The 115,343-nt window shown below is 46.7% G+C and carries 108 protein-coding genes and 1 pseudogene (1 of these 109 running past the window's edge); 42 read left to right on the top strand and 67 right to left on the bottom strand.

What is annotated here, in order from left to right; all coding sequences use genetic code 11:
• Nucleotides 1-26 precede the first annotated feature (26 nt).
• On the top strand, nucleotides 27-263 hold the full coding sequence (locus B5D26_RS16425; RefSeq protein WP_234985262.1) for a transposase: 237 nt from the start codon (nucleotides 27-29) through the stop codon (nucleotides 261-263).
• A 101-nt stretch (nucleotides 264-364) separates the two neighbouring features.
• On the opposite strand, the pseudogene B5D26_RS16065 reads toward B5D26_RS16425, so the two are convergent.
• The 5 genes and pseudogenes from B5D26_RS16065 to B5D26_RS09375 all read right to left on the bottom strand — a co-directional run.
• Nucleotides 365-1,171: pseudogene (locus tag B5D26_RS16065) on the bottom strand (diguanylate cyclase); the annotation flags it as partial.
• The gene (locus tag B5D26_RS09360; RefSeq protein ID WP_159445637.1) at nucleotides 1,168-4,155 is read right to left on the bottom strand and encodes an ATP-binding protein; all 2,988 of its coding nucleotides are present in this window, start codon (nucleotides 4,153-4,155) and stop codon (nucleotides 1,168-1,170) included. The pseudogene B5D26_RS16065 and the gene B5D26_RS09360, both read right to left, overlap by 4 nt.
• The gene (locus B5D26_RS09365; RefSeq protein ID WP_078745478.1) at nucleotides 4,136-5,161 is read right to left on the bottom strand and encodes an amino acid ABC transporter substrate-binding protein; all 1,026 of its coding nucleotides are present in this window, start codon (nucleotides 5,159-5,161) and stop codon (nucleotides 4,136-4,138) included. Before B5D26_RS09365 ends, B5D26_RS09360 begins: the two co-directional genes overlap by 20 nt.
• Nucleotides 5,162-5,300: 139 nt before the next feature.
• Entirely contained in the window at nucleotides 5,301-6,119 is an 819-nt protein-coding gene (locus B5D26_RS09370) for a substrate-binding periplasmic protein (RefSeq protein ID WP_078745479.1), read from the bottom strand.
• 39 nt (nucleotides 6,120-6,158) lie between these two features.
• Entirely contained in the window at nucleotides 6,159-7,874 is a 1,716-nt protein-coding gene (locus B5D26_RS09375; protein WP_078745480.1) for a cation:proton antiporter domain-containing protein, read from the bottom strand.
• Between the two features lie 504 nt (nucleotides 7,875-8,378).
• Here B5D26_RS09375 and B5D26_RS09380 point away from each other — a divergent pair.
• Nucleotides 8,379-9,908, top strand: coding sequence for an alanine/glycine:cation symporter family protein (locus B5D26_RS09380; protein ID WP_078745481.1), 1,530 nt, complete (start codon nucleotides 8,379-8,381; stop codon nucleotides 9,906-9,908).
• Nucleotides 9,909-10,007: 99 nt separating this feature from the next.
• On the opposite strand, the gene B5D26_RS09385 is transcribed toward B5D26_RS09380, so the two are convergent.
• On the bottom strand, nucleotides 10,008-10,724 hold the full coding sequence (locus tag B5D26_RS09385) for an NAD(P)-dependent oxidoreductase (RefSeq protein WP_078745482.1): 717 nt from the start codon (nucleotides 10,722-10,724) through the stop codon (nucleotides 10,008-10,010).
• A gap of 103 nt (nucleotides 10,725-10,827) precedes the next feature.
• Between B5D26_RS09385 and B5D26_RS09390 the strand changes: the two genes are divergently transcribed.
• The 4 genes from B5D26_RS09390 to B5D26_RS09410 all read left to right on the top strand — a co-directional run bounded on the left by B5D26_RS09390 (nucleotide 10,828) and on the right by B5D26_RS09410 (nucleotide 14,064).
• Nucleotides 10,828-11,721 carry a LysR family transcriptional regulator gene (locus B5D26_RS09390; protein WP_078745483.1) on the top strand — a complete coding sequence of 298 codons (894 nt, stop codon included), beginning with the start codon at nucleotides 10,828-10,830 and terminating at the stop codon, nucleotides 11,719-11,721.
• Nucleotides 11,722-12,084: 363 nt separating this feature from the next.
• Nucleotides 12,085-13,248 (top strand): hypothetical protein, encoded by a 1,164-nt coding sequence (locus B5D26_RS09400; RefSeq protein WP_078745485.1) that lies wholly within the window; start codon nucleotides 12,085-12,087, stop codon nucleotides 13,246-13,248.
• A 244-nt stretch (nucleotides 13,249-13,492) separates the two neighbouring features.
• Entirely contained in the window at nucleotides 13,493-13,771 is a 279-nt protein-coding gene (locus B5D26_RS09405) for a type II toxin-antitoxin system RelE/ParE family toxin (RefSeq protein ID WP_078745577.1), read from the top strand.
• Nucleotides 13,771-14,064: a HigA family addiction module antitoxin gene (locus B5D26_RS09410; RefSeq protein ID WP_078745486.1), complete on the top strand. Its 294-nt coding sequence runs from the start codon at nucleotides 13,771-13,773 to the stop codon at nucleotides 14,062-14,064. The genes B5D26_RS09405 and B5D26_RS09410 overlap by 1 nt, the downstream gene beginning before the upstream one ends.
• 52 nt (nucleotides 14,065-14,116) lie before the next feature.
• Here the strand turns inward: B5D26_RS09410 and B5D26_RS09415 are convergent, their stop codons facing one another.
• The 4 genes from B5D26_RS09415 to B5D26_RS09430 form a co-directional block, all read right to left on the bottom strand.
• Nucleotides 14,117-14,452 carry a BolA family protein gene (locus tag B5D26_RS09415; RefSeq protein WP_078745487.1) on the bottom strand — a complete coding sequence of 112 codons (336 nt, stop codon included), beginning with the start codon at nucleotides 14,450-14,452 and terminating at the stop codon, nucleotides 14,117-14,119.
• A 35-nt stretch (nucleotides 14,453-14,487) separates the two neighbouring features.
• Nucleotides 14,488-15,813 (bottom strand): DUF3422 family protein, encoded by a 1,326-nt coding sequence (locus B5D26_RS09420; protein WP_078745488.1) that lies wholly within the window; start codon nucleotides 15,811-15,813, stop codon nucleotides 14,488-14,490.
• Nucleotides 15,814-15,940: 127 nt separating this feature from the next.
• The gene (locus tag B5D26_RS09425) at nucleotides 15,941-18,490 is read right to left on the bottom strand and encodes an ABC transporter permease (RefSeq protein ID WP_078745489.1); all 2,550 of its coding nucleotides are present in this window, start codon (nucleotides 18,488-18,490) and stop codon (nucleotides 15,941-15,943) included.
• Entirely contained in the window at nucleotides 18,487-19,224 is a 738-nt protein-coding gene (locus tag B5D26_RS09430) for an ABC transporter ATP-binding protein (RefSeq protein WP_078745490.1), read from the bottom strand. Before B5D26_RS09430 ends, B5D26_RS09425 begins: the two co-directional genes overlap by 4 nt.
• 3 nt (nucleotides 19,225-19,227) lie before the next feature.
• On the opposite strand from B5D26_RS09430, the gene B5D26_RS09435 reads away from it, so the two are divergent.
• Nucleotides 19,228-19,854, top strand: coding sequence for an arylesterase (locus B5D26_RS09435; RefSeq protein ID WP_078745491.1), 627 nt, complete (start codon nucleotides 19,228-19,230; stop codon nucleotides 19,852-19,854).
• Here B5D26_RS09435 and B5D26_RS09440 read toward each other — a convergent pair.
• The 3 genes from B5D26_RS09440 to B5D26_RS09450 are packed head-to-tail and all read right to left on the bottom strand — an operon-like array spanning nucleotide 19,851 to nucleotide 21,702.
• Entirely contained in the window at nucleotides 19,851-20,555 is a 705-nt protein-coding gene (locus tag B5D26_RS09440; protein WP_078745492.1) for a glutamine amidotransferase, read from the bottom strand. The genes B5D26_RS09435 and B5D26_RS09440 overlap by 4 nt on opposite strands.
• A 3-nt stretch (nucleotides 20,556-20,558) precedes the next feature.
• Nucleotides 20,559-20,780, bottom strand: coding sequence for a DUF1653 domain-containing protein (locus B5D26_RS09445; protein ID WP_078745493.1), 222 nt, complete (start codon nucleotides 20,778-20,780; stop codon nucleotides 20,559-20,561).
• 4 nt (nucleotides 20,781-20,784) lie between these two features.
• A complete protein-coding gene (locus B5D26_RS09450) occupies nucleotides 20,785-21,702 on the bottom strand; it encodes a DMT family transporter (protein WP_078745494.1) in 918 nt (305 codons plus the stop codon).
• 108 nt (nucleotides 21,703-21,810) lie between these two features.
• Here B5D26_RS09450 and B5D26_RS09455 point away from each other — a divergent pair, with 108 nt between their 5' ends.
• Nucleotides 21,811-22,305 (top strand): HugZ family pyridoxamine 5'-phosphate oxidase, encoded by a 495-nt coding sequence (locus tag B5D26_RS09455; protein WP_078745495.1) that lies wholly within the window; start codon nucleotides 21,811-21,813, stop codon nucleotides 22,303-22,305.
• A gap of 98 nt (nucleotides 22,306-22,403) precedes the next feature.
• Here the strand turns inward: B5D26_RS09455 and metE are convergent, their stop codons facing one another.
• Nucleotides 22,404-24,722 carry a 5-methyltetrahydropteroyltriglutamate--homocysteine S-methyltransferase gene (gene metE / locus B5D26_RS09460; RefSeq protein WP_078745496.1) on the bottom strand — a complete coding sequence of 773 codons (2,319 nt, stop codon included), beginning with the start codon at nucleotides 24,720-24,722 and terminating at the stop codon, nucleotides 22,404-22,406.
• Between the two features lie 158 nt (nucleotides 24,723-24,880).
• Here metE and B5D26_RS09465 point away from each other — a divergent pair, with 158 nt between their 5' ends.
• Both B5D26_RS09465 and B5D26_RS09470 read left to right on the top strand, forming a co-directional pair.
• Nucleotides 24,881-25,762 carry a LysR family transcriptional regulator gene (locus tag B5D26_RS09465; RefSeq protein ID WP_078745497.1) on the top strand — a complete coding sequence of 294 codons (882 nt, stop codon included), beginning with the start codon at nucleotides 24,881-24,883 and terminating at the stop codon, nucleotides 25,760-25,762.
• Nucleotides 25,763-25,900: 138 nt separating this feature from the next.
• The gene (locus B5D26_RS09470) at nucleotides 25,901-26,437 is read left to right on the top strand and encodes a hypothetical protein (protein WP_078745498.1); all 537 of its coding nucleotides are present in this window, start codon (nucleotides 25,901-25,903) and stop codon (nucleotides 26,435-26,437) included.
• 83 nt (nucleotides 26,438-26,520) lie between these two features.
• Here B5D26_RS09470 and fdxA read toward each other — a convergent pair whose 3' ends face one another.
• A complete protein-coding gene (gene fdxA / locus B5D26_RS09475) occupies nucleotides 26,521-26,844 on the bottom strand; it encodes a ferredoxin FdxA (protein WP_078745499.1) in 324 nt (107 codons plus the stop codon).
• A 12-nt stretch (nucleotides 26,845-26,856) separates the two neighbouring features.
• The gene (gene mutS, locus B5D26_RS09480; protein WP_078745578.1) at nucleotides 26,857-29,436 is read right to left on the bottom strand and encodes a DNA mismatch repair protein MutS; all 2,580 of its coding nucleotides are present in this window, start codon (nucleotides 29,434-29,436) and stop codon (nucleotides 26,857-26,859) included.
• Nucleotides 29,437-29,650: 214 nt separating this feature from the next.
• On the opposite strand from mutS, the gene B5D26_RS09485 reads away from it, so the two are divergent.
• Together B5D26_RS09485 and hpaR are read left to right on the top strand one after the other, a co-directional pair.
• Nucleotides 29,651-30,976 (top strand): hypothetical protein, encoded by a 1,326-nt coding sequence (locus B5D26_RS09485; protein WP_078745500.1) that lies wholly within the window; start codon nucleotides 29,651-29,653, stop codon nucleotides 30,974-30,976.
• 93 nt (nucleotides 30,977-31,069) lie between these two features.
• The gene (gene hpaR, locus B5D26_RS09490; RefSeq protein ID WP_078745501.1) at nucleotides 31,070-31,492 is read left to right on the top strand and encodes a homoprotocatechuate degradation operon regulator HpaR; all 423 of its coding nucleotides are present in this window, start codon (nucleotides 31,070-31,072) and stop codon (nucleotides 31,490-31,492) included.
• 80 nt (nucleotides 31,493-31,572) lie between these two features.
• On the opposite strand, the gene B5D26_RS09495 is transcribed toward hpaR, so the two are convergent.
• Nucleotides 31,573-31,785 (bottom strand): cold-shock protein, encoded by a 213-nt coding sequence (locus B5D26_RS09495; protein WP_078745502.1) that lies wholly within the window; start codon nucleotides 31,783-31,785, stop codon nucleotides 31,573-31,575.
• Nucleotides 31,786-32,096: 311 nt separating this feature from the next.
• Nucleotides 32,097-32,984, bottom strand: coding sequence for a DNA-binding transcriptional regulator OxyR (oxyR, locus tag B5D26_RS09500; RefSeq protein WP_078745503.1), 888 nt, complete (start codon nucleotides 32,982-32,984; stop codon nucleotides 32,097-32,099).
• A 108-nt stretch (nucleotides 32,985-33,092) separates the two neighbouring features.
• Here oxyR and B5D26_RS16180 point away from each other — a divergent pair, with 108 nt between their 5' ends.
• Nucleotides 33,093-33,257 carry a hypothetical protein gene (locus B5D26_RS16180; RefSeq protein ID WP_159445638.1) on the top strand — a complete coding sequence of 55 codons (165 nt, stop codon included), beginning with the start codon at nucleotides 33,093-33,095 and terminating at the stop codon, nucleotides 33,255-33,257.
• Between the two features lie 101 nt (nucleotides 33,258-33,358).
• Here the strand turns inward: B5D26_RS16180 and putA are convergent, their stop codons facing one another.
• A complete protein-coding gene (gene putA, locus B5D26_RS09505; RefSeq protein ID WP_234985259.1) occupies nucleotides 33,359-37,024 on the bottom strand; it encodes a bifunctional proline dehydrogenase/L-glutamate gamma-semialdehyde dehydrogenase PutA in 3,666 nt (1,221 codons plus the stop codon).
• A 221-nt stretch (nucleotides 37,025-37,245) separates the two neighbouring features.
• On the opposite strand from putA, the gene B5D26_RS09510 reads away from it, so the two are divergent.
• The 4 genes from B5D26_RS09510 to B5D26_RS09525 all read left to right on the top strand — a co-directional run bounded on the left by B5D26_RS09510 (nucleotide 37,246) and on the right by B5D26_RS09525 (nucleotide 39,522).
• On the top strand, nucleotides 37,246-37,725 hold the full coding sequence (locus B5D26_RS09510) for an Lrp/AsnC family transcriptional regulator (RefSeq protein ID WP_078745504.1): 480 nt from the start codon (nucleotides 37,246-37,248) through the stop codon (nucleotides 37,723-37,725).
• A gap of 37 nt (nucleotides 37,726-37,762) precedes the next feature.
• On the top strand, nucleotides 37,763-38,185 hold the full coding sequence (mntA, locus tag B5D26_RS09515; RefSeq protein WP_078745505.1) for a type VII toxin-antitoxin system MntA family adenylyltransferase antitoxin: 423 nt from the start codon (nucleotides 37,763-37,765) through the stop codon (nucleotides 38,183-38,185).
• On the top strand, nucleotides 38,175-38,582 hold the full coding sequence (gene hepT, locus B5D26_RS09520; RefSeq protein ID WP_078745506.1) for a type VII toxin-antitoxin system HepT family RNase toxin: 408 nt from the start codon (nucleotides 38,175-38,177) through the stop codon (nucleotides 38,580-38,582). Before mntA ends, hepT begins: the two co-directional genes overlap by 11 nt.
• 67 nt (nucleotides 38,583-38,649) lie before the next feature.
• A complete protein-coding gene (locus B5D26_RS09525; RefSeq protein WP_078745507.1) occupies nucleotides 38,650-39,522 on the top strand; it encodes a DMT family transporter in 873 nt (290 codons plus the stop codon).
• 55 nt (nucleotides 39,523-39,577) lie between these two features.
• Here the strand turns inward: B5D26_RS09525 and B5D26_RS09530 are convergent, their stop codons facing one another.
• Nucleotides 39,578-40,327 carry a carbon-nitrogen hydrolase family protein gene (locus tag B5D26_RS09530; RefSeq protein WP_078745508.1) on the bottom strand — a complete coding sequence of 250 codons (750 nt, stop codon included), beginning with the start codon at nucleotides 40,325-40,327 and terminating at the stop codon, nucleotides 39,578-39,580.
• 119 nt (nucleotides 40,328-40,446) lie between these two features.
• Here B5D26_RS09530 and B5D26_RS09535 point away from each other — a divergent pair, with 119 nt between their 5' ends.
• The 3 genes from B5D26_RS09535 (at nucleotide 40,447) to B5D26_RS09545 (ending at nucleotide 43,999) form a co-directional block, all read left to right on the top strand.
• A complete protein-coding gene (locus B5D26_RS09535; protein ID WP_078745509.1) occupies nucleotides 40,447-41,055 on the top strand; it encodes a LysE family translocator in 609 nt (202 codons plus the stop codon).
• Between the two features lie 100 nt (nucleotides 41,056-41,155).
• Nucleotides 41,156-41,911 (top strand): helix-turn-helix transcriptional regulator, encoded by a 756-nt coding sequence (locus tag B5D26_RS09540; protein WP_159445639.1) that lies wholly within the window; start codon nucleotides 41,156-41,158, stop codon nucleotides 41,909-41,911.
• 159 nt (nucleotides 41,912-42,070) lie between these two features.
• Complete coding sequence (locus B5D26_RS09545; RefSeq protein ID WP_078745511.1) at nucleotides 42,071-43,999, top strand: FAD-dependent monooxygenase; 1,929 nt, start codon at nucleotides 42,071-42,073, stop codon at nucleotides 43,997-43,999.
• Here B5D26_RS09545 and B5D26_RS09550 read toward each other — a convergent pair.
• The 4 genes from B5D26_RS09550 to parS all read right to left on the bottom strand — a co-directional run bounded on the left by B5D26_RS09550 (nucleotide 43,986) and on the right by parS (nucleotide 46,728).
• Nucleotides 43,986-44,309 (bottom strand): helix-turn-helix domain-containing protein, encoded by a 324-nt coding sequence (locus B5D26_RS09550; RefSeq protein WP_078745512.1) that lies wholly within the window; start codon nucleotides 44,307-44,309, stop codon nucleotides 43,986-43,988. The genes B5D26_RS09545 and B5D26_RS09550 overlap by 14 nt on opposite strands.
• Nucleotides 44,306-45,628 carry a type II toxin-antitoxin system HipA family toxin gene (locus B5D26_RS09555; RefSeq protein ID WP_078745513.1) on the bottom strand — a complete coding sequence of 441 codons (1,323 nt, stop codon included), beginning with the start codon at nucleotides 45,626-45,628 and terminating at the stop codon, nucleotides 44,306-44,308. Before B5D26_RS09555 ends, B5D26_RS09550 begins: the two co-directional genes overlap by 4 nt.
• 177 nt (nucleotides 45,629-45,805) lie before the next feature.
• Entirely contained in the window at nucleotides 45,806-46,276 is a 471-nt protein-coding gene (locus B5D26_RS09560; RefSeq protein ID WP_078745514.1) for an RES family NAD+ phosphorylase, read from the bottom strand.
• A complete protein-coding gene (gene parS / locus B5D26_RS09565) occupies nucleotides 46,276-46,728 on the bottom strand; it encodes a type II RES/Xre toxin-antitoxin system antitoxin (protein ID WP_078745515.1) in 453 nt (150 codons plus the stop codon). Before parS ends, B5D26_RS09560 begins: the two co-directional genes overlap by 1 nt.
• Nucleotides 46,729-47,096: 368 nt before the next feature.
• Between parS and B5D26_RS09570 the strand changes: the two genes are divergently transcribed.
• Nucleotides 47,097-47,576 carry a hypothetical protein gene (locus tag B5D26_RS09570; protein ID WP_078745516.1) on the top strand — a complete coding sequence of 160 codons (480 nt, stop codon included), beginning with the start codon at nucleotides 47,097-47,099 and terminating at the stop codon, nucleotides 47,574-47,576.
• 183 nt (nucleotides 47,577-47,759) lie between these two features.
• Here B5D26_RS09570 and hpaD (B5D26_RS09575) read toward each other — a convergent pair whose 3' ends face one another.
• The 10 genes from hpaD (B5D26_RS09575) to B5D26_RS09620 all read right to left on the bottom strand — a co-directional run bounded on the left by hpaD (B5D26_RS09575) (nucleotide 47,760) and on the right by B5D26_RS09620 (nucleotide 57,623).
• Nucleotides 47,760-48,686: a 3,4-dihydroxyphenylacetate 2,3-dioxygenase gene (gene hpaD, locus B5D26_RS09575; RefSeq protein WP_078745517.1), complete on the bottom strand. Its 927-nt coding sequence runs from the start codon at nucleotides 48,684-48,686 to the stop codon at nucleotides 47,760-47,762.
• A 44-nt stretch (nucleotides 48,687-48,730) separates the two neighbouring features.
• A complete protein-coding gene (locus B5D26_RS09580; protein WP_234985260.1) occupies nucleotides 48,731-49,927 on the bottom strand; it encodes a multidrug effflux MFS transporter in 1,197 nt (398 codons plus the stop codon).
• 66 nt (nucleotides 49,928-49,993) lie between these two features.
• On the bottom strand, nucleotides 49,994-51,427 hold the full coding sequence (locus B5D26_RS09585) for an aldehyde dehydrogenase family protein (protein ID WP_078745519.1): 1,434 nt from the start codon (nucleotides 51,425-51,427) through the stop codon (nucleotides 49,994-49,996).
• Between the two features lie 60 nt (nucleotides 51,428-51,487).
• Entirely contained in the window at nucleotides 51,488-52,003 is a 516-nt protein-coding gene (locus B5D26_RS09590; RefSeq protein ID WP_078745520.1) for a GlcG/HbpS family heme-binding protein, read from the bottom strand.
• A gap of 113 nt (nucleotides 52,004-52,116) precedes the next feature.
• The gene (gene hpaD, locus B5D26_RS09595; protein ID WP_078745521.1) at nucleotides 52,117-52,968 is read right to left on the bottom strand and encodes a 3,4-dihydroxyphenylacetate 2,3-dioxygenase; all 852 of its coding nucleotides are present in this window, start codon (nucleotides 52,966-52,968) and stop codon (nucleotides 52,117-52,119) included.
• 266 nt (nucleotides 52,969-53,234) lie between these two features.
• Nucleotides 53,235-54,152: a 4-hydroxyphenylacetate catabolism regulatory protein HpaA gene (gene hpaA, locus B5D26_RS09600; protein WP_078745522.1), complete on the bottom strand. Its 918-nt coding sequence runs from the start codon at nucleotides 54,150-54,152 to the stop codon at nucleotides 53,235-53,237.
• Between the two features lie 141 nt (nucleotides 54,153-54,293).
• Nucleotides 54,294-55,103, bottom strand: coding sequence for a 4-hydroxy-2-oxoheptanedioate aldolase (gene hpaI / locus B5D26_RS09605; protein WP_078745523.1), 810 nt, complete (start codon nucleotides 55,101-55,103; stop codon nucleotides 54,294-54,296).
• 85 nt (nucleotides 55,104-55,188) lie between these two features.
• A complete protein-coding gene (hpaH, locus tag B5D26_RS09610) occupies nucleotides 55,189-55,992 on the bottom strand; it encodes a 2-oxo-hept-4-ene-1,7-dioate hydratase (RefSeq protein ID WP_078745524.1) in 804 nt (267 codons plus the stop codon).
• A 99-nt stretch (nucleotides 55,993-56,091) separates the two neighbouring features.
• On the bottom strand, nucleotides 56,092-56,856 hold the full coding sequence (locus B5D26_RS09615) for a fumarylacetoacetate hydrolase family protein (protein ID WP_078745525.1): 765 nt from the start codon (nucleotides 56,854-56,856) through the stop codon (nucleotides 56,092-56,094).
• A 14-nt stretch (nucleotides 56,857-56,870) separates the two neighbouring features.
• A complete protein-coding gene (locus tag B5D26_RS09620) occupies nucleotides 56,871-57,623 on the bottom strand; it encodes a fumarylacetoacetate hydrolase family protein (RefSeq protein WP_078745526.1) in 753 nt (250 codons plus the stop codon).
• Nucleotides 57,624-58,105: 482 nt separating this feature from the next.
• Here B5D26_RS09620 and hpaE point away from each other — a divergent pair, with 482 nt between their 5' ends.
• The 6 genes from hpaE to B5D26_RS09650 all read left to right on the top strand — a co-directional run bounded on the left by hpaE (nucleotide 58,106) and on the right by B5D26_RS09650 (nucleotide 63,764).
• A complete protein-coding gene (gene hpaE, locus B5D26_RS09625) occupies nucleotides 58,106-59,569 on the top strand; it encodes a 5-carboxymethyl-2-hydroxymuconate semialdehyde dehydrogenase (RefSeq protein ID WP_078745527.1) in 1,464 nt (487 codons plus the stop codon).
• Between the two features lie 21 nt (nucleotides 59,570-59,590).
• The gene (locus tag B5D26_RS09630; protein WP_078745528.1) at nucleotides 59,591-59,977 is read left to right on the top strand and encodes a 5-carboxymethyl-2-hydroxymuconate Delta-isomerase; all 387 of its coding nucleotides are present in this window, start codon (nucleotides 59,591-59,593) and stop codon (nucleotides 59,975-59,977) included.
• Nucleotides 59,978-60,266: 289 nt separating this feature from the next.
• A complete protein-coding gene (locus tag B5D26_RS09635) occupies nucleotides 60,267-61,325 on the top strand; it encodes a TRAP transporter substrate-binding protein (RefSeq protein WP_078745529.1) in 1,059 nt (352 codons plus the stop codon).
• Between the two features lie 7 nt (nucleotides 61,326-61,332).
• Nucleotides 61,333-61,848 carry a TRAP transporter small permease gene (locus B5D26_RS09640; RefSeq protein WP_078745530.1) on the top strand — a complete coding sequence of 172 codons (516 nt, stop codon included), beginning with the start codon at nucleotides 61,333-61,335 and terminating at the stop codon, nucleotides 61,846-61,848.
• A 54-nt stretch (nucleotides 61,849-61,902) separates the two neighbouring features.
• Nucleotides 61,903-63,231 (top strand): TRAP transporter large permease, encoded by a 1,329-nt coding sequence (locus B5D26_RS09645; protein ID WP_078745531.1) that lies wholly within the window; start codon nucleotides 61,903-61,905, stop codon nucleotides 63,229-63,231.
• A 53-nt stretch (nucleotides 63,232-63,284) separates the two neighbouring features.
• On the top strand, nucleotides 63,285-63,764 hold the full coding sequence (locus tag B5D26_RS09650) for a universal stress protein (protein WP_078745532.1): 480 nt from the start codon (nucleotides 63,285-63,287) through the stop codon (nucleotides 63,762-63,764).
• A 134-nt stretch (nucleotides 63,765-63,898) separates the two neighbouring features.
• On the opposite strand, the gene B5D26_RS09655 is transcribed toward B5D26_RS09650, so the two are convergent.
• From B5D26_RS09655 to B5D26_RS09665, 3 genes are all read right to left on the bottom strand, one after another.
• A complete protein-coding gene (locus B5D26_RS09655; RefSeq protein ID WP_078745533.1) occupies nucleotides 63,899-64,219 on the bottom strand; it encodes an Rdx family protein in 321 nt (106 codons plus the stop codon).
• Nucleotides 64,220-64,303: 84 nt separating this feature from the next.
• Complete coding sequence (locus B5D26_RS09660) at nucleotides 64,304-65,233, bottom strand: DHH family phosphoesterase (protein WP_078745534.1); 930 nt, start codon at nucleotides 65,231-65,233, stop codon at nucleotides 64,304-64,306.
• A 172-nt stretch (nucleotides 65,234-65,405) separates the two neighbouring features.
• Complete coding sequence (locus tag B5D26_RS09665; RefSeq protein ID WP_078745535.1) at nucleotides 65,406-66,587, bottom strand: MFS transporter; 1,182 nt, start codon at nucleotides 66,585-66,587, stop codon at nucleotides 65,406-65,408.
• 228 nt (nucleotides 66,588-66,815) lie between these two features.
• Here B5D26_RS09665 and B5D26_RS09670 point away from each other — a divergent pair, with 228 nt between their 5' ends.
• Nucleotides 66,816-67,286 (top strand): RrF2 family transcriptional regulator, encoded by a 471-nt coding sequence (locus tag B5D26_RS09670; RefSeq protein WP_078745536.1) that lies wholly within the window; start codon nucleotides 66,816-66,818, stop codon nucleotides 67,284-67,286.
• A 98-nt stretch (nucleotides 67,287-67,384) separates the two neighbouring features.
• On the opposite strand, the gene B5D26_RS09675 is transcribed toward B5D26_RS09670, so the two are convergent.
• Nucleotides 67,385-68,644 (bottom strand): MgtC/SapB family protein, encoded by a 1,260-nt coding sequence (locus B5D26_RS09675; RefSeq protein ID WP_200810652.1) that lies wholly within the window; start codon nucleotides 68,642-68,644, stop codon nucleotides 67,385-67,387.
• A 200-nt stretch (nucleotides 68,645-68,844) separates the two neighbouring features.
• On the opposite strand from B5D26_RS09675, the gene B5D26_RS09680 reads away from it, so the two are divergent.
• Both B5D26_RS09680 and B5D26_RS09685 read left to right on the top strand, forming a co-directional pair.
• Nucleotides 68,845-69,663, top strand: coding sequence for a hypothetical protein (locus tag B5D26_RS09680; protein WP_078745537.1), 819 nt, complete (start codon nucleotides 68,845-68,847; stop codon nucleotides 69,661-69,663).
• A gap of 132 nt (nucleotides 69,664-69,795) precedes the next feature.
• The gene (locus B5D26_RS09685) at nucleotides 69,796-69,999 is read left to right on the top strand and encodes a PA3496 family putative envelope integrity protein (RefSeq protein WP_078745538.1); all 204 of its coding nucleotides are present in this window, start codon (nucleotides 69,796-69,798) and stop codon (nucleotides 69,997-69,999) included.
• A gap of 63 nt (nucleotides 70,000-70,062) precedes the next feature.
• Here B5D26_RS09685 and B5D26_RS09690 read toward each other — a convergent pair whose 3' ends face one another.
• From B5D26_RS09690 to prfB, 5 genes are all read right to left on the bottom strand, one after another.
• Nucleotides 70,063-70,935, bottom strand: coding sequence for a potassium channel family protein (locus tag B5D26_RS09690; protein WP_078745539.1), 873 nt, complete (start codon nucleotides 70,933-70,935; stop codon nucleotides 70,063-70,065).
• A 21-nt stretch (nucleotides 70,936-70,956) separates the two neighbouring features.
• Complete coding sequence (locus B5D26_RS09695) at nucleotides 70,957-71,841, bottom strand: bile acid:sodium symporter family protein (RefSeq protein ID WP_078745540.1); 885 nt, start codon at nucleotides 71,839-71,841, stop codon at nucleotides 70,957-70,959.
• A gap of 280 nt (nucleotides 71,842-72,121) precedes the next feature.
• Nucleotides 72,122-72,490: a hypothetical protein gene (locus tag B5D26_RS09700; RefSeq protein ID WP_078745541.1), complete on the bottom strand. Its 369-nt coding sequence runs from the start codon at nucleotides 72,488-72,490 to the stop codon at nucleotides 72,122-72,124.
• 160 nt (nucleotides 72,491-72,650) lie between these two features.
• Nucleotides 72,651-74,174 (bottom strand): lysine--tRNA ligase, encoded by a 1,524-nt coding sequence (gene lysS, locus B5D26_RS09705; protein ID WP_078745542.1) that lies wholly within the window; start codon nucleotides 74,172-74,174, stop codon nucleotides 72,651-72,653.
• 113 nt (nucleotides 74,175-74,287) lie between these two features.
• Nucleotides 74,288-75,386 (bottom strand): peptide chain release factor 2 gene (prfB, locus tag B5D26_RS09710; protein WP_139776578.1). Its coding sequence is split into 2 segments (ribosomal slippage): nucleotides 74,288-75,310 and nucleotides 75,312-75,386, totalling 1,098 coding nucleotides; the frame shifts between segments, so codons are not numbered across the junction.
• 249 nt (nucleotides 75,387-75,635) lie between these two features.
• Here prfB and B5D26_RS09715 point away from each other — a divergent pair.
• Together B5D26_RS09715 and B5D26_RS09720 are read left to right on the top strand one after the other, a co-directional pair.
• Nucleotides 75,636-76,499 (top strand): hypothetical protein, encoded by an 864-nt coding sequence (locus B5D26_RS09715; RefSeq protein WP_078745543.1) that lies wholly within the window; start codon nucleotides 75,636-75,638, stop codon nucleotides 76,497-76,499.
• A gap of 18 nt (nucleotides 76,500-76,517) precedes the next feature.
• The gene (locus B5D26_RS09720; RefSeq protein WP_159445640.1) at nucleotides 76,518-76,991 is read left to right on the top strand and encodes a FliG C-terminal domain-containing protein; all 474 of its coding nucleotides are present in this window, start codon (nucleotides 76,518-76,520) and stop codon (nucleotides 76,989-76,991) included.
• Nucleotides 76,992-77,120: 129 nt separating this feature from the next.
• On the opposite strand, the gene B5D26_RS09725 is transcribed toward B5D26_RS09720, so the two are convergent.
• The 3 genes from B5D26_RS09725 to B5D26_RS09735 form a co-directional block, all read right to left on the bottom strand.
• On the bottom strand, nucleotides 77,121-77,921 hold the full coding sequence (locus B5D26_RS09725; RefSeq protein ID WP_078745545.1) for a DUF1338 domain-containing protein: 801 nt from the start codon (nucleotides 77,919-77,921) through the stop codon (nucleotides 77,121-77,123).
• 162 nt (nucleotides 77,922-78,083) lie between these two features.
• A complete protein-coding gene (locus tag B5D26_RS09730) occupies nucleotides 78,084-79,493 on the bottom strand; it encodes an HD-GYP domain-containing protein (RefSeq protein WP_078745546.1) in 1,410 nt (469 codons plus the stop codon).
• 124 nt (nucleotides 79,494-79,617) lie between these two features.
• A complete protein-coding gene (locus B5D26_RS09735; RefSeq protein WP_078745547.1) occupies nucleotides 79,618-80,514 on the bottom strand; it encodes a TIGR01777 family oxidoreductase in 897 nt (298 codons plus the stop codon).
• 110 nt (nucleotides 80,515-80,624) lie between these two features.
• Between B5D26_RS09735 and B5D26_RS09740 the strand changes: the two genes are divergently transcribed.
• The 4 genes from B5D26_RS09740 (at nucleotide 80,625) to B5D26_RS09755 (ending at nucleotide 83,800) form a co-directional block, all read left to right on the top strand.
• Entirely contained in the window at nucleotides 80,625-81,005 is a 381-nt protein-coding gene (locus B5D26_RS09740) for a sirohydrochlorin chelatase (RefSeq protein ID WP_078745581.1), read from the top strand.
• A 95-nt stretch (nucleotides 81,006-81,100) separates the two neighbouring features.
• On the top strand, nucleotides 81,101-82,063 hold the full coding sequence (locus tag B5D26_RS09745) for a YbgA family protein (protein ID WP_078745548.1): 963 nt from the start codon (nucleotides 81,101-81,103) through the stop codon (nucleotides 82,061-82,063).
• Nucleotides 82,050-83,462, top strand: a complete 1,413-nt coding sequence (locus tag B5D26_RS09750; protein ID WP_078745549.1) for a cryptochrome/photolyase family protein — start codon at nucleotides 82,050-82,052, stop codon at nucleotides 83,460-83,462. The genes B5D26_RS09745 and B5D26_RS09750 overlap by 14 nt, the downstream gene beginning before the upstream one ends.
• A gap of 107 nt (nucleotides 83,463-83,569) precedes the next feature.
• Nucleotides 83,570-83,800, top strand: a complete 231-nt coding sequence (locus B5D26_RS09755) for a hypothetical protein (RefSeq protein WP_078745550.1) — start codon at nucleotides 83,570-83,572, stop codon at nucleotides 83,798-83,800.
• Between the two features lie 101 nt (nucleotides 83,801-83,901).
• On the opposite strand, the gene B5D26_RS09760 is transcribed toward B5D26_RS09755, so the two are convergent.
• Complete coding sequence (locus B5D26_RS09760) at nucleotides 83,902-85,053, bottom strand: methyl-accepting chemotaxis protein (protein WP_078745551.1); 1,152 nt, start codon at nucleotides 85,051-85,053, stop codon at nucleotides 83,902-83,904.
• Between the two features lie 251 nt (nucleotides 85,054-85,304).
• Between B5D26_RS09760 and fabA the strand changes: the two genes are divergently transcribed.
• Both fabA and fabB read left to right on the top strand, forming a co-directional pair.
• The gene (fabA, locus tag B5D26_RS09765; RefSeq protein ID WP_078745552.1) at nucleotides 85,305-85,820 is read left to right on the top strand and encodes a 3-hydroxyacyl-[acyl-carrier-protein] dehydratase FabA; all 516 of its coding nucleotides are present in this window, start codon (nucleotides 85,305-85,307) and stop codon (nucleotides 85,818-85,820) included.
• A gap of 16 nt (nucleotides 85,821-85,836) precedes the next feature.
• A complete protein-coding gene (gene fabB, locus B5D26_RS09770; protein WP_078745553.1) occupies nucleotides 85,837-87,054 on the top strand; it encodes a beta-ketoacyl-ACP synthase I in 1,218 nt (405 codons plus the stop codon).
• Nucleotides 87,055-87,138: 84 nt separating this feature from the next.
• Here the strand turns inward: fabB and B5D26_RS09775 are convergent, their stop codons facing one another.
• The 11 genes from B5D26_RS09775 to B5D26_RS09825 form a co-directional block, all read right to left on the bottom strand.
• Entirely contained in the window at nucleotides 87,139-88,674 is a 1,536-nt protein-coding gene (locus B5D26_RS09775; RefSeq protein WP_078745554.1) for a DUF3369 domain-containing protein, read from the bottom strand.
• Nucleotides 88,675-88,817: 143 nt separating this feature from the next.
• Nucleotides 88,818-89,693 (bottom strand): AEC family transporter, encoded by an 876-nt coding sequence (locus B5D26_RS09780; protein ID WP_078745555.1) that lies wholly within the window; start codon nucleotides 89,691-89,693, stop codon nucleotides 88,818-88,820.
• 103 nt (nucleotides 89,694-89,796) lie between these two features.
• Nucleotides 89,797-90,288, bottom strand: a complete 492-nt coding sequence (locus B5D26_RS09785) for a universal stress protein (RefSeq protein WP_078745556.1) — start codon at nucleotides 90,286-90,288, stop codon at nucleotides 89,797-89,799.
• Nucleotides 90,289-90,330: 42 nt separating this feature from the next.
• Nucleotides 90,331-92,217: a methyl-accepting chemotaxis protein gene (locus B5D26_RS09790; RefSeq protein ID WP_078745557.1), complete on the bottom strand. Its 1,887-nt coding sequence runs from the start codon at nucleotides 92,215-92,217 to the stop codon at nucleotides 90,331-90,333.
• Between the two features lie 150 nt (nucleotides 92,218-92,367).
• Entirely contained in the window at nucleotides 92,368-95,196 is a 2,829-nt protein-coding gene (locus B5D26_RS09795) for an FAD-binding and (Fe-S)-binding domain-containing protein (RefSeq protein ID WP_078745558.1), read from the bottom strand.
• 119 nt (nucleotides 95,197-95,315) lie between these two features.
• Complete coding sequence (locus tag B5D26_RS09800) at nucleotides 95,316-95,975, bottom strand: LutC/YkgG family protein (protein ID WP_078745559.1); 660 nt, start codon at nucleotides 95,973-95,975, stop codon at nucleotides 95,316-95,318.
• A complete protein-coding gene (locus B5D26_RS09805; RefSeq protein WP_078745560.1) occupies nucleotides 95,975-97,444 on the bottom strand; it encodes a LutB/LldF family L-lactate oxidation iron-sulfur protein in 1,470 nt (489 codons plus the stop codon). The genes B5D26_RS09800 and B5D26_RS09805 overlap by 1 nt, the downstream gene beginning before the upstream one ends.
• A complete protein-coding gene (locus B5D26_RS09810) occupies nucleotides 97,434-98,210 on the bottom strand; it encodes a (Fe-S)-binding protein (RefSeq protein ID WP_078745561.1) in 777 nt (258 codons plus the stop codon). Before B5D26_RS09810 ends, B5D26_RS09805 begins: the two co-directional genes overlap by 11 nt.
• Before the next feature lie 143 nt (nucleotides 98,211-98,353).
• The gene (locus B5D26_RS09815) at nucleotides 98,354-99,739 is read right to left on the bottom strand and encodes a TRAP transporter large permease (protein WP_078745562.1); all 1,386 of its coding nucleotides are present in this window, start codon (nucleotides 99,737-99,739) and stop codon (nucleotides 98,354-98,356) included.
• Between the two features lie 10 nt (nucleotides 99,740-99,749).
• Nucleotides 99,750-100,286 carry a TRAP transporter small permease subunit gene (locus B5D26_RS09820; RefSeq protein WP_078745563.1) on the bottom strand — a complete coding sequence of 179 codons (537 nt, stop codon included), beginning with the start codon at nucleotides 100,284-100,286 and terminating at the stop codon, nucleotides 99,750-99,752.
• A gap of 165 nt (nucleotides 100,287-100,451) precedes the next feature.
• Complete coding sequence (locus B5D26_RS09825; protein ID WP_200810653.1) at nucleotides 100,452-101,525, bottom strand: TRAP transporter substrate-binding protein; 1,074 nt, start codon at nucleotides 101,523-101,525, stop codon at nucleotides 100,452-100,454.
• 489 nt (nucleotides 101,526-102,014) lie between these two features.
• Between B5D26_RS09825 and B5D26_RS09830 the strand changes: the two genes are divergently transcribed.
• A complete protein-coding gene (locus B5D26_RS09830; RefSeq protein ID WP_078745583.1) occupies nucleotides 102,015-102,731 on the top strand; it encodes an FCD domain-containing protein in 717 nt (238 codons plus the stop codon).
• Nucleotides 102,732-102,803: 72 nt separating this feature from the next.
• Here the strand turns inward: B5D26_RS09830 and B5D26_RS09835 are convergent, their stop codons facing one another.
• From B5D26_RS09835 to B5D26_RS09850, 4 genes are all read right to left on the bottom strand, one after another.
• Nucleotides 102,804-103,463 (bottom strand): C39 family peptidase, encoded by a 660-nt coding sequence (locus B5D26_RS09835; protein ID WP_078745564.1) that lies wholly within the window; start codon nucleotides 103,461-103,463, stop codon nucleotides 102,804-102,806.
• Between the two features lie 7 nt (nucleotides 103,464-103,470).
• Entirely contained in the window at nucleotides 103,471-103,872 is a 402-nt protein-coding gene (locus B5D26_RS09840; RefSeq protein WP_078745565.1) for a hypothetical protein, read from the bottom strand.
• A gap of 68 nt (nucleotides 103,873-103,940) precedes the next feature.
• Nucleotides 103,941-104,333 (bottom strand): hypothetical protein, encoded by a 393-nt coding sequence (locus B5D26_RS09845; RefSeq protein WP_078745566.1) that lies wholly within the window; start codon nucleotides 104,331-104,333, stop codon nucleotides 103,941-103,943.
• Between the two features lie 90 nt (nucleotides 104,334-104,423).
• A complete protein-coding gene (locus tag B5D26_RS09850) occupies nucleotides 104,424-104,753 on the bottom strand; it encodes a hypothetical protein (protein ID WP_078745567.1) in 330 nt (109 codons plus the stop codon).
• A 49-nt stretch (nucleotides 104,754-104,802) separates the two neighbouring features.
• On the opposite strand from B5D26_RS09850, the gene B5D26_RS09855 reads away from it, so the two are divergent.
• Nucleotides 104,803-107,064, top strand: coding sequence for an ATP-binding protein (locus B5D26_RS09855; protein WP_078745568.1), 2,262 nt, complete (start codon nucleotides 104,803-104,805; stop codon nucleotides 107,062-107,064).
• A 39-nt stretch (nucleotides 107,065-107,103) separates the two neighbouring features.
• The gene (locus B5D26_RS09860; RefSeq protein ID WP_078745569.1) at nucleotides 107,104-108,459 is read left to right on the top strand and encodes a sigma-54-dependent transcriptional regulator; all 1,356 of its coding nucleotides are present in this window, start codon (nucleotides 107,104-107,106) and stop codon (nucleotides 108,457-108,459) included.
• Between the two features lie 66 nt (nucleotides 108,460-108,525).
• On the opposite strand, the gene B5D26_RS09865 is transcribed toward B5D26_RS09860, so the two are convergent.
• From B5D26_RS09865 to B5D26_RS09880, 4 genes are all read right to left on the bottom strand, one after another.
• A complete protein-coding gene (locus B5D26_RS09865; RefSeq protein WP_327196255.1) occupies nucleotides 108,526-109,653 on the bottom strand; it encodes an EAL domain-containing protein in 1,128 nt (375 codons plus the stop codon).
• Nucleotides 109,649-110,596, bottom strand: coding sequence for a PAS domain-containing protein (locus tag B5D26_RS09870; protein WP_078745571.1), 948 nt, complete (start codon nucleotides 110,594-110,596; stop codon nucleotides 109,649-109,651). Before B5D26_RS09870 ends, B5D26_RS09865 begins: the two co-directional genes overlap by 5 nt.
• Before the next feature lie 241 nt (nucleotides 110,597-110,837).
• Nucleotides 110,838-113,960 carry a sensor histidine kinase gene (locus B5D26_RS09875; RefSeq protein ID WP_078745572.1) on the bottom strand — a complete coding sequence of 1,041 codons (3,123 nt, stop codon included), beginning with the start codon at nucleotides 113,958-113,960 and terminating at the stop codon, nucleotides 110,838-110,840.
• 112 nt (nucleotides 113,961-114,072) lie between these two features.
• The gene (locus B5D26_RS09880) at nucleotides 114,073-114,609 is read right to left on the bottom strand and encodes a hypothetical protein (protein ID WP_078745573.1); all 537 of its coding nucleotides are present in this window, start codon (nucleotides 114,607-114,609) and stop codon (nucleotides 114,073-114,075) included.
• 149 nt (nucleotides 114,610-114,758) lie between these two features.
• On the opposite strand from B5D26_RS09880, the gene B5D26_RS09885 reads away from it, so the two are divergent.
• The gene (locus B5D26_RS09885) at nucleotides 114,759-115,256 is read left to right on the top strand and encodes a CinA family protein (RefSeq protein WP_268808405.1); all 498 of its coding nucleotides are present in this window, start codon (nucleotides 114,759-114,761) and stop codon (nucleotides 115,254-115,256) included.
• Here the strand turns inward: B5D26_RS09885 and B5D26_RS09890 are convergent.
• Nucleotides 115,241-115,343 carry the 3' end of a DNA topoisomerase III gene (locus B5D26_RS09890; protein WP_078745575.1) on the bottom strand. 1,874 nt of this gene lie beyond the right edge of the window, so 103 of the gene's 1,977 nt are visible here — the last part of the coding sequence; its start codon lies off the right edge, out of view — the gene reads right to left on this strand; the stop codon is at nucleotides 115,241-115,243. The two genes, B5D26_RS09885 and B5D26_RS09890, sit on opposite strands and share 16 nt — an antisense overlap.

Here is a 115,343-nt window from a genome sequence, read left to right on the forward strand (position 1 = left end):
AAGCGCAAGGTAAGCATCTGGTTAAAATCGACCAGTGGTTTGCCAGCTCCAAGACCTGTTCTTGCTGTGGACACAAGGTAGACACCCTGCTGTTGTCGGTTCGCACCTGGGCATGCTCGGATTGTTCAGTAGAGCTAGACCGCGACATCAACGCCGCGATCAATATCCGCCAGCAGGGTGTTATCAAACTAAAGGCCGAAGGACTGTCGGTTCCTGCCAATGGAGGCTTGCGTAAATCCGGCCACGCGCCGGTTGCTGCCTGAGAAGTTGGAAGCCTCGCCCGAAAGGGCGGGGAGCAGTCACCTTGATAAAGTGCTTGGTCTGCCCTAAAAACTAAGCTGTCTTGAGTGTTGCTACTGCTCTGCTGCTGGCTGGGTAGAGCGGTTGCACAACCAATACTGACGCTGACTGTAGCGTTGATTGCAATATTTTGAATCTGTGACTCTTCAACTCTGATCCGCAAACTTTCGGCAATTTTGAGTGCTATATCGGTGCTAATATTGGGCAGTATTACCGCAAACTCTTCACCACCATAACGACAGAGCAAAGCGTTGGCCTCAGCTAAGCTATTTTTCAAAATGCTGGCCACCGTTTTTAGGCAGGTGTCACCCGCAATATGGCCGTAATGGTCGTTATAGCGCTTGAAATAATCTATATCGATCATTAATAAAGACAACGGTTGTTGAGTCTGTAGCGCATTTTGCCACTCTTTATGTAGGCTTCGATCAAAGGCTCGACGGTTCGCTATATCACAAAGAGCGTCAGTTAATGTTTGGGTCTGTAGTTGGTCTCGGTGGCGCTTAAGCTCTAAGGTATTATGTGCCCTAATTTTTGCTACTTCTGGATTAATAGGTTTGCTCCAAAAATCGGCAGCACCTAATTCTAGACCTTGCTTTTCATCTCCAACATCTTCACTGCTTGAAGCCAATATAACGGGAATATGGTGCAACTGTTGGTCTGTTTTGATACGAGATAAAACCGAATAACCTGTCATATCAGGCATCATAATATCTAAAATAATCAGATCTGGATGCTCTTGATGGGCAATTGCTAGGGCATCCTGACCATTAAGGGCAAACAATACTCGATATTGCTGTGTGAAAGCGCTAGCCAGAGAAAGTACGTTACTGACTTCGTCATCAACAATTAAAATTGTTTGCTCTGTTTTCATGAAGTTACGCCTTGATTAGACGGGGCGGTGTGGATCTTATGCAGCAGTTGTAACGCCTCTTGATAATTCAATGCGCTAATACACTGCTGTAACTGAACAATCTCGCTAGGTAATGCTTCTATTTTTTCCTGCTGGTTAAAATAGGTCGTAATCTGCTCGATTTGTTGGATCGCTTTTAAATCGTGGCTGTTAAGTTGCTGTGCCAGCAGCGTGAGTTGTGGATTTAGGCTGCGCAACTCTTGCTCACTAATGCCTTGAGTACGTACTTTCGGTTGTTCCTTTTTCGATTGATAGCTTGCTAAAAATGCACTGCAATCAGCAAGGTCTTGATCAATCTGTAAGATTAATTGCTCAACCAAAACCCGTTCAATTAAACCTTGTTTGGCTTTTTGCTCCAATTCGCTGGCTATATTACCGACTAGTACAAAGCCCATAGATTGGGCTAATCCTTTAATACTATGGCTAAAAAAGAACACTTGATCAGTGGTATTTTGATCGATGGCATCTTTTAGCTGCTGTTGTAATTGTCGTAAGCGTGCGGGTAAACGGTCTAGCTGTTGTAAGAATAACTTCAGGCTACCTAAGCGGCTAATCGCATCAGGAAAGTTGAAGTGGCTAGAGGTATTGGAGAAGTCGGGTAATTCGTGCGCATCTTGAATAGTTAAATCTTCGCTAGTGCTATCTTTTGGTAACCAGTGCAACAAAGATGACCATAAACGATCAATTTCAACGGGTTTACTCAGATAGTCATTAAAGCCGGAGTCTAAGCAAGTTTGCTTTTCGCTGCTGTAGGCGTGAGCAGAAAGCGCAATGATGGGGAGCTCGTTAAAAGTATATTCTTGGCGCAGTAATCTGGTGGCCTCATAACCATCCATATAAGGCATCTGAAGATCCATCAATATTGCAGAGAAATAGCCTCTAGGCTGGCTTTTAACTGCCAGTATAGCCTCTTGCCCATGAATAGCTTGCTGGGCATTAATACCTTGAGAACCTAATAGCGCCTGCATAATTTCTAAATTATGCGGTTGATCATCGACCACTAAAATGCGTTTTTCTTGTAGGCGTAGCCGCTGCGCTTCATTAAGCAACAATGAATGGGTCTGTTTTTGTGGAATATCTTTTGTTTTACCTAGCTTGAACTCTAAACTGAAACAGAACTTACTGCCTTGCTTCAGCTTGCTCTCTACAGCAATAGAACCACCCATTAGCTCAACTAGGCGTTGGCTAATAGATAAACCTAGTCCTGTTCCACCAAAGCGACGGGTAGAGGAAGCGTCGGCCTGTTCAAACTCATTGAATAAACGACCGATCTGCTCTTCACTAATCCCTATACCCGTGTCGCTAATTTCGAATGTTAGACGCACTTGATCAGGCGTGCCGTCTTCAAGTTCTGGACTATCGACGTATATTGCCAGCTGCACCTTGCCTTGAGGGGTAAACTTTACCGCGTTGCCCAATAAGTTCAGTAATACCTGTTGTAATCGAAAGGTATCACCCACTAGAGCAAGAGGAAGGTTGGTTGGTTTGGATATAAGTAACTGAATCCCTTTTTCATGAGCGTTGCCTAAAATAATACTAGCAACTGTATCGACAAGCTCATTTGGATCAAAAGTACTTTTCTCTAACTTTAATTTATTAGCTTCAATTTTAGAAAAGTCTAAAATATCGTTAATTACACTGAGCAAGTGCTGAGCAGAGGTCAAACTTTTGTTCAGGTAGTTATACTGCAATGCGGATAGATTGGTTTTTTGTGTGAGTAATACAAAACCAATAATAGAGTTAAGAGGTGTACGAATTTCATGGCTCATATTGGCCAGAAAAGCACTTTTAGACTGATTAGCCGCTTCTGCCTCTTGCTTGGCTAAAACTAACGCCTGTTCTGCTTGCTGTCGGGTATCAACAAATACCTTAAACGAGTGCGCCATCGCACTAATTTCATCATTTCCCTGATCTGGAATGATGTGATTACGCCCTTCAACATGATCTAGCATAGCGTTATTTAAACTATGCAGCCTATGCACAACTTGCCGTCTTAGATAGATCACCGCGCCTATAATCAACAGTAATAATGCTACTGATGAGATAAGCATTAATATAAGAGTTTGTTTGATTGACTCTGATTGCTGATTAATTTTCTGCTGCGTAGAGTGTTTTAGTTCTTGATAGTAATTATAAGTACTGCCTGTTAGCTTTTGTGCAGAAACCCTTGTTTGACGGGCAGTTGCCAGTGCCGCGCGTTGGGCATTTAAACTAGGTACGCGATGATTAAACACGCCATTCACTACTTTCTCTAGTTTGCCTAAAATGGGCTGGCTGTATTGCTCTGGCATGGCTTGTAATAGCTCTATTTGCCGTTCTGCACTCTGTTGTAAACGGGATATCTGGCCTTGGCGATCACTGTTTAGCGCAGTTGATGTATAGCTTAATGCGGCTAAAGCGTAGTTTGCTACTTGTTGAGCTTGTAGGTTCTTATCGTTTTGGTACTGGCTTTCTATCTCTTGTGAAAGGCTAAACAGGTTGTTGGCCAATTGAACTTTTTCAGCCTTAAGTACACGCTCATCTTCAATTTTTTGTCTAAGTAGCTGAATATTCTCGAAGTAGGGTACTTGCCAGCGATTGATCGGAGAGTGGTCATCTATTCCTAGTTTGTCGCGTACTGATTGATAGATATTGATTAGATCTTGATCATTTTTATCTTCATCAGCAAAACTGCGGTCAACTCCGAGCATTTGCTCGAATACCTCAGATGTAATGATCTCTGCATCTCGGCTTAACTCTGCTGCGGCCATTGCACGCTCAAAGTGCTGTTCAGAAAGCGTTTTGAAACTGTTGTATTGATCAAGTAGCGCTGAAAAAAGCAACGCATTGGCAATGAGCGATACACTCATCACCAAGACAAATGCTAAGGTGAGGCGTGTGCCTACACCCCGTAGCATTTGGTGAGATAAAAGCTGTTTAGCAACGTTACTTGAAAGGCGGGGCATAGAGTAAACCACCATTTGACCATAAATTATTCAGGCCACGTTCAACGCCAATGGGAGTGTTAGGGCCAAAATGGCGTTGATAAATTTCACCGTAGTTACCTACCGCTTTAATTGCACGGTAAGCCCATTTTGCATCAAGGCCTAGCTGGTTACCAATATTGCCATCTAAACCTAGTAAATTATTGATCTCGGCACTGTTTTGACGTTTTAAAAACTGGTCAACATTACGCTGGTTGATCCCTTTTTCTTCGGCCAAGATTAAGGCATGTATCACAGAACGTATCACTCGACTCCACTGTGGGTCATCATTTCTAACGGTTGGGGCAATAGGTTCTCTGGAAATTATATCGGGCAGAATCTCATAGATTTCAGGGCGGTCTGCACGGTTGGCACGGTTTGTTGCTAAATTCATGCGATCAGCACTATAAGCATCACAGCTACCTCGGAAAAAACTATCGCCATTTGAAAATAGAATCTTGGTGTTTAAACCTCGTTCTTTAATTAGATTCTCAAGGTTTTTATGGCTAGTAGTATTCTCTGTTACGCAAACGGTTTTATTTTTCAGGTCAGCAGCGCTTTTAATCCCTGAATTTTTTCTGACCATAAACCCTTGTCCATCAAAAAGGTAAATGGTGGGAAATTCAACGCCGAATTGACTCTCGCGCCCTAAAGTCCATGTTGAACTGTACATCACAACATCAGTTTTTTGCTCTATCAGTGAAGTGAAACGAGTTTTAGCACCCACTTCAACATAGTGAACAAAGCTTGGGTCTTTTAGTACAGCCGCAGCGGTCGCTTTACAGAAATCGACATAAAAACCTTCCCAACTACCTGTGCTATTAATTGCGCTGCGTCCAGGATCGTCAGGATAAACACCACATCGTAAATCACCATTTTTCATCACTTGTTCTAAAGTTGCTGCATTGGCAAATGAATTTAGACAAGTCAGTAATAAGGTTGTCCAAATTAATTTTGGCAACCTTGTAAGAGGTGGCAGCGAATCCATGACAGTAACCCCAAATAAAAAAAGTGGCTTGTACTTTAACACCCATGTCTAGATATAAAAAGAGTATTAATTTAATGATTAAATGGAAGGTATTAGAAAGCCTTCAATATAAATTTACATTGTGAATAATGTGAAAATTTTATTGGATTAGTGCATATTGCTTATGTAATACCTCTGCTTTTTGGGCGCGCACTTCTGCGAGTTTATTCCAAAAAGCCTGTGCAAGTTTAGGGTGAGCTTTAACCCATTGATGGGATAAGGGCAGATACCAATCTGCGACCATAAAGGGAATAGACAGCTTTTTAATGTCAGCCTGAATGGCCTGACTAATCACAATATGATCACCGATATTACTTTCAACAACAAAACCATCCAAACGGTTTAGTGCTACAACTCTTAGCCCCTCGCTAGGGACATAACTGTTGCGACTAAGAACACCCATTTGCTTTAATTTTTGCTCAGCAATATAACCTAAAGGTGCACTAACACCGCTTTTAATATTAGAGAATGCTGTGCCATCCCATGAGAGTAGGCTGTTCTTAGAGGTGTAAATATCGTATTGCACACGCCAAAGGCTGTAGCGCTCGTCTGCTTGGTTGTTTCTTTTTGGAAATACACCCCATTCTTCACGTTCTTTTTGCCAGATTGCAGCAAAAATACCATCAACCTCACCCGATTGAAGCAACGCAATGCAGCGCTTCCAAGGGTAGTTCACAAACTCGGCTTGAATACCTAGTGAGCGGGTAGTTTCAATCACTAAATCTGGTAGTGCGCCATTGTGTCCGAGTCGAGTTTTATGGTCATCTGTTGCGACTAAAAATGGGCGGTACTCTTGGTTTTCGTAACAGAAGCGCATTGTAGGCGGTGAGACCTCGTCAGCACTTGTCTGTGTAGCGGTTAGAATAGAGGCCAATACTAGAGTCAGTACAATGTTGCCTTTAAACCATAATCTGCTCATAACTAGCTGACCTCTTGTAAACCGCCCAACAGGGTCGTGTTATTTTTTATCTGTAACCAATGATTGGTAACCTGCATCGCGCACGGCTTCTAGAAGTGCTTCCACTTCTTTCTCTTTTACATGAATCATTTTTAACGCTTCCCCCCCTAAATGTAGACTACTTTCCATCGCTTCAGGGAAGGCATGTGTAGCACCCGCTTGCACCAATTCATGACAAGCATTCAAATCCTTAGCTCGTGAGATAATTGGAACATTAGGAAACTCCATGCGAATATGCTGAATCGCCCGCAGTGCAGAGGGTGTATGGTCAATGGTCATCACCACCAGAGAGGCATCACCCATGTGTGCCGCTTCTAGCAAGTGTGGATCACCCACATCACCATAAAACACAGGCATATCATGCTCTTGGCCTTTGGCGATATGGATCGGGTTGCAGTCAAACGCCACAAAAGGAATATTCTTCTGTTTTAGCAAGCTACCAACCGTAAAGCCTACTCGACCAAAGCCTGCGATAATCACACGACCCGTTTTGTTCTCTGATGGAATATCTAACGTTGGCTTGTTTTCATTATTGAGCGCCCGCTTTTTCTCTAACTTCGCACCAATACCATCGGCAAAACGAATCATTAGAGGGGTCAGCAGCATTGATACAGAGATAACGCCAATCGCTAAAACAAAGGTTTCATCGCTGATCACTTGTAAGGCTTTGGCAGAGCCAAACAGTACAAAGCCAAACTCACCGCCTTGTGACAGTAACAGTCCTATGCGAATCGCTAATGGTCTAGCAAAGCCAAAGGCCATTGCTAAGCCAACCAAAATAACAAACTTAATACTGATAATAACTAGAATATGCTGAATGAAGAGCGTTGGCTGTTCTGCAAGGGCCGCTAGGTCGATAGACATACCCACTGCAACAAAGAACAAACTCATCAATATCCCTTTATAGGGTTCAATAGAGGCTTGTACTTGTAGTCGGTAATTAGAACTAGAGAGCAGCATTCCCATAATAAATGCGCCCAATGCCATTGAAATACCTGCATAGTGCATTGACCACGCTGCTAGGAAAACGGATAGCATCACGACTAGCAAGAAGCCTTCTTTATTGCCTCTACGCGATAGTTGATCTAGCGCCATTGGCAGCACATAACGACCAAATACACCAATGAGCACTAACATGCCGCATACAGTACCCACCTGCTGCCACATCGGTACATCGGCAGATAAGCGCCCTGTTTCAGAGATAATCGGCACAATGGCCAACAGCGGTACGATCGCTAAATCTTGCATCAACAAAATGGCAAATGAGGCAGTACCATGACGGCTAGATATTTCCCCGTTCTCTTGCAAAATTTGCAATACCATCGCTGTTGATGAGAGAGCAAAGGTTAATCCAATCAATAGTGCAGCGGTCCAACTGGGTTGATAGAGATAAAAATAAGCCCCAACCGCAGCACCTGTGACCAATATTTGTAATAAGCCTAATCCAAACACTTCTCGCCGCATTGACCACAACCGTGTGGGTTTCATCTCAAGGCCGATCAGAAATAGCAGTAAAACCACACCCAATTCGGTGAAATGGCGTACATCTTCCACATGGGTGGTGACATAGGGGCCTCCAGAATGAGGGCCGACTGCAATACCTGCTACGAGCAGTCCTAAAATAGAACCTAAACCAAAATGCTTAAAAATGGCCACGGATATTGAGGTTGCAATCAGCACCATCAAGGCTGAGGTGATAAAGCTTTCTAAGTGCATTCAGTTATTCCATCTCTAGGTTTGCAGCTTTTAAAGGTCAGGGCAAAAAGCCCACAGGATTTACAAGGACAGCAATTAGTCAAAAAAGTGCTGAATAATCACAATTTTATCATGAGTTTGCTTGTGTGAATGTGACTGTATTTTGAAACACTATGTCGCTTTTAGAAAACTCACCTGCCTTTGTGATGTTATTTTGGTGAATATAGTGTTTTTTGAAAGTAAATTCAGTTGAAATTAGTTAATTATTGGTAATTTCAGAATACTTTTCTGTCTCAACTTGGGTAGAATGCTGCGGTTGTACACTCTTGGTTTCGACTTTGGTCTAGATCTAGGTGGCAAGCGAAAGCAAAGAGGCTCGGTTGCTTTCGTTCACTAACAACAATGAGTCGACAAGATTTGTTCAGATCTTACTTATCTGTACAGATAGCTGGTTAACAGACTATTTGTGAGATAAATCCATTATTTTCAGGTGCACTGCGCCTAACTCCTCTGGAGCGATGAGATATGCAAGCAATAGTTGATACGCTAAATGGCGTGATTTGGAGCCCTGCTCTAATCTATCTATGCCTTGGTGTAGGTTTGTTTTATTCCATAATGACTCGATTTGTTCAGGTCAGACATTTTTCCGAAATGTGGCGTTTGCTGTTTTCCGGAAAAAGTTCTGAGTCGGGCATTTCGTCTTTTCAAGCGTTAGCGGTTTCTCTATCAGGCCGTGTGGGTACTGGTAACATTGCAGGTGTTGCCGCTGCGATTGGCTTTGGTGGCCCCGGTGCAGTATTTTGGATGTGGGCTGTAGCCTTTTTAGGTGCAGCAACCGCTTATGCAGAATCGACTCTGGCTCAGATCTACAAAGAAGAGCAAGAAGGTCAATACCGTGGTGGTCCTGCTTACTACATCGAAAAAGCGATGGGGCAAAAGTGGTACGCATGGATTTTTGCCATTGCGACGATTCTAGCTTGTGGTCTACTACTGCCAGGCGTTCAAGCCAACAGTATTGGTAATGCCGTTGAAGCCACCTTTGGCCCAGGTCAAATGATCCAAACAGGCATGGGCGAACTTAGCTCGGCCAAGATCTACACTGGTATGCTGGTTGTGGTCATTCTAGGCTTCATTATTTTTGGCGGTGTAAAACGCATCGCTCGATTCACAGAAGTTGTCGTGCCATTTATGGCGCTGGGTTACATCCTTGTAGCTTGCGTAATCGTGCTGATGAACATTGGCCAACTGCCTAGCATCATCGGTATGATTCTGAGCGATGCCTTCACACCGATGGCGGGTATTGGCGCTGCAATTGGTTGGGGTGTTAAGCGTGGTGTTTACTCTAACGAAGCAGGCCAAGGTACTGGCCCTCATGCAGCAGCGGCAGCAGAAGTTGAGCACCCTGCACAGCAAGGTTTAGTACAAGCGTTCTCTGTTTATATCGACACCCTGTTTGTATGTTCTGCAACTGCGTTCATGATTTTGATCACAGGTGCTTATAACGTACATGGCGGTGACGGTTTCTTAGTACAAAACCTCTCTGCGGATATTGCGGCCAACGGCCCAGTATTTACTCAGATGGCAATTGAAACCGTAATGCCAAGTGTTGGTAAGCCTTTTGTGGCTTTAGCACTGTTCTTCTTCTCGTTTACCACTATTTTGGCGTACTACTATATCGCTGAAACTAACGTGGCTTACATCAAGCGCACTATCAAGCTACCGGGCGTTATCTTCGGTCTTAAAGTTGCGATCATGTTCTCAACTTTCTACGGTGCAGTGAAAACGGCAGATCTAGCATGGGGTCTGGGTGATGTAGGTGTAGGCTTAATGGCGTGGTTAAACATCATCGGTATTTTGATCGTATTCGTGATGGCTAAGCCAACCATGAAAGCGTTGAAAGACTACGAAGACCAGCAGAAAGCAGGCGTAACTCACTTCACGTTTGACCCTGAAGCATTAGGTATTAAAGGTGCAGATTTTTGGGTGAAGCGCAAAGCTGCGGCCGATGCCGCGGCTAAACAAGCGAAAAAGAAAAAAGCATCAGAACTGGTGTAACACCCAATTCTGACTAGCTTGCTAATATAAAAAGGCATGCTAGAACAAAAAGGCGACCTTCATTTGAAGCGTCGCCTTTTTGCATTTGGACGAGGGGATTTAATCGTTATAAATTACGGGTAGCTGCCCTCGCCACTGCTGCCAAAGCGCAGGTTGCGTGATGAGCTGTACCATAAAGTGAGCCACATTAATGCGGCTGGTTTTACCTGAGTCAAACAGCGCATCTCGTATGGGTGAGGGGTGTAAGCTATAGGCTGACACTTCAGGTTCATCTATAAGACTATCAGGCCGTACCGCCACCCACTCAATGCTAGGGCTTGCCATTAAACTACGCTGTAAAAAAGCAGCGGCTTGTTCATTGTCAGGGTGAGGGGGTAAGCAGGCGCGTAGTAGCAATATCACAGCGCTGTGCATCAGCGATACTTTCTCTCCCGCCGCTTTATTCTGATTGCCCACACTGTTCATCAAAATAAACTTGATAGCTTGCTTAGGTTTTGTGGCCTCAACTGCTTGGCATAAACGTTGGGTGGCCTCTGTTACTAAGCGACGCGGCTGACCAAATATACCCTTGAAGCTGAGATTATGCCCCAAGCAGCACACAACCGCCTCACAGCCTTGTACTTGCTCGATAAGTTGCTCATCCGAGAGATCCAGCAAGTCAGCATAAGTAATACTGATTTTTTTATTCAGTTGAAAGTGAGCGGGTAGAGAACTGCCAGCACGTACAACGACCTTAACCATTTGCCCTTGTAAAAGCAGCTGATCCACCACCAATCGCCCTGTTGCACCAGAAGCACCCACTACAAGCGTTGTCATGCCGAATATCCTTAGAAAAAATAACATGGAGTCATCTGCACTATAGCTATACATTTAAGGTGGGGTAATTGCCTAAAACTGCATTAGGGTTATACATAATTGTATGAACTGGACATCTGTTTGTTTTGATTGGAATCGAGCACGAGCTTTTTTGGTTACTGCTGAAGAAGGCTCTTTATCTGCGGCAGCAAAAGCTTTAAATATGACGCAGCCCACACTCAGCCGCCAAGTTGCAGCCTTAGAGCAGGAACTGGGCGTCATGTTGTTTGAGCGCACAGGTCAACGGCTTGAATTAACGCAAAGCGGTCTTGAGCTATTAGAACATGCGCGGCGTATGGGCGAGGCTGCACAAGCCTTCTCTTTAGCAGCTCAGGGGCAGTCGCAAACCTTAGAAGGCACCGTTGTTATCTCAGTGAGTGAACCTGATGCGGTTTATCGGCTACCCAATATTATTGCCCAGCTACGCAAAGCCGAACCGGGTATTCATATCGAAACAGTAGTCACCAACCAAGTCAGCGATTTAAAGCGCAGAGAAGCGGATATTGCCATTCGTAGCTTCAGACCCACCCAACCTGACCTGATCGCCCGAAAACTAGGGGAAGAGTTGATTTGGCTATACGGCACCGAAGACTACTTGCAGCCCTATGCCGATATTCAAACATTGGATGAACTTCAGGACATCGAGATTATTGGCTTTAACCGCACCGACGCCATGATCGCCCCGCTTAATCAGCAAGGTTGGAACTTATCGCTGGATAACATCAAGCTCGTCACCAGCTTCCAGCCGATGCAGATTAGCTTATGCCACAAAGGGTTAGGCTTAATCTACTTACCGGACTATATCGGTGACAATGACCCCAAATTAAAACGCGCCTTTCCCAGTTTTGGGCCAATTCTACGTTTGCCGATTTGGTTGGTGTGCCACCAAGAGCTGCGAACCAACCCTAGAGTGAGGCGCGTGTATGACTTTATAGCGAACAGCATTGGTCAACACTAAATAGAAGTGACCATCCAGCGAATATCAGGCGTTTTAGAGTCTTTATCAACCAATGCACCGAAACTATTGATCAATAGCAAGGTGTTAAACACTTCGGGTATAGTCCGAGGGGTGACTATTGCCAGTGCATCAGAAAAGAGGTAAAAGATAGCTTTATTAGAAACAAATAGTGAACCAAGCGAGCGACTTAGGCGGGGAATAGGCCAGAAAATAGCTCGCAGATAGGCCACAGGTTGACAGGGAATATCGCATTAAAAATCAAATCCCCTAGAGTTCTGCGGCTGTACAAAAAACGGTTATAGCTATGGCCTCTCTACCTGTATAACCGATTAATAGTTATGCAATATAGGAAGGTCTAATCACATGAGTCGTACATATAACAGCGCTTTTGTATTAACAGGTGATGAGCCTATATCGGCGCCAACTTTAAAAAGGCTACTACTTACTCATAATAAAGTTTATTTTTCAGATGTAAATGATGAAGCAATTATTAATGAAAAAGAGGTGTTTGAAAGATTTCCAAACATGACAGTTTGTTGGGGTGCAAGAGGGCATTATCCTAGAGTGCCAGAATACAAAGAAAGGTATTCTCGGTGTTTAAAGGGCTCTGAAACAGCACTCAACCGTACTCTATTGCAACCGATAGAATCAAGAAATATACGAACGATAGATCCAGGCATGCATTGGATGTCTTATAACGCCTCACTATCCAATAAAGATCTTGTTAATGCTGCTGCAATTGATGCCACAATAGAGAAGCCTAATCTTTCAATACCAAATACGATATTTTGTGGTGCTGAGGTGTCTCCCTCTGGTGCGAAATCAAAATACTCTTTTGATTATAAAGATCCCACAGAACTAATTGATGTCCATGAAGAGTGGAGTTGGATTTCCAGATTGAGAGTAGGAAGAGCATTGAAATCCATTAGAATAGCTCAAGCCTTAAACGCCTCCCCTATTGCGATAGATAGTATAAATTCTGAAATATGCTACGCGCTGATGCAACAAAGCTCGCCATTTAAATTTACAAATGACGCATTAATGGACTTTGCAATAGATGCTGATATTGTAGATATTGAGAAACTAGAAGCAAACCTAATTGATGTGCCATGGGATGATATTTTAAAAATTAGAAAAGAAATTCTTCCAGCTGTTTCGAAGACAAAAGATTTTTTGAATAGAAATACAAATATTATTTCTAATAATGAGTTCAAAAGTGTAGATCAGTATATTCGAGCTCTAAATGAATTAAAAAGCAGTTTAATTCATTTGAAAGAGCAAGAGTATGAGGCGTGGGAATCATTAAGAATAGGCTCTATTTTAAAAATAGGAGGAGCTACCGGTTCAATTGGCCTTGGTACACTCGCCATACCAACCTTAACAGCCTTTCCTTCTGTTCTTGTGTCATTAATTTGTGCAGGTTTAATTAGTGCTGCTGCGTTAAGTCCAGAGTTAAAAAAATTGATACCTGCACGAAGAAAACTTAGAGAGCACCCTTTATACTTGATAGAAAAACTTACTAAATAATATTTATGAAAGAAGTCCACGCGCATAGCGAGGCAGAACTGTAACCACGATGATGTCATTTTCCACTTGAGTAGACTAAGCGATAACCAGACTGTCGAAGTTTTATTTTATAAATGTTCTCTGCACCAGACAGTTATTGAGTTGCGCTGGTTAAGGTTCTTTGCGATTGAGGGTTAAGACGTTGCCAGCCCCTTGGGAGGGTGCCAAATTGCACGGTGTTGCGCAATGCGCTACACTCCTTCTCATGATTAAGTCATTTAAACACAAGGGTCTGAAGCTGTTTTTCGAAAAAGGGAACACGTCAGGCATACAGGCTAAGCACACTAAGAAACTTCGTATGCAGTTGGCTGCTATCCATACCGCTCAAGATATTGATGATATTAATCTACCCGGTTTCTCTCTTCATCAACTTAAGGGAGAAAGGTCTAATATTTGGTCAATATCCGTTAACGGTAATTGGAGAGTAACTTTCGAGTTCACGGATGGTAATGCTTACATCTTAAATTACGAGGATTATCACTAATGAATATGCATAACCCGCCACATCCGGGTGAATTTATTGAATCCATTTATATGGAACCATATGGTATTAGTTGCAGGTCTCTTGCTACCCATCTTGGTGTTGCCGCTTCAACACTAAGTCGCGTCGTTAAGGGCAAAAGTGCAGTAACACCAGAAATGGCATTAAGACTATCAAAAGTATTAGGGCGGAGTCCTGAAAGCTGGCTTAGCATGCAAGATAATTATGAGCTTTGGAAAGCAAAGCAAAACATCAACTTGGATAACGTGAAGCCCATAGATCTGCATGCCGCCTAACAATCATATTAAGTCGCTCGCAGGATCTCCCGATCAGTACAGCCTATCTCTTTTAGCGGTCATGCAAGCTGCCGCCCATGCAAGGCGGTGACATGGGCACTTCGCCAAAACGGGTTTGCCACTCTTCTGGGGTATAGGCGTGAATGGCAAGCGCATGTACACTGCCTGCCAGTTCTTCGCTTAATACCGCGTACACTTTTTGATGGCGCTGAACAGGGCGCACGTTCGCAAATACCTCTGACACCAGCGTCACTTTGAAGTGTGACTCTGAGCCTTTAGGTACATTATGGTTGTGGCTTTCGTTGAGCACGTCTAAATGCTGTAGATTAAAAGCATCGGCCAGTTTTTGTTCGATGCTGTTTTTTACTGTGGTCGCTTGTTGACTCATCAAATCGCTCTCAATAGATCGCTCGCCGCCTTGGTTTAATGGCGGCTGGCTTTAATAATGACTTTTTTCACGCGATGGGTAATCCACCAGACTAAGGCCACCACAATAGGCACTGCGATGCCGGTCACCAAATCTTTATTCACTGCCACACCAGCACTGTACAGCGCGCCCAGCATGATTTTAACCAAGCTGACCAGATAGTAACTGATGGCGGCAATCGACAAGCCTTCAACCGTTTCTTGTAAGCGCATTTGCAGCTTGCCGCGACGATCCATCGAGGTTAACAGGCTTTGGTTTTGCGCCTCAATGGTCAAATCCACGCGGGTTTGCAGTAGATCACCTGCCCGTTCAATACGGCGCGCCAAGTCTTCTAAACGCTCACTGACAGACTCGCAAGTGTGAAACGCGGGGGTTAAGCGTCGTTCTAAGAAGGAGCCAATGGTAAAGTAATTTTCCACTTGTTGCTCTTTCAACTCGTCCATCCGTTTGATTACCAAGGCGTAATAGGCGCGCATGGCTGAAAACCGATAGTTGGTATTGGTGCGCCAGCGTTCTACTTGGGCGGCCAATTTTGACAGATCTTTAAGCATTTTGCGCTCATCGGTGTCGTCGTTCATTTCAGACATTTCACCGATAATTTCCGATAGCTTTCGGTCGATCTGTTGTAGTTTTGGGCTAAGTCTACGGGCTTCTGGTAGCGCTAATAGCGCCATTAAACGATAGGTTTCTAACTCTAATAGGCGCTGTAATAAACGACCTGTTTGGTTGTTGTTTAACCCATGATTGTGAATTAAAAAGCGCCCAAAACCATCGCCATGTAAACGGAATGCGCTCCAAATTGAGGCGCCGCCCTCCATCAAACGGCCACTGATCAGCCGGTGGCCTTCAAAAGCAATTTTAAGCTGCTCACGATTTAGCTCAGGCTGGTCTTCTGGCAAAATTTCGACGTGAAAGGCGGTAACCACTTCACCGGGAATTTGGCGTAACCAATCCTGAGGAATCAGCTCTAAGGCATTGCTGTCAAAGGGCTTTTCACCTAATTCAGGGCGAATAAAAGTATAGGTGACAAACTCCATGTGGCGACCACAGCGGAACTGAAAGCCGCCAAAATCGGCTTGAAAGAAATTGCTGCCTTGAGCGGGCAAATTCACGCCATAACGTCGACATAGGTTTTGTAAGTGTTCGAACTCTTGTGCTCGTAGCTCTTCTGGCACTAGTACCGCCAAGCGTGAGATACGAGAAGGGGTTTCAACCACTGGAAAAGGGCGAGCGTGTAGTTCGTTGTAAAGCTCATCACGTTTAGGATGCACGTTAAAAGGTAGATGATTTTCTACTGGGTGTTTTAACTCTGCTGGGGTCACAACAAATAGATCCTTTGCTCTTGCTTCTGCATCGGTTTTGCAGAGCCATTTATAGTTTTGATTTCACGGGTATCAATAATGGCCTGTTATGCAAGAAGCACTCCATAGCATATTGAAAATAAACAACTTAACGGGCGCGTAATACCTGTAGTGGCGGTCGTTTGAGCACCTCTTTTGTCCCCCAAAGACCCGCCGTTGTAATAATGGCAACACTGATTAGGGGTAAAAGCAGCCAGTGAGTAAAGCTGAGACTATAGTCTAAGTCAAACAGTTGGCGATAGAGCAAAAATGCGGTGATCTCAGATCCCAATACGGCCAATACACCAGACAGTAAGCCTAAGCAGACAAACTCTAAGCCTTGTATCTGACGAATCATGCGCCCTGATGCACCCAGCGTGCGATAGAGCGCCCCTTCACGCAATCGCTCATCCAGACTATTTTTCACCGCCGCAAGCAGTAAGACCACGCCACAAAACAGGGTAAACATCAGCATAACCTCAATGGCTAAGGTCACTTGCTGTAAAATTTGTCGAACCTGTTGCAGAATTTGCCCGATGTCTAATAGCGAAACAGAGGGAAATTGCCGTACGAGTTGCGCAAGCTGTGGGCGCTGCTCTGGCGCAAGATAAAAACTAGCGAGCAAGGTTTGCGGCATCGACTCTAGCACCTTAGGGGGCGTGATTACGTAGAAATTAGGCTGAAAGTTATCCCAATTGACGGTGCGTAAGTTATGCACAACCCCTTCAATTTTTTGCCCTGCTAATTCAAAGACAAGATGGTCGCCTAAGCTTAAACCCAAACGCTCTGCTAAAGCCGCTTCAATAGAAAGTGGCGTTAGAGCGTTAGGGCTGGCTTGATAATCTTCAGGCCACCACTGGCCAGCTACAACCTTGTTGTCATCTGGTAGCGCACTGCGCCAAGTGAGGTTTAGCTCCCGTTGTAATGCGTTGTCTTCTCTCGCTTTCTCAGGTACTTGCTCTAGTGCGGTTTGATGATTAATCAAGGTTAAACGGGCGCGCACAATAGGGTACAGCGGAGAGTGTTTAATCTCGGCTTGGTCTAAAGCTTGTTCAAATGCCTGCTGCTCATGGAGTTGAATATTCAGCGCAAAATGGTTGGGTGCGGTGATCGGTAACTGTTGCTGCCAACTGTCGAGCAGGTCGTTACGCACAATAGACACCAAGGCCACAACCAACAAGACCAAGGCAAAGGCCAAAACCTGTGGCAAGGCGGTTTTTCTATGGCTGTATAAGCTGCGTAGTGCCAGCCTAGGTTTAACGGGCAGTTTAGATTCTAGTGGATGCAGAAGTTTTAATAGGCCAAGGGTGAGTAGGCTTGATACCACGACTACAACAATTAAGCCTAGGCTAAGCCACAAGGTTAAGCGCCAATCTTGAGAGTACCAATACACCAAGGCAACCAGCGCGAAAAGTGCCAAGCCGTAAGTTGATAAGCTAGAGGCTGAAGCAGGCACTAAGTCTCGACGCAAAATCCGCATGGGTGAAACCTGTTGCAGCTGCTGTAAAGGCGCACGGGCAAAACCCAATAGCAATAATTGACCTGTACCCATTGCCAATAACCAAGGCTGCCAACCTGCTGGGGGTAAGCTTACGGGCAGCGATGACTGAAACAGGCTGACCGCAATGGACTGCAATAGATAACCTAAGCTGGCGCCAATTAACGCGGTCACCAAGCCTAAGCTGAGTAATAAACGACTGTATATGCCTGTGACAAAACGCGGTGAGTGCCCAAAACCTGATAAGACGGCAATGCTGTCAACCCTTCTACGGGCAAAGCGAGCGGCGGCTAAAGCCACTGCCACACCAGATAAAATCACAGCGCCAATGCTGGTGAGTTGTAAGTAACGTTGTGCGCGATCAAGTGCTGAACCTACAGAGGGGCGGTCTTCACGGACATCTAACAGGCGGTGTGCGCTTTCTAAACGTGGTTTAATGCTCGACTTATAGCGTTCAATATCAACCAGTGCACCTGCCAGCATTAAGCGCCAAGTGACACGGCTGCCTGGTTGTACCACTCCTGTTGCAGGCACATCGGCAAGGTTGATCATGGCGCGGGGATTAAAGCTCATAAAACCGCCCCCGCGATCAGGCTCTTGTTGAATCAAGCGGGTGACTGTAAATAGCTTCTGCCCAATTTCAACCTCATCGCCTAGTGTAACGCCCAGTGCGCTGAGTAGCCTTAAATCTACCCAAACCTCGCCTGATAAGGGGATCTGGCCTTGGCTGCTTTGGCCTAAAACGTCAGCCGACTGTCCGATCAGCAGCTCCCCTTTTAAGGGATAACCTTGGCTGATGGCTTTAACTGCCGCCAATTGAAAGCCATTGTCAGAGGCCAGCATACTGGCGAACTCTAACTGAGGCGCTGCTTGTAAATTTTGGTTTTTAGCGTCTTCAAGCCAGTCTTCGGGCAAAGCTCTAGGGCTTTGAATGACCAAATCACCGCCCATCAGTTGCGCGGCTTGTTGCTCCATACCCTTTTGTAAACGGTCAGCGACAAAAGCGGTAATTGCAACGGTCATCACCGCTAAAATCAAGGCAGAGGCCAATAGGTTTAAGTCACCTGAACGCCACTCACGCAGTAATAAACGTGTAGCAAGCCACCATGAGGAGGGGCGTTGTGCGCGGCCTGAATCTATAGCGTTTGGTATGCGGCTCATGGTGTAGCCTCAGCATTCACTGGGTTTACGGCTGCGGGTGTTTGTAATATCAGTTGCTGGTCTTGCAGCAGATAACGCTGCTGACAGCGTTGCGCCAACTCTAGATCATGGGTCACCAGCACCAAAGTGGTGCCTTGATCTCGATTTAGCTTGAATAACAGGTCAATAATGGTTTGTCCCGTTTTTTGGTCAAGGTTGCCTGTGGGTTCATCGGCAAACAGCACTACAGGTTCCCCTGCAAAGGCTCGGGCGATGGCGACCCGTTGTTGCTCGCCCCCTGACAGTTGATTGGGGTAATGCTTGATACGATGACCCAATCCAACGCGCTCCAGCCAGTTTTGTGCTTTTTTTCGATAATCCTTTGCGCCTGCCAGCTCTAACGGCAGCATCACATTGTCGAGCGCTGTTAAGTGGCCTAAGAGCTGAAATGACTGGAAGACAAAGCCCACTTTCTGGCGCACCTGTGCACGCTGCTCTTCATTCAGTTGGGTCAGTGGCTGTTGGTTAAGGTAGATCTCTCCGGTACTGGCCTGATCTAAGCCTGCCAGTAAACCCAGCAAGGTTGACTTACCAGCCCCTGAGCTGCCCAATATGGCAACACTGTCTCCCGCATTGATTTGTAAGTTGATGCCCTGCAAGATAGTCAGCGGTTGCTGCTCGGTATCCATGAGCGTGCGACCCAAGTTTACGGTTTTAATCACAACTGTTGAGGCTAACGGTTCTGGAGTATTCATCCGATGCAAAATCCTATTCAATGGCTTGGGCGCGTTATAGTGCTACTGGTTTTGCTGTTCAGTACAACGACCAAGGCCGAGGGTATCTTGGTGCTGGGTGACAGTTTAAGTGCTGGTTATGGCTTAAAAACAGGCGAGGGCTGGGTGACTTTATTGCAAACCAAACTCAAACAACAGGGGTATGCACAGCCTGTTATTAACGCCAGTATCAGCGGTGAAACCAGCCAAGGCGGTTTAACCCGCTTACCTGCATTACTCCGACAGCATCAACCTGATCTGGTTCTCATCGAACTAGGTGGTAATGATGGTTTACGAGGCTTACCGCTGTCGCAACTGAGCCATAACTTAAGCCAGATGATTCAATACAGCTTAGCAGCCAATGCCCGTCCGGTGCTGCTGGGTATTCAGCTGCCACCCAACTATGGTCGCCGTTATACCCAAGCTTTTGCACAACTCTATCCTGACTTGGCCGCTCAATTTCAGATACCTGTTATGCCCTTTATTCTAGAAGGTATTGGCACTAAAACTGAGCTGATGCAAGCTGATGGCATTCATCCCAAGGCACAAGCTCAGGCGCAGATACTGGATAATATTTGGCCAGTGCTTGCCCCTGAGCTGGGCTTAAACTAAAGCGCTAAACAGTAGTTTTTAAAGCGTTGCAGCAATTGGTAAGCCTCAGGCGTTTCAGTCACTGGCGCTAATAAACCGATCACATCACCGTTGGCAGCATGTTTTTTCTGCCGATGCTCTGAGTACATCTGCATGACTGGTGCCGTGAACTCTGGGTGAAACTGCATCCCCCAAATGCGCTCGCCAATCCGATACGCATGATGCCCCTCGTAGTGGTTATAAGCCAGCAACACCGCATTGTCTGGCAGTTGACGCACCGACTGGGTGTGGCTGGCATTGGCGATAAACTCAAGGGGCAGCGCTGCAAAAATCGGGTCTGACTGTGCGGCCTCTGTCAGTTGCACAGGCACCGTGCCCACCTCTGGCCCCTGAGGGTGATTATCCACACAGCCGCCAAATGTATCGGCTAATAGCTGATGACCAAAGCACACGCCCAGTATCGGCAGGTTGGTTTTGGCGATCTCTCTCAAGCTATGTTGCAAAGGCTCAAGCCAAGCCTCACGGTCGGTCACCATGCTGTGCGAACCCGTAATCACGATGCCTTTATACGCAGAAACATCAGGCACTGGTTCACCCACCTCTGCATGGCAGACATGAATCTCAGCATTTAACGCCTCGGCAAATAGATGCTCAAAATCACCGATCTGCGCCACCATCTCAGGCAGTGCCGTGCCTGTTTTAATCACTAAAAACTGTGCCATCGCTTATGCCTCGTCCTCTGCACAGAAGGCAAAACGGGGTTGCGCTTTGCCGTCTATCTCAACGGTTTCGATGAACATGCTTAAGGGGCGTACCCATAAGGCTTGCTCACCATACAGTGGGCGATAGACCACCAGTTCTTCTTCAGTTTCGCTGTGTTTGGCAACCCCAATCACTTGGTAAAACTGCCCTTTGTAATGCTGATAACGACCGACTTTTAAACTCATGGGATTACCTTGATGTTGGGGTATGGGGCTTTTGAGCTTTCAGCGCGTTCTTTTTGAACTGCTGTAAAAACAAGCCCGTTAAAATAAAGGCCAAGCCGACCAATGTAGAAGGATAAAGGGGTTCATCCAGCAAAGTCACAATTAAAATCAGTGAGACAAAAGGCGAAAGAAAAATCAGATTGCTGATTTTGGCCGTTTGCTGCGTTAAGCGCATCGCTTGCAGCCAACACACAAAGGCCAGCCCCATCTCAAATACCCCCACATAAGCCGCGCCCGCAATACCTTGCCATGAGGGCACCAATAAAGACCCCTGCCATAGATTCACTATTGCCAGCAAAGGCAGTGCCAAAACAAAGTTTAGCCATAGCCCCAATACAGGCTCGCGCTGATCTCGCGTGTTTAAAATCCAATAACTTGCCCAAACTAAAGTGCTGATTAAGGCCAAGCTGACGCCTGTTGCATCACTGAAATTTAAGTCAAAAACTTGTCCACGAGTGGCAATTACCAGCACTCCAAAGTAGCAGACAATACCCGCCACAATGTCTAGCGGGCGTAGACGCTGTTTCAGAAAGGGCACGGAAAGAAAGGCCAGCGTGAGCGCCCAAGTATAGTTAAGTGCCTGCGCCTCTTGTGCGGGCAAACGGTTATACGCACTAAAAAGCAGCAGATAATATAGCGTTGGATTAAGCGCGCCATATAGAAGCGACCAGCGCCATTGCGCGGGGCTGAGTTTAAACAGCAAATGCCATTTTTTTTGTACGCTCAATACCAATGATAAAATCAGTACCGAACTGACCGCCGCCCAAAATAGCAGCTGTGCAGGGGTTTGCTCGGTTAACGCAATTTTAAAAGCAGTCGCAACCGTAGACCACATGGCAACGGCTGATGAGGCATAAAGTAGCGCTTTGCGCTCTTGGTGCATGATGAATATCCTAGTGTTTAAATAGCGATCGGTTTGCGTGGCTAACTTAGGCGTTATCGTCAGGCTAGCCTTTATTTATGCGGTATTGTTTGTCACCAGAGGTGTGTTATGTCACTGAGCCTGAGCGAAGTACAGATCGAACAACAGGCGTTTCGCGCGCAATGTCAGAGTCTTGTGTTATCAACCTTAAATGAACACCAATGCCCAGAAACCAGCTACGCCCCCTTTGTCACCGATGACGCAGGCAACCATTATATCTTCGTCAGTGAATTGGCCGCCCATACTCGTCATCTGTTGGCGAATCAAAAGGTGTCATGGATGCTGATTGCCGACGAACAAGACACACGCCAGATTTTTGCCCGTCGTCGTTTCACCTGCTTAGGGCGCGCGGAAGTGATCTCTCGTGACGCGCCTGAATATTCCCCACGTCTTGAACAGATGCAAGCGCAGTTTGGCGAAATTATTGATCTGCTGAAGAGTTTAAATGACTTTTATCTGATTAAACTTTGCCCAACACAAGCCACTTACGTGCGCGGCTTTGGGCAAGCTTACCGTTTAACGGGTGAGGGACTCAACGACATTGAGCATCTGCAACGGAGTTGATGCGATCAGATTGTCGACTATCTTAACTGAAGCTTCTGTTTGTTAACCTGCTCCAAAAGCACCCACCGCCTAAGCGGTGGGATGATTGCCTCTAGAAACTAAGCCACCGCTTGTGCTGTTGCACTGGCACGCAGTTGTTGTGCCGCTGCAATCATATTCTCTAAAGCGGGGATCACCTCTTCCCACTGGCGGGTTTTTAAACCGCAGTCTGGATTCACCCAGAGGCGTTGCGCTGGAATTCGCGTGGCGGCCTGCTGCATCAGGTTCACCATTTGGGCGGTGGTGGGAATATTCGGTGAGTGAATATCATATACACCAGGGCCGATCTCATTCGGGTATTCGAAGGCTTCAAACACGTCGAGCAGTTCCATATTCGAGCGCGAGGTTTCAATGGTGATCACGTCAGCATCCATCTGGGCGATGGCTTCGATGATGTCGTTAAACTCGGAATAACACATGTGGGTGTGAATCTGGGTTTCATCTTGCACGCCATTGGCACTGATGCGGAAGCAGTGGATCGCCCAATCCAAATACTGTTGCCATTCTGCGCGGCGCAGAGGTAAACCTTCACGCAGGGCGGCTTCGTCAATTTGAATCACATTCACCCCTGCGGCCTCTAAGTCGAGCACTTCTTGGCGAATCGCCAGCGCCAACTGTAAGCAGCTTTCTTTGCGCGGTTGGTCGTCGCGCACAAATGACCAGTTCAGAATGGTGACAGGGCCGGTCAACATGCCTTTCATTGGTTTGTCGGTGAGTGACTGGGCGTAGGTTGTCCATTCAACGGTCATCGCTTTAGGGCGGCTGATGTCGCCAAACAAAATTGGCGGTTTTACGCAGCGCGAGCCATAAGATTGCACCCAGCCAAATTGGCTGAAGGCGTAACCCTGTAGTTGCTCGCCAAAGTATTCCACCATGTCGTTGCGCTCAGCTTCGCCATGTACTAGCACGTCTAAGCCGAGTTTTTCTTGCTCCAGTACCGCACGCTCAATTTCTGCCTGAATATTTCGACGGTATTCCGCTTCGGTGAGGTTGTGCTGTTTATAGGCTTGTCGGGTTTTGCGAATCTCTGCGGTTTGCGGAAATGAGCCGATGGTGGTGGTCGGATAAAGTGGCAGTTTTAAGTGCTGCGCTTGTTTGGCGATCCGCTCGACATAAGGGCTTTGACGATGCCCAAAGCTGGATAGAATTCCGCCCACGGCTGCTTTTACGGCGCTGTTGTGTACGCGATCCGACAGGCGACGGCTGATAATGGCGGCGCGGTTCTCCGCTAACGCATCAGCGACAGAGGCACGACCTTCATTGATGGCACGGCCTAGCAGTTGAACTTCGGCCAGTTTTTGTTTGGCAAAAGCCAGCCAGTTGAGTAGCTCAGGGTCTAATGCTCGAAGGCTGTTGGTTTGGCGCTCGCTGTCCAGATCAACGGGCACATGCAGTAACGAGCAGGACGGGGCCAGCCACAAACGCTCACCCAGTTTATCTGCGATAGGCTCTAGCCAGTCTAACGCGCGGGTGAGATCCGTTTTCCAGATATTACGACCATCCACTACGCCAACCGACAGTACTTTATGAGCAGGCAACCAATCCACAACGGTATTCACTTCGGCACGGCCACGCACGGCATCAATATGCAGTCCGGCAACGGGCAGGTTACAGGCCAACTGTAGATTGTCTTGCAAGGTGCCAAAGTAGGTGGCCAATAACAGTTTCGGGCGGTTGGCTTTCAGTTGGTGATAGGCTTGTTCAAAGGCGCGTTTCCAATCGGCATCCAGCTCTGTCACCAACGCAGGTTCATCAATTTGCACCCATTCGGCACCCGCTTCCGCCAGTTTTTCCAGCAGTTCGCTGTAAAGGGGCAGCAGTTGAGCTAAGTGATCAAGGCGATGGCTACCCTCTTGAGATTTGCTTAACCAGAGATAGGTCACAGGGCCAATAATCACGGGTTTGGCATTGATCCCTTGCTGTTGCGCTTCGGCCAACTGGCTGAGTAAACGCTCAGGGTTCAGGCTAAAGCGGGTTTCAGCGCTCAGTTCCGGCACAATGTAGTGGTAGTTGGTGTCGAACCATTTGGTCATCTCACCTGCGTGTACACAACTGCAATCTGTGTCGTGGGCAGAACGACCACGGGCAACGCGAAAATACTGATCCAGCTCGCTGCCCTTGTGGCTTAACGCAGCCACTCGCTCTGGCAGATGCCCTAAGGTGAAGCTCATATCCAGCACTTGATCATAAAGTGAAAAGTCACCCACAGGCACAAAGTCTAAAGCGGACTGCTGTTGCCAGTTCATCTGGCGAATGCCTTGGGCGCGGGCTAACAACTGTTCAGCCGTTTGTTCGCCTTTCCAGAAAGCCTCTTGGGCAAATTTAAGTTCGCGGTTTGCACCAATGCGAGGGAAACCTAGGTTGTGTATAAGCGCCATGCTATGTCCTTGCTGATGTCGGTTTGTCCCCATGAGGTTGAGTGTCATGGAGACTATAAATGGGTGTGTAAAAACAATGGCGCTAGCCTAAAGGCTGTTAATCATGAAAAAAAATGGTAGTTTCTCATCAACCTATTAACTTTATTCATGGATTAATTATGATTGAACGCACCCACCTGACTATTTTGCGGGCAATTGACCAGTACGGTTCGTTAACCGCGGCTTCTGAAAATTTATTCCTAACCCAGTCAGCGCTCAGTCATACCATTAAGAAACTAGAGGGGCAGATCGGCAGCCGTTTATGGGAAAAAGATGGGCGCAATATTCGCCTGACACAGGCGGGCGAGTATCTGCTGAAAGAGGCCAATCGGGTATTGCCTCAGTTGGAGCGTATCGACGAAACCCTCAGTCGATTTGCCAATAGCGAGCAAGGCAGCCTGCATATCGGTATGGAGTGTCACCCTTGTTATCAATGGCTGTTAAAGGTGGTGGAACCTTTTTTGGAACATTTTCCGGGGGTGGATTTGGATGTCAAACAGCGCTTTCAGTTTGGCGGCATGGCAGCGCTGTTTAACCATGATATTGATATTTTAGTCACCCCAGATCCGATTCAAAAGGAGGGGATTATTTTTGAGCCCGTGTTTCCTTATGAGCAGGTTTTGATCGTCAGCACCCATAACCCACTGAGCCAAAACGCGTTTATTACGCCAGAACAACTTCGCTCTGAAACGCTGTTCACCTATCCGGTTGAAATTGAGCGCTTGGATATTTTTCAGCAGTTTTTACTCCCCGCCCACTGTCGCCCGAAAAAGCACAAAACCTTAGAAGCTACAGAGATTATTTTACAGATGGTGGCCGCCAATCGGGGCGTGGCCACTTTGCCCGCATGGCTAGGACAAGAGTATGCCCAAACCCTGCCGATTGGTTTGGTGCGTTTGGGGCAGGCAGGGCTACACAAACAGATTTATTTGGGGGTGCGCGAGCAGGAGGTTGAAGGTTTGCATATCCAAACCTTCTTTAAATTGGCTAAGGCTTTTTAAACGATCAGATTTAAAATCTAAACAAGGTCTATTTAAAAACTGTAGTTTATCTTGGTTTTTTTAGGGTTTTCACTAGTTATCTTCATAATAAAAACAACTTATTATTAAGCCTCATTCAAAAACAAAAGGATTTTTATTATGCCGTCTAATGTGAACTTTAACTTTGATATTGCAGCGATTGTTTCTGAAATATTTGGTGGAAAAAGCGAGCGGAACGATCTAGCTATTGATGTTCAAAATGGAACTAATCAAGACTTTCATGTTGAATGGGATAATTCTGTTGGACATGGTAGCTTTAAAGAAAAAGAAGGGGACTCTTTTCTAAAACACGTTGATGAAAGTGAGAAAAATCCTAATGCTTCAAGTGTGGTTTTGGGGTTTACAGCTCATGGAGAAGGCTGTAATGTTGTATTGAAAATAAAGCTAAATGATAGAGATGACTCATATCTTGGGGTTATGGCAGCAACACCCTCTAATAAACAGAATTACATCAAATCTAAATACTTTGATAAGAGTTTGTCTATGAAGGACTTAGATAAAGAGTTGGATAAACTAGATAAACACTATGGTGATAAAGGTGCTTTTATTGTTGATATTCCAGAAAATATCAAGGCAGAATTATCTATTGCAGAAGAGAGTCCAGCTATTTGCTATATCACGTTAAGACAGTCTTAATTATATAGTCTTTATTTAATACAAAAACCTCCGTACTATTTCATAAAATAGTACGGAGTATTATTACTTTCAGTATGAGTTTTTCATCTGACTAATTTCGGCAACTTATCCGGTACGCCGTCCCACTCTGCGGCTTCTGGCAGCGGAGCTTTGCACTCGGTAATATTCGGCCAAATTTGCGCCAGTGTTTCGTTCAGTTCAACAAAGTGCTGCATTGCGTTGGGCAGTTCATCCTCTGAGTAGATTGCGTCAGCGGGGCACTCTGGCTCGCATAACGCACAATCAATGCACTCATCAGGATTGATCACCAAGAAGTTAGGCCCTTCGTAGAAGCAATCAACGGGGCAGACCTCAACGCAGTCGGTGTATTTACATTGAATGCAGTTGTCGGTGACCACAAATGCCATCGGTTGTATTCCTTATGCGTTATTTAACTGCTTAAGTTCATAGAGTAAGGCCAGTGCCTGTTTGGGCGTCAGTTCATCAGGGTCTAAGCTGTTCAAGCGCTCCAGCGCAGGGTTAGGCTCGGAGAGGGCAAACAGGTCATTTTGCACCGGTTGATATTGCACGGGCTGGCGCTCCTGCACTTGCAGTTCTTGCTGCTCAAGTTGGTGTAGTTTTTCCCGTGCGGTTTGTACCACATTCAGCGGAATACCCGCCAGTTTAGCCACCTGTAAACCATAGCTTTGGTTGGCGGGGCCGGCCTGCACTTTGTGCATAAAGATGATGTTGTCGTGATGCTCAGTGGCGTTGAGATGCAAGTTAATCACACCATTGAACTGCTCCGGCAGTGTGGTTAACTCAAAATAGTGCGTCGCAAACAGAGTGTAAGCGCAGAGCTTTTCAGCCAGATAAGCGGCGCAAGCCCAAGCCAGCGACAAACCATCAAAGGTGCTCGTACCGCGCCCCACTTCATCCATCAACACCAAAGAACAAGGGGTGGCATTGTGCAGAATATTGGCGGTTTCGGTCATCTCCACCATAAAGGTTGAGCGACCACTGGCTAGGTCATCTGAGGAGCCGATACGGGTAAAAATACGGTCTATTGGGCCAATCATCGCGGCCTCTGCGGGCACATAACTACCCGTATGCGCCAAGAGCACAATTAAGGCAATTTGGCGCATATAGGTCGATTTACCGCCCATGTTGGGGCCTGTAATCACCGCCATACGCGCCTCATTGGTAAAGCTGAGGTCATTAGGCACAAAAGGCGACTCGCTGACCTGCTCCACCACAGGATGGCGGCCTGCTTGAATAGTTATACCCGGCTCTTTCACCAGTTGTGGGCGACAAAAGTTCAGGCTTTCTGCACGCTCGGCAAAGTTATTCAGTACATCCAGTTCAGACAAACCGAGAGCCAGATTCTGCAAACCCATGAGGTTGAGGTTTAACTGTTCGAGCACCTCATCATACAGGGCTTTTTCTCGGCTCAATGCCCTAGATTTGGCACTTAACGCTTTGTCTTCAAAGGCTTTTAACTCTGGGGTGATAAAACGCTCAGCGTTTTTCAGCGTTTGGCGGCGAATATAATCCACAGGCGCTTGATCGGATTGCGCGCGGCTGATTTCGATGTAATAGCCATGCACACGGTTGTAACCCACTTTTAAGGTGCTGATGCCTGTACGTGCTTTTTCTTGCTCTTCTAAGCGCAGTAAAAACTCCCCTGCGTTTTCGCTCAGTTGGCGCAGTTCGTCCAGTTCTGGGTCATAACCATCGGCAATCACACCGCCTTCACGTATCACCACGGGTGGATTTTCGCAGATGGCGCGTTGCAGCAGATCCGCTTCTGTTGGGAATGGAATCACCAACACTCGCAGATGATCTAAGGCTGGCTCGGTAATGGCGTTGAGCTGTGCTGCCAAATCGGGCAGCACTTGCAAACCATCACGCAAACGCGCCAAGTCACGGGGACGCGCACTGCGCAGCGCCACACGAGCTAAAATCCGTTCAATATCACCAATGGCTTTTAACGCATCGTACAAGCTTTGCCATTGATAGCTGTCTTGAATCGCTTGCACACAAGATTGACGTAGGTGCAATTGATCACGGCACCGAATCGGGCGATTCAACCAACGACGCAATAAACGGCTGCCCATTGCGGTGGCGGTGTTGTCCATCACGGAGGCTAAAGTGTGAGTCTGTCCACCACTGAGATTGGTATCAATCTCTAAATTGCGTCGACTGGCAGCATCAATCTGTACGCATTCATCACGGGATTCCGCTTGTAATGCACGCACATGAGGCAATCCTGTACGCTGAGTGTCGCGCACATATTCCAGCAAACAACCTGCGGCACCAATGGCTAAGGTCAGATGTTGGCAACCAAATCCCGCCAAATCGCGGCTTTCAAACTGGCGACAGAGCTGAGTGGTGGCGCTTTCCGTATCAAACTGCCAAGGCGGCAACAGGCGCACCCCTTTGCGCTGACGCACCGCTGGGGCAAAGTCCCCCGCTTCATCCAGCAGCAGCTCCGCAGGATCAAGACGCTGCAACTCCGCCAGCAGTGCCCCTTCTTCATTGATCTCTTGCACGGTAAAACGACCACTGGTGACATCCAATACCGCCAAGCCATACACAGCGCCTGACTGGGTTAATGCCGCCAACAGATTGTCTTTACGCTCGTCTAGCAACGCCTCATCGCTGACCGTGCCGGGGGTTAACACCCGCATCACTTTACGCTCAACAGGGCCTTTACTGGTGGCGGGATCACCCACCTGTTCACAAATGGCAACCGACACACCATTGCGAACTAAACGCGCGAGATAGTTTTCAGCGGCATGAAATGGAATACCCGCCATTGGAATCGGCTGCCCACCGGATTTCCCCCGCGCCGTTAGGGTAATGTCTAACAGTTGCGCCGCTTTCTTGGCGTCATCAAAAAACAGCTCGTAAAAATCTCCCATGCGGTAAAACACCAACTCATTGGGGTGTTGTTTTTTGATCTGCAAGTACTGCTGCATCATGGGGGTATGCTGTTCGGCGGCCACGGAATTCACCATCTCAATCATGCGGTTTGTAAAATGAACCGAGCATTTTACCGAAAGCGAACAGCGGGTTATAGCTTAATTGGTATTTAACACTGAAAAAGCGGATTAAGAATAGGAATGTATTTACCTGTTAGTAAGAGGAGATAGCCTATATCGCCAAGCTTTAGTTTTTTAATCAAAATCAGTTATGATAACCAATTATTTAACATGTTAATGAGATTTTTATTTGAAGGCGCTTGCTTCTACTTTTAGCAGAGGTATTCATCTGTCGGGGCTGTTACTGGTTCTGACTTGGATGCTGACGCTGCTGGATACTTTAAACCTTGTCGAAACCACTACGCTGGCAACTTGCTTGGCTTGGGGGTTTGTGGTGTTAGAGTTTCCAAGTCTTACTCGAAAGCAAACTACGCCTATTTTAATTTTGATGTTAGGCGGTTTAGGTTTTGCGCTTTGGGCTTGGCTTGAAACAGGCCATATTGATTTATTGGGCATGGCAGACGAGCACATTAAGCTGGCAATGTTGTTAACCGCTGTTAGTTTTATTCGTTTAGCCACTCGAGTGCATGCGGGTGATCAGTGTAGAGGGTTTAAAAGTTTTTTTATGACTTTTTCGGGGATGCACTTGTTCTCTTCGGTGGCCAATTTCTCTTCGCTGTTTTTATTTGGTGATCAGATCAAACAGCCTCAAGCTCAAGGCGCTTTAGTCAGTCCTCTCTCTTATCGTTTGTTAACTCGCGGATTTTCTTTAGCCATTTTTTGGTCGCCCTTTCTGAGTATGATTCCATTGGTGTTAGAGTTGGTGCCGGGTACTAATATGTCGGCGGTTTATCCTTGGGCGCTTAGTCTTGTGGCCTTTGGTTTTATTTTGACATTAATTGAAGCTCGTTTGCGGGAGCCAAAGCAGCTGAGTGAATACCAAGGCTATCCGATTCAAGTGTCTAGTCTGGCGTTACCTCTACTGCTGATTAGTACCTTGCTTATGGTGCATCAATTGTTGCCTGATGTGCCCATGTTAGCCCTAATTTCTTCTGTTGCGGTATTAGTACCAATATTGTGGGTGCTGGTAGTGAAAGGCTCGAATGAGACATGGGGGCGAATCAAAGGCCATGTTCAGCAGCAGTTACCTAATACTCGACCTGAGATCTCTCTTTTTCTAGCGGCAGGCTTTCTTGCTGCTGGGGTAAAAACTTGTATCTCGGCAGGGTTAATTGCCTCACCTTTTGATCATACTGATGCTTTGGTTGCTTCAATAGTGATGCTGTTAATCTTTTTCATTTCAAGTTTAGGTATCCATCAGTTTGCCTTGATGGCAATCTTTGCAGGCTTAATGTCACAAGTCACAACAACACCACATTTGATGGCAATTGCCTATATGGTGGGGGTGTCATTGTCGATGTCAGGCTCCCTGTTCAGTGGGGTGAATATTATTATTCAAAACCAATTTAAGGTTTCCAGCACGGCGATCCTTCGGGACAATATGCCTTACTCTTTGATAATGTTGGCTTTTTCATCAGGTATGCTTTTTGTGATGGAGTCAATGGGTGTGCGCTGAAGGCTTGAGAGCCGCTAAATCTAACAAGCAGATGACAGAGCATTATCTGGCTGATAAAGAACAATATAAAAACAGTTATGGAAATTAAAACAGATGCGTAAATTTAATGACTCTATCCCTCTAAAGCTGCTGAAAGCTCGTGAGTCAACCATGGCCTTCTTTCGCCCAATTTTGCAGGAAGTAGGGTTAACGGAACAGCAATGGCGTGTTATTCGTGCGCTTAACGAGTACGAAGAGTTAGAGTCAAAACAGTTGGCTGCATTGTGTTGTATTTTAAGCCCTAGTTTGACGGGTATTATTAATCGCTTAGAAGCTCAGGATTATCTAAGACGCCGTAAATCTCCAGAAGATCAACGCCGCATTCTGATCAGCTTGACAGATAAGTCTAAAGAGCTGTTTAAAGAGTTAAGCCCACGCTTAGAGGGACGTTATGCAGAGTTGAGTAATCAGCTAGGCCAAGAGCGTCTAGAGTTACTGCACGAGCTACTCAGTGACATTATTGACTTGAAACCTTGATTCAGAGGTTTGGTAACGTATTTTAGACCGTCAAAAAAAATGCCCACTTGAACGTGGGCATTTTTCACTAAACGGCGGAATTAACCAACGATAGTTACGTTCTCAGCCTGTGGGCCTTTTTGACCTTGAGTCACTTCAAAAGTAACTGCTTGGCCTTCAGTTAGGCTGCGACGGCCATTACCGTTAATAGAGCGGAAGTGTACAAACACATCGCTATCGCCTTCACGAGAAATGAAACCAAAACCTTTTTCGTCGTTAAACCACTTAACGGTACCAGAAATTACACCTGACATAACGTCCTCATTACAAATAAACTTGCACCCGGATTGGCCGGGCTAATTCCAAACATGGTGCATCCAATTAAGGACGTGCCATTATCTTTGCTCATTGACACTTTGCAGCGTCTGCATAGCTATTAGAGCACGACTATATGTCTTTACAACAAAAAAATTAAGAAATAAGCATTTTTTTTGCTGTCTTTAGTAAAATCTCTAAACAAATCAAAGCAAAAAAGCACTAGGCTAGTAATGATAAAGGTTTAGAGAAAGTGAACTGGCGCTCATTGCCCCTTTTCTTCTTACATGGTTTAGCGTGCCTATAAGCGCTACAGCTTAACCGAACCTCTAATACTAGACACCACCTCTCTGATACAGCTCATGCGCGAATAGTTTGGCCGCACCAGCAAACTGATTTGTCGCGTCGGCACTGGCGTGTCAAAGCGCAGGTACTGCAAACGCTCTGATTTTGGATGTTGTGTCGCCAACTCTGGCATCAAAGTAATGCCCATACCACTGGCGACCATATAACGTAGGGTTTCTAAACTGGTGGCCTGAAAGCGATGGTCTTCTTTGGCACCTGCGGCAAAACAGTAGCCTAGTGCTTGGTCTCTTAAACAGTGACCATCTTCTAGAGTTAAAATTTGCTGATCATTCAAGTCACTGAGCTGCACGGTGTTTTTATTGGCAAGGGCGTGTTGGGGGGAAAGCGCTAACACCAAAGGCTCCTCAAACAGATCGTAGCGCTCAACCCCGTGCATCTCCTCAAGCCAAGGTAAAATCAGCAGGTCTAACTTGCCTTCATTCAACTCTTGTAACAGCACTTTGGTTTGCTTTTCATGCAGATAGAAATTGATTTTGGGTAGGCGCTGATTCAGGTCTGCCATAATGTGCGGTAGCAAATAGGGCGCTAAGGTGGGAATCAACCCCAGATGAAGGTCGCCTGCTAGAGGATCGAGCAACGCTTTGGCCGATGCCTCAAAGCTGTGCGCCGCTTTCAGCACTTGCTGTGCCTCTCGCACCAATTGTTCGCCTGCTGGGGTGAGCATCACATTGCGTCTATGGCGCTCAATCAGCTGCAATCCTAACTGCTCTTCTAGCTTGATCATCTGTCCACTGAGCGTCGGTTGGCTGACAAAGCAGGCTTCTGCCGCTTTTCCAAAGTGCTTGTACTGGTCAATTGCGACTAAATACTCTAAATCTCTCAATTTAATCATAGGGTTACCTGAACTTAACGACCCTGTCATTTTTGACTGGCACATTTAATGCTAGACCAACGTTTAATACGTATAAATAAAGTGGATTTAGCAACGAAGGGATACAAAATGAAATCATATACCAGAACCACCGCAGACTTTAGCACCGCAATTGCGTTAGAAGCAGTGATGATTGAATTTCAAGTGCAACTAAGAGAGAAAGGTGCGCGTATTGCGCGGCACATGGAGCAGTTCGAGACGTTACAAAAACGTAGAAAAAACCGTTGCTTATAGTTGGCTGTCGATGAGTTTAGACTATAAGCAACGGAAAAAAGTATGAATTAAAGCAAGGTCGTCACCCTCCTTGGCGACACTGATGAGACAATTAAACTGGCTTAGTTGGTGGCTGCAATTAGGCTGGCATTACCGCCCGCAGCCGTGGTATCCACACACAGATGACGCTCGTGGATGAAGCGCTCTGGCAGATGAGGTTCTGTCAAAAGCGGCAACAATACACCGTCACGCTGCGCCAATACCTGACGATAGGCTTTTAGAGTGGCGAGATCAGCGTTTGAAGCCACCGCATCAATACCTTGAATTTGAGCCAAACACTCGGCCGCCAGTTGACCATCAATACCAATAATCGGCAGACCCGCTTTTGCCAACTGCTGAGTGGTTTGGCTAACGTTCTGTGCAATCACTAATACACGGTTACCTTGGCTTAAGGCCATTGCGGCTTGTGTCATGGCACTGTTTTGATCTGGGCCTAAACACAGTACCACTCCGCGCGCATGGAAGCTGAGGCGGTTCAGCTCACCAGTGGGTCCCGGCATTTCTCGGGTGTTCAGCAGGTCGGTTGCTGCCGGAGCGGTTAAGTGTGTGGCAACCAGACGAGCAGGCTGTTCTGGCTGTGCCATTGACGCTAGATCCGCAAGCGCTTTGTTCACGGCAGCAGCGGTTAAAGCGCTTTCTGAGCCTGCATTGACCTGAACGGCCTGACCAATTAACTTAAAGCGACGCAGATACAAAGGGCCACCCGCTTTAGGGCCTGTACCGGATAAACCTTCGCCTCCAAATGGCTGAGAGCCGACAATGGCACCAATCTGGTTGCGGTTCACATACAAGTTACCCGCATGGATTCGGCTGGTGACCTGCTCAACACGGGCGTCTACACGGGTGTGTAAACCAAAGGTTAAACCAAAGCCTTTGCTGTTGATCAGATCGACCACGGCATCTAGCTCATCTGCTTCAAAAGTGCAGACGTGCAGCACTGGGCCAAAAATCTCTTCTGCCAGTTCATCAATGCTGTTTAGGCTCAACACGGTTGGCGGTACAAACGTACCCGCTTGTGGCACCTCGAAGGTTTTCAGGCAACGCCCCATATCGGTGAACTTTTTGATATGCGCCATAATTTTCTGCTGTGCCGCAGTATCAATCACAGGGCCAATGTCGGTGCTGAACAACCAAGGGTTGCCGATGGTGAGTTCTTTCATGGCACCGTACAGCATTTCAAGTACATGGCCTGCGATATCTTTTTGCAGATAAAGCACGCGCAACGCAGAACAACGCTGTCCCGCACTTTGGAACGCTGATGCCAATACATCACGTACCACTTGCTCGGGTAGTGCTGTTGAATCAACGATCATGGCGTTTAAGCCGCCTGTTTCCGCAATCAATGGCGCATCGGGTGCCATATTGGCAGCCATTGCACGGTTAATGTGTTGAGCGGTGAGGGTAGAACCTGTGAAACACACACCATCAATACGGGCGTCAGAGGTCAGTGCGGCACCTACCACGGCACCTGTACCCGGTAGCAGTTGAACAATCGCCTTTGGAATGCCTGCTTCGTGCATCAGCTCAACGGCACGGGCGGCCATTAAAACGGTTTGCTCAGCAGGTTTTGCCAATACCGCGTTACCTGCGGCCACTGCCGCTAAAACTTGGCCTGCGAAAATTGCCAGAGGGAAGTTCCAAGGCGAGATACAGGTGATGACGCCACGGGCTTGCCCCGCTGCATCATGCAGTTCAGCTTCATTTGGATAATAGAGCGCAAAATCCACCGCCTCGCGAATCTCAGCAATGCCATCCAGTACGGTTTTACCCGCTTCACGGGTGGCTAAAGCAAATAGCTCTGCCGCATTTTCTTCAAACAGATCAGCAACTTTTTGGATACGTGCGCTGCGCTCTGCAACAGGCAGTGCCGCCCACGCTTTCTGCTCCGCTTTGGCCGCTTGAATGGCGGTATCAATATCTTGTGGGCTGGCTTCTAAAACCTCACCAACCTGATCAGATGGATTTGCAGGGTTGATCACAGGCTTGCGAGCCGCACCGACGACGTCACCAGCAACCATCGGCTGTGCTTGCCATTGATGCGTCAAGAAAGGTGTGCGCTGTGCCTCTAATGTTTCCACCACACGGCTGTCGGTGATATCCCAACCGATTGAGTTACGACGTTTGGTGCCGTAAATATCAGCAGGACGGGTAATCACAGGGTTGGCAATGCTGTTTAGGGCCTCAACCGCTGAGAATGGATCACGGGCAATCTGCTCAGGAGAAATACTGGTATCGACAATCTGATTCACAAACGAGCTGTTGGCACCGTTTTCTAACAAACGACGTACCAAATAAGCCAACAGATCTTGGTGTGCACCCACTGGCGCATAGATACGGCAACGCACCTTTTGGCCTTTTGCCAAACGGTTTTTGGTCAGGTCGCTGCCCTGTACCACGGCATCATGCAGAGACTCGCCCATACCATGCAGGCGTTGGAATTCGAAGCTGTCCAGATCGGTTGCCAAGTTTAGAATAGCAGCAACAGAGTGCGCGTTGTGGGTCGCAAACTGTGGATAGATGCGATCGGTCATCTTCAGCAGTTTGGTGGCGCAAGAGATATACGACACATCGGTGTTCACCTTGCGGGTGTAAACCGGAAAGCCAGACAACCCCATCACTTGTGCGCGTTTGATCTCAGCATCCCAATAGGCACCTTTCACCAAACGCACCATAATGCGACGCTCTAAACGACCCGCTAAGGCATACAGCCAATCTAAAACGAAAGGTGCGCGTGGGCCAAAAGCTTGTACCACAATACCAAAACCTTGCCAGCCTTTAAGCTCTGGGCGCTCTAGTACCGCTTCAATCACATCTAACGACAGGTCTAAGCGGTCGGCTTCTTCTGCGTCGATGTTGAAACCCATATTGGCGTCTTTCGCCATAATGGCCAGCGACAAGGTGCGCTCAACCAACTCTTTTAATACGCGCTCACGTTTTGCAAACTCATAACGTGGGTGTAAAGCCGACAGTTTAACGGAGATACCCGGATTTTTGCGGATGTCATCATGTACACAAGCGGGTTTCAGGGCGGTAATCGCATCGCCATAGGCTTTGTGATAGCGCAGTGCATCGGCATCAGTACGAGCGGCTTCACCGAGCATATCGTAAGAGTAAGAGTAGCCACGGCTCTCTTCTTTTTTGGCGCGCTGTGTGGCTTCTTGAATGGTGCGACCTAATACAAACTGGCGACCTAGCTCTTTCATCGCCTGTTTAACAGCGGTACGTACCAATGGCTCACCTAGGCGTTTCACCATACCTCTTAAGGTGCTGCCTAACCCTTTTTCTTCCGCAGGAGAGATCAACTTACCTGTCAGCATCAAAGCCCAAGTGGACATGTTGATCAAAGATGACTCAGACTGACCTAAGTGCTCGCTCCACTTGCCCGGCGCAATTTTATCTTCGATCAGCTCATCAATGGTTTGTGCATCAGGTACACGCAACAAGGCTTCTGCCAAGCACATCAGTGCCACACCCTCTTTGGTGGTGAGGCCATACTCAGCGAGGAAGTTTTCCATCATAGACGGACTGGCAGACTCTCGTACCTGACGAATCAGATAAGCCGCGTCTTTGCTGATCGCTTGGCGGGTTTCAACCGATAGATTCGCCTGAGCCATCAGGTTTTTCAGGGCGCGCGCTTCGTCAGTAAGGTAATGATCGCGAATCACTTCTCTGATCGCGGCAGTAGAGTTCGGATCGGTGTGTGTGGTCGTGTTCATCAACTGAGTCATATCGACACCCTGCGTATAATTATTAGAGAGCGCAAATTCTATCGCTGAGTCACTAGCCTTTTTCTCTAATTCGCAATTGCTGAGAAAACTATAGACTATTTTTAGGGGGATCATTCAGTGATAAAGCGCTAAAATAAGCACTTGATTAGGCTAATTCACTATTGCTATTTTGCCTGATGATTTCCATATCGCAGCAAACAGAACACTGAGCGGCTGGCAGCATGAAAAAGAACGAACAACTGGATCGAATCGACCACGCCATCTTGCGTGAATTACAAAAAGACGCGCGCCTGACCGTAACCGAATTGGCTTCTCGTGTAGGGCTATCTAAAACCCCTTGTCAGCTGCGTATTAAGAAGCTGGAAGAGCAAGGTTATATTCTGGGTTATGTGGCCTTGATCAACCAAACCAAGCTAGGCGCAAGTCATGTGGCTTTTGTGCAGGTCAAATTGGGCGACACAAAAAGCAAAGCCTTAGAGGCGTTTAATACCGCCGTGCGTGAGATTCCAGAAGTAGAGCAATGCCATATGATCTCCGCAGGTTTTGATTATCTGTTAAAAGTGCGTACCTCTGGCATGGAGGCTTATCGAAAGGTGTTAGGTGAACAGATCTCGGCACTGCCCTATGTGTTACAAACCAGTACCTTTGCGGTGATGGAAAGTGTTAAAGACATTGAAAATCATCTGTTAGAAAAAGAATAAACGTTGTGTGCTGCCGCGCGACAACTGGTGAGTTTTTATGATCAGTGATGCCCAACTTAACACTGCTGTAACACAGCTACAGCAAGACATTCCAGAGCTTCTCGCCGTATATCTGTTTGGCAGCCAAGCCTCTGGTAAAGCGAAGCCTGATAGCGACATTGATTTAGCGGTTTACCATTCCGGTCAGCTTGATGTCGTCGCACTTTGGGAGATCGGGTGCACTTTAGCGAACCAATTGAATCGGGATGTTGATCTGATCGACTTTAACCAAGCCTCCACGGTGCTACAGCATCAGATACTCAGTCGAGGACGTCGCTTATGGGCAAAAGATCATCAAGCGGATATTTATGAAATTGCCGTTCTGAAAATGAAACGAGAACTGGATGCCCGTAGAGCGCCTGTGTTAGAACGTATCGTCAAAACAGGCCGTGTTTACGCTAAGGATCATGATGACGACTGATACCCTACTCAATAAAAGTGCCACTATTGAGCGTTGCATCAAACGCGCAAAAGAGGAATATCACAAAGATCCAAGCACTTTTGCAACCGATTTTACACGCCAAGATGCTGCCATCCTCAACATTCAACGTGCTTGTGAAGCCGCTATCGATATGGCAGAGCATTTAGTCAAAGAGCGACAGTTGGGATTGCCGCAAAGTGCTCGAGATGCTTTTACCTTATTGGCTCAGAACAATTTAATCACTCCCGATACCGCAAATATCATGAAAAAGATGATCGGCTTTCGTAATATTGCGGTGCATGATTACCAAGCGGTTCAACTGCCCATTACCGTCTCGATTATTGAAAAGCATCTAGATGACTTTTTAAGCTTCAGTGAACAGTTGCTCCGCCTATAGCCTCTCTCATGCGGGCACTGTGTTGCCCAGTATCACCTATTTTAAACTTTGGCGTTGGAGCCTTTTCATGTGGATTTTATTGACCTTAATGGCCGCATTTATGCAGTCATGGCGCAACGCTTTTCAAAGTCGTCTTAGCAAAGAGGTCAAAGTTGCAGGGGTTACGCTGGCGCGCTTTCTATGGGCGGGGCCAATTGCGTTAGTCTATTTGTCCGGTCTATACACTTGGCATAATCCCGGTATCCCAACATTCAATACCGCCTTTATTGGCTTTGTTTTGGGGGCATCAGCCCTACAAATATTGGCAACAGCGTTAATGGTTCAGCTGTTCAAACTGCAAAACTTTGCCGTGGGCGCAGGGCTTGCCAAAAGCGAGGCCATAGTGGCGGCAATCTTAGGGGTACTCTTCTTTGGTACGCATTTATCACCATTGGGTTGGGCTGGCGTGATCATCGGTGCAGTGGCTGTTTTTCTGATGAGCAGCAAACAGGGATTGAAACAACTGTCATTCAAAACCGTCTGTTTGGGCTTGGCCAGTGGCACCTCATTTGCCTTGACTTCGCTTTGGGTGCGCGAAGCCAGTTTATGTTTAGACGTGCCTTTCCCCTATAGCGCCGCTTGGGTGCTGTTGTTTGTGATCAGCATTCAAACATTGGCCTTGATCAGCTACTTAGTATTGAAAGACTTAGATACCTTAAAAGCCTTATGGCATCGGCCAAAACTGACATTGTTGACCAGCACCACCAGCTGTATCGGCTCGATAGGTTGGTTCAGTGCCATGTCATTACAAGCCGTACCCTATGTGAAAACTTTGGGACAAGTTGAAATCTTTTTCACCTTGCTGATCGCGGTCTTCTGGCTGAAGGATAAAGTGCAGATTAAAGACGCATTGGGCTTGGTGTTAATCGCCATTGCCGCCGTGATGGTGATGTGGAGTTAGGGAATGGATCGAAAGAGATTACTCGTCAATCTCGACAGATAACGGCATATGATCGCTAATGGCTAACCACCCCACTTAAACCGTCATCACTTAGAGTACAGTGTAAAACCGAGGGTGTTGTGTTCGTTGAGGCTGCAACCCGTTCACCCGATTGATCCCAAACACTGTTATTACCACAGGCTGACCAGCCGCCTGTTATCGAAATGTGGTTGCATAGGAAAACTGGCAACTGATGTCGAGCGGCGATTCCCGATAAAATTTGCGCATCAGTAGCGTACCCTGCATCAGAGATTAACGCGCTGACTAGATAGCCATCCACGGCATCAGCTTGAGCACGCTCAGCGTGTTGGGGTTCGGTAAAGTCGGCACAAATGGCCAATGTGAAACGATAGCCTTGCACTTCAAGCTGATAATCTTGTGAGCCAGCCGCACAGTAAGCCGCCTCTCCTGCATGAAGATACTGTTTCGAGTAGAACTCAATTTTGCCATCAGGGAAGCAGATAACCGCTGCAATATAAGGTAGCCCATTTGAGTTGGCCAAAGGACAACCTGCAATCACTACAAGGCGATGCTCTACCGCAGATTGAGATAACACCTCAAACACAGGCGCATCTTGATCCAGCGCCAGTTCACCGACAAGGGATAACTCATAGCCTGTTAGAGACAGCTCTGGGAATAACACCAAATCTGAGCCAGAGGCAGACGCTGCTGAGATTAAGGTTTGATGCATGGATAGGTTGGCGGCAATGTCGCCTTTAGTAACAGGTGCTTGCGCTAAGCTTAGCGTGATTGGCTTTCGAGACATAACCGCCCTACAAGGTTCAAAATTGAATCTCCTTAGTGTAAACGCTTTACTGAAGCGATAACATCACACCCCAGACAAGGCATAAGGATACGCCACCTTGCTTTTACCGAGCCTATCTCATGAGCCTATTTTTACTCTACTTGGCGACGATATTTCTTATTATCGCCACACCTGGCCCTTCGATCTTGCTAATCATGCAGCACTCCGCAACTTATGGGGTGAAGCGTAGTGTTTACAATGCGCTGGGCGGAGTCAGTGCTGCACTGATTTTGATTGCTTTATCACTAGGGGGCGTAGCCTTTTTGGTGCAAGGCATTTGGGTCAATGTGCTGTCGATCTTGGGCGCATGCCTGCTGATATGGGTGGGCATCAAAAGTTTTAAACCCATCAAGCTGAATGCCGCAGGCGAGCATCACGAAAGTGACCAAGCCTTGTTCAAATCGGCCTTTTATACGGGTATCAGCAATCCAAAAGACCTGATCTTTTTCGCGACACTGTTACCACAATTTATACTCACCGACTTGCCCTATTGGCAGGCTTCGCTGTATCTCGCCTTGGGTTGGCTGGTGTTAGATCTGAGCATTATGATGAGCTACGCCCTTGGCGCACATTTGCTGGCGCAGCGATTGAGCGTGGGTGTGTTAAATAAAACCCGAATGGTCAGCGGGGTATTAATTACCTTGATTGGCGGGGCGTTGCTATCCACCTCGGCTTATCAGTTGGTGTGAGCCAACCGCATAGTAAACTGCCTCTACTACACAAAATTTCCGTACTATTATAGGCAGGCCATATTGAAAAATAATGAACGGGTTGGTATTCGGAAACCTCATGGCAAAACCACCTTTAGCCCAAGCTGAAAAAATTCATTGGCAACCCAATTTAGGGCAGTTACAACTGCTTGAAGCCTTGGGCGAGCCTGATTTTTTTGAGCCTTTTCTGAACTGGCTGCATCAAGAGCTGGGTGCAGATCAATGCATGATTTTCTTCTGTGCGGATGGCGAAAAAGTCACCACTTTGCTGTTTAAAGACTTTGTTAGTGCGACCTCAGGTAAAACACTGGCAGAGTCTTATGTGGCTGAACGTCGTTATCTGGAAGACCCTAATTTTGAGCGTCTGAAAAACAGTCAACCCAATGAGGTGACACTGATTCGCTTTGCAGACTTAATTCGAGAGATGGGGCCAAACTACAAGAAACGCTATTTTGATGAGCCCGGCTTTCAGGACAAACTGTCGGTGATTTATGGCAGTGAGTTGGGGAATTTTTATATCAACCTGTATCGGCGCGACTCTAGTTTTGATTCAGTGCTTTCACCGGAGCAGCAACAATATACGGGGCATTTATTGGGGCTATTGGTCAGTAAGCACTATCAACTCAATCAGTCGCAACTCAGTCAGGGGCCATTGGCCTTTTTATCTGAGCGTGAACGACAAGTCTGTGCCGCTGTTTTACAGGGCAAAAAAAATGAGTGGGTGGCGCATGAGCTGAATATCGCCGCCAGTAGCGTGGTCACTTACCGCAAGCGTGCCTATGAAAAACTGGGCATTAGCAGCCGCGCCCAGTTATTTGCGCTTTGCCAGTCTTAAACCCCAATGTTGTATCACTGTCCCCATTTTTGGGGGACAAGCTTTTCCGCTGATCCCTGTAGGCTGTTCTGACAGACTGAATGCTGCCTATTTGTCCCTGATAGCCCCTAATTTTGAAAGGCAGCATTCGTCCAATAATTAAAATAAGAGGAATTTGCCATGCAATACCATCTAAACGGTTTTAAACCCGGTAACTACCAAGTTCGAGATGAGGCGCGCGTACCCGCCACACCGCCGCCGCTGGTGGATCTTCCGAAAAAAGTCGATGTATTAATTGTAGGTTGTGGCCCTGCGGGATTGGCTTTAGCAAGGCAATTGTCTGAGTTTGCAGATATTCAAACTTGTATCGTAGAGCAAAAATCTGGCCCGCTGCTGTTTGGTCAGGCCGATGGTATCTCTTGCCGCACAATAGAGATTATGGAAGCCTTCAATTGTAGCGAGCTATTGGTAAAAGAAACCTACCAACTGCACCAGAACGCCTTCTGGGAACCCGATGCCGAGCACCCTGAACAGATCAAACGTACCCATAAAGTGCCAGATGCACGATTAGGGCTGTCTGAGTTCACCCACGGGGTGGTCAACCAAGCCCGTTTGCATGACTTGCTATTAGATGGCATGGCCAGCTCAGTAACGCATCTGGTGCCCCACTACAATCGCCGTTTACTGGAGTTAGAGGTTGATGCCAACTTAACTCAAGACCTAAACGCCTACCCCATTACCGCCACTTTTGAACGCAATGATGCCAGCCAATCCGCTAAGGTAGAGGTTGTTCAAGCCCGCTACGTGGTGGGCTGCGATGGTGCGCGCAGTGCCGTGCGTAAAAATTTAGCCATTGAGCTACAAGGCGACTCTGCCAACAAAGCGTGGGGCGTGATGGATGTGTTGGTGGTGACAGACTTCCCCGACATTCGAGTGAAAAGCTTTATTCAATCGAAAGAGAACGGCGCGGTAATGCTAGTCCCCCGCGAAGGCGGCTATCTGGTGCGTCTGTATGTGGAGCTCGATCTTTTAGATCAAGGGCAACGAGCCTCAACACTGAACTTAGGGGTTGAAGAGATTATCGCCAAAGCACAGTTGATTATGCATCCATATCAACTAGAGGTTAAAGAGGTGGCATGGTGGTCAATCTACGAAGTGGGGCAACGCGTTGCAGACCGATTTGATGACCGACCTTTAGACCAAGCCGACAACCTGATCCCCCGCGCTTTTGTTGCTGGAGATGCCTGCCATACCCACAGCCCGAAAGGCGGTTGGGGCTTGAATACCTCACTGCCCGACACCTTTAACTTAGGTTGGAAACTGGCCGCAGTACTGCAAGGGCGCGCAGATGCCAAGCTGCTACAAACCTACGCCACCGAACGGCGTAAAGTGGCACAAATGCTAATTAATGCTGATCGTGAAATGTCGGCCTTGGTCGCCACTCGCCCCAGCGCCAAACAAGGGGCAGCGGCCAGTAAAACGGATACAGGGGATATTGAAAAATTTATCGCACGGCAAAATGGCTTTATTGCCGGAACATCAATCCAATACGACCCCTCCTACCTCTGCACAGGGCAGGAACATCAACACCTCGCCACAGGCTTTAATATCGGCCAACGCTTTCACTCTGCCAAAGCGATACGCTTGGCTGATGGGCGACCCGTTCACCTAGGTCACCTCAACAAAGCCGATGGCCGCTGGCGTATCTTCGCCTTTGGCGACTCGCAGAACCCGCTTAACCAAGGATCAGCTTTGCACGAACTGATTCAATTCTTAGCACAGTCTGCGCACTCGCCAATCAAACGCTACACCCCCGCAGGTGCCGATATTGACGCAGTGATTGAGCTGTTTACCGTACTTCAGCAACAGACGCTCTCAATAGAACAGATGCCTGAACTGCTATGGCCTGCCAAGGGTAAATATGGCTTGAGGGATTATGAAAAACTGTTCCGTACAGACGAGCACAACGACATTTTTGACCAGCGCGGCATCAACCGCAGCCAAGGCTGTATGGTGATTGTGCGCCCTGATCAACATATCGCTACCGTACTACCACTGACAGCACATCAAGAACTGAGCGCATTTTTTGATCGGTTTATGTTGGCGTAACGGCAGACTCAGCTTTTTCGTTCAGCAGATAACTTGCAATATGGGGCTGAATAGGGATCAGCCCCATCTGAAGACCAAAGGGTTTAAACACCTTATTAATGACACTTTGTGTTTGACCGCCTTTATTTTGTTCAATATCGGTCAGCGTTCTGCGACTGATGCCGACCAGTTCAGCGTAACGGGTTTGCGAGAAACCCAAAACATCCTTTCTTAGCTGCTTTAATAACGCCCCTTGGCTCAACTCTCCCTTTAGATGCTGTCTCAACAGCGAGATCAAAAGCGCCTGACGTTGATCTGTGTTTAAACTCATAACAGCCCCCAGCGTTTTAGTTTGTCATCCAGATAGCTAAAGCCCATTTTCAGGATATGCTCAGACACACCACGTTTTTCCAGTCTTGTTTTGAGTCCGGTGAGCATTTGTGCAGTCTCTTTCAGAGTTGCCATCGTCTTCTCCGCAGGACATAAACCTTCAAGTTGTGCTGCGATCTCCTGCCAGCGATACTCACCGCCTTCCTCATACGGTGCCCCCCATTTTGTGGTACGGGTAATGCCTTCCCGATCCGCTTTCATCGGCGCAAAATCATAGATAGGCGACAGCCAGATAGCATTGGGTTTCTTCAGCAGAGCACTATTGCGGCCATGATTGTCCGTGTTGGCAAAGGCGATATTCAGCAGATCACGACAAACCCAATCACAGACAAAGCGTTCAGCATCAAAAGAGACAGAGCGTTTTTGCATCAGAGAGCAGATGGTTCTGATGATCTCAAAATGGTTCAGGTAGCTGCCAGCAGGTTTATTTAAGATCGAGTAAACCGATTCCAGACCGTACCTTTGCCAGTGGCTGCCATCCCAATATGTGTCAAACCGTGGTAACCAAAGAGAGGGGTAGTGTTCGCCCTCAAGTAGCTGCATCTGCTGGGTATCAATGGTACAGAAACCCATATCGGTCAATTCATGGTAGAAATGGTATTCCGCCCGTAGAATGTCGCAATCGTCTTTTGTGCGCTGCCCACGGGGGAATTTCACAAGAAAGTGCCCGTCTGGGATGCTGTGGTCATCCTGAAACGTGTCGATCCAGACTTGATTTTCCCGATTAAGACGAAGCAACAACTTAGGGGCTTCGCCGCCTGCACCTGTTGCGCCACCACTAATTGCACCCATCTCCTGAGCGTATTCCAGAAACTCTGAGTTACGCTCGACCACATCCTTGACCGGAAATGTTCTTAAATGCAGCGTTGAGCGGGGATCTCTTACGGGTAGTGACTCTTTGATTCTGAGATTACCAACGGGCGCAATGGTGCCTTTCTCCAGCAGAACAGAGTCTCTTGCTGGCTCGCTAAGGTTGTTCAACCCTAAAAAAAGAACCCAGTGGCGGCGTGCAGCTCCGGCGGGAACAATATCATCCAGAAAACCAAACCAATGATCACTTTCATGGTTTGCCATAAGCTGAACAGGTAGTGTCAGGCTGCAAGCGTGTTCATCATCCCGCTCAAGCCACTGCAACGAGTAGTCAAGCTCGTACCCAAGTTTACAGGGGCTTCGTATCCCCTTTTCTGGGGCGATCAGAGTGAGCTGTGCAATATCCTGCCATTTCTGTTCCAGCAATATCTGGAGTGTCAGCTGTTTCATATCAGAAAACCATTTTGAGCAATATACTGCTCAAATATAGCGAATGATCTGTATTTTGAGAAATATTTTGCTCATAAAATGAGTTGGATATTATTTTTGAGCAAAATATTGCTCATTTTGATTGGCGGATTTTTCCTTGAGTGTGGTTTTGCAGAGAGATCTACGATCTGTTGCTTGTTATTTGAAAATCCTTGGATCAAAGCTGAACACCAGCTTTTCAGCATTCTGGAAAATCTCGGGCATTAACGGATGGTGAGGATTTACCAGATAATTACTGTCTCTGGGAGATATTGCAGAGGGAACTTGCAGGGCAGCATATTCCGGTGGCTCAAGCGTTAAAAACTGATCTCCAATCGCCTGCGTTTGTTTTGCCGCAGGAAGGGCGCGCCAGTTTTCCGGCCAGTCGTCTTCACAAAGCTGAGCAATCCATTGGTCGGGAATCTCAATTCGGTAAAGGTCGTACCGATCCATAAACGTCGGGTCGTTATTGATATGCACAAAAACTTCTAACACGCACAGAGACTCCGACTCTGCAAAATAAAGTGCCTCAACACCTTTGGAGTTCCAACGCCCGCCAAAAAGCTTGGCGCCAATAGGATCAAAAGGAGACTGCGCGAACTGTTTCTGAGTTAGCCGATACATCTCCATCAGGAGAAGACCCCATGTTTCACCCGCCCAATAAGGTCTTTCACCGTTTCAAAGTCAGCCGTTGTTGAAATCATATCCAAAGGCCGCTTACCGTTCAGGCCATAAACGGTTTCTCTGATCCATTCCAAAGCCCGCTGTTCATCACCAAAAAGGTCGGTCGCCAGTTCAATCAGAGTGACAAGGCGATACATCACATCGCTTTCCTGTGTGCTGAAACGCTCCTGCTTGCTAAGGCGGCGCTTAATCGTACTGACAGGGATAAGCGTTACATCATGAAATTCGCTTTGAGACATTCCGGTTTTTTCGGTCAGCTTCCGATATACCGCAGTGGGAAAGCCCTGACGAACTGCTTCCCCCCTTGGGGTTTTGTCATCTTCAATACCCAGTGCATACCAGAAATCCGATTGATCGGCAGATTTAGGTTTAAAGCTTTTCAATGTGGTGCTGGTCATCAGGAAACCTAGATTGGCTCAAATGGACTTTTATTATAGCTCAGATGGTCTTTAAGGCAATTTGGCGGGAGGTGAACGGATATCCAGTATATTTCAGTTTTCCGAGAAAATTGTGCTCGTTTTGTCCGACTTAATGCTCGGTTTACCAGTACAGTGAAATTGGATAAGCTGTAAAATCAATGAATTATGGAAAGCAGGCGTGAAATAACAGGCGCCTGCTTATTTGTGATAACGCGCATGCGCGTTTAGCAGGGAAGCAGTCAGATCAGAAAATGGATTTTTCCTTTCTTATCAAAGTCTTTCCTCCGTTCTGGACGGTATATTGAAATCGTCAAAACGCGCATGCCTGATATTAAAATGTTAGGCATATGAAATCACTACTCACAATACTGATAGTGTTAATTGTTTCTGGGTGTTCCTCAACGTTAATCGGGAAGTCCGTCCCGCCTTATCCGGAAGGGCTAGAAACTAAGCATGGTGCATGTATTGCACATGCGCTTGGTAGAGATCGCTTTTGTGAAATAGCTGTTGGTGATTTAAGGAAAGTTGGTAAAGAACCGTTCGCATTAATCGTGCAAAGAGAAATAGGGCGGTCAGGTAAAAATGCTATATGGCAGGTTACAGACCAGATTTCGTGGCCTAAGCAAGTTGAAGGTACTTATGTCTCTCTAGGCGTTTGCAATCGTAATGGCGTAATAGATCATTCTATAATTGCCGTTGTAATTCAGAGTGAGGAACAATGGCATTTAGCTGCTGGCTGGGCAATGAAAGTAAACCTAGAGAATGGTAAGTTTTCACCTATCTCACCAGAAGGTGTAAAGTGTGAAAACGAAGGTTGGGGTGTATAAAATGCCTAACAAGCGCTTCCAGCCTGACGCCAAAACCTCCGCGTTTTTGTGTCACTCGCTGCGCTCAAACATTAACACAAAAACACTCCGGCTTTGGCGCAGCTGAAGCGGGCGTTAACAAATTTAAAGACCAAAAAAACCGGATCAGTTGATCCGGTTTTTTGCGTCTAGCGGGGCTTAAACTTAAACCCGACTCTCACCATACGCCAATTCAGCTTGCTTTGAAGCCTGCGGTGCTGGCACTGCGTTACCCGTTTGCGGTGTTACCGGAAATACGCAGTTGATTTGACCTGTGCCAGAGCTACCAAAGTAAGGGGTAAGTACTTCGGCTTTGCCATCGTATTCTGACCAGCCCAGTGCGCCCAACATCATGGCGGTGTCGTGCATCATGCCTTCGCCATGACCTTTGATGGCGTATTCTGGCAACATGCCGCAGAATTTTTCCCATTCTGCGTTTTCCCACATTCTGACCACTTCGTGATCAAGTGTTTCTAGGAATGGGCTCCATACTTTATCAGAGAAGTCTGGCGCTTGGCCGTTTTGTGCAAAGCGGTGCGACAGTGAGCCAGAGGCCAGAATGGCGACGGTGCCGTCATACTGCTCTTCAATGGCTTTACGCATTGCCCAACCCAAACGGGCGCTGTCGTTCAGGTAGTGAACGGTGCACAGGGCAGACACTGAGATCACTTTGAAGTGGTTGTCTTGGTTCATATAGCGCATGGGCACTAAGGTGCCGTATTCAGGCGCTAAGGTTGTGCTGTCGTGGGCTAGGGCTTCTACACCTTGTTCGTTACAGACTTTTGCCAGCAGGTTACCCAGTTCTGGGTTGCCGTTCAGGTCGTAAGGCATGTTGCTGATAAAGTGTGGCAGTTCGCCACTGGTGTAGGTGCCTTCCCAGTGTGGGGCGCAGTTGATGTGGTAGCCTGCGTTAACTAGCCAATGGGTGTCAAACACGATAATGGTATCAACGCCCAGTTCACGGCAGCGTTTGCCGATTTCATGGTGGCCGTCAATAGCGGCTTGGCGGCAGCCTTTACGCGGGCCGTCTAGCTCAGATAGGTACATTGAGGGTACATGGGTGATTTTAGCGACTAAGGCGAGTTTGCCCATTGTGTGAGTCCTCTTGGATGCAGTGATTAAAATTTAGCGCGTGTTTAGTTGGTGCTTATTTTTGGATTGGCGCGTCTGCGCCATGCGTAGCTGTGGCAGGCCATCGCCAGTAGTGGCGCTGCGAGAATGGCGCTCATCAGTACCACTAAGCCTTGTGCTATTAGCCAAGGGGTGATCTGTGCCATAACCGCTCCGGTGAGTAGTTGAATAAAACCCATCAAGCCAGAAGCCGTACCCGCTGAACCTGTGGCGCAAGCAATTGCCCCTGATTGGGCATTGGGCTGGCTAAAACCGCGCCCAAAGGTCACCAGTGCCATGGGTAAAAATAGTGTGGCAAGGCTAAGTTGATTTTCTAGCGCGAACAGTAGCAAAGCCGCAGCACCTAGCAGCGAAAGCGCATTGCCGAGCATCACCATGCGGTCGATATTGAGCCACTTCGCCATGTGGGTAGAGAGAAAGCTGCCCAACATAAAGGCCAAAGAAACGGTTAAAAACCAACTGCCAAACTGGGCTGAGTTACCGCCTAATTGGTTGACGACAATATAGGGTGAGCTGCCGACAAACATATAGAAGGCTGTGGCGATAAAGGTGGTGGAGAGGGCATAACCCAGATATTCCGAGGAGGTGAGCACGGAGCGATATTGCGTCAGTACCCGTCCTAGTTTCAAGCTGTCGCTTTTTTCCGAACAGGTTTCCGGTAGCCATTTCAGGGTGGCGAACCACACTACCGAGCCTATCAGCATCGGCAATACCAGTGTGCTGTTCCAACCGTACCAAAGGTTTAAAAAGCCCCCCAAGGTGGGGGCAATAGACTGAGCAATGGCAATCGACATCACCATAAAGCCCATTTTACCTGCGGCACCTTGGCGGCCATGCACATCAACAATAATGGTGCGTGCCAATGACATAGCGGTGCTGCCGCCTAAGGCTTGCAGCACACGCCCCGCCACTAAAAAGCTAATGTCGTTTGCCAATGTTGCCAGTAGGCTACCCAGCACATGCAGGGCTAAACCCCAAAGCAGAACAGGTTTGCGGCCAAAAAAATCAGCCAAAGGCCCTGAGATCAGCTGACCAATTGCCAGTGTGAGTAGATAACTGGTAAAGGTCAGCTGAATGATGTTGATGTCTACCCCTAAGTCCCGTGCCGCGTCGGGCATGGCTGGCACAAATAGGTTCAGTGCCAAAGGACTTGTCAGCGCCATTGCAGACAATAGCGACATTGGGGCAGAGATCGGTTTCAAGGCTTTACCTCTTGTTACTGGCTTAGGACTTAATCTTAAAAGCCAAATTAAAGGCTTTGTTAACGATTAAGGCTTTGGATTACGCAACACCATCAGGCGAATTTCGGTCATATCTTCGATGGCATAACGCACACCTTCACGACCGATACCTGAGTCTTTTACACCGCCGTATGGCATGTGATCAACGCGCCATGAAGGTACGTCACCAATCACCACGCCACCTACTTCTAACTCGTCCCATGCTTTTTGGGCTTTGTAGATGTCACGGGTGAAGATACCGGCTTGCAGGCCAAAGTCAGAGTTGTTCACCTCTTTTAGCGCGGCATCAAAGTCACTGAACTTAGATAGAATCGCCACAGGGCCGAAGGCTTCTTGGCAGTTTACATCCATATCTGTGGTAACATTTTCTAGCAGGGTGGCTTGTAGCATTGCGCCTTCGCGCTCACCGCCCGCCAGTACGGTTGCACCGCCTTCTTTGGCTGCGTTCACCCAGTTGTGTAAGCGGGTGGCTTCTTTTTCAGAGATCATCGGGCCGATAAAGGTGTTTTCATCAGCTGGATCACCATGCACCAGTGCGTTAACCGCTTTGGTCAGGCGTGCGCGGGCTTCGTCATATAGGCTTTCATGTACCATGATGCGCTGAACAGAGATGCAGCTTTGACCCGATTGGTAGTAAGCACCAAATACGATACGGGTTACGGCATCATCAAGGTCTGTACCTTCATCAACGATACAAGCCGCGTTACCACCCAGCTCTAATACCACAGGTTTTTTGCCTGCTTTGGCTTTTAGGTTCCAGCCTACCTCTGGTGACCCTGTGAAGCTGAGCAGCTTCAGGCGGTCATCCGTGGTGAACAGGTCTGCACCATCGCGGTGGCAAGGCAGAATAGAGAACGCGCCTTTTGGCAGATCAGTTTCTGCTAACACTTCACCAATGATTAACGCACCGATTGGCGTTAAAGACGCAGGCTTCAGAATAAATGGGCAACCCGCCGCAATGGCAGGGGCAACTTTGTGTGCAGCCAAGTTCAACGGGAAGTTAAACGGAGAGATAAAAGAGCAAGGGCCAATTGGCACGCGCTTCCACTGGCCGCTATAGCCGTTGGCACGGGCACTGATGTCCATCGGGATCACTTCGCCGTAAATACGGGTCGCTTCTTCTGCGGCAATTTTGAAGGTATCAATTAAACGGGTCACTTCACCGCGAGCATCTTTAATCGGCTTACCTGCCTCAACACACAAGGCTTGTGCCAGCTCTTCAAAACGCTCTTGAAAACGGCGCACGCAATGCTCCAAAATCGCCTGACGCTTGTAAGCGGGCATTTTGCGCATCGGCTCTGTCGCTTCAACCGCTGCGGCAATGGCGCGGTCAATGGCGTCAACATCGGCAAGTGCCACACGGGTGGCCACTTCGCCAGTGTACTTGTTGGTGACTTCAAGGTCTTGATTCGGGCTTACGGCCTCATTGGCAAGGTAGTAAGGGTAAGATGCCTGTAGCATTGTCTGTGTCTCCGTTAGTCGTTTTTTATCGTCATTATCAGGATGGTGTAACCTTATTGCTTAGCTTAATAACGCAGCAATAGCGGCCTCTGCACACTCAATATCCTGTTGTACAGAACCACCGGAAACTCCAACAGCGCCAACCAAAACGGTTGATTCGGTCAGGGAACCTATGCTGTTAGAGCCGGGGGTAAACTCTAAACTTGTTGTTAACTCTGAATCTGTTGTTAATGCTGAACTCAGCGTTAGTCTAATCGGTAAACCACCGCCCAACATGGTGAAACGGTCACGGGTTGCCAACGCTTGTTGTACTTTGGGTTGGCTGGCAAGGCGCTCATCCCATTCATGAGTGGGGCGTTTGAAACTAACCGCGGTATAGGCTTTATCTTCAGCCAAAGTAATAGAATGCAGTGGTGCGCCATTCATACGAATACTGGCCAGTGGTAACCCTTGTGGGCCAACCACAGAGACACATATCGCTAAGCCAAGTTGTTCTGCTTTTTGTTTGGCCGCTTGAATCATGGTCAATGCTGAGTCACAGCTTAGCTCGTGCAGTGTTTGAATAAGTGTTGTCATGGCGGCTTAAATGACCTGTTCTAAACGGGCGAAACGCCGCATCACTGCGGCGGTTCTGGGCTATAAACTGACAGGCTTAACCTTAAAGAAAAGCTAGAATTTATAGAGGTAACTTACAGATGGAACTGCACATTGGTTTGGCCTGTGCCAGAGCTTGGGAAGTAAGGGGTGATCACCTCAGCCTTACCTTTATACTGATCCCAACCTAGTGCGCCAAACAGCATTGCCGTATCGTGCATGCCGCCTTCGCCTGCACAAAGCTGGGCGTATTCTGGCAGCATTTTTAGGAAAGTCGCATATTCGCCTTGCTCCCAAAGATCCATCACGCGTAGATCAACCTGACGGTTAAACTCACGGGAGATGGTGAAGGTGCCGTTGTTTTCAGCGTATAGCTCGTTTTCCCAAATTTTGTGCGACAAAGAACCTGAGGCCAGCAACATCACCTTGCTGTCACTTTCACGAATGGCTTCGGCAATAGCTTCGCCCAATACGCGAGAGTCTTTCAGACTATGAACCGTACACCAGGCCGCAATCGACACCACTTTGAAATGACCTTCTGGGTCCATAAACTGTAGTGGAACCAAGGTGCCGTATTCTAAGTCAAGCGTAGGCACTTGATGTGACAAGGTGTGTACGCCTTTCTCAGTTGCACGTTTAGCAATGGCATCCCCTAGGGCTGGGTTGCCTTTGTGCTTGTAGTTTAGGTTCTGAATAAAGTGCGGAAACTCATGGCTGGTATAAACACCTTCAAAGCTTTCATTGCTGTTGATATGAAAACCCGCATTCACCAACCAGTGCGTATCCAATACGATTACCGTATCAACACCTGCTTCACGCGCGCGACGACCCAGCTCACGATGACCATCAATTGCAGGTTGGCGACAGCCTTGCAGATTACCCGGCTGCTCAGAAAGTAGCATTGTGGGTACGTGCGTTACTTTGGCGGCAATAGTTATTTCACCCATGATCTTTCCTTTTTTTGTTGTCGTTTTGTCAGAGCCATCACCCTATTGGCAGCCTAGGGTTTTGTGGGGCTGCAAGGTTCAAGCGAAGGTTTTCAAGCATTAGCTTCGATCAAAAGTTAACATGTTAAGTAAAAATATAATTAACATGTTATCTATTGTCAACGCAGTAATGACAAAGAGTGATTTAATTCTTGAGATAAGTCAGGGTTGTTGTCGATGTTCAGACGCTTGATTCGCGGGTTTCGACAAGCTTAGCGGGTTAGTTTCTAACGATTTCGTTGATCACTCTGCCCTCTAAAATCCTTCGGTGTAACGCCTGTTTGTTTACGAAAGAAGCGTGAAAAGTAAGAGGGATCGGTAAAGCCCAGCTCAAAACCGATGTCGTTGATGCTGATATTGCTGTACAGCAGCATGCGTTTGCTCTCTTGCAGGATACGTTCGTGAATCAGTTTCTTCGGTGGGCAGTTGGCAACCCGTTGGCAAATATGGTTTAGGCGACTTTCAGAGACACCAATAGTGGAGCAGTATTTGGTCAAGGGCCAACGGTTGCGAAACTCTTTTTCAAGCAGTTCTGAGAAGCGGCGAAACTGGCGCAGCTCTTCACTGGCAACGGCTTGGGTTTCAGTCGAGTCTGGTGCGAGCCGTGTCATTTGCAGCAGCAATAAGCGCACGATGCTTTCTAGGGCGAAGGTTTTGTCTTTGTGTTCACCTTGCCACTCGTCTTGCAGGGCTTCAAAGCTTTGCTCTAGCCTTTGCCAAAGTTTCAGTTGTTCGGCGGTTAGGCGACGCTTTTCAATACACAGGGGGCGGATATGTTCGCTGTCTAGGGCGTTGTTTTGGCTGTCGTTTAGCAGATACCAAATAAGGGATTGGTGTACGGTCAGCACGTAGCCTGTGACCCCTTGTTCGGTCATAAACGAGTGGGGAATGGCAGGAGGCGTCAGAAAAATGCACGCGCCGCTACAGTGGTAAACCGCTTCGTCGATATAAAAATGGCTGTTTCCGCCATGAATAAAGTGAATCTGCAAAAACTGGGCGTGTAGATGCACGGGCATATCACGGCCAAAAAAGTCAGCCATGCGGCCTAATACGTCAAAATGGATTGAGGCGCTTTCAAAGTGACGGTCGTAGTCCTGACCGATGACGATATTGGGTATCCATTCGTTGTTATGATTAACAGGCATAGGGCTGACAACTGAATAAGCTGAGTGAATTTCAGCATAACTGATGCGGGAGTAACACCCAAATACTCATTGTGCAGCGGCTAAACCGGAACGGTGCTGCACAATGGTTTTGGGTGCTTTTAACAGAGGAGCTAAGGCGGCTTAGTAAACAGAGCCTTTTTCCGCTTTGATGCCTTCAACACTGGCTTTGAACTTTGCAGCCAGATCTGTAGACGCTTTCATCAACAAACCTGTGTCTGTGCCGACACCGACAAAGAGTGCGCCCAGCTCAATATAGCGCTGAGCCAAGGCTTGATCTGCGATCAAAATACCTGGGGCTTTGCCTGCGGCCACGATTTTAGCGATGCTGGCTTCGATAACCGCTTGCACATCAGGGTGTGCAGGGTTGCCGATATGCCCCATTGAGGCGCTCAGGTCAGACGGGCCGATAAAGACACCATCAACCCCTTCAACTGCTAAGATATCGTCCAGATTTTCAACACCTTTTGGGGTTTCAATCTGAATCAATACACACATCTGCTCGTTGGCCGTTTGCAGGTATTGCGGCATACGGTTAAAGCCTGAAGCGCGTGCTAAGGCGCTGCCCACACCGCGAATCCCTTGTGGTGGATAACGGGTTGCGGCGACTACGTCAGCGGCTTGTTCACCCGTTTCAACCATTGGCGCCAAAATCGTTTGTACACCAATATCCAGAATCTGCTTGATACGCACCGCATCAGGCCAAGGTGGGCGCACAATAGGGTGCGATGGATAAGGCGCTACCGCTTGCATCTGGCCGAGAATCGTTTGCAGATCATTAGGGGCGTGCTCTGCATCGATCAGCAGCCAGTCAAAACCTGCTCCGGCAATCAGTTCTGCGGTGTAGCTGTTGGCTAAGCCCAGCCATAGGCCGATCTGGGCGGTGTCGCCCTGCGCTAGGGCTTGTTTGAAGGTGTTAATGGGCGCTGGCATAACCTCTCCCAGTTATCAAATAGGGTGGTGAGTCGGATCAGCAGGGTGCTATCCGACGTTGTGTTGAATACAACCGATCCAAGTCTTATTTAAAGTAGCAGCTGATGCTACCCAATTGGCCGTAATCCACTTGGAAGGTATCCCCTTTGCGCGCAGGGACTGGGCGTGTGAATGAACCTGCCAGAATAATCTGACCTGGCTCCAACGTGATGCCGTAAGGATGTAGGCGGTTGGCTAACCAAGCTACGCCATTGGCGGGGTGGTTCAGTACACCTGCGGCCACGCCAGTTTCTTCAATCACGCCATTGCGATACATCATGGCGGATACCCAGCGTAGATCCACTTCTGATGGTTTGATCGGACGGCCGCCTAAGATAATACCCGCGTTAGCCGCGTTGTCTGAGATGGTGTCGAATACTTTACGTGGACGACCTGACTCTGGGTCAATGGACTGAGAGCGTGCGTCGATCAGTTCTAACGCAGGAATCACGTAATCTGTTGCGTTATACACATCAAAAATGGTGCAGTTCGGGCCACTGAGCGGCTTGGCTAGAATAAAGGCCAGTTCCACTTCGATACGCGGGACGATAAAACGATCCGTTGGGATCTCTGCCGCATCATCAAACAGCATGTCGTCTAGCAGGGTGCCGTAATCTGGCTCGTCAATCTGAGACGACATCTGCATGGCGCGTGAAGTCAGTCCGATTTTGTGGCCGATGATTTTGCGGCCTTCCGCCATTTTCAATTTCAGCCATTCGCTTTGAATTTTATAAGCGTCTGGAATGGTGATCTCTGGATATTGCAATGAAAGCTGACGAACCTGTTTGCGCTCTTTTTCTGCTTGATGCAATTGGGCGGCGCAATCTTTGATAATCTCTTCAGATAACATATTGGAATCCTTTAACGGGGTGCAGATCAACCTGATCTGTACCCGCTGCTTTGTTATTTTTTTGTTTGGGCTTTTTGCGTTGTGTTTGCCTGTGGCGGCTTAGTTTAAAGACGCCAGATAGTCTGTTTCAGAGATGATGGTGTTCACCAAACGGCCAACGCCTTCAACTTCTGTCACAATTTCGTCACCCGGTTTCACATCAGCCAAACCTTCTGGGGTGCCTGTGAAGATCATATCGCCCGGCTCCAGCGTCATAATGGCGCTGAGGTATTCCACCAGATAAGGAATATCAAACACCAAGTCACTGGTGTTGCCGCTCTGTTTTAGCTCGCCATTGATATAGGTTTTCAGTGCTAAGTTGTGCGGATCAGCAACATCTTTGGCATCAACAATGTAAGGGCCTACAGGCGTGCAGGTGTCGCGGCTTTTCACACGTAGGTTCGGGCGGTAGTAGTTTTCCAGATAGTCACGGATGGCGTAATCGTTACCCACGGTATAACCACCGATGTAATCCATTGCCTCTTCACGGCTGACATTTTTTGCCGTTTTGCCGATGATCGCCACCAGTTCGCACTCATAGTGCATATAGTCCACGCCATCTGGGCGGTAGGTGTTTTTGCGGTGGCCTAGCAGCGTGTTAGGGCCTTTTAAGAATACAAGCGGCTCTTCTGGGGCTTTAAAGGCCAGCTCTGCGGCGTGATCGGCGTAGTTCAAGCCCAATACAAAGATTTTACCGTCGCAAGGTGGCTGCCAGTTGGCTTCCGCTTCTGCAATCACAGTGCCGTCGTTTAATACAGCGTCGTTGTTGTCGTTAACGGTAACAGCGGTGAGTTCGCCATTGAATAGAATGCGTGCGCGTTTCATAGTCTGCGATCCCCTTAGCCTAGCTCTGCTTCATTAACAACTGGGTTTTCCAAGCGGCCTAAACCGTCAATTTCGATAGCCACGGTGTCGCCCGCTTTCAACGCCAACTGCGCGGTGCGTATTGGCGTGCCTGCAATAATCAGGTCACCGGCTTCCAGCGTCATAAAGCTGCTCAGATAGCTGACGATCTGCGGTAAGCCATACACCAACTGGTCGGTGTTGGTGCTGTGGCTCAGTTCACCGTTGATATAGGTGCGAATCGCCAACGCTTCTGGTGTAGCCACCTCAGCTTGATCCACAACCCAAGGGCCGATTGGGCAGAATCCATCACGGCATTTTGCTTTAACCGCTGGACGGTAGAAGGAGTTTTCCGCCAGTGTCACTTCGTTCACGATGGTGAAGCCTGCCACGTAAGACATCGCGTCTGCTTCTGATACACGAGTAGCTTTTTGACCCATCACAATACCAATTGATGGGCCTGCATAGATCGCTTCGCCATTGGCAGGGGCTGGAATAGCCGCGCCATAACCGATGTGGGTATTGGCGGTTTTAATGTGCAATACCGGAGTCTTTGGCGGATTCACATGAGGCTTTTCGTTAAAAGCCTGTTCCATACTGGCACAAAGTGCTTTGTCGTTTAGTGCGATACCAAACACTGTACCTGTGGTGGCAGGTAGCCATTGTTGTGATGTCATCTCCTGCTGCTGACTTGGATCAATTGCAACTTGGGTTGCAACGCCATCCTTCAGTATACGGCTGTGCCTCATGGCGAAGTCTCCAGATTGGGTTAAATGGTTGTAGCCCGCTGTGTGATTGCGAAATATCAGAGGGCTATGAGCAAGCTGAATCGTATGAGATTCACCCGCGCAAATAGGCGCGGTGCGATCAGGTTTTGCAAAATTGTTTCGATGTTAAGTAGTTTTGCTATTCAGGGTCTGATTGTCAATAACTTAATATGTTAATTAATTTCAAGAATAGCAGCCTAAGCCTATCGTTAGGCTGGTTTATCTAGGAGAGTCCGCCAATTTAAAACTAAAGTCTGATCAGTGAATTTTACATCTATCCTCACTTCTGAGTTGACAATTGTTAATATGTTAAATAAATTTGATTAACATATTAAGTTGTTGTCGGTAAGATGAACCAGCCGACCAATAGCATCGGACTCGATATCCTTATTTATACGTCAGGGTTTGTAGTGGGCAGAAGCCAAAGCAAATGCTGATCCTCACGGTTTGGACGGAATACGCAGATGATTAAGAATTTAATTAATGGCAAGTGGGTTGAGAGCAACGAGACCTTTGAAACAGTTAACCCTGCAACGGGTGAAGTATTAGCTGAAGTGGCTCACGCTACTCCAGCACAAGTTGCAGAAGCTTGCCAAGCCGCAAAAGATGCCTTTCCAGCTTGGGCGAATATGCCTGTGGCTAAGCGCTCTAAAATCATCGAAAACTTGGGTGATTTAATCGGCCAGCACGTTGAAGAGATTGCTCGACTGGAAACCGCTGATACGGGTCTGCCGATCTATCAAACTCAAAATGCGTTAATTCCGCGTTCATCGAATAACTTCTATTTCTTTGCTGAAAAATCTCGTCAGATGAATGGTCACACCTATCCAATGGATGACCAGATGCTGAACTACACTTTGTATCAACCAACAGGTGTATGTGCGCTGATTTCACCTTGGAACGTGCCGTTCATGACAGGCACTTGGAAAACCGCACCTGCATTGGCACTGGGTAATACTGCGGTAATGAAGCAGTCTGAGCTGTCACCTTTATCAACTGATTTCCTAGGCCATCTGGCACTAGAAGCAGGTATCCCAGCCGGTGTATTTAACATCGTACACGGTTTTGGTGCGACAACAGGTAATGCCCTGATCACTGATCCAAACATTAATGCAATCTCATTCACGGGCGGCACCTCAACGGGCAAGCATATTATTGCGACAGCTGGCCTGAAAAAGTTCTCAATGGAACTGGGTGGCAAGTCTCCTGTGATCATCTTTGATGACTGCGACTATGAGCGCGCGATGGATGCCGCCATCTTTGGCATCTTCTCAATCAATGGTGAGCGTTGCACCGCAGGTTCGCGTCTGTTTGTACAAGAAACCATCTACGACAAGTTCTGTGAAGAGTTTGCCGCACGCGCCAACAAGATCAAAGTGGGCGACCCTATGGAAATGGACACCAAAGTGGGTTCATTAATCAGCCAAGGCCATTGGGACAAAGTAACAGGCTATATCAAAATTGGTATCGAAGAGGGCGCAACCCTTATCGCAGGTGGCCCAGAGAAGCCTGTAAACGAGTTGCCTGATCACCTGAAGAACGGCCACTTCGTGCGCCCAACAGTATTCCGTGATGTCACCAACGAAATGCGTATTGCCCGTGAAGAGATCTTCGGCCCTGTGGCAGTGATCATTCCGTTCAAAGATGAAGCGGATGTGATTCGCATGGCCAACGACAACGATTACGGCTTGGCCTCTTACCTATGGACTCAAGATGTGGGCAAAGTGCATCGCATTGCGAACCGTATCGAAGCGGGCATGATGTTTGTGAACAGCCAAAACGTACGAGATCTACGTACCCCGTTTGGTGGCGTAAAAGGCTCTGGTACAGGCCGTGAAGGTGGTGACTACAGCTTTGAAGTGTTCTGTGAGCCAAAGAACGTTTGTATCAGCATGGGTTCACACCACATTCCTAAATGGGGCGTTTAGCCTGTTACAAAGGAGTCTGCTATGCCGCACTTTATTGTGGAATATTCTGACAATCTGCATGAACGGTTGGATTTCCAACCGTTATTTAAAGCGCTGCACGAATATGTGGTTTCCACTGGCGCATTCCCTTTAGGGGGCGTGCGCAGCCGTGCAATCCGCTGCTACGACTATCGAGTGGCTGATGGCCGTGATGACTTTGCCTTTTTGAACCTCAATCTCAAAATCGGTCATGGTCGAGATATGGCCTTAAAACAAGCAGTTGCAGATAAAGTCTTTGAAATTCTATGCGACTGGATGAAACCGATTACAGATAACAGCTACTGCCAAATCTCATTTGAGATGACAGAGTTAGACCCTGTACTAAAGTTTAACAAAAACAACATCCACCCCTTATTTGCTAAAAAATAGGGTGTAGACTCTAGCCTAAAGTTCAATAGATACAAAAAAATTGTATCAGATGGGCTTTTAGTGTCATAAATAATGTTGTATTTTGTCTTTCTTTGACCTAAGTCAGATTTTAACTTGATACGAAATTGAGTTTTTAGACATCAAAAGCGTCTTTAAACAAGTACTGCAAGGATGGCAGTGCAATTTGAGAAGAAAGATCACTACTAACAGCAAAAAAGAGCGAACTATGCTCACCTAATGCAGAGTGCACAAAGTGAGTCATGGGCATAAATCAAAGCAGGAGACGACAATGACAATAATAAAGAACACCTTCAAGAAAGCCCTAATCGGCTTGACCTTAGGCGCGGGCATGATGACCTCAACCTTCGCCCTATCAGAAACAACTCTGCGTGTAGGCACTTGGCTACCGCCAACTCACCCTCAAAACGCCGTAGTTTGGCCAACATGGGCAAAATGGGTTGAAGATGCCACTGAGGGTCGCGTCAAAATCAAAATGGAACAGGGTCTAGGCCATCCAAAAACTATGTTCCAGCTGGTAGAAGACGGTGTAATTGATGCGTCTTTCAGCTACCACGGCTATGTACCAGGCCGCTTCAAACTACCGCAAGGTGTTGAGCAACCAGGTCTAGGTGTAGGTGCAGAGGCTGCATCTGTTGCTCTGTGGAAAGTTTATGACAAGCACTTTAAGAAAGCAGGTGAGTTCGAAGGCCTAGAAGTACTGGGTATGTTCACTCACGGCCCTGGTCAGATTCAAACCAAGTTCCCTGTAAACTCTTTTGCTGATTTAGAAGGCAAAAAAATCCGTGTTGGCGGTGGCGTACAAAGTGTTCTAGCAGAGCGTATGCACATCACACCAGTAGGCGCACCTGCACCAAAAGTATACGAAATGCTGCAACAGGGTGTAATTGATGGCGCGTTCCTACCAATGGGCGAGCAGAAAGTACTGCGCTTAAGCGAAGTAACCAGCAACATCACTGTACTGCCACACGGCATGTATATGGGTAGCTTCTCAATGTTCATCAACCCAGAGTTTTTGGAAGGGCTGAGCAAGAAAGACCGTGCCGCTATCATGAAAGTATCTGGCCTAAGACTATCAGCACTTGCAGGTAGTGCATGGGATGCTGGCGATGCTGAAGGTTATGAAGCGGCTAAAGCAGCTGGCGTAAAGATCAATCGTCTATCTGAAAAAGACCCAATGTCTAAAGAGTTTGAAAAGCTGACTAAAGGCATGGATCAAGAGTGGATTGAGTCAGTATCTGATCGTGGTATCAATGCAGAAGCAGCTCTGAAAGATCTGCGTAAGATTGCTCGTGATTACCAAGATAACTCCATGTCAGTGAAAAAGTGAGGTCGTTATGTCTCTTGCAACATGGGTAGCAGAGCATTACGAAGAGAAAGGACCAGCCTCTTGGCTGGCCTTTTCTCTAGAGGTTTGTGCTGCTGTAGTACTCTTTGCTTTGATGTGCCTGACTTGCATGGACGTTATCGGGCGTTATTTCTTTAATAATGCAGTAGATGGAGCCGTAGAGATCACAGAGATTGGCTTAGCCCTACTGGTATTTTTAGAGATGCCGATTATCACTTGGCGTGGTGGTCATGTGGTGGTGGATATTCTAGATAACTTTGTCAGCAGTAAAGTGCTACGTGTTCTAGGTTTAATCTCTGCACTGCTGATCTCTACCGGTATGTACTATCTTGCTGAGCGTATGATCTATCTGGCCGATCGTTCTCTGCGTCGAGAAGTGGTGACAGAGTACCTAGAAATTCCTGTTGGCTACATCGTCCAATATATTGCGGTGATGAGTTATGTTACTGCGGCCTTGATGCTGACCTACGGTATTTACCGAATCATTGTAGAAACTCGTGACTGAACCCCTGTGTTTTAAGGGACAGAACAACCACTCCGTTATTCGTGGATCAAGTTTATGACTGTAGCACTCATCGGCTTCGCCATATTATTGGTGTTGATTATAGTTGTGCGTGTGCCTATCGCTTTTGCGATGGGACTCGTAGGATTTTTCGGCTTTGCAGCCCTGCAAGGCTTAGGCTTTGACAATATCATGGATTTTCGCTGGACAGGTGCCCTTTCTATGGCGTCTAACCGCGTAATTGATACCGTTCAAGAGTATGGACTGTCTGTTATCCCACTCTTTATTCTGATGGGAAATCTAGTCACCAAGTCAGGCTTGTCACAGGAGCTTTATCAAGCCTCTAATGCCTTTTTAGGTCACCGTAAAGGTGGTCTAGCGATGGCAACAGTGGTGGCTTGCGGTGGTTTCTCTGCTATTTGTGGTTCGTCATTGGCCACTTCTGCCACTATGGCGAAAGTAGCAATGCCGCCAATGCGCAAGTTTGGTTATTCAGACTCTTTAGCAACCGCATCAATTGCAGCGGGCGGTACGCTGGGTATTTTGATTCCACCGAGCGTAATCTTAGTAATTTACGGCCTTTTAACAGAATCTAGTATTCGTGAGCTTTTTGCTGCGGGCTTTATTCCAGGTCTGTTGGGTATTTTTATGTACCTAGCAGCAGTGCGTTATGCCGTTTGGCGCAACCCTGAAGCAGGCCCACCAGGTGAAAAGTTCACTTGGGCTGAGCGTATTGAAGCTTTAAAAGGTGTTTGGGCTGTATTGGTGCTGTTTACCATTGTGATGGGCGGTATCTATTTGGGGATCTTTACACCAACAGAAGCTGCGGGTATTGGTGCAGGTGGTGCCTTTGTGATTGCCTTGGCGCGTCGTTCATTAAGCTTAGGTTCACTATTCCACGCTTTAACCGATACAGGCCGTACTTCAGCAATGCTGTTCACGGTATTGATTGGTGCTTTGATTTTCTCAGACTTTATCAACCGTGCAGGTTTACCTGATGCACTGCTTGAGCTTGTGACCTCTTTTGATATCAGCCCAATGGGCGTGATTTTACTGATTTTAGCGATCTATATCGTCTTAGGTATGGTGTTTGAGAGCCTATCTATGATGCTGCTGACAGTACCTATTTTCTACCCTCTAGTGCAGAGCTTGGGCTTTGACCTAGTGTGGTTTGGTATTGTAGTGGTAGTGGTAACCGAGATCAGCCTGATTACACCACCAGTGGGGATGAACGTCTTCGTGTTAAGTGCCGTGCTGCGTGATGTGAAACCTGGCACCATCTTTAAGGGTGTAACCCCATTTTGGTGCGCTGATATTGTGCGTCTAGCATTGATCACCTTTATCGCCCCTATTGCACTTTTCCTACCCGAGCTTCTGTATCGCTAGAGGCAGAGTGTGTCAGTGAAAAGTTGCACTAATTTTAACGAGGAGGGCAGTGTATGTTGCCTAGCGTAACTCGAATTCTATATGCCTCGGACATTCGTCCGGGGTCTCGTCCGGCCTTTCGTGCGGCGATGAGTCTTTGCGGTCACTACGAGTCAAAAATCACATTCTTGCATGTGGTTGAACCGATGAGCAGTAGCGCAGAGCGTTTAGTACGCTCAATGATGAGCAGCGACCCATCACTGAAAGCCCTTCATGATGAAAGCCTTCAGCATGTACAGCAGCAAGTGGTTGAGCGTGTTGAGCGCTTCTGCCGTGAAGAGCTTGATGCATCTGAGATGCTGAAAGAGGGGCAATTAGAAGCACGTGTTGAAGAAGGCACGCCTTGGAAGAAAATCCTTGAAGTGGCGGATGAGATCAATGCCAGCGTGATTGTGATGGGCGTACGCCATCATAAAAGTCTACTAGGCGATACGCCGACTAAGGTAATGCACCATAGCCGTCGTCCTGTATTGACTGTGCCACTGCAACCTTAGGCTGATTTAAAGTTAGATAAATCAGTTCAGGTTTAAACAACAACGCCCCGTTATCTGTTGATAACGGGGCGTTGTTGTTTTGGGCAGTGCCTTGTATGTATTAGGAAGATTGTATCTAGAATAGGAGCAGCCAGTTATTCTACTTTGCTCTGCTCACTTGCTGTAGGCCGATCAGAATGTCCTAAGTCTCGTGCCGGATCAATATGATCGCGTATCCGGCGTTTGATCACTTTGGCTTCAGGAAAGCCGCCATCCTCAACCCTTGACCATAAACGGGTGTCGTCCAGCCAGATTTCATATAGGCCGCCTGTGGCAGGCACTAATGCCACCTCTTTTAGGTCATCGGTGAAGCTGTGCAAAATCTCTTGCGCGATCCAAGCAGCACGTAACATCCAGTTGCATTGGGTGCAGTAGTGAATGGCGATGCGGTATTTGGGCTGAGGGTGTTGGCTCATGGTAAGGCTCCAGTTAAGCGTCTGCCGAAAACAACAAAGCCCCGAACAGTCGGGGCTTTAGGTTAACCGTTTTGGCTGAAGGGACTAGCCGTCGGCGTTGATCTTTGTGATCACCGCTTGTAGTGACTCGTCCACTTTGTCGTTGTCGATCTGGCAGGTGCCTGCATTTAAGTGACCGCCACCGCCATACTGTAAGCACAGCTCGCCCACGTTGGTGTTGGAGCTGCGATTTAAAATCGACTTACCAATGGCAAATACGGTGTTCTGCTGCTTTAAGCCCCACATCTGGTGAATGGAGATGTTGCACTCAGGGAACAGGGCGTAAATCATGAAGCGGTTAGCCGCCCAGATGGTTTCTTCGTTACGCAGATCCAGTACCACTAAGTTGCCATGCACGGTGCTGCAACGTTTGATCTGTTCAACGGCTTTTTCTTCTTGATCAAAGTACAGGTCTACACGCTCTTTAACGTCTTCTAATTTCAGAATGTCGTTAATGTCGTGGTTTGCACAGTAGTCGATCAGCTGCATCATCAGTTGGTAGTTAGAGATGCGGAATTCACGGAAACGACCTAAGCCTGTGCGTGCATCCATCAGGAAGTTCATCAGCACCCAGCCTTCAGGGTTTAGAATCTCTTCACGGTTAAACTGTGCGGCATCACCTTTGTCTACCGCTTCCATCATGTCGTTCCAAGACGCTGGGAACGCATCTGCACCACCATAGTAGTCATATACTACGCGGGCAGCAGAAGGCGCTTTAGGGTCAATAATGTGATTATCAACTTTCTCGTTACGTAGGGTTTCACTCAAATGGTGATCAAACGCGATATGGCAACCTTTAACATAAGGTAGGTTTGTCGTGATATCAGAGGCATTCACTTCAACTTTGCCATCTTGCATATCTTTTGGATGCACAAAAAGAATATCGTTGATCATATCCAGATGCTTTAACAACACCGCACACACTAGACCGTCAAAATCACTGCGGGTTACCAGTCGAAACTTTTGACCAGACATCAGACTCTCCTGTAAATATGCCAAGTGGCAGAGAAGATAGTTCTGCACACCTAAATCTTAAATATTCCTGAGGTTAAACATACCATTTATCTGCCTGTCAGAGAACCAATAGGCGACTAATTTTGTGCCGTAACCCCCATAAAATGCTCTCTTCATGACTTGAGATACTAGTCTAACTCAGTTGCTTCATTTCAATTTCTTTTCGGCTGAACCAAAATAGTGCAATCAACATCAGCAGCAACAATGGGATAGGTAAAATATTCACCCACTGCCAGCCTAGGCCATGAATCACCTGCCCAGCCGATAGCGAGGCCACTGCTTGTAAGCTGAAAATAGAAAAGTCGTTCACAGCTTGTGCTCTATAACGTTCTGCGGGTTGATACTGTTTGGTTAGTAAGGTTGTAGAGCCAACAAACAAGAAGTTCCAGCCAATACCTAACGCCACTAGTGCCCACCAATAATGCATCACCCCATGACCATTCAATGCAATCAGGCTACAAGTTAGTAGCAGCCCTGCACCCATTGCCATCACGCGGATTGTACCTAATGTACCAATAATCATACCGGTGAGCAGAGAGGGTAAGTACATTGCCGCAACATGGCTTTGAATGACTCGTGCAGTGGCATCTAGTGAATGCTTATCCATCACATGCATACTGATAGGCGTTGCGGTCATCACGAAACTCATCACCGAATACGAGATGACCCCGCCTGCCACAGCAATTAAAAAGCCGGGACGAGAAAAAAGTGTACGTAATGAAGTTTTCTGATGAGGTTGATTATCGGCCTGTTTTACGGTGACAGGTTTGATCATTAACAGCAGTATTAATGCACAGCAGATTGTGGCAGACATTGCCAAAAAAGAGCCCGCAAAATGTGCTGGCAGCCAGTGCTGCCCTAAACGCGCCAGCTCAGGGCCTATAAATGCTGCAATAACACCACCGACTAGCACAAATGAAATGGCCTTGCCTGCTTGCTCTGGTGCTGCGCTTTCAACTGCTGCAAAACGGTACTGTTGCACGAATGCCAAGTGAAAGCCGATTAAAGTAGCGGCCAAAACAAAAAGCCAGAAACTTTGCAACTGAATCGCGAATGAGGCTAACAGCGTGGCGAGAATGCCTCCTGATGCACCAATGATAAAACCTTGCTTACGCCCCAAGCGCTGCATAATTAATGCAGCAGGTATGGTGCTTAATGCGGTGCCAATCACCATAAAGGCAATGGGCAATGTCGCTAAGTGTGCTTGCGGCGCCAGTTCTGTGCCTATCAAACCACCAATAAAAATTAACGCAGGCGCTACAGACATTGCCAAAGCAGAGGCTAACGACAGCAGTATGATGTTACGTAGATTCACTTATTGCTCCTTTTGTGACAAGAGTTGCAGCTTTTGTTGACAGTTTTGTTAAAATCAGCGATCTATTTTTGTACAGCTGCTTACACAAATGTCCGCAATTGCTTGCAAAGATATACAATAGAGTCAGCAATGCTTGTGTTAGTATCTAAAGTATGGCAGTTAATGACAGACGTTACTGCCAGTGGACCAATGCAGCGATTTTAATAAAAGCTAAGGGAGCCATGCACTATGCAACTCACCCGTCAAACAGATTACGCCATTCGTGTACTAATGTTTTTGGGTGTACAGCAGTCTGACGAGCTTGTGACCATCAGTGATATTGCGCACCACTTTGAAATTTCGCGCAACCATCTGATGAAAATTGTACACAAGCTAGGTCAACTCGGTTACATCCAAACCGTTCGTGGCAAGTATGGCGGTATGCGCATTAATATGGAACCAGCGCAAGTCTCTATCGGTAAAATGGTACGTGACTTTGAAACTTCGCTGGAGATTGTTGATTGCGAAAAATTGATCTGCCCGTTAACTGGCGCTTGTGATATGAAGCCGATGATGAAAAAAGCACGGGATGCTTTTTTAGCAGTTATTGACGAATACACATTGAAAGATTTGCTGAAAAACCCAGCAGATATTCGCAACCTTTTAGGTTTAGATCTCAAAGCAGGTGAACTACCTGTACAAGTGATGGCTGCTTCTTAAACTAGAATCGGTCGCCTAAGCTTGATGAAATAAGAGAGGTAGTCCACGTGACTACCCTTTTCTTTTTCACTATCTACTGCCGCTATGGCAGACAAGGCCTATAACACCAGTAATAATGTGATGCCACCAAAGAGAGTGGCGCTAATCAGTGGTGTTGAGGCTCGCCACGCCATTGCAGATCCTCCGATAAAACCTGCCAAGCCTGCCTTCAACAATGAGTTCACTATTGCCGCGATAATAATGCCAGATACAGCGGTTTGTAGGGCTAAACCATCTCGGCTCATACCAGACAGCGACAAGTTTATTGGATCAACATCAGCAATGGCTGAGGCTGCTGCTAACAGTAAGATTCCCGTGTCTCCTACGCTGTCTTTTAAGCCATTGCTCAAAAGAAATATGGCACATAACAAAGCACCAAAGCCTAGTGCGGAGCTTAAAGACAAAGGTGATGAGGGTGGTGCTACATCTTCCGGTACTTGTCGGTAACCTTGATACCAAAACCAGAACGCAGGTAGGTAAACTGTCACAGCCATAGCTGTAATAGGGAGTGTCAAAATGGGGATCAGTTCAGGATTGATCACACCTGCTACCAATAACACCCTTGGATACATGGTGCCGCAAGCAAATAACACCCCAGCGGCTAATAACGGAGTGGCTTTCACAGACTCTTTAGCCATGCGTGAGAATTGTAAGGTGAGAGCGGTAGAAGATACAAAGCCTGCAAAGAGTGCCGTGAGCATAATCCCTTTTTTTGCCCCTGCGATCTTCATGGCAAAGTAGCCTAAAAAAGAGATACAGGAGATCAATACCACCATCCACCATATTTCATAAGGGTTCAGCGCTTGCCAAGGCCCCATGCTTTCATCCGGCAAAATGGGTAACACCACCACAGAGATAATTAATAGTTCTAAGGCCGCCCATAGCTCTTTTTGCTCTAGTAGCCAAAGCCAACGGTGTAGCACCCCTTTTAGGCTCAACAGCAAGGTAGTAATCACCGCTGCCGATGAGGCTTCTAGGGCATATCCCATAATCACCAATGCGCCGAAGCAGAATGCCAGAAGTGCCGAAATCAAAGAGGTTAAAGAGACATCACGCTTATCTTGATGGGTCACATAAGAGGCGGTTAACGCAAGAGAGAGGCCTAAAAATAAGATACCCAATAAATAGCCTCCTAGCTCCCGCGAGAGTAGTGCTGCTACTGCGCCTAAAAGAGAGATGAGCCCATAAGTGCGCAATCCTGCGATACGTGCGCCATCTTCTAAGCTTCGGCTTTTCCAGCCCCGTTCAACACCAATCATTAAGCCTAAAGATAAAGCGATGGCCAATAAGCCCATGACATGAGTGTCTGTTGCCTGCACAATATTTCTCCTGAAATGCCCACACAATCTGTCTCTGAGTGTATCAGAAGCGGAGAAAGTTAAACGCCAATTTGCTTAAGTATCAGAACGGTTTACGGTAGGATAGACGGCAATTGTCACAGACTAGCTTCCATTGCCATCATACGGAAAATGCACGAGAGAGCGGTTAGCGCTCAATCTCAAGGAGATGCGACTACATTATGAATATTCGTAAAAATTTTGCCCAGCTTATTGCGGCTATTGGCCTCAGTTTGACCAGTATTGGATCTGTACAAGCCGATATAAGCTTGACCTATCAATCGCTGAACTATCCTGATTATCGAAGTACTATTTTGGTGAAAAATCAATATATTCGCTTTGAAAACCCAATGGCACCTGAGTTCTTTATGTTGTTTGATAGCGAGCAGCAGCATATGACATTGGTTGATGGCTCACGCCAAAGCTACACCGTTTTAGATCGTGAAACCCTTGATAGCTTGTCTGAGCAAATTGAAGTTACGCGAAAAGCGATTATCGCTGAGCTGGAAACCGGTATGAAAACAGCATCAGCAGAAGAAAAAGCGCAAATGGCAGATATCCTAGAGCAGATTAAAAGCCTAGCTCAAGGCCCTGAAAAAGCTTTAGTGCAGTACCAGCAGACAAGTGTGCAGGCTCAAGTAAACGGTTATAACTGCACGGTAACTCAGGCGATTATTAATACTGAAGAGCATGCACAACTCTGTGTGGTTAGTGCGAAAAAAGCAGGGATTCCTGAAGAAGAAATGGCCACTTTAGAATCGTTTCACCACTTTTCTAATAGCGTGCATCAACAGTTAAACCCGGGTGATAGCACAGAGTTGCTATTTGTGATGAACAGTAAAGTGCAAATTCCTGTTTCAGTGAAGCGCTTGTTACCTATAAGTGCGCAGGATGAGTACCAACTGATGCAGGTGAAAAAGCTGAGCATTCCGGCCAGTGCATTCAGCATTCCAAATGGTTATCAACAGAAAGATATAGAGGATGCTTTCATCGTTGAATAAAGTCGACCAAATATTGCTAGATTATCGCTAGATTTAAGAAATTTGCGTAAGCTGGTATTTTTTTCTTTACCCAGAAAAGTTTTCGGCTTATATAAGCTTCGCAAATAAACCTTTTTCTGGAGAGTATTATCAATGGGCCGTGAAGACGTATCCTTTGATTCAGATGACGATATTTTCGATGATGCTCAGGACGATGTGGATGATTCTGATCTGGGTAAACGAGACTATGCGATGGACAAGCGCAGAATGATTGAGGATCGTCTCGAACAACGTCAACTGAGAAGAAATATCGAGGATGACTATGATTTCGACCTTGATGATGAGGACGACGTGTAGTCGTTAGTAAGATTGACCATAGACTAATGGTCAGTTTATTTTCAGCCCAATTAAATAATACGTTTAATTGGGCTGTTCAGTCTTTGCGTTACGCGATTTATCTTCAGTTTTTATCTCGTTTGCAGTACTCATTTGCTGCATTAATTCACGCTGGTACTCCATCATTCGACAGATATTATCTTCGAGCCGCCCCAAGCGATTTTCCATCTGATCAATACGCCCCAGTAGCTCTGTTTCTTTGTCAATGACCGCCTCTTCTTCTTTGGCTAAAAAGAAGACTGAAAAGCTTGCGGTTAAAAGCGAAAACAGACTAATTCCCAATAAAATCAATATACCTGCAAAAATTTTCCCTGCGACACTGCTGGGTACAACATCGCCGTAACCTACCGTCGTAACCGTTACCAAAGCCCACCAGATACCATCCCAAGGGGTATCAATAGCGGGGTCGATAAACGAAATTAAAGTGCCTGAAAGCCCAATAAACAAACTACTGATTAGCAGGGTTGTCCCTAAGTTATTTTGCTTCAGAATCGCCTTAACAGTAGACCCCATCGGTAGCAATAAACCGATGATCAGCACCACTCTTAAAAAGCGTAAAAAGCTGGCAAAAGAGCTGTCGCCCCATAACACTGAGACGCCCAATATCAGAATCAGCGGGTTCATCCAATTTGTACGTAGATAGCGTTTAGGATCATCAACCAGAGCGAGCAACAACAGGGTTTCAGCTAGAAAGAAGCACCAGACAAATACATCAGTGGCTCTATGCAAAGCCGGATTGATGTGTGCTTCAAAGCTAAGATAAAACGAGATCAACATCCAGAGGGCAAGAAACAGCATCGGCCATTCTAAACGCCGACTCCAGCGCAGAGCATTTTCATTTTCGTTTGAGTCGACGCCTGCCAAGCCTAAGTACAGACCTAGAGAGGGTAATGCCATAATACTGCCCTATAAATGAACTTACTGAGTCGCTAGTCCAGCTTGGCTTAATAACCTACGGCCATACCAAAGGCCAAAAGTCATGCTAGGAAACAACATCAAGATACCATAAATCACAGGAGGCACAGACATCATGCTATTGCCCAGAATAGCCCCTGTGACAACTAAGGCCGTACCACCATTTTGCACGCCAACCTCAAGAGCAATGGTAATTTGCTGCTGTATATTAGTTTGTACAATTCTAGCCAGTAAATAGCCTGCCAGTAGGGCTAAAATATTCAATGTCACGGCTGCGGGGCCAACTTGTGCAAGAAACTCAGGCATCTGCGCCCAATGTTTGACCACAATACCGCTGATCACAAAAAGTAAAAAGCCAATCGACAACGGCTTCACTACTTTGGCAACTTTGGCGGCGAACATCGGTTTGGCTTTATGCAGCCACATACCGATCGACACAGGAACCACAGTGATTACAAATAGCTGCATCATGGTTTTGAGTATAGGTAGCTCAATATCAGGCGCACTACCCATCCAGTGATTTAACGCCCACTGTGATAAAATAGGCATGGTAAAGGGGGTTAATACACTGGCAAAAGCAGTCAAGGTGATAGACAGCGCTACATCGCCACGGCTTAAATAGGTCATCATATTTGAGGTTGCACCACCGGGTGCAAAAGCCAAAATCATTAAACCAACCGCCAGCTCAGGCGGTAACGCAAACCATGAAACAACCACAAAGGCTAAAATAGGTACTAATAGCATTTGGCCGGCAAGGCCAATTAGTACGGCTTTAGGTTGACGAAAAATTCGCCCAAAATCTGCCCGCACCAACGTCATACCCATGCCCAGCATAATAATAAATAGTGCTGCGGGTAGAATAACGCTTAAGAGGATGCCATTTGACATAGTTTGATCCTTTAATCGGTTGTTCTAATATTGAAAGATAAACATTGAAAAGAGCTGCATCCAGCGTAGAAGCAGGCTGAGGCCGCAAAGTAAACGACAACTGTTAATGAATGGCAAGATCAAAGCCTAAGGCATTACTGTTAGAGCTTATATGCGATGAGCCAAAAGAGAAAAGGGAAAAGAGGACGATAAGTTGATCAGCAATAGAAGCCTCCCTCTGAGAGGGAAGCGTATCAATGCAATGTACTACATCTGTTGGAGGCAACAGCTTAAAGCGAGATTATAGCGCTTCTTCTAGGTCATCCATGCTGGCTGCTTGCAGACTATTTTGAAAGTCTAGGTCAAACACCATCACACTAGGGTCTATCTGCAAGAAGGCTTGGAACAGTGCCATATCAAGCGTGGTAGGCCATAGTGATTCATCTTCCTCCCATGATTTTAGCTCGTTCTCCAAAATGTTCAGATAGAACTCTTCTAACATTTCATTAAGCTGGTCTTCATCTTCAATTTCGGGGATCAGGTAAACCGTCGCCTCTTCGTTTACCTCTGCCAGTGTCAGCTGGTCGCTGTCTTCATCTAATTCGTTAATCCAATCAACAAAAGCCTGTGTTAATTTCACAGTGATTGCAGAGCGATTCAGCATCTTCATGGTTTTTCTCCGGAGTAATTCATTGCAAACTTAGTCAACAAAAACAGCACCCTAAAAGGGTAATCTTAATCTATCAGTACAACATATTCACTGGCCGCAAAATCATTAACCAGATAATCAAAACCCCAAAAGCCAGCAGCTTTTGGGGTTGATTAAACCCTTAGCTTTCTGCTTCAGGGCGCATGTGAGGGAATAACAACACGTCTCGGATAGAAGGAGCATTGGTAAATAACATTACCAAACGATCAATACCGATGCCTTCACCTGCAGTTGGCGGTAAACCATACTCTAAAGCGCGGATATAGTCATGGTCGTAATACATGGCTTCATCATCGCCCGCTTCTTTTTCGGCCACTTGCTGCGAGAAACGATCGGCTTGGTCTTCTGCATCATTTAACTCTGAGAAACCATTTGCGATTTCACGACCACCAATGAAGAACTCAAAGCGGTCTGTGATAAATGGGTTATCGTCGTTGCGGCGCGCCAGTGGAGAGATTTCCGCTGGATATTCGGTGATAAAAGTAGGCTGCATCAGTAGATGCTCTGCCACTACTTCAAAGATCTCCGTTTGCACACGACCCAAGCCCCAGATAGGTTTTACTTGGATTTTAAGCTTTTCAGCAGTTGCAGTGGCCGCTTCTAGCGTGTCGATGTCGGCTAAAGTGATGCCATCACCATGTTTAACAATCGCTTCGCGCATACTCATGCGTACAAAAGGCTTGCCAAAGTCATACACGTCACCTTGGTATTCCACTTCGGTTTTACCCAAAATATTCTGTGCCAGTGTACGTAGCATGTCCTCTGTTAAGTCCATCAGATCTTTGTAGTCTGAATAGGCTTGATAGAACTCTAACATGGTGAACTCAGGGTTGTGACGGGTCGACAAGCCTTCGTTACGGAAGTTACGGTTGATTTCGAATACTTTTTCAAAGCCACCCACAACCAAACGCTTTAGATAAAGCTCTGGTGCAATACGCAGGAACATATCGCGGTCTAACGCATTGTGATGAGTGATAAACGGACGAGCAGACGCGCCACCAGGAATCACTTGCAGCATTGGCGTTTCAGCTTCGATGTAGTCGCGTTCGCTCAGATACTGACGAATACCACTGATCACCTGTGCACGAATACGGAAAGTTTTACGAGACTCTTCGTTCATGATCAGGTCAACATAACGCTGACGGTAACGCATCTCTTGGTCAGTTAGACCGTGGAATTTATCCGGTAGTGGGCGCAGGGCTTTGGTCAGCAGCTCACAAGTTTCGATAAAGACGTAAAGGTCACCTTTACCTGATTTGTGTAGCGGGCCTGTTGCGCCAACGATGTCACCGAAATCCCAGCTTTTGATCTCGTCTTGTACTTCAGCAGACAGTGATTTGCGATCTACGTACAGCTGAATCTGGCTGCTCATATCTTGAATTACGATGAATGGGCCACGCATACGCATGATACGGCCTGCAACTGATACCTTGTGGTTCAGCGGCTCCAGCTCTTCCTTGGTCTTATCACCAAAGTCAGCCTGTAGTTGTGCGGCTAGCGCATCACGACGGAATGTATTTGGAAATGCATTACCTGCTTCACGGCGTGCGTTTAACTTAGCACGACGCTCTGCGATCAGTTTATTTTCCTCTGCTACGGCAGTGGTTGCATTGTCCAAAGTGTCTTGCTGAGAGTCAGTAGTCATGCGTTATTCAACCATTCAAAAATTACAAAACATCAAACTGATCTGAGTGCGCCTAAGCTTACACTCAGCATTTAATCTATAGGGACTTGTTGATATTAGCTTTTTGATTAAAGCTATAAGCCCTTTTTCAAGCTCGCAATGATAAAGCGGTCTAAATCACCGTCTAATACTGCTTGTGTATTACGAGTTTCAACCCCAGTGCGTAGGTCTTTAATACGGGCATCATCTAAAACATAAGAGCGAATTTGACTGCCCCAGCCAATGTCTGACTTGGTGTCCTCAAGGGCTTGCTTTTCCGCGTTACGCTTTTGCATCTCTAGTTCATAGAGCTTAGCTTTCAGCTGCTTCATCGCCATGTCACGGTTGGCGTGCTGAGAACGCTCCATCTGGCATGATGCCACAATGCCTGTAGGTTCATGAGTAATACGTACCGCTGAGTCGGTAGTGTTCACGTGCTGACCACCTGCTCCACTTGAACGGTAGGTGTCGATACGTAAGTCGGCAGGATTGATCTCAATTTCAAAGTTATCGTCTACTTCTGGTGCCACAAACACAGAGGCAAAAGAGGTGTGACGACGGCCACCTGAGTCAAACGGTGATTTACGCACTAAACGGTGTACGCCTGTTTCCGTACGTAGCCAACCATAGGCATATTCACCTTCAAAGCGAATAGTGGCACCTTTGATACCGGCTACATCGCCTGCGGTAACTTCAATCAGCTCAGTTTTAAAGCCGTGATCATCACCCCAACGCAGATACATACGCAGCATCATATTAGCCCAATCTTGGGCTTCTGTGCCGCCAGAACCTGACTGAATATCAAGATAAGCGTTGCTAGGGTCCATTTCGTTGGCAAACATACGACGAAACTCAAGCTTTTCAAGCTGAGATTTTAGGCTGTCTAACTCGGCTTCAACCTCTTCAACCGTGCTTTCGTCCTGCTCTTCAACGGCGAGATCTAATAGATCTTTAGCGTCAACAAGTCCGGTCGTCATATTGTCGATGGTTTCAACCACCAACTCTAACGCGGCTCGTTCTTTGCCTAACGCTTGCGCGCGCTCTGGTTCGCTCCACACCTCTGGGGCTTCCAGTTCACGGCAAACTTCCTCTAAGCGATCTTTCTTCTCAGCGTAGTCAAAGATACCCCCTCAGGACTTCAGTCCTTTCCGAAAGATCTTTGATGAGATTTACAATAGGATTTATTTCTAACATACGGGTTGAAGCCTACAAAACCTTCAGAAAAATAAGAGAGGAATTCTAACCAATCCCCATGCTGCCTACCAGCACAGTGCTCGTGAATCTCTAACAGAAGTACAAAAAGTCCCTGACTTTTGCTGATAGCTGTGTCAGAAAGGGTTGATATAGATACATGCTGTTACAGCATTAGGAAACTCACTGGTACACAGGGTAATGGCAACGTGGCAAAATAGCCGTTAATTACCCGCTTTCAGGAATGAACACATGCAGATCAAGGTAAAACCGATCAGCGGACAGCGTCTTGAAATTCAGCTGGAGCAAACACAGCTGCTTTTATCAGAAATGCACTGCAAACAGATGCGTGAAGCATTGGCCGACACACTGAGCCGTTTTGCCCTGCACCCAAAACAAAAATGGGATCAGGCACGTGCAGAATTTGAAACGTTGCTGCCTACTTTAACTCATCTGGAAGCTTTTACAGACAATGATTTAGCGTTGTTGGTACGAGAGCTTGATTTTGCGCTACTCTATCGTCTATGCCAGCGCAAGCAGATGGACAGCCTAATTGCTAAACTGGAAACAGCCTGTGGTCGACGGGAAATTGATCGTATTGTTTTAGAGGGCGAACGCCTACCACAGAAACCTTTGTGGGAAGTGAATCAGCGTTTGCACGGTCTAAAAAATACGATTGAGCGAATGACCCGTGATGGTGAGATTAAACCCCCTCGTTTGAATTCACTTAATACCGCAGCAACTGCAAACTCTGGTATCGCACTGCCAAACAGTGCAGAAGCGCCCTATATTCGCCAAGTATTGAAGAAGATTGACAGCCTGCCAGAAAAAGCAGTACTGGCGATCTGCAAGCAGATTCCGCCTCGTGAGTTGGCGAAGTTTTGGTTTATCAGTGAAGCGATGTCAGAGCAAAACTTAACGCATAAGATCACCCGTATTATTCCGGCACCAACCTTAGCCAAGCTAAAACCTGCTAAACCAAGCCAGCTATCAGGTGCTGAGGCGAAAAGTACGGTGAATTTAGCCGTTGAAGTATTAAAGGGCTTACAAAGCAAACCAGGGGCTGGCCAAGGGTCTAAAAAAGACAAGGGTTCATCTGGCCCTATTTTAATTTAGGTAGTAGAAGGAATGTCTATGAGTTTTACCGTTGCAGCCAATGGCGAATACCACTACCGAATTGAAAAGGACTTTTTTGCCGTCAATATAGATCTGGTGGACGCCATGATGCTGTTGAGCAAATTAGATGAGCAGCTGGGTTTAAATCCACCACTTTCGCAAGGTGAACCTAACTTTTTGATGATCTACCGTAAGTTGATCACGGTACTTGTCCATATGGACAGCCGTAGTCTACAAGCCTTGATGCATGCGGCATCTAGAGATCTATTGGTTGACCTGATGCGAGTGGTAAAAGGCACTAAGTCTGAGCATAAGCTGATGGCTGCCATTACTAAGCGTAATAAGCAAGCGATTCAAGGCGATGTGCTTTATAACCAAGTGATTCGTCCACCAGAGGCACTGAAAGCGTTAAGTGACTTCTTTCTGCTGGTCGAAAAGCAGATTGATAGCGGTGTGATTACGCTAGTTGACCCAAATGGTGAATACTATTAAAACCTGTGCATGGTTATTCACTGTCTGAGCCTGATGCAAACTTGGCTCGCTATCCATGCTGAAATGAACCAAAGAAGCATCAAAAAGGCGTATCCTTCAATGGGTACGCCTTTTTTGATTTTATCTGCGTTAAGCTGCTGTAAAAGTAGACTCAAATATTTTATCAGCACTGGCTGCGATAAAGCCTTGATAGAGATTGCCGTTGTTGTCTGGATAACGCTTGGCAAACTCATAGAAACAAGTTGGGATAAGCTGCTTTTCTCCACCTACAAAAACAAATTCTTGCTTATCGGCCATGCTAGAACCTTGTTCTAATAATTCAGCTGGCGAACCTTTGATTTCTCCGCCTGCAAGGTTGGTTGCAAAACCTGCTGCTTTAACGCGGTCTAAAACCTCTTGCAAGCTGTTGGTGCTGTTAAGCTGCTCAACACTTACCGTGAAGTGATTAACACATAAGCCAATTGTTAGTAGCCATGCGCCATACTCAGATTCCGCAGCAACTGACTGATAGTCTTCTAAGCTAGGCGTTTGCCAATGGCGGCCAGACCAGAACACACTGTGATCAGTGGGTTCAGCTTTAATTTGAGCGATATACTTGCCCAGCACTGCCTGTAGTTTTGGGCTGAGTTTGTGTGTTTGTAGTTCAGAGATAAAAATCTTAGGTACAGTACTATCTGAGTGAATAAAGCTACGGGCGCGTAGTTTTTTCTCTTCAAAGTCATAATCGGCCTGTACTTGATACCCCATAGCAAGCACAAATGGCTCTAAGTTATCCAGCGCTATTGGGCTGTCGGCAAAAGTACGGAACGCCACATGATCATTAATCACCTCAGCATCTGTTGCTAAGAAAAGGTCTCGTATTTGATCCGCTTGCGGTGTGATTTCAACGTAGCTGTACCAAAGTTGATCAAAGAAGGCTTGTGGAGTCATGTCTGTAATATCCCGAGCTGAATTGTTGTTATGTGGATCAAGCTATTCTGGGAATCGATTTTGTCTGGGATAAACTGTTACGACAAACAATTAATCTTACCGTCAAGGGTAAGAAAAAATTGTCTTATAGACTATTTAACAGAATAGGGGGGGGCTGAAAAATTAGCTTTCTGAGGGCGCTGGTGTTGGCTCTGTATTGTCTGCCTGTGCTTCTGCTCTAAAGCTTTCCAGATCAAAGCGGCCTGGGCATGGCAGATACGGTGTAATTTGAGCATATAGTTTTTCAAGACTTGTCTGATGCTCTGCACTGAGTACGGCTGACCAACTTAGCTCAACGGCCAGTGACCAGAGTCGACGAAAGCGCCAGCGTAGATCAGCCAGTAGCTCACCAATTTCAACCAACTCAATGTTGTCATTAGTGTCAGGATTTTTCTGGCTCCACTCTAGCCACTCCTGTAAATGATCTGACCCTAAACCTGCGGAGTCTTGCACCCAACGCAACTGAGCAATCAGATCAGTGATGCCTCTTGCTAAACGTGAGCGAGGATAGTGAGTGGCGATGTCATTTATCTCTGCGGCAACTGAAAATAATGCGCTTACTTGCGTATTGTCAGAGGTAATTTTCTTAAGGTCTGGCTTTAAGTCTGGGTCTGATGTGATATGGGAGGAGATATGCGGGTCTTTTAACAAACCTAAAACAGTATCAGAGAGCTTTGTGCCAAATGTAGCCGGATTAACCTCTAAAAAAGGAATCCAGGCCTGTAGGCTTTTACGACCGTACTCAGGATCAAAATAGATTTCAAAAAGCTGGTCGCTCAACGCCACAATGGAGGCTAGCCAGTTAATTTGCTTGCCAGCTTTAACGGCTGGATAGCCAGACCGATCAGATCGCTCATGGTGATCCGCTATGGCATCTAGGGTATCTAAGTCATAAATTTTACGGTTTTCTAGGATAATACGTCCGACAATAGGGTGTGTCTTCACCGCACGCCATTGTTGATAAGTTAGGCTATGCCTTGCTGTGGCTGCTTCAACCTCTATATGCATTAAGCCTATATCATGCGCTAAGCCAGCTGAAAATGCCGAGAAAAAAGAATGGCTTGGTACATTCATACGCTTAGCAATTAAGGGCGTAAACCAAGCAGAGAATAAACTGCGCTGGTAAACCTCTGGCATCACTCTGCTCATTACAGTTAAGCGCTGTAAGATTTGTGATGGAATTGGCTTGGTGAAGAGTAATTGGCGTAGTGTAACCTCAAAATCCATCTGTTGATGGAGCAAGTTTAACTCTGAGTTGCTCTCAACCAGCTCTAAAATTTGATTGAGAATGTCATAAACAGTCAACGAATTTGAGACGTGAATGGTTTGATCCAGCTCTTTTTTCAACTGATGCTGAATCAGTAATCCGGCGACCTTTTCGGTAATAGTGGCACCTTTAGCCAGCAATAATACCCCTTGGTCATTGTAAATATTTTCAGATGCTTTGGCAGCGTTGGTTTCTTCCACTTTGGCAAGATGGTTGACGTACTCATCTGTTTGATTGAGTTGATATTCAGTCGACACATCGGCCATCAAGAAAACCCCTGAAAATTGGAAGCGCAAACAACGTATTATCGCGCAAGGACAGTCTGCATCATAACAAATACAGGCTATTTGCAAAGCGCCCGTAATTTAATAGTGTTTATTAAATCTTACATTAACGAGTGTTAATTTCTTGTAGCGCTGTTGTTAACGTTTTATAACGAAATGTAAATCCATGCTCCAGTAAACGTGCAGGCACTACATTTGCCCCATTCAATAGCATTTCTGCCATCTCACCCAAAGCTAGGTTCAGTATAAATGCAGGTACAGGTAGCAGTAGCGGTCGATTTAATGATGAGGCTAAAACTCTACTGAAGACGGCATTGCTGACAGGGTGTGGGGCAGTGGCATTAACCGCACCATCTAAATCTTTTTGCTCTATTAGGTATTGGATAATATTGATCAAGTCCTCTCGGTGAATCCACGGCATATACTGTTGCCCTGAACCTATTTTTCCGCCCAATCCTAGTTTAAAAATAGGTAACAAGCGACTTAACATACCGCCATCATGGGCCAGTACCAATCCCGTTCTAAGCAAACAGGTTCTAATGCCCATTGTGTTTGCCGCCAACGCTTCAGCTTCCCACTGTAGGCAGAGTCGATGGGCAAAATCATCATGACAAGTTCCAGATTCAGGCACAGGCTCACTGCCGTGAGCACCATAAATACCTATAGCAGAGCCGCTGATAAATACTTTGGGCTTCTGTACCACTTGCTGCATATAGTTAATGAGTTGGCGAGTAGGGCTAATTCTGCTGTCTAACAGTAGGTTTTTTCTAGTCTCGCTCCAGCGTGCATCCGCAATTGGCGCACCTGCTAAGTTGATAACAACATCCATAGGCTGATTAAGCCAAACCATGGGATCTTTAGCTGCCATAACAGGCTGTCCAAATAAGTGATTGACCTGATCTGGTTGTCGACTAATCACGTATAAACTGTGGCCTTGAGCTAAAAAGTGCTGGCATAGTGCTTTACCGATAAAGCCTGTACCACCTGAAATGAGTATGTTCATGGCTGATCCTGCCCTTAAAAAGAGAGTTGTAATAAGTCTCTTATAAGTCAGTATCGTCTAGATTGGATCTTTTTGTATTGGAAATACATTACGCTGTTATTGAGTTTATTATGATAAATCAACCTAAACGACTATTGGTTTTACTTGCGCATGGTAGCCGAGACCCTAAGTGGCAGGAGCCATTTCAGCTGATTAAACAGCAAATTCAAGCCAGTCAGTCGCTACCTGTGATATTGGCCTATATGGAGCTTTGCGAGCCATCGCTGGCGACTATTGCAGAACAGATAAACCCAGAGCAAACCTGCCAGATAGACGTATTACCGCTATTCTTTGCTGCGGGTCGGCATTTAAGACAAGATGTTCCTCAGCAAATTGAACAGCTTGAGCAGCAATATCCACAACTGACGATTAAGCTACATCCCCCTGTGGGCGTACATCATAAATTGGTGCAGGCTTTGGTAGAAGTTGCCCTAGATTTAGATGCAAACTAACTTTATCTATATACGTACAACTTGATGTGAAGATGTGAATACGAAAAAGCCAAGTTAAAACAAATGGATCACCTAAATGATGGAGTACCTGACTTATGCCATACAGTTTTCCAGAACATAAGATTCAACTGGGTATTAGCCAATGTTTATTGGGCGATCAAGTGCGCTTTGATGGCGGCCATAAACAAGCACATTACTGCACTGATATTTTAGGTCGATACGTCAGTTATTTGCCGATCTGTCCTGAAATGGGTGCAGGTATGGGTAGTCCTCGTGAGCCTATTCGACTCGTGAATCTTGATGATGAAATTAGAGTTCGAGGCACACGCAGCGACCATGACTATACTGAAGTGCTAACGCAGTTTAGTGAGCGCGCGGTACAGAGGCTTGAGCAGATTAGTGGTTATATTCTGCTAGGAAAATCGCCCAGCTGCGGTATGGAACGGGTGAAAGTGTATCGTAGCAATGGCTATCGTTCAGATATCTCCAGTGCTGGGGTTTTCGCAGAAACGCTGATGAAAACTTATCCACACCTACCTGTGGAAGAAACAGGACGCTTAAATGACCCTGTTTTGCGTGAAAGCTTTTTAACCCGTGTTTACGCTTATAGCAGCTGGCAACAATTGGTAAAAGACGGTATTACCGCCAAAACACTGCTGGATTTTCACACTCAATATAAACCGCTGTTGATGGCGCACAATCAGCAAGACTACCGCACCTTGGGTAAATGGTTAGCAGGGGTTAATAAGCAGAATGTGGCGCAGATGGCCGATGAATATTTACCGCAGTTTATGGCGATATTAAAGCAGCCAGCAACCCGTAAAAACCACACCAATGTTTTGATGCATATGCAAGGCTATCTTAAAACAGCACTGAATAGCACTGAGCGACAGATGTTAAGCAACACCATTGACCAGTACCGTACCGGATTGATTCCGCTGATTGCGCCTTTAGTGTTAATGCGTCACTTATTTGAAGTGCACGGCTGTAGTTACAGCGGTAACTTGCGTTACCTATTCCCCTATCCAGAACCTTTGGCGCTACATGATGCAGGTTAAAACCCTTGTTTGGTTTCGTGCCGACTTACGCTTAGATGATAACCCCGCGCTGTTTAGTGCCTGTCAACAGGGCGGGGTTATAGCCTGTTTCCTGCGACCTAAACAGCAGTGGTTACAGCATGATTGGGGGTATAACCGTATTCGTTATACCGAGCGTTCGGTGCTTGATCTGCAAACTGAGCTACAGCAGCTTAATATTCCACTGTTGATATTAGAGGCAGATGATTTTCGGCAGCAGGGCAGCCTATTGATCAACCTTTGTCAGCGTTTGGGTATCGCCCAGTTATTTGCCAATGAAGAGCCTGAGTTGAACGAGCGCCAGCGGGATTTAGGTGTTCAAAAAGCCTGCTTAGAGCAAGGCATTAGTTGCCAGTTTTTTCATGATCAAAGCTTACTGCCATTAGGGCAAGTTTTAAAACCCGATGGCACAGCGTATCGGGTTTACAGTGCTTTTCGTAAGCAGATTGTGCAGCGTATTGAGCAACAGCCAATACAAAGTTTACCTGCACCTAGCATACAGAATAAGCCTGAGCTTAATTGCCTGTTAGATGGCTTGCCGCTGATTCAATTACAACCTGAGTTTGATGTGATTCAGCAGCGCTGGTCAGCTTCTGAACGAGAGGCTCTAAATCAACTGGAGTGTTTTACGGGTGAGGCTATTGGTCTGTATGAGGTTCAACGTGATTATCCTGCAAATGAGCAGGGTACGAGCCAACTTTCTCATTATTTAGCCACAGGTAAACTTTCTATTCGCCGCTGTTGGCTTCAAGCGCAGCAGATTAAAATCAGTAATCCGGCGCAAGCGGCCTCTGCGCAATGTTGGCAAGATGAACTGATTTGGCGTGAGTTTTACCGGCACCTCTTAGTGCTAAACCCTGAACTATGCCGCTACCGTGCCTTTAAACCTGTCACAGAGCATATTCAGTGGCGACAGGATGCCGAGGCGTTGACGCGCTGGCAGCAGGGGCAAACGGGCTTCCCACTGGTAGATGCTGCCATGCGCCAACTGCTGACAACAGGCTGGATGCATAATCGGCTGAGAATGTTAGTGGCGGTGTTTCTCAGCAAGTATTTACTGATCGACTGGCGGGAGGGTGAACGCTGGTTTATGCAGCATTTAATTGACGCTGACTTAGCCTCAAATAACGGCGGCTGGCAATGGGCGGCTTCGACAGGCACTGATGCAGTGCCTTATTTTCGATTACTCAGCCCCTACCGACAAGCAGAGCGCTTTGATGGTCAAGGCGAGTTTATCGCACGCTTTGTACCAGAGTTGGCCCATCTACCAGCCAAACAGCGTATTCAGCCCAAGGGCTACGTAGAAAATTATCCCGCACCAATGACAGATCTTAAAATAGGTAAAGACCGAATGATGGCGCGGTTTAAAGCACTGCAATGAGTCATCATATTTCTGCCATAACGTTGTCATTTTTGTTTAACAGATCAAATGCCTAATGGGCGTATCCAATGACGGAAATTTTTTTGATCGGTTAGAAAGGTGACGACATGATGACTTCGAACACTCAATGTCTTGATCTTAGTTTGGATAATGAAAAACAAAGAGTGGGTCTAAAACGGTCAATCGAGCTGAATCAGGGCTTGATTGACCACCTTTTAGAACTGCAAAGCAGACTTAAAGTTTGTCGAGTGACCATCAAAAGTAATGCGGATTTGCTGAAACGTAGAAGAAAGCGCAGATTACTCAGTGCTGATACGGCGTTGTGTGTGACTGCTTAAGTGCTGCAGCTAACCGCATGCACTCTATCCTCAAGACATAAACCCAAAATCCGACCACACACCTGCCTGACACTGCTGAGTATTTTCTAGAACAATGATGATTAGGTTAAAAGCTTTTTAAGCTCGGCCAACTGTTCTGCTAGCGGTGTTTGTCCACCTGAGTGCTGTACTGTTTTTGCAGCGCTGTCTAACGCTTCTAACTCATTGGATAAGTGTTGGTACGCGTTGCTCTGTTGTTGCTGTTGCTGTTGCAGCTGTTGGTTTTGCTCAGACAATTGATTCAACGCGCTGCATAGCCCTTGTACAAGTTGCTGCGTATTGGTGATTTGATCGCTACTGCTTTGTACTTTGTGTTGGCTCGACTGCATCGCCTGGTCTGTTGCATCAATGAATTTCTCAATTTGTGCAATACGCTGAACAATTTGCTCCGTTGCTTTTTGCGTTTTAATGGCCAGTTGACGTACTTCATCTGCTACAACTGCAAAACCTCGTCCAGAATCTCCAGCTCTTGCGGCCTCAATCGCAGCATTTAAAGCCAGAAGATTAGTTTGGTCTGCCACTTCGGTAATACTTTGTACAGTCTGTGCGACTAATGCGGCCTCAGCTTGTAATAGCTGTATCGTCTCTGCGGCTTGTTCAATATTTTGGTTCAGTTCACCAATTTGTAAAACACTGGTTTTAACACTCTGCTCACCCTCAATAATGTGAGTTTGCGCGCTACTGAGTTGTAAACTTAGAGATTCGAATTGATGTTCTATTTGTGCAGCATCATGCAGTTGATTTTGAGCAGTTTGCACAATTTTTGATAAAGGCGGTGTTTTATCTTGGTGTTTGGTAGATTCAAGATGAGATTGCTCAATTTTGTTAACAGTGAGTGCGACTTTTTCTGCCACTATTCGTTGGTCATTCTGAAGTTGCTCAAGTTGTAACTGTTGTACTTGTAAGGCTTGATCAATAATGCCTATTTCATTGCTATGAGAAAGCTCACTTTGATTAGCTGGCGCTTTATCAACAATCGCCAGCGCTTTACAAAATAGCTGCTTCAATGGCTGAAGGAGTGCGTTTTGCGTTGCAAGTGCTATAAAACCAAAACAGCCGACTAAGAATGCCAATAGGTTGCGATCTTCGACAAAAAAAATACAAATTAAAGAAAATAGAGTGGCTAACAGCGTAGAGATTAAAGTTCTGCCAAAGGCACTGTGTAGTTTTCTGCCTGAAGCTCTTTTCTGTGAGGCTGATAAAGATTCGTTCATAATGCACCCTGTGCTCTGATTTGCACTCGCATGGCTTGGCGGCAATCGCCAAGCTTTTTGCGTTCCACTAAAACTTAAAAAATTATATCAGAGCTAGCTCTATATACTGCCTATAAAATTGTCCTAGGTGTGGTTATAGCCACTTTGTGAATATTTATTAAGCTTGCAAACGTGCAATATCAGCACGCAACAATTAGACTATGCCCGATTATTTATGACAGAAATCGAATAACAACCACTGGATTTTTTCTGTGACCAAGCAAAATTCATACAGCCGTGAAGAATTGCTGCAATGCAGCCAAGGGGAGCTTTTTGGCCCAGGTAACGCTCAATTACCTGCACCAAACATGCTTATGCTAGACCGTATTGTGAGCATCACTGATGATGGTGGTGAGCACGGTAAAGGCGAAATCATCGCTGAACTGGATATCACGCCTGATCTTTGGTTCTTCGCTTGCCACTTTCCAGGTGATCCTGTAATGCCGGGTTGCTTAGGCTTGGATGCAATGTGGCAGCTGGTAGGTTTCTACCTTGGTTGGATTGGCAACCCAGGTAAAGGTCGTGCGTTAGGTAGCGGTGAAGTGAAGTTTACGGGGCAGATTTTGCCAACTGCGAAAAAAGTGACTTATAAAATCACGATGAAGCGTGTGATCTCTCGCAAACTTTGTCTGGGTATCGCAGACGGTTCTGTTTCTGTTGATGGTCGTGAAATCTATACCGCAAAAGATCTGCGTGTAGGTTTGTTTACTTCAACAGATAACTTCTAAGTTCTGAGGGCATAGCATGAGACGTGTAGTTGTAACCGGTATGGGTATCGTGTCCTGTCTGGGCAATGATGTGAGCACTGTGCTTGAGTCTTTGCGTTTAGGTCGCTCTGGCATCAAGTTTAACGAAGAGTATCGTGACCGTGGTTTTCGCAGTCATGTGTCTGGCTCAGTTAACATCGACCTTGATGAACTGATTGACCGTAAATTAAAGCGTTTTATGGGTGATGCTGCCGGTTACGCTTATCTGTCTATGCAGCAAGCGGTTGCAGATTCAGGCTTAGCTGAAGACCAAGTGTCGAATGTGCGTACAGGTTTGATTGCGGGTTCTGGTGGTGCATCCTCTGCTGACCAAGTAGAAGCCGCTGACATTTTACGTGATAAAGGTTTGCGTCGTGTAGGTCCTTATCGTGTGACTCGCACTATGGGCAGTACAGTATCGGCTTGTTTGGCCACCCCTTTCAAAATTAAGGGCGTGAACTATTCCATCTCTTCTGCTTGTGCAACCAGCGCCCACTGTATTGGTGCTGCCGTTGAACAGATCCAACTGGGCAAACAAGATGTGGTGTTTGCAGGTGGTGGTGAGGAAGAGCATTGGACTCTGAGCTGCTTGTTTGATGCGATGGGCGCCTTGTCAACGCAATACAACGAAACACCTGACAAAGCCTCTCGTGCTTATGACGCAAACCGTGATGGTTTTGTGATCGCAGGCGGTGGCGGTATGCTCGTGCTAGAAGAGTTAGAGCACGCGAAAGCCCGTGGTGCAAAAATCTACGCCGAAGTCGTGGGCTATGGCGCAACCTCTGATGGTTACGACATGGTGGCACCTTCTGGTGAAGGCGCACAGCGTTGTATGCAACAAGCGATGTCAACTGTAGAAGGCGATATTGATTACATCAATACCCACGGTACTTCTACACCTGTGGGCGATGTAGCTGAGCTGAAAGCGGTACGTGCAGTGTTTGGTGATAAGTCTCCAGCGATGAGCTCAACCAAATCGTTGACAGGTCACTCTTTAGGCGCAACTGGCGTACAAGAAGCGATCTACAGCTTGCTGATGATGCAAAATGATTTCATCACGGCTTCTGCTAACGTTGAAACCTTAGATCCTGAAGCGGAAGGTTTGGATATCGTGACTCAGATCCGTGAGGGCGTGAAACTGAACCGTGTGATGTCAAACAGCTTTGGTTTTGGTGGCACTAACGCAACACTGGTGTTCCAGCGTTACGAAGGCTAATACACCTAGCGTTTTAGCTTCAAAAAAAACCGCATCTGATTAGGATGCGGTTTTTTTACGCCTAGAGAATGTATTGATAGGTCATCAGTAAGTATCAGGATATTGCGCTCGAATGGCGTTGATTTGATCCAAATTGGCCAAGAACAGATCCACCAGTTCAGGATCGAAATGTCTACCTTTCTCTTCCTCCATCAACGTAAGCACCTTCTCAAGCGGCCAAGGCTCTTTGTAGCAACGTTTATGGATTAAAGCATCAAACACATCGGCAATGGCGACTATACGGGCGTAAACATGAATATCTTTACCGGAAAGCGCTTTTGGGTAACCCGTGCCATCAAAGCGTTCATGGTGTTGTTCAGCGATGATAGCCGCCGTGTGTAACAGTGGGCGTGTTGAACCCGCTAACATCTCTGCACCTAAGCGAGCATGAGATTTCATTACTTCCCACTCTTCACCCTCTAGTTTACCTGCTTTGAGTAATACTGAGTCGGGAATGCCAATTTTACCTAAGTCATGCATAGGAGAAGCTTTTTTCAGCAACAGTGCCTCTGATTCACTAAGGCCATAAGCTTTGCCTAAGATGTAGCTGAACTCAGCCATTCGCACCACATGGTTAGCGGCTTCTTTTGAGCGATTCTCGACTACATCACCTAGGCGGTGAATCAGTTCTGCTTGAGTATCCTCAATCTCTTTATCAAGCAACAGATTCTCAAAGGCGATACTGACGTTGGTTGAGAAAATATCTAGTAACTGTTGATCAAGTTCATCTATGTGGTTAACGCCTTTGATATAGAGCAGGGTCACCTTGTCTTGCTTACTAGGGAAGTAGCCAATAAAACTGCCATCAATGACTTGGCTTTTTTGGCTTTGCATCACTGTATGAATGCGTTGAACCACTTCTGCTGGCATTTCTACACAGCCTTGTAGGCTGCCTGTTGAGGCCAGTATGTCTAGATCATCCGAGTTACGGCCTTGCAGGCCAGAGAGCCCATCCATCTGTAACAGTGCACTATCTTCGCTAATATGCAAAAGCGAGGCTATTTGTAGTAGTAAACCACTGGCAAATTCTTTTAGTGAACGCTGCTCAAATAAACTCGCAGAGGCATGTAGAACACGTTCTAGACCTTTACGGCTACGGATTTGATAACGGCGCGCTTCATCAACTAACTCTATATCACGGTAGGCGCGTAAAGCTGCATAAGTTGTGGTGAATAGTTTGTTATTGTCGAGTTCGGTTTTTTCTTTGTAATCATTGATATCATATTCGACGATGACTCGACTTTCTGGTGCTTGTCCGGGCTGACCTGTACGTAACACGATGCGAGTGAATTGATTACCAAGATCTTCGCGTACATGTTTGGCTACTTGTAGGCCTGCGTCATCAGTTTCCATCACAACGTCTAAAAAGATCACGGCGATATCATGATGTTCTGCCATGATCTGTTTGGCTTCAGTACCTGAATAAGCATGTAGAAACTCAAGGCCGCGATCATTCAGACGGAATTTGCGCAACGACATTTTAGTAACGGTATGAATGTCTGGCTCATCATCAACAATCAGTATTTTCCACGGAGGTAACTGATCTTCAATTATGACAGCGTCTTCTTGCTTAAATAGCATCCTGATACGCCTCCTAAAATATTGCTTACAGATTACTAATCTATAAACCAAATTAACTTATATCACCAGCAAATAGGGGAGAAATGCTGTAAAAAAACGAATTAATTATTATTTGTTTATCAATATTGCTGGTATTTTTTTATTTACAAAACAAAGGCTAACACTGCTGGTAAAGTTAGCACACTGGCAAAGTTACCGAGTAGTACAATTGATGCCACTCTTGCAGGCTCTTGTTGGTACTGCTCAGCTACCATGTAGTTCAATACGGCAGGTGGCAATACGCTAAAAATTAGCAGTACAGCTAGCTGTTGGCTATCAAATGACCAAATTAGGGTTGCCAAGCCAGCCATAAGCAAGCCCGATAATGGACATAGAATTGCGCCTGTAAGACCAATTTTCCAGTCAGACAAATCAACAGAGAGTAAACGTACACCTAGTGTGAATAGCATCAATGGAATAGAGATCTGTCCTAGCATATCCATTGGAATGGCAATAGGTTGCGGTAATGACCACCCCATCAAACTGAATGTAAAACCTAAAATAGTCGCTTGTACCACGGGCATTTTCAACATAGCGCTGAGTTTGGTTCTGTGGTCAAGAATATAAATCCCCACACTAAAGTGCAGTAACATCTCAACAATAAACACCATTACCGCAGCAGGCAGCGCAGCTTCACCAAAAGCCAGTACAACAAGGGGGATACCCATATTGCCAGAGTTGTTAAACATCATCGGCGGGATAAAGGTTTTTAAATTCCAGCCTAAAAAACGCACCAAAGGCAAAAGGATAATACCGGAACCTAAGACCACTAAAGCAGCAGCTAGCGCCAAATCTTGATAGGCAACCAAGTCAAAGGACTTATCGGCTAAAACTGAAAATACCAACGCAGGTACAAACACATCCATATTCATGCGGTTGGCGGCAGAAATGTCGGTATGCTTCCAGCGACCATAAAATGCACCAACAGCGACAACTGCAAATAAAGGGAACACGGTTAACATCAGTTTTTCGATTAACACTATCAGATCCTTGCGAAAGAGTGCCAAGTGGCCAAAATCCAATAAGGGAGCTAATAGCTCCCTTATTGGGTTAGGTATATTAGGTTTTATTAAGCAAGGATTACTACTGATCGTTTGGTACTAGTAACACAGGAACCTTACTGTGCAGACTGATTTGTTGCGCGGTATCGCCTAGTAGTTTTTGTCCGAACAGACCATGATGGCTATGCGAACCAATCACAATCAGATCTGCTTGCTCTTTTTCAGCCGTTTTCAGTACCAGTTCAGCAGGATTAGCTTCTTGTACCACTAACTTAACTTGCAGCTGCTCTTCTTCTGAAAGGTGAGCCAACTCTTCATCACGAAAGCGTTCAACACGTTGCTGCATGCTATCTAACACGCGCGCCATGCCTTGCTCATGAATTTCAGATAAAGCTTCCTTCGGTAGATAGTGCTCAATAATCGCATGGCCAAACTCACTCACAGGTTCTAGCGCATGTACCATGATGATACGGGCTTGATAGCTGTGAGCGAGTTTTACCGCATGACGAAACACTGGCCTTGTATTCGCGCCTAAAGTGGTTGCGTATACAATGGTTTTAATTTCCGGAAGCATAAATCACCTTTTCAATCACAGAGTACTTGGGTTAAGTCTTAACTAGGTACGGAAGCGTTTAATTAACACTTCCAGTTGTTCTGCACGTTTATGTACCGCTTGGCTTGCAGATAGAATACTGCTGGTAGCTTGGTGATTCTGGTTGATCTCGGCGGAGATACCGTCCATGTCACGTGCCATTTGAGCAGTGGTTTGCGCCACCTCTTTTACAGCAGCCATAATTTCTTGCGTTTGCCCTGCGGCATCACGAGTTTGTTGTTCGATCTCTCGCACAGCTACCACTGCCTGATCACCCAGCATACGGCCTTGCTCAACACGTTCTTTGCTGCGGCTCATTGCGTCTATCAGTTGGCGAGTGTCTTTTTGAATCGCTTCAACTTTGTCGGTAATCTCGGAGGTGGCTTTTACGGTTTGCGAGGCCAGCGTGCGCACCTCGTCGGCTACTACAGCAAAACCGCGCCCTGCTTCCCCAGCACGAGCAGCTTCAATAGCAGCGTTCAACGCCAATAGATTGGTTTGCTCTGCCACGCCCACGATTAAGTCGATCACCATGTCGATCTCTTTAGAGCGTGAACCCAGCTGTTCAACTGATTGACTGGTATCTTCAACCACTTCTGCTACGTCGGCGAGAGCTTGAATGGCTTGGCTGATTACTTTCGCACCTTGGTGGGCAGTGTTAAAGGCTGCCTGAGCGGAGTCACTGACGTGTTGAGTGGTTTCCGCTACTTGGTCAGCTGTCGCGCTAATTTCCTCTGTAGCGGCTACTAGAGAGCTGCTCTTGTCGCTGATCAATTGGCTACCTTGTGCAATTTGCTGCACCGAGAGATCCATCGCATCTGCGGTTTGTTTTAGCTCGGCATTACTCTGTACCAAGTGGCTGATCACATCGTGCAAGCCATCCGTCATGGTATTGGTCGCACGTGCGAGCTGGGTAAATTCATCATTTCGATCTGCTCGCAGATCCATTTTGCTGGTGAGATTACCCGCAGCAATCTCATTTAATGCGGCAATGGTGCGATTCATGTTGCGCGTTATTGACAGGGCAACTGATGAAACAATTAAACCAATTACAGCAGCAAGTACTAAGCTACCCAGCATAATTGACCAGCGTGCAGCTTCTGCCGCTGCTTTTGCATTTGCTTGTGCCGCGTTTAGCAGGTTGCTCTGTAGATAGTCTGCGCTACTCTGAATATGTTTAGAGACTTGCTCACGAGATTGCGTCAACTGTTGATCAAGTAGCGCCATACTTTGGCGTAGGTTGATCACCTCTTTCAGCGCCGTCTCATATTTATCAACAAAAGGGAAAAAGATATCGTCAAAGGCCATTGCCTGAATATCTGTACGCAGTTGCTTCAAAATATTAAGCGTAACGGTTTTATGTGCATCGTCAGGATAAATCATGAAGTCCTTTTCCGCTGCACGTACTTCTCTTAGGCGCGCACCAAAAGAGCCAAATACTTCAATTTCACTCATTAAGGCTGCGGCTGTTTTTTCCGCTTGGCCTAATGCACCAGATTTTGTATTCAGTCCTAATGATTTACGTAATGCTACCCAATCTGCCAGTTGATTGAGGTAAGGGGTTAGTGCGGCTTCAGCATCGGCTAATAGGGCTTTTGCTTTAGGATCTTGTAGCTGGTTTTTAACACCTGCAAGCTGTGCTACAGCCGTTTGTTTTAAGCCAATAATTGTGCTGTCAATCTCGGCTATATTTTCGCTGCTTGCACTGTCACGCTGCTTGGCGAACTTTAACAGCTGTACCTCTAGTGAGGAGACTGTCTGTGCATTTTGCCCTAATTGGCTTACACGTTCAGAAGCAGCGGTCATGCTGTTCAAGCTTTGAATGGCATATAAACCCATCGCTCCAAATCCTAGTACAACTACTAGGACTACAGCGATCAGTTTTTGACGCAATGAGAGGTTCAAGCTCATGGTCAGGGCTCCTAAATCTTCTTGGGAAGAGTATTTTTGTAATTATTTAAAGGTAGCCTTTGCTATGTAAAGCAAAGGCTACCGAGCCGTGTTCTGTCCATAGACCTGCAGTTCCCTGAACCGAAAAACCTTAGGCTTGCTTTAAGTTGTTCAGCGCTTACCTTCACTGAGACGATCAACTAAATAGATGATCGACTGGTAAGGGATTCCGCTGTGTTCGCTTAAGCCGATTTCACAGGTGCGGCTGTTGGAATAACCTTGTTCACAACCTACAACTGCGGAAGGTAAATCTTTTAATGCTGAGGCATTCAGTTCAGGGTGAGTGAATCCTTTATCACCCGCAAAACCGCAACAGGTAATATCCGGCGGTATGACAACCTCTTTGGCACATGCGTTGGCCAAAGCGATCATTTTGCTGGCCAGTCCCATTTTGGTGGTGCTGCACGTGACATGCAGGGCGATACGCTCTGTTTTTTGCTGGATCGTCAGGCGAGGCAGAACAAAGTCATGAATAAACTCAACTTGTTCATAAAGACGCAGACGGCTGTCCAAAGTGTCACGCATTCGCATCAGGCAGGGACTGGTGTCGCAAAACACCGGATAGCGCCCGTTATCGGTTGCTTTCAATAAAGCTTGGTTCAATTCTTCCGCTTTTGCATTAGCAGTTTCAAATTGACCTTTACTTTGGAATGGCATACCGCAACATTGAGCACCTAACGCCTCTGGAAATAGTACGCTGAAACCCGCTTTATTGAGCAAGCTCATCGCCACTTCTGGAGTTGACCTATCCTCACCTTGATTACGGGCTGCCCCCATAATACGTGTGGCACAGCTGGGCAGATAAACCACTTTGTCCCCCTGAAGACGAGGCGGTTGCTGCTGTAAGACTGTTGCCATTTTTGGTGCGGCTTTGGGCATAGAAGGAGTCCACTGCTGCACTCGGTTTCCCGAGAGTTTGCGGGCAGTGCTTGTCATTGCTGACATGGCCTTGCTACCCACAACGGCATGTATTCCATCCGCCACGTTTAGCATGATGCGAGAGGTATTTGCAACCCCCTCGAAGTGACTGCCCAGCCACGCAGCAGTGCCTGTATAAGCTTGACTTCGCTCATGACGTAGGCTGCGGGTTAAATCTCCCGTATTAATACCAACGGGGCATTGCATTTCACAAAGGCCGCAACCCGCACAGGTGTCTACCCCTTGGTAGGCGTAATCGTCCGAGAGTATTTTCAAGCGACGAATGTCCTCGCCGCTGGCTTCTAAGCGTTTAATTTCTCGCTGCACCACAATACGTTGACGTGGCGTTAAACTCAGATTGCGTGAAGGGCAGGAGGACTCACAAAAACCACATTCGATACATTTGTCCACCAACTGATGCGCTGGCGGTAATGGCTTCAGGTTTTCTAAATGTAGATTAGGGTTACGGGTCAGAATGACATCTGGGTTCAGCAAGTTCTCAGGATCAAAAGCGGCTTTTAAAGCCCACATCAAGTTGTAAGCGTCTTTGCCCCATTCTAACTCGACAAAAGGCGCCATATTACGGCCAGTGCCGTGCTCCGCTTTTAGGGAGCCTTTGTATTTCACGGCCACCAATTGCGCCACTTCATCCATCAAGTGCTGATAGCGTTCAACCTCTTTGGGATCATCAAAGCCTTGAGTGAAGACAAAATGCAGGTTGCCCTCTAAGGCATGTCCGAATAATAGCGCTTCCTGATAGTCGTATTTTTGGAACACTCGCTGTAGCTCAAGCACACCCTCTGACAGCTGCTCGATAGGGAAGGCGACGTCTTCAATAATCACGGTGGTGCCAGTATTGCGCACCGCTCCAACTGCTGGGAACAACCCTTTGCGTATTTTCCAATACAGGGCATAAGTGTCCGCATCTTCTGTAAATTCGACGGGGCTTAGCGTGGGAATACCGTGCAGAGCCTGATTCACTTCCGCCAGTTTCTGTTCTAATTCGCTACGCTCAGAGGCGCGCACGTCCACCAACAGGGCGGTTGCGTCGCTGCCTAAAGTCTTTAATAACGCTGGCATTCCGGCTTTATCTTCAACCGCACGTAAACCCGCACGGTCAATTAACTCCACCGCTGCGACAGGCGTGGGTTTCATGGCGACTACAGCACGGCAGGCGGCTTCCATATCAGGGTAGAAGATCAAGGCTGCGGCTTTGATCGGGTGCTCGACGACGGTTTTATAGGTGACCTCGCTGATAAAGCCCAAAGTGCCTTCAGAGCCGATCATCAGGTGCAGCAAAATATCAAATGGATCGCTGTAATCGACCAAGCTGTTCAGGCTGTAGCCTGTGGTATTTTTCAGGCGGTACTTATGGCGAATCAGGCTGGCAAGCTCAGTATTGGCGCGAGTTTCCTCTCCTAGCTGTTGTAAACGCTGTAATAGCTCACCATGCGTTTGAGTGAAGGCTTGACGGCTTTCAGGATCGGCTGTGTTCAGCAAGGTGCCGTCCGCCATAATCACTTTCATGCTTTCAACGGTGTTGTAGCTGTTTTGTGCCGTGCCACAACACATTCCACTGGCGTTGTTGGCGGCAATACCGCCAATCATGCAGGCATTAATCGAAGCGGGATCGGGACCAATTTTACGCTGAAAAGGGGCTAGCAATAAGTTGGCTTTACCGCCAATGATACCGGGTTGAAGCGAAACACGATGGCCGTGATCATGAATCTGATAACCGCGCCAGTTACTGCTCAGTTGAATCAGCACAGAGTCCGTCACCGCCTGACCTGACAAACTGGTGCCTGCCGCGCGAAAGGTCACAGGTAATTGGTGCTGGCGGGTAAGCTGCAACACACGGCTGACTTCCGCTTCATTATCCACTCGTACCACCAGTTGGGGAATTAAGCGATAAAAGCTGGCATCCGTGCCATAGGCAAGAGTCCGTAACTCGTCATGGATCAGACGCTCTGGCGCGATAAACTGGCAGAGTTCGTTATACAGTGCGCGGTATTGCTGCTTCATGGTGATGGCCTCGCCTGACAAAACACCCTTTTTTGGGTGCAACCGACCACACAAAGGTGCTTTGTATCTGCTCAGCACCTTTGTGGTCGATGTTTAAATCACAATAAAATAGGTTTAGATCACTGACGAATCAGTACAATCAACTCTTTTGGTCCATGTACCCCGTAAGCCAATGTTTGCTCGATGTCTGCCGTTTTTGACGGGCCAGAAATCAGCAGCGCATTGGTGGGCATGCCTGCACTGGCCCAACCTTCACTGACAATCACTTCATAGAAGGTGTTTTTCAGTTGGTGGGCATCCAAAATGGCAAAGTGAATAGGCGGCACTAAGGACATTAAACGGGGTTGATCCTGATCCGGCCAAAGCACTAAAGAGCCTGTTTCTGCAATCGCGGCACGTACATCTGTAACGGCACCGTCGATACCTGAGAACAGCTCGGCTTTCCACTCGGTTACGGGTTGGTCATAACTGCGTAGTTCTGGCAGGGTCTCTGACCAGTCTGCACGAATCGCTTGACCCACTGCGGCCTTTTGCGGCACTAACAGATCGCTTAAACCTTTGGCTTGCACCAATGTTTTCAGGGTCTCAAGCCAGTTGTCTTGGGTGACGCGATGTACCTCTGCGTGTACGGATTCGATCTTCTGTTGGAACAGGTCAATCTTTTCTTCATCCGACCACTGTTTGTTGCTGACGACAGAGAAATCACTGGTTGGAGCAGTGAGTGCGCCATCTCGACGATGACGCAGGCGGCCTAAAATGGCATTGCGTGCTTGGCTCATTAGGCTTCTCCTTCCGATTTCTGCTGTTCTTTTTGCACTTTGGCTTGTGCCAGTTGGCGCGCCTTTACTTGTTCATGCAGCGTTGAGGCCGCCAATTTGGGTGCGGTACGACAGTTCGTCCAAGCACCTATTTTGTTCGGCATCAGCCCCTTAAATACTGTCGCAGCCCCTGTACCGATTCGATACAAGCCACCATGCTTGTGCATTTTGGCCCAACCTTTCCAGATCAGGGTTTCGGTGGTGTTACGTTTGCTGCCACGACCACGCACCATAGAGTTGTCATGCTGTTTGTCGCCCGCTACAGACTCTTCGCGCAGACGTACCAATAGTTTTGGAATCGGGATGCGCACAGGGCAAACTTCACCACAAGCCCCACAAAGTGTTGAGGCGCTGGGTAGGTCTTTTGCATCTTCAAGCCCTACCATGTGTGGCATTAAGATTTTGCCAATCGGCCCTGGGTAAGTGTAACCATAGGCATGACCACCAATGCGGGTGTACACCGGACAATGGTTCATACAAGCGCCACAACGGATGCAACGCAGAGTGTCGAGCAGCTCATCATCTTGATAGATGTTCGAGCGACCACTGTCGACCAACACCAAGTGCACTTCATCAGGGCCATCCAGCTCGCCTTCTTTACGCGGGCTAGAGATCATATTGAAATAAGTGGTGATGTGTTGACCTGTAGCGGAACGTGTCAGTAGTGACAACAGGGGCGCGACATCTTCTAAGTTTTCCACCACCTTCTCGATGCCCGTTACGGCAATATGCACAGGGGGCACTGTGGTGGTGAGGCGGCCATTACCTTCGTTTTCAACTAGACATAAAGTGCCCGTTTCAGCGACGGCAAAGTTAACGCCAGAAACCCCAACGTCGGCTTTCTCAAAGCGTTCACGCAGTTGTTGACGGGCTTCTGCGGTAAGATATTCCACATCACGGGATTTATTAGTGCCCGTTTTTTCATGCATCAGATCAGAGATCTGATCGGTGTTTTTGTGAATCGCAGGCATGATGATGTGCGACGGGGTTTCATCCGCCAACTGCACAATGTATTCACCTAAGTCAGATTCCAACGCATCAATACCGTGTTCTGCAAGGTAGTGGTTCAGCTCCATCTCTTCGCTGACCATCGACTTACCTTTAATCACGCTTTTGGCATTGTGACGTTGGCAGATCTCTAAAATAATTTTGCAGGCTTGATCACCATTTTCAGCCCAATGCACTTGAATGCCTTGAGCAGTTAAATTCGCTTCAAGTTTTTCAAGCAGCTCAGGCAGTTTGGCTAAGGCGCGCAGCCGAATCGATGCCGCCAGATCGCGCATCTTTTGCAGATCATCATCGGACGGAAAAGCCGCCAAGCGTTTATCCATCAAACCATCCATCGCCTTACGGAAGTTGGCGCGAATTTGAGGGTTGTGGATCGCTTCATGCACCCGTGGGTGGAAGCTCTGGACAGGATTATGACTCATTGCTGCGTCTCCATAGGAAACTGGCGATGTGTTCGCCTTTGACTTCTTGTACCAGCCCTTGCTGCGCTTGGAATTCGTTTGCGCCCATAATATTCATTAAGCAACCACAATCGCCTGAAACCAGTTGTTGTGCGCCTGTGTCGGTGATGGCCTTCACCTTATCGTTGACCATCGCTTCTGAGATCTCTGGATGGCGCACAGAGAAGGCACCGCCAAAACCGCAGCACTCTTTAATACGGGCTTGCTCCACCACTTCCACATTGCCCATTTTTTTCAGCAACGCAGGGCCAACTTCACCTAAGCCCATTTCACGACGGGCGCTGCAAGAAGTGTGCATCGCCACTTTGATTGGTTCGCCTTTGTCTTCAATTTGCATGTGGCAGACATGCAGCAAAAACTCGGTCAGCTCATAGATGCGGCTGGCGACATTCTCAGCCAGTGCGGCCTCAGGTTGGCCTGCAAACAACTCGGGATAGTGTTCGCGCATCATCCCCGCGCAAGAGCCTGATGGCAGGACGATAGGGTAATCTTGGGGGAAAAGTTTGAGCTGCGCCGCCGCCACTTCACGAGCTTGGTCGTGATAGCCTGAGGTATAAGCGGGTTGTCCACAGCAGGTTTGATCTTGAGGGAATATCACCTCAATACCTTCGCGTTCTAGTAATTGAATACCCGCCATACCGGCTTCTGGATAAAACATGTCAACCAAGCAAGTGCCATAGAAGTACACTTTCTCAGGTTTTGGAGGATAAAGTTTGATGCTGCTCATGGGCGACTACTCATCATATTGCACGGTCTGCACGGATTGAGGCTTGCGTGGGTAAACTCACGCACTTAACTGTGCCGGAGAGGCTCCGGCACTCATCCTAGTTTTTATAATCGTTGTTTTAGTAGTGGTCGTTTAACCTAAGCTTAGCCATAAGCTTGAGCAGGCAACCACAATACAAGTTCAGGCCATACCACCAAGGCTAACAACGCCAGTAATTGCAGCAAGATGAATGGGACAACACCCTTGTAGATATCAGACAGTGCTACATCCGGTGGGCAAACGCCTTTCAGATAGAACAGTGAGAAGCCCACAGGCGGGGTTAAGAATGAGGTTTGTAGCGCCATCGCCACCAACATCACAAACCACACCAACTCTGGGTTATCCACAACCCCATAACCGTTAACTTCGATACCCAATGCAGAGATCACAGGGGCTAGCAGTGGTAATGCAATTAACGTGATCTCAATCCAGTCTAGGAAGAAACCCAGTAGGAAGATAATCAGCAATACGCAAGCAATGATGCCGTAAGGGCCAAATGGCAGACCTGTTAGCCAGTGCTCAATCAGCTCATCACCGCCCAGTTCACGCAGTACTAACGCAAAGCAGGTTGCACCTAAGAACACCATAAAGATGTAAGCGGTGGTGTTATAAGTACCCTGTGCCACTTCTTTAAATACGGTGAAATTGAGCTTTTTGTTGTACCAAGCAAGCAGTGTTGCGCCTAATGCACCCACGCCAGAAGCTTCTGTCGCAGTGGCAATACCTGCAAAGATAGAACCCAGCACCGCAATAATCAGCGCGACAGGTGGCAAAATGCTCTTGAATACCGCCAGAATCATCGCAAACTCAACGGGTTTAGCATCTGCGGGTAGTGGCGCTGCACTAGGTTTGAAAATACCAACGGCTAGAATAAAGACGATATACAGCGTACCCAATAATAGACCCGGTAATACCGCGCCCATAAACAGATCGCCCACTGACAAGGCCAACTGATCCGCCATAATTACCAACATGATTGATGGTGGAATCAGGATGCCTAGCGTACCCGCACTGGCAATAGTGCCCAGTGCCAATGGTTTAGAGTATTTTTGCTCAAGCATCGCAGGCAGTGACATCAAGCCTAAAAGCACAACTGATGCCCCCACAATACCAGTTGAGGCGGCCAGAATAATGCCGATCAAAGTGACGGTAATCGCCAAACCACCACGCACGCGACCAAACAACTGCTGAACCGAGTTCATCAGTTTTTCAGCCACACCTGAGCGGTCCAGCATAATGCCCATAAAGATAAACATGGGTAGGGCGACCATCACCCAGTTGTCCATAATCTTATAGATTCGGTTCACCACAATGCTCAGGCTGAGCATGTCTAAACCTGTTGCGGTATCCAGATAAATATCGGAAAGATAACCGATAAAAGCGAATGCCACCCCAACGCCGCCCAATACAAAAGCTACTGGGAAGCCGGTAAATAACAACACGATGAAACTTAAAAACATCGCGACGACTAGAATTTCATTGATTTCCATCAGAAGCCCCTTATTCGCCTTTCACTAAGCCGGTGATCTCTCGAATAAGACGAGCGAGCGCAGCAATAAATAACAAGCCAAAACTGATCGGAATAACCGATTTAATCAGCCAGCGATAAGGCAAACCTGTAGGAGAAGCCGAGCTTTCGTTGATACGCCAAGAGTCGTAAACAAAAGGCAAGCTGCCATCAAATACCACATAGATGAACGGCATCATTAACAACAAAATGCCTAATATCTCCCAAATGTGCTGGGTGCGTCTTTGAAAGCGCATATGGAAAATATCCACGCGGATGTGCGAGTTGGTAACCTGAGCATAAGAAATGCCGAACATTACGCCCACGGCGTACAGGTGCCATTGCAGTTCTTCTAGCAACACTAGACCGTGGTTGAAACCATAACGCAGTACTACTTGGGTGATGATCACTGCCATCAATACCACGTAGGACCACGCAAAAACCTTTCCTGCAGCCAAAACGATGCCATCTAAGAAATCAGCAATCGGAGAAGCCACTTTTGGAGAAGACGTTGTGTGAGACACAGCCATGCTCCTGAATCATCATTTGGGGGATTGAGACCCTAAGGTCGCGATTGATGTCTAACGTGTTAAGTTAACTTAGCTCTTAGACTTAATCTTTTAGGGACAAAACCGACATCATCTCAAAAGATTACTGTCGGTTTTGTCGTTCTGGTTCAATAGAACTCAGAGAGATTACTTACGCGGTAGAAACGCGTTCTGGCCCCATAGTTTGTACTCTTCGCGGAACTGGCTCATATCATCCCAGATCTTTTTGAACATTGGGTCGTTAGCAGTTTGCTCTGCTACTACCTCTGTCCAAGCACCACGGAAAGCATCTAACATAGTGTCGTTCCACTGCATAATGTGCACGCCACGTTTTTCAACGTTTTCTTTCATAACCGCAAACTGCTTCGCTTCACCTTCAGCAAAAGAGTCGGCCATAGAGGCTTTACACACTTGGCTTAGTGCCGCTTGTTGGCCAGCTGACATATCGTTCCAAGTGCCTTTGTTGATCAGCAGCTCAAAGATAGTCGACTGCTGGTGCCAGCCTGGGAAGTAGTTGTATTTCACAACTTTGTGGAAGCCCACACGAGTATCAACCGCAGGCATAGAGAATTCAGTCGCATCAATCGCGCCTTTCTCTAATGCAGGGAAAATTTCAGAGCCCGGTAGCAGTGAGGTGGAAACGCCCAGTTTCTCCATCACTTTAGCGCCTAAGCCGAAGAAGCGCATACGTAGACCCTGTAGGTCTTCTGGTTTTTCGATAGGCTTAGCGAACCAGCCAGAAGTTTCAGGTGGGTTGATCGCACAAGGCAGTACATGCACGTTGTAGCCAGATGCGTCGTACATCTCTTGGTACAGCTTCAAGCCGTTACCGTAGTACATCCACGCCATATATTCGCCAGCATCTGGGCCGAATGGCACAGCAGAGAACAGTGGTGAAGCAGGGATTTTACCCGCCCAGTAACCCGCAGTGGTATAGCCTGCGTTGATCTTACCTTGAGAAACCGCATCTAGAATTTCGAATGGTGCAACCAGCTTACCCGGCTCATACACCTTCATACGGATCGATTTATTGGTGACCAGTTCGATCTGTTCCGCTACCTTAGGGATAGGTGAACCAAGACCCGGTAAACTGGTGGCAAAGGCCACTGGCACTTTCAACAAGACTTTTTTATCTTCAGCAGCAGATGCATTCATTGCAACGCCTGCTAAGGCGATAGAGATCGAGGTAGCAGCCAGCGAGGCTTTCATAACTTTTTTCATGATCGATTCCCGTACGAAGGATTTGTTTTTTGTTATGTGTCAATTTTGTCTAAAATCGACTGAATGTTCCGATCAGAACTAAATTGGTAAAACCAATTTACAAGATTCAGTTCGTAAAGATAGTGACCTTTGGGTCGGTTTGTCAAATCTCTTTACCGCCTTCTGCTACCTAAGTATTATTCCAGCCAACCTAGATTGCCTATAAATCGCTATTTATAGATCAATATTCTGGCTTTTACGCTTGTTTTCCCGTTTATTATTCTGTGATGTAGACATATTGGTGGGTATTTATACTGTTTTTTGTAGTGCTAATAACCCGCTGATTAATATTGACAATAGAATGTTTTGAAACCTATTATTGGTAATACCAATTCAATCAGGGCATTTTTTACCCTTAGATTTTACCGCCAATGCTGTTGTACTGGATTTAATATAGTGGACAACAAGAGTTATAACCGCGTAAAGCAGCCAAAAATTTCAGATATCATCATGCAGCAGCTTGAAAGCATGATCCTAGAGGGCACCTTAAAACCGGGGCAAAAGCTGCCGCCCGAGCGTGAGCTTGCGGCACAGTTTGAAGTGTCTCGCCCCTCTTTACGTGAAGCTATACAAAAACTCACCGCCCGTGGTTTGCTGTTCAGTCGCCACGGTGGCGGCACCTACGTGAGTGAGCAGATTGGCGCTTCTTTTATTGATCCGCTACAAGAGCTGCTCAGTTCACATGATGAATTTTTATATGACCAGCTTGAGTTCCGAGATGCACTAGAAGGTTTGTCAGCCTACTATGCCGCGCTACGCAGCACAGAGGCCGATAAGCAGATGCTGACCCGCGCCTATCAAAACTTGCTGTCTGTGTATGAGAAAAATGATCCCGTACTAGAAGCCAAAGTAGATGCCGAATTTCATATGGCCATTGCAGAAGCCGCCCATAACGTGGTGTTGCTGCACACTTTGCGCGGCTTATTTTCGATGCTGGAAAAAAGTATCGTCTCGAACCTGAAAAACCTGTTTCAGAAAAAAGAATCGCGCCCAGTTTTATTAAAACAACACCAAGCGATGTACGACGCCATTATGGCGAGTAATCCAGAGCAGGCCAGAGCGGCAGCCCACGAACATTTGGTGTTTGTTGAGGATTCTTTACTGGAGATGCGCCGCGAAGAAACCCGTATTCAACGTTCGCTGCGTCGAGTACAGACCACCTCTTAATTATGACCGTTGCCAAGACTTGATTCATAATAGGTTCTTGGCATCTGACTTCTAGCTTAGTTAGGGAAAATATCAAGGAGTATTGCGAAATGCCTGTTGTTGCACAGCTGGTGCCGTTTGCCTTCTTGGCTGATAAGTAAAAAAGTCTTTCACACTCTGAACTTCTTGGCTCAACGGAATAATAGCCAAAATCTTGCCTTTTAAATCTGAGTCCTCTCGGGTTTCCCACATTTCAAGAAATTGGTATTTACTATAGGTACGATTACCCTGCGAAGGGTCTGCAAGCCACACGGTGTCTCTGTTAATTCCTCGTAATACTGAGAAGTGATCGTCTTTGCGGTGTTTTGTGTAAACGATAACAGGAATTTTTAGCTTGGTAAGCTGCTCAAAAGACGCTGCATATCCCACACTTCGAAAACCCAGCTCCTTCAGTGCATTAGCCATGTCATCAAAGGAGACCCGCATGTCTTCTTTATCCATGATCTTTAAAATTTCTTCTTCGGTAACAGACAAACCATAATGTTCATTAAGAACAGTCGCCAATGATGCTGCGCCACACGAATAATCCAAGTCTTGTTTTACAATCCCTAAATCACGTATCGTTTTCCAGCTAGTAATAGGAATTGTACCTTTCAGGTTATTACTCGAGATGTAAGCATAATCTGAAGCATGAGCAGAACAAAAACTAAAAACAGCAAATATAATCATATAAATCTGATATTTTTTGATCATAGGGCAGTTACTTCCTTGCACCCAAGGAAAAAAACAAATCCAAGATTCTATATAATACCGCTATCAGAAAAAAATATGCACTAAGGTAAGCCACCCAATTAGCATTTTTTTCCATCTCCGACCAATCTAAATTATTTACCGATTCAGCAGAACAGTACACAACCAAAGGCAGTGAAACAAACCAAGAAAGATAAGTTATATCTCTTTTATTATTTATAAGAATGTAGGTGACTGCCACATAAGTCGTGCTAGCAACAAATACCAAAAAAAACTTAGTGACGGATATTACTATTGGCTGCCAAACTATAGCAATAATCATTGGTACGCCTGAAAGAAACAGCGTTAAAGTGTTTTTATCTATAAAAAGCACGCTGATCATTTCTATTTCTTTATCCTTAAGATCCTTCATTCTTACCCTCCATAAGAAATAAAAAAACCAACCCTGCCCATAGAGGCAAGGTTGGTTTTTGTCACAACTTACCGAAATTGCCAAGCGCTGATAAATGAACTACCTGCCGCAGTAGCAGCGCCACGGATAGAAAAAACAGGATTGATCGCACCTACTACAGTCGATGTTCCAACGGTACGTGCATATGAACTCCAGCTCCATGTAGCGTTCCGATCAAACGCAGAATTTACAAGGTAAGTGTAGTTTCCTGTTATAAAACCAATACCTCCACCAATTGCATTGGGAATCCAAGCACCCTCAGTTTGCTTCATTTCCTCAGGCGACAACATAGCCAGCTCCATAGATTGGCCATTGTCCATATTGAAGATCAGATTAGCATCTGCCAAATCATTACTACTGGCTGCGAATGCAGGTAGAGAGATAGCACCACTCAAAAAGGTTGCGATAATTGCTTTTTTCATTTTTCACTCCATGTGAATTTAATAATAAGGCTGATTTAAAAGGCATATAGCCAATTAAGCCTCAGGTCTGCCCCACTTTGACCTGAGGTGTTACAGATAACTGACTCGTGTGTATACTTCTGCATCAGGTGTCACCTCATATCTCACGCCCAATGTGACAATAAGCATATCCGTGTTACCCTTGAACTCCCCGAATTTTGTTAGCAGCGTGATAAACGAAGACTCGCCAGTTTGAATAACAATCGGCTCATCCGTTAGCAAGTTTTGACGATCACTATTAGAGTAAGACAGAGAAGTGTCGAGCTTGATTTTTCCCTTATCAGTAATAAGGTCTTCAACCGTGAGCGGAAGATCAGCGATTGAAAAAGGTGAGATAACTAAGAACAGGCTCAGTGTGCAGATATAACGAAGATAATCCATTCTTCAACAGCATCCGTGCTATAAATTTACTTTCGAAAGCAGTATTACAATGGCCGATACGCTACTGTCAACCCAGCACCCAAAAGCCAATATTGAAGAGCACAACAGCACCCCTTGGTTTTATATCACCACAGGGGTTTTGTTGTTTGTCTTTCTGGTCTGGCAGGCTGCGATGTGGACTGAGCGTTATGAGTTACAGCAGCTCTATAAACAGGCCAACAATGACCTTACCCTGAATATTGTCAGCTTAAGGGGCAAATTAGACAAATATGAATACCTGCCGGAGTTACTTGCCACAAGAGCCGAGTTAGAGCAGTTTTTGCAGGAGATCACGCCAGAAAGTGGTCTAAAGCTCAACAGCCTATTAAAAAGCTACCAAACCATCAGTAATGTCTCCGACATCTATCTTTTAAATGCTGAAGGCAATACTGTTGCAGCCAGTAATTGGCAGTCACCACGCAGTTTTATTGGTAAAAATTTCAGCTTTCGCCCCTATTTTCAAGATGCCATTAAAGGACAAAAAGGCCGTTTTTATGGCTTAGGCACCACTTCGGGTGAACGTGGTTATTATTACTCCTATCCGGTGTTTAATGGCGCTGCGGTACAGGGTGTGTTGGTGGTTAAAATATTAATTGATGACTTAGAGATCCCTTGGCAAGACCAAAACTCTGAGTTTATGGTAACCGACCCCAATAGCATTATTTTTATCAGCAGTAACAGTGACTGGTTGCTGAAAAGTTTGTTGCCGATCCCCACAGAAGACCTTTCTGCTATTCAACGCTCGCGCCGCTATGCCGATGAGCAACACGCCACTTTGCCTTATCTCGTCGAACAGGAAGTGAGTGAAGAGGCACTACTGGTCAGTATCACTTCAGAGCTGGACAAACAGCCTTTACGCGCCACACGCTACTTACAGGTGAGCTTGCCTATGCCAGATGCAGGCTGGCGCTTACATATTCTGAAAAATGTGCGCGGCGTGCGGACTGAAATCTTAAAAAACAGCTTGCTCACAGCGGGTATTTATCTGGTGGTGGTGCTGTTGTCGATGTACAGCATTCAGCGCCAACGTATTCAGCGTGAACGCTTACGTCATGATCGAGAAACCAAAAAAACCTTAGAGGCCAACGAAGCCAGAATTCGCAGTATTTTAGATAACACTAAAGCGGGCATCGTGACGATGGACAGCTTTGGCCGCATCGACTATATCAACCCCTCTGCCGAGCGGCTGTTTGGTTATCCACTGCCTGAGCTACGCGGTCAGCATTTTACCGAGTTGATGCCACCAGAACAGCGCGCCCAAGGCAGCAAAGCGTTACACCTTGCCAGTGCTACACCTATTGAGATCAGTGGCTTACGTAAAAATCAGCGTTTAGTACCGCTGGAGATGATCATCAGTGTGATGAATGCAGACCCTAAGGGGTATCACTATATGGCCACCTTGCACGACATCACCGAGCGCAAACAGCATGAGCAAGCCTTACAACAAGCCTATGACGAGCTGGAACACCGCGTGATTGAGCGTACACAAGACCTGACTCAGGCCAACACACTATTGAAACAAGAAATTGAGCAACATCGGCACACCACCGAAACCCTGCAAAAAACTCAGAATGAGCTGATCCAAGCGGCGAAATTGGCCTTGTTGGGTCAAATGAGCGCCAGCATCAACCACGAACTAAATCAACCCCTTGCTGCCATTCGCGCTTATGCTGAAAACGGTGTCACCTTTTTGCAGCGCGACAACCCTGAGATGGCGCAAGCCAACTTAGAAGAGATTGTCGAACTGACCGAGCGTATGGCCAGTATCAGCGCACAGTTGAAGATGTTCGCTCGTAAAAGTGAGGGGCAGCTATCTCTTGTTTCAGTCTCTGCTAGTGTTGATTACGCGCTGCGTCTATTTCGCCCACAAATTGAAAAAGAGCAGGTGCAGTTACAGCGTCAAACACCAGAACAAGAGCTATTTGTTAACGCAGACCCTGTGCGGCTTGAACAGGTGTTGGTCAACCTGATCAGCAACGCACTACATGCCGTAGCGGGGCGGCCAAAGCGCACCATTGGACTGACTATTGAACAGGTTGAGCAGCAGGTTTTACTTTCTGTCAGTGACAGTGGCGCAGGCATTGCCGATGAGCACTTAGGCCAACTGTTTAACCCTTTTTTTACCACCCGAGAAGGGGGTAAAGGCTTAGGCTTAGGCTTGTCGATCTCTTACCGGATCATTCACGACTTTGGTGGTACTATTACCGCCTTTAATCGCCCTGAAGGTGGTGCAACGCTACGTATTAGCCTGCCACTGGCTGAGGTGATCTAAACCCTTTCAATTCGGAAAAACTAGCTTGTGAGAGATCAGATGAGCGACTTACTCGATGTGTTTGTAATTGACGATGAAAAACACCTGCGTATTACCGTCGCACAAACCCTATCCCTTGCAGGTTATCAGCCCAAAACCTTTGAACAGGCTGAGCACGCACTGCATCAGCTTCATCCTGATTGGAACGGTGTCATCATCACCGACCTGAAAATGCCGGGGATGGATGGTTTGGCTTTGATGCGTGAAACCCTGAAAATCGACCGTGACATCCCCATCATCTTGATCTCAGGTCATGCCGATATCTCAATGGCGGTCAGTGCCATTCGTGAGGGGGCATATGACTTTTTAGAAAAGCCCTTTTCCAATGACCTACTGCTTGATGTCGTCAAGCGCGCCAGTGAAAAGCGTCGTCTAACTTTGGAAAACCGTCAGCTCAAACAAGAACTTGCCCTGCACAGCGCACCGGGGCCGAGAATTATCGGCAAAACCCGCCCCATGCAACAACTGCTGCGCATGATCACCCAAATTGCCAACATTGAAGCCGATATCCTACTCTTTGGTGAAACAGGAGCAGGAAAAGATCAAATCGCCCGTTATCTGCATGAACACAGCAAGCGCCAAGGGAAAAACTTTGTCGCCATCAACTGTGGAGCGGTGCCAGAGTCGATTATTGAATCAGAGCTATTTGGTCATGAATCAGGGGCTTTTACAGGGGCGCAAAAACGCCGTATTGGCAAATTTGAACACGCCAATGGCGGCACCCTGTTCCTAGACGAAATCGAAAGTATGCCGCTATCATTACAGGTTAAACTGCTGCGCGTCTTACAAGAGCGTTGCATCGAACGCCTAGGCTCAAATGAACTGATCCCCCTTGATCTACGGGTTATTGCTGCCACAAAAGTCGACCTGAAAAAAGCCTCAGAGCAAGGGCAATTTCGAGAAGACCTGTACTACCGCCTGAATGTTGTCACTCTAGAAATTCCCCCGCTACGTGAGCGCATGGAAGATATCCCTCTACTGTTTCAGCACTTTGTATTAGTCGCCTCCAATCGAGTAGGCAGAGAAGCCCCGCCCCTAGATGGCGCACATATCTCCGTGCTGATGAGCCACAACTGGCCGGGTAACGTGCGTGAGTTGAAAAACCTAGCGGAACGCTACGTACTGCTCGGTGAAACCTGCGACTACAACCTAGAGCGCCTGATGCATGGTGCAGAAGCCACCACCCCGCTGACCCTGCCACAACAAGTGGAGATGTTTGAGCGTAGCCTGATAGAACAAGAGCTAGAACGCCAAAAAGGCTCCATCAAACTCACAATGGAAGCGCTAGGTTTACCGCGTAAAACCCTATACGACAAGCTGAAAAAATATGGCTTAAAACGGGATGATTTTACGTAGCGACTGGCGCTTAAATTGATGGCCAGCCTCACTTGAATAAGGGGGCTGGTGAAATGTCGGACAGCCTCACCCCAACTGCTCCGGTTGGTGAAATAAATAGCCCTGTGAATAAGTGACACCCAGATCTTTAACGATTTGCTGCACCTCTTCGCAGTGTACAAATTCTGCAACCACCTCTAAGTTCAGTACTTGAGCAAAGTTTACGATGGTTTTCACCGCAAGATGGGTATTTTTATCAATATGAATATTTTTAATCAGTGAACCGTCTATCTTTAAAATATCAATATTAAGTCGAGTAATATATTCAAAGTTGGAATAACCCGTACCAAAATCATCAATGGCAACTTTACAGCCTAGCGCCTTTGCGTCTTGTATAAAGTCTTCTACCTCTTTAAAGGTTTCAATCGCCTCAGACTCTACAATCTCTAAAATAACACGTTTTGCTGTATTGGTTTTTTTAAGAGTATCGAAAAGAAAGGCTATCGTTTTTTCGTTTTTGATATCTTCTATCATTAAATTAATAGAAAAGGCGCTCTCTCTATCTTTAAAGTAATGACAGGCTTGTTTAATAATAGAGCGAGAGAGTTCAGGATAGAGCTTGGCTTTTTTGGCTTGTTCTAGGAAGAAAAATGGAGAAATAATCCTGCCATCTTCTGAGCGAATCCGCATCAGAGCTTCATATTTTTCCTCTTGTGACTGGTTGTTGATGATTTTTTGGCCAAAGAGCAAGATATTGTTATGACTGATCGCACTTCGAATCTCTTTGGTGATTTGAATATTTTCAATCATCTCTTTGTATGCAGGCAGTTCTTCATCAAATATTGCATATCCTTTGTTATTCTTTTTGGCATTCAGATGTGCAATTTCAGCGTGGCTTAAAAGTTTATATTGTCCAGCTGCCAGTCCTATAGTCACTGATATGCTGAGATTGATGTCATCAACGATAAAGTTATTTTTTTCTAAGCTACGAGCAAAATCCCGAGAGAGGCTTTGTAGGCTTTTTAATGTAATGTTTCCACAAGCCAATAATGCAAATATGTCACCCGATAGGCGATAAGCTTTGACATTAGTAGATTCTAGTTTAGAAAGCCGATCAGCAAATTGAATCAGTATGGCATCACCTACTTCAAGGCGATAAGATTCATTAATATCTTTGAAGTTATCTAGATTAAGCAGCGCTATTTTAGGCTCAATACATCATGCTGATGTCTCGCATGAGTTTAACTCTATTAGGAAGTTTGGTTAAATTGTCTGTATATTGCTCATTTATAATTGCATCTTGTTCATAAATTCTAGTGATGTCATGCCTAACACTGATATATTCAATAATGTTCTCTTCACCATCTAAAATCGGCATGATGATTGAATCAACATAGTAAGGTTTTCTATCTTTGGTTTGATTTTTAATAATAGCCTTAAATACTTTCTTTGAACTGATGGTTTGCCACATCTCTTTAAAAAAATCACTGTCCATATCTGGATGCCTGACGACTCTGTGATTTTTTCCAATCAACTCCTCTCGACTAAAGCCACTCACCTCACAAAACTTATCGTTCACAAAAGTGATATTACCTGCAAGATCAGCCTTAGAAACGATGGCGCTTTCATCGAGGATACATTTGTACTGTTCTAAGGTGTTGAGCTGATCAAACAACTGCTTTTCATTACTCGTGTGCAGAATGCTTTTGACCTCATTGATCAGTCGGTTTTTATCGGCCAGTAGCTGATTTTGCTTTTGAATTTCACTGAGCAGTCTTCTCTCATTATCAAGTGGGCGCCAAGTGGTGTGCAGCAGGGCTTTGCCATCAATTTGGATCGTTTTTAAGGTCACTTCAACCAGAAAAGTGCTGCCGTCTAGCCTTTGATGTAACCACTCAAACTGTTGGTAGCCCTTGTCATAGCAGTTTTGGATTATCTCGTTGGCTTTGCCTAATGAGGGGCGGCCATCAGGTTGGTATTCAGGGGAGAGTTGGCCTGGATGTGTTGCTCTTAGCTCTTCGATTTGTTGCATACCGAGAATGTTCAGTGCAGCGCGGTTTCCATCAACAAAATACTGACCATCTACGATTAGAATCGGCTCAAAAGCGTTATCAAACAGCTGTCTATAGTAATCGGTACGTACATTGTCATGGCTCACTGTGGTCTCTCCACCTGATACTTTATAACCTGAATAAGGCTAAGGGTTTGAGTCGGCTGACAATATCAAGTTTGTGTCTTCTAAAATAGGGATGAAATCAAAGTAAGGTCAGATTCCAAATGAATTTACCATGAATAGCAGACAAGTTAAGTACCTAACCAGGAGATTTTTCACTATCCTTCAAATCGCCCACTCGCTGTTAAAGGTGCTTCATCGAGCACATAACTAAAAATTGAGGGCGTCAGCTTATCATACGTTCAAGAAGCGCCTCTTTGAGTTGTGCTAAATGCTCGACCATCAGTGTGAGTAGTGGCTGGTAGTCTGCTTGAATATCATCTTGTAATTGGCTTTCTAGTGATTCAGCCGCGTTGGCCAGTTCTAAGTCAGAAATGGTGATAGCGACGCCTCTTAGCTTGTGTGTAATGGCATACATTTGCTCTAGGTTTTGGCTTTCAAATATCGCTTGGTATTCAGTGTGTAAGCCTGAGAACTCTTCTATGAAGCTTTCGATGCATAAAATGAGCAGCTCAAAGTCGCTATCAAAGCGTTGTTTGGCATCGGCTAAATTAATAAAGCAAGGTAGAGTGATATCCAGTGTTTGCCATGCATTCTTGGCAGTTGAATGCGGAACGATATTCTGATTGATCAGGGCTTTTATAAATGCCTCAATCCGGAAGGGTTTCATCAAATAGTCATTCATTCCAGATGCCAGTCCGGCTTGGCGGTCAGCTTCCAAAACGGATGCGGATAAGCCAAAAATAATGGGCTGTTTGATGTTGGGCAGTTGCCGAATGGCTGCTGTGGCTTCTAGTCCATTCATGTCGTCCATCTGTACATCCATTAACACCAGATCAAAATGTTCGGCTTTAAGGGACTCAATTGCGCTTATAGCGCAACTGACTAAGCGGGTCTGTATGCCTAATCGCTTGAGTAACCCTTCGACGACAAGGTTATTTAAGGCGACGTCATCAACCGACAAGACTTTAAGGCCGCTATAATCAAGATTATCTTGAGACGGTGTTTGAGCGTCTGGGATGCACTTGCCGCCCAGAAGAGGCGTGTCATTTGTTTTGCTGTGTTCTGCTTCACTGACCCTTTGCATCGGAATATGAAGGGTGAAGGTCGAGCCTTTATTTATAACGCTTTTTAGTTCAATTCTGCCGTTTAACAAGGTCACTAGGCGCTGACAAATGGATAGCCCTAAACCTGTGCCTCCAAATTTTCGGGTGGTACTTTCATCGGCTTGAGAGAACACCTCAAAAATATAGTGCTGTTGTTCTGGGGTTATGCCAATACCGTTATCTTGTATCGAGATGATGAGTACGCCACCGTCTTCTTTTTCAACGTAGCGGAATTGAATCAGAATACGACCATGCTCTGGGGTGAACTTAATTGCATTGCCGACCATATTCGACACCACTTGCCCTAAACGTAGAACATCGCTGATTAAATAAGGTGGGGTCTGGTCGTCAATCTGTACCTGCATCTCAATGTGTTTTTGTTGAACATTCACACGGAAGACTTCAACAGCGTCCTGAACCAATTTGTCGATAGCAAAGGGTGCAAATGAGAGCGAGAAAAGGCCGGATTCAATTCGAGAAAAATCAAGAATATCGTTTAATATGCCCAATAACCGCTCAGACGACTCATACGCTTTTTTGACATACTCATGTTGCTCAGTGGGCATATTGGCGTCATATAACAGCGAGAGCATTCCCAGAACGCCGTTCATGGGGGTGCGAATCTCATGGCTCATGTTGGCTAAAAAGTTTGATTTTGCTTTGTTGGCTTCTTCCGCTTTAACCAGCGCGGATTGAAGTTCTGTATTGGCAAATTCCAGTCGCTCAGTTAGCAGTTTGGTTGGGGTAATATCTTGATTACTGCCCACCATACGTTCTACATCACCATTGTCTGCTGTGATTAACATCGCATCGGCTTTAATCCACCTTTCTTGGCCATCTGGTCTGATGATGCGAAACTCACAGTCAAAAGGCACTCGCTGATGTATGGCTTGATCTACAGCGGTTTCGGCAAGGACTTTGTCTTCAGGATGGAGTCGGCTGCTCCACAGCTCATAGGCGGTGTTTTCTTGCGGGCCTGAATAGCCGTAAAGTGCGTACATTTGCTCGTCCCAGTACAGTGTCTGTGACTTGATATCGTACTCCCAGATACCCATTTCGCTTGATTGTGTGGCCTGCTGTAAACGCTGAAGCACTTTTTTATTGGCTTGGTAGCTTTGCTCAAGGTCTTGTTTAAGCTGCTCTTTCTCTTGTTCCAGTTGGTGTTGGAAGTTTTCAATCGCTTGTAGTCGTTCAATTTCATGCAGGCGGGCACGTTGCTCCGTCGCCGCATTAAGACTATTGCGCCAGCTGCGTAGGATCAAAAATAATATCAGTGAACCGGATAGCACTATAACCAAAACAAGCGGAAAAATTCTTGCTTGTTGAGTGATCTCTTGAATGTAGCTGCTGGGATAATAACGAACGAGGGTGGGTTGGTCTTGAAAGTCAACTTTATGGTCAGGTAATAAATTGGCGTAGTTCAAATGCTGAGAGAGGTATATATGACCATCGTCTTCAAGGTAGGACGTGCTTGGTTGGCTTAATAAATGCTGGCCAATACCATTCGATAGATAATCTTGAATACGGTGCTGTTGACCCAGAATAAATCCCCAGTTCAACTCTGCTTTAGGGCCTTGTAACCAGTCGCCTGCCTCATTCACCAACCAAGTTTGGATCTGTTTGTTGTAGGGCTTATTCAACTGTGCAAGCAGTTCGGTTACGTCAAGATTGAGTACTAACATGCCTTGCGCCTCAGGCAGGCGAACGCCAATACGTAAGGTTGGTTTCAACGGCTGCTCAATCTGATTGTTTTCAATATTGAGATCAATTCGAGAAATGTAAAACTGGTAAGGTGTTAAGCGTAAGATCGCTTGGACGTAATCTCGGTCTGACTTGTCTTGCAACCGAAGGCTGTCAACCGCATTGACACTGTTGTTGATACGATCAAAACGAAGGGTCTCTTGCCCCCGCTCGTTAATCCATCGTGCTTGAAAATAATGCTGGTTTGCCAAGAGTGTCACGGGAAGCGTATGTTGCAGGGTTGAAGCGGGCGTAGATGTATTTTCGATTTGAGTTGCAAGAGCCTTCATATCGAATAAGGCGTCGATCAATTGTTGGTTAAAGTGGTGGGCGTATTGCTCTAATATGACTTGCTCTTCATGTAATACACGTTGAGTTAAGGCATCTTTACGCAAATCTTCAGACAGAAAGTAGGTTAACGTCGCGGCTAACCATATTGGCAGTACAAAGTATTCAACTTGAAAGTGACTTAGCCAAGAGGATAGTCGATTAACAGATCGCATCTTTAAAACTGTCCTATGAGCATTCGATTAACGGTTAGATTTGACTCAAATTTTTCACGCTTGGTTGGACGGTGGTGAGCGTGTTTTAGAATTATGTCATACCCAATGTGTATTATGTTACCCGAATTAAATCTTCCTCTCCTGCAAAGTCAGGCAATATCCAGATCTGTTCAAAAGGGTGCTCTTGGCAGTGAAACTGCTTCAGCGTGGCTCTGATCTGAGCACTACTCCAGACTGGGCTGACATTGCGAATCACCAACCACACCCGTTCAGAGTCATAATGTTTATGTGCCTTGTTGTTCAACAGCTCGAACAGTGCGGTTTGTAATTGCGCGCAGGGGTCAATCGCTGCCAGCTCGGCCAGATAGCGCCAGATATGGTCGCTGTGGTCTGGGTTGCGTAGGTGTCGAGCTTCTTCTGCTGTGGCGTACAGATGAGCAATTTCTAAATCCAGTTGATGCCCTTGGAAATAACAAGAGATATCAGGTTTTGCAGGGTCATTGTGCCAAATGTGCCGCATCGGCTCGCCAAACTGTTGTTCATAACGACGCATAAATAACCGTGCGGCATCACGTTCTAAAAGGCGCTTTTCCTGTTCGGAGTGATTCAGAAGATCACCTGTGCTAGTGTGCTTCGGGTCAGAGGTCATGGCAGGGCCGATCCATTTAGGGTGTTGCTGTTATGTTTGAGTTTAATACATCTTGGCCTCTGGTAGAAAAGACTCGCAACCAATGATCCGTTCGATATCTACGGCTATGGCCTGTGTGTCGCCCCTTAACTACGATTGGGAGCTATCGTTTGAGTACAACAGAGACGATTTTTTCAACCTGTCAACGCTTGGCAACACTGTTGATCTCTCGTCAACAGATGGTGGCAACAGCAGAATCTTGTACGGGCGGTGGTATTGCAACCGCGCTCACCGATCTGGCGGGAAGCTCGACGTGGTTTGATGCGGGTTTCGTCACTTACTCCAATCAGGCTAAACAGCGTATGTTGGCGGTGCCTGAGTCGGTTTTAATTGAACATGGCGCCGTGAGTCAGCCTGTGGTTGAGGCGATGGTGCGCGGCGCAATTGCCCACAGCCAAGCCCAGTTTGCAGTGGCGGTCAGTGGGGTTGCGGGGCCGAGCGGTGGCAGTGCGGATAAACCTGTTGGTACTGTTTGGATTGCGTGGGGCGATGCGAACACTCAACAAAGCCAGCGCTTTCAATTCTCAGGGGATCGACAACAGGTACGCGCACAAACCATTTTGGCCGCTTTATTAGCACTGATTGAGTTTATTCAATTTGCAGAGTGAGATGACTTGTTGCGCGATGACTGAGCAGGGCTTGCGCGTTTCACACGGCGTGGCGCTGTGCTGTGTGAGCGGGTGCTGCTTTTACGC

Origin of the sequence: Oceanospirillum multiglobuliferum (assembly GCF_900167095.1) — a bacterium.
GTDB classification, from domain to species: domain Bacteria; phylum Pseudomonadota; class Gammaproteobacteria; order Pseudomonadales; family Halomonadaceae; genus Oceanospirillum; species Oceanospirillum multiglobuliferum.

Bases quoted from the DNA above. Each gene is read 5' to 3' on its own strand.
- B5D26_RS09360 (WP_159445637.1), bottom strand. From the start codon at position 4,155: ATGCCCCGCCTTTCAAGTAACGTTGCTAAACAGCTTTTATCTCACCAA.
- B5D26_RS09365 (WP_078745478.1), bottom strand. From the start codon at position 5,161: ATGGATTCGCTGCCACCTCTTACAAGGTTGCCAAAATTAATTTGGACA.
- B5D26_RS09370 (WP_078745479.1), bottom strand. From the start codon at position 6,119: ATGAGCAGATTATGGTTTAAAGGCAACATTGTACTGACTCTAGTATTG.
- B5D26_RS09375 (WP_078745480.1), bottom strand. From the start codon at position 7,874: ATGCACTTAGAAAGCTTTATCACCTCAGCCTTGATGGTGCTGATTGCA.
- B5D26_RS09380 (WP_078745481.1), top strand. From the start codon at position 8,379: ATGCAAGCAATAGTTGATACGCTAAATGGCGTGATTTGGAGCCCTGCT.
- B5D26_RS09385 (WP_078745482.1), bottom strand. From the start codon at position 10,724: ATGACAACGCTTGTAGTGGGTGCTTCTGGTGCAACAGGGCGATTGGTG.
- B5D26_RS09390 (WP_078745483.1), top strand. From the start codon at position 10,828: ATGAACTGGACATCTGTTTGTTTTGATTGGAATCGAGCACGAGCTTTT.
- B5D26_RS09400 (WP_078745485.1), top strand. From the start codon at position 12,085: ATGAGTCGTACATATAACAGCGCTTTTGTATTAACAGGTGATGAGCCT.
- B5D26_RS09405 (WP_078745577.1), top strand. From the start codon at position 13,493: ATGATTAAGTCATTTAAACACAAGGGTCTGAAGCTGTTTTTCGAAAAA.
- B5D26_RS09410 (WP_078745486.1), top strand. From the start codon at position 13,771: ATGAATATGCATAACCCGCCACATCCGGGTGAATTTATTGAATCCATT.
- B5D26_RS09415 (WP_078745487.1), bottom strand. From the start codon at position 14,452: ATGAGTCAACAAGCGACCACAGTAAAAAACAGCATCGAACAAAAACTG.
- B5D26_RS09425 (WP_078745489.1), bottom strand. From the start codon at position 18,490: ATGAGCCGCATACCAAACGCTATAGATTCAGGCCGCGCACAACGCCCC.
- B5D26_RS09430 (WP_078745490.1), bottom strand. From the start codon at position 19,224: ATGAATACTCCAGAACCGTTAGCCTCAACAGTTGTGATTAAAACCGTA.
- B5D26_RS09435 (WP_078745491.1), top strand. From the start codon at position 19,228: ATGCAAAATCCTATTCAATGGCTTGGGCGCGTTATAGTGCTACTGGTT.
- B5D26_RS09440 (WP_078745492.1), bottom strand. From the start codon at position 20,555: ATGGCACAGTTTTTAGTGATTAAAACAGGCACGGCACTGCCTGAGATG.
- B5D26_RS09445 (WP_078745493.1), bottom strand. From the start codon at position 20,780: ATGAGTTTAAAAGTCGGTCGTTATCAGCATTACAAAGGGCAGTTTTAC.
- B5D26_RS09450 (WP_078745494.1), bottom strand. From the start codon at position 21,702: ATGCACCAAGAGCGCAAAGCGCTACTTTATGCCTCATCAGCCGTTGCC.
- B5D26_RS09455 (WP_078745495.1), top strand. From the start codon at position 21,811: ATGTCACTGAGCCTGAGCGAAGTACAGATCGAACAACAGGCGTTTCGC.
- metE (WP_078745496.1), bottom strand. From the start codon at position 24,722: ATGGCGCTTATACACAACCTAGGTTTCCCTCGCATTGGTGCAAACCGC.
- B5D26_RS09465 (WP_078745497.1), top strand. From the start codon at position 24,881: ATGATTGAACGCACCCACCTGACTATTTTGCGGGCAATTGACCAGTAC.
- B5D26_RS09470 (WP_078745498.1), top strand. From the start codon at position 25,901: ATGCCGTCTAATGTGAACTTTAACTTTGATATTGCAGCGATTGTTTCT.
- fdxA (WP_078745499.1), bottom strand. From the start codon at position 26,844: ATGGCATTTGTGGTCACCGACAACTGCATTCAATGTAAATACACCGAC.
- mutS (WP_078745578.1), bottom strand. From the start codon at position 29,436: ATGGTGAATTCCGTGGCCGCCGAACAGCATACCCCCATGATGCAGCAG.
- hpaR (WP_078745501.1), top strand. From the start codon at position 31,070: ATGCGTAAATTTAATGACTCTATCCCTCTAAAGCTGCTGAAAGCTCGT.
- B5D26_RS09495 (WP_078745502.1), bottom strand. From the start codon at position 31,785: ATGTCAGGTGTAATTTCTGGTACCGTTAAGTGGTTTAACGACGAAAAA.
- oxyR (WP_078745503.1), bottom strand. From the start codon at position 32,984: ATGATTAAATTGAGAGATTTAGAGTATTTAGTCGCAATTGACCAGTAC.
- B5D26_RS16180 (WP_159445638.1), top strand. From the start codon at position 33,093: ATGAAATCATATACCAGAACCACCGCAGACTTTAGCACCGCAATTGCG.
- putA (WP_234985259.1), bottom strand. From the start codon at position 37,024: ATGACTCAGTTGATGAACACGACCACACACACCGATCCGAACTCTACT.
- B5D26_RS09510 (WP_078745504.1), top strand. From the start codon at position 37,246: ATGAAAAAGAACGAACAACTGGATCGAATCGACCACGCCATCTTGCGT.
- mntA (WP_078745505.1), top strand. From the start codon at position 37,763: ATGATCAGTGATGCCCAACTTAACACTGCTGTAACACAGCTACAGCAA.
- hepT (WP_078745506.1), top strand. From the start codon at position 38,175: ATGACGACTGATACCCTACTCAATAAAAGTGCCACTATTGAGCGTTGC.
- B5D26_RS09525 (WP_078745507.1), top strand. From the start codon at position 38,650: ATGTGGATTTTATTGACCTTAATGGCCGCATTTATGCAGTCATGGCGC.
- B5D26_RS09530 (WP_078745508.1), bottom strand. From the start codon at position 40,327: ATGTCTCGAAAGCCAATCACGCTAAGCTTAGCGCAAGCACCTGTTACT.
- B5D26_RS09535 (WP_078745509.1), top strand. From the start codon at position 40,447: ATGAGCCTATTTTTACTCTACTTGGCGACGATATTTCTTATTATCGCC.
- B5D26_RS09540 (WP_159445639.1), top strand. From the start codon at position 41,156: ATGGCAAAACCACCTTTAGCCCAAGCTGAAAAAATTCATTGGCAACCC.
- B5D26_RS09545 (WP_078745511.1), top strand. From the start codon at position 42,071: ATGCAATACCATCTAAACGGTTTTAAACCCGGTAACTACCAAGTTCGA.
- B5D26_RS09550 (WP_078745512.1), bottom strand. From the start codon at position 44,309: ATGAGTTTAAACACAGATCAACGTCAGGCGCTTTTGATCTCGCTGTTG.
- B5D26_RS09555 (WP_078745513.1), bottom strand. From the start codon at position 45,628: ATGAAACAGCTGACACTCCAGATATTGCTGGAACAGAAATGGCAGGAT.
- B5D26_RS09560 (WP_078745514.1), bottom strand. From the start codon at position 46,276: ATGGAGATGTATCGGCTAACTCAGAAACAGTTCGCGCAGTCTCCTTTT.
- parS (WP_078745515.1), bottom strand. From the start codon at position 46,728: ATGACCAGCACCACATTGAAAAGCTTTAAACCTAAATCTGCCGATCAA.
- B5D26_RS09570 (WP_078745516.1), top strand. From the start codon at position 47,097: ATGAAATCACTACTCACAATACTGATAGTGTTAATTGTTTCTGGGTGT.
- hpaD (WP_078745517.1), bottom strand. From the start codon at position 48,686: ATGGGCAAACTCGCCTTAGTCGCTAAAATCACCCATGTACCCTCAATG.
- B5D26_RS09585 (WP_078745519.1), bottom strand. From the start codon at position 51,427: ATGCTACAGGCATCTTACCCTTACTACCTTGCCAATGAGGCCGTAAGC.
- B5D26_RS09590 (WP_078745520.1), bottom strand. From the start codon at position 52,003: ATGACAACACTTATTCAAACACTGCACGAGCTAAGCTGTGACTCAGCA.
- hpaD (WP_078745521.1), bottom strand. From the start codon at position 52,968: ATGGGTGAAATAACTATTGCCGCCAAAGTAACGCACGTACCCACAATG.
- hpaA (WP_078745522.1), bottom strand. From the start codon at position 54,152: ATGCCTGTTAATCATAACAACGAATGGATACCCAATATCGTCATCGGT.
- hpaI (WP_078745523.1), bottom strand. From the start codon at position 55,103: ATGCCAGCGCCCATTAACACCTTCAAACAAGCCCTAGCGCAGGGCGAC.
- hpaH (WP_078745524.1), bottom strand. From the start codon at position 55,992: ATGTTATCTGAAGAGATTATCAAAGATTGCGCCGCCCAATTGCATCAA.
- B5D26_RS09615 (WP_078745525.1), bottom strand. From the start codon at position 56,856: ATGAAACGCGCACGCATTCTATTCAATGGCGAACTCACCGCTGTTACC.
- B5D26_RS09620 (WP_078745526.1), bottom strand. From the start codon at position 57,623: ATGAGGCACAGCCGTATACTGAAGGATGGCGTTGCAACCCAAGTTGCA.
- hpaE (WP_078745527.1), top strand. From the start codon at position 58,106: ATGATTAAGAATTTAATTAATGGCAAGTGGGTTGAGAGCAACGAGACC.
- B5D26_RS09630 (WP_078745528.1), top strand. From the start codon at position 59,591: ATGCCGCACTTTATTGTGGAATATTCTGACAATCTGCATGAACGGTTG.
- B5D26_RS09635 (WP_078745529.1), top strand. From the start codon at position 60,267: ATGACAATAATAAAGAACACCTTCAAGAAAGCCCTAATCGGCTTGACC.
- B5D26_RS09640 (WP_078745530.1), top strand. From the start codon at position 61,333: ATGTCTCTTGCAACATGGGTAGCAGAGCATTACGAAGAGAAAGGACCA.
- B5D26_RS09645 (WP_078745531.1), top strand. From the start codon at position 61,903: ATGACTGTAGCACTCATCGGCTTCGCCATATTATTGGTGTTGATTATA.
- B5D26_RS09650 (WP_078745532.1), top strand. From the start codon at position 63,285: ATGTTGCCTAGCGTAACTCGAATTCTATATGCCTCGGACATTCGTCCG.
- B5D26_RS09655 (WP_078745533.1), bottom strand. From the start codon at position 64,219: ATGAGCCAACACCCTCAGCCCAAATACCGCATCGCCATTCACTACTGC.
- B5D26_RS09660 (WP_078745534.1), bottom strand. From the start codon at position 65,233: ATGTCTGGTCAAAAGTTTCGACTGGTAACCCGCAGTGATTTTGACGGT.
- B5D26_RS09670 (WP_078745536.1), top strand. From the start codon at position 66,816: ATGCAACTCACCCGTCAAACAGATTACGCCATTCGTGTACTAATGTTT.
- B5D26_RS09680 (WP_078745537.1), top strand. From the start codon at position 68,845: ATGAATATTCGTAAAAATTTTGCCCAGCTTATTGCGGCTATTGGCCTC.
- B5D26_RS09685 (WP_078745538.1), top strand. From the start codon at position 69,796: ATGGGCCGTGAAGACGTATCCTTTGATTCAGATGACGATATTTTCGAT.
- B5D26_RS09690 (WP_078745539.1), bottom strand. From the start codon at position 70,935: ATGGCATTACCCTCTCTAGGTCTGTACTTAGGCTTGGCAGGCGTCGAC.
- B5D26_RS09695 (WP_078745540.1), bottom strand. From the start codon at position 71,841: ATGTCAAATGGCATCCTCTTAAGCGTTATTCTACCCGCAGCACTATTT.
- B5D26_RS09700 (WP_078745541.1), bottom strand. From the start codon at position 72,490: ATGAAGATGCTGAATCGCTCTGCAATCACTGTGAAATTAACACAGGCT.
- lysS (WP_078745542.1), bottom strand. From the start codon at position 74,174: ATGACTACTGACTCTCAGCAAGACACTTTGGACAATGCAACCACTGCC.
- B5D26_RS09715 (WP_078745543.1), top strand. From the start codon at position 75,636: ATGCAGATCAAGGTAAAACCGATCAGCGGACAGCGTCTTGAAATTCAG.
- B5D26_RS09720 (WP_159445640.1), top strand. From the start codon at position 76,518: ATGAGTTTTACCGTTGCAGCCAATGGCGAATACCACTACCGAATTGAA.
- B5D26_RS09725 (WP_078745545.1), bottom strand. From the start codon at position 77,921: ATGACTCCACAAGCCTTCTTTGATCAACTTTGGTACAGCTACGTTGAA.
- B5D26_RS09730 (WP_078745546.1), bottom strand. From the start codon at position 79,493: ATGGCCGATGTGTCGACTGAATATCAACTCAATCAAACAGATGAGTAC.
- B5D26_RS09735 (WP_078745547.1), bottom strand. From the start codon at position 80,514: ATGAACATACTCATTTCAGGTGGTACAGGCTTTATCGGTAAAGCACTA.
- B5D26_RS09740 (WP_078745581.1), top strand. From the start codon at position 80,625: ATGATAAATCAACCTAAACGACTATTGGTTTTACTTGCGCATGGTAGC.
- B5D26_RS09745 (WP_078745548.1), top strand. From the start codon at position 81,101: ATGCCATACAGTTTTCCAGAACATAAGATTCAACTGGGTATTAGCCAA.
- B5D26_RS09750 (WP_078745549.1), top strand. From the start codon at position 82,050: ATGATGCAGGTTAAAACCCTTGTTTGGTTTCGTGCCGACTTACGCTTA.
- B5D26_RS09755 (WP_078745550.1), top strand. From the start codon at position 83,570: ATGATGACTTCGAACACTCAATGTCTTGATCTTAGTTTGGATAATGAA.
- B5D26_RS09760 (WP_078745551.1), bottom strand. From the start codon at position 85,053: ATGAACGAATCTTTATCAGCCTCACAGAAAAGAGCTTCAGGCAGAAAA.
- fabB (WP_078745553.1), top strand. From the start codon at position 85,837: ATGAGACGTGTAGTTGTAACCGGTATGGGTATCGTGTCCTGTCTGGGC.
- B5D26_RS09775 (WP_078745554.1), bottom strand. From the start codon at position 88,674: ATGCTATTTAAGCAAGAAGACGCTGTCATAATTGAAGATCAGTTACCT.
- B5D26_RS09785 (WP_078745556.1), bottom strand. From the start codon at position 90,288: ATGCTTCCGGAAATTAAAACCATTGTATACGCAACCACTTTAGGCGCG.
- B5D26_RS09790 (WP_078745557.1), bottom strand. From the start codon at position 92,217: ATGAGCTTGAACCTCTCATTGCGTCAAAAACTGATCGCTGTAGTCCTA.
- B5D26_RS09795 (WP_078745558.1), bottom strand. From the start codon at position 95,196: ATGAAGCAGCAATACCGCGCACTGTATAACGAACTCTGCCAGTTTATC.
- B5D26_RS09800 (WP_078745559.1), bottom strand. From the start codon at position 95,975: ATGAGCCAAGCACGCAATGCCATTTTAGGCCGCCTGCGTCATCGTCGA.
- B5D26_RS09805 (WP_078745560.1), bottom strand. From the start codon at position 97,444: ATGAGTCATAATCCTGTCCAGAGCTTCCACCCACGGGTGCATGAAGCG.
- B5D26_RS09810 (WP_078745561.1), bottom strand. From the start codon at position 98,210: ATGAGCAGCATCAAACTTTATCCTCCAAAACCTGAGAAAGTGTACTTC.
- B5D26_RS09815 (WP_078745562.1), bottom strand. From the start codon at position 99,739: ATGGAAATCAATGAAATTCTAGTCGTCGCGATGTTTTTAAGTTTCATC.
- B5D26_RS09820 (WP_078745563.1), bottom strand. From the start codon at position 100,286: ATGGCTGTGTCTCACACAACGTCTTCTCCAAAAGTGGCTTCTCCGATT.
- B5D26_RS09825 (WP_200810653.1), bottom strand. From the start codon at position 101,525: ATGAAAAAAGTTATGAAAGCCTCGCTGGCTGCTACCTCGATCTCTATC.
- B5D26_RS09830 (WP_078745583.1), top strand. From the start codon at position 102,015: ATGCAGCAGCTTGAAAGCATGATCCTAGAGGGCACCTTAAAACCGGGG.
- B5D26_RS09835 (WP_078745564.1), bottom strand. From the start codon at position 103,463: ATGATCAAAAAATATCAGATTTATATGATTATATTTGCTGTTTTTAGT.
- B5D26_RS09840 (WP_078745565.1), bottom strand. From the start codon at position 103,872: ATGAAGGATCTTAAGGATAAAGAAATAGAAATGATCAGCGTGCTTTTT.
- B5D26_RS09845 (WP_078745566.1), bottom strand. From the start codon at position 104,333: ATGAAAAAAGCAATTATCGCAACCTTTTTGAGTGGTGCTATCTCTCTA.
- B5D26_RS09850 (WP_078745567.1), bottom strand. From the start codon at position 104,753: ATGGATTATCTTCGTTATATCTGCACACTGAGCCTGTTCTTAGTTATC.
- B5D26_RS09855 (WP_078745568.1), top strand. From the start codon at position 104,803: ATGGCCGATACGCTACTGTCAACCCAGCACCCAAAAGCCAATATTGAA.
- B5D26_RS09860 (WP_078745569.1), top strand. From the start codon at position 107,104: ATGAGCGACTTACTCGATGTGTTTGTAATTGACGATGAAAAACACCTG.
- B5D26_RS09875 (WP_078745572.1), bottom strand. From the start codon at position 113,960: ATGCGATCTGTTAATCGACTATCCTCTTGGCTAAGTCACTTTCAAGTT.
- B5D26_RS09880 (WP_078745573.1), bottom strand. From the start codon at position 114,609: ATGACCTCTGACCCGAAGCACACTAGCACAGGTGATCTTCTGAATCAC.